At 61.5% G+C, this 113,233-nt stretch carries 111 protein-coding genes and 2 pseudogenes (2 of these 113 cut by a window edge); 50 read left to right on the top strand and 63 right to left on the bottom strand.

From position 1 onward, the window contains the following. The 3 genes from ATY78_RS23535 to ATY78_RS23545 all read right to left on the bottom strand — a co-directional run. Positions 1–215, bottom strand: the 5' end (the start) of a protein-coding gene (locus tag ATY78_RS23535; RefSeq protein ID WP_088684712.1) for an HlyD family type I secretion periplasmic adaptor subunit. Its footprint begins 1,093 nt before the window's first position; the window shows 215 of its 1,308 coding nt (coding positions 1–215); its start codon is at positions 213–215; its stop codon lies off the left edge, out of view. A gap of 15 nt (positions 216–230) precedes the next feature. Next, positions 231–2,018 carry a type I secretion system permease/ATPase gene (locus ATY78_RS23540; protein WP_088684888.1) on the bottom strand — a complete coding sequence of 596 codons (1,788 nt, stop codon included), beginning with the start codon at positions 2,016–2,018 and terminating at the stop codon, positions 231–233. Between the two features lie 605 nt (positions 2,019–2,623). Continuing rightward, on the bottom strand, positions 2,624–4,237 hold the full coding sequence (locus tag ATY78_RS23545; RefSeq protein ID WP_088684713.1) for a right-handed parallel beta-helix repeat-containing protein: 1,614 nt from the start codon (positions 4,235–4,237) through the stop codon (positions 2,624–2,626). A gap of 628 nt (positions 4,238–4,865) precedes the next feature. Between ATY78_RS23545 and ATY78_RS23550 the strand changes: the two genes are divergently transcribed. After that, the gene (locus tag ATY78_RS23550; protein ID WP_280950460.1) at positions 4,866–5,591 is read left to right on the top strand and encodes an Ig-like domain-containing protein; all 726 of its coding nucleotides are present in this window, start codon (positions 4,866–4,868) and stop codon (positions 5,589–5,591) included. Positions 5,592–5,676: 85 nt separating this feature from the next. Here the strand turns inward: ATY78_RS23550 and ATY78_RS23555 are convergent, their stop codons facing one another. From ATY78_RS23555 to ATY78_RS23575, 5 genes are all read right to left on the bottom strand, one after another. Then, positions 5,677–6,381 (bottom strand): hypothetical protein, encoded by a 705-nt coding sequence (locus ATY78_RS23555; protein ID WP_088684715.1) that lies wholly within the window; start codon positions 6,379–6,381, stop codon positions 5,677–5,679. Then, entirely contained in the window at positions 6,381–8,657 is a 2,277-nt protein-coding gene (locus ATY78_RS23560) for a polysaccharide biosynthesis tyrosine autokinase (RefSeq protein ID WP_088684716.1), read from the bottom strand. The genes ATY78_RS23555 and ATY78_RS23560 overlap by 1 nt, the downstream gene beginning before the upstream one ends. Positions 8,658–8,708: 51 nt before the next feature. Next, positions 8,709–9,416, bottom strand: a complete 708-nt coding sequence (locus ATY78_RS23565) for a sugar transporter (protein ID WP_088684717.1) — start codon at positions 9,414–9,416, stop codon at positions 8,709–8,711. A gap of 83 nt (positions 9,417–9,499) precedes the next feature. Then, positions 9,500–10,711, bottom strand: a complete 1,212-nt coding sequence (locus ATY78_RS23570; protein ID WP_088684718.1) for a polysaccharide biosynthesis/export family protein — start codon at positions 10,709–10,711, stop codon at positions 9,500–9,502. Between the two features lie 307 nt (positions 10,712–11,018). Next, the gene (locus ATY78_RS23575) at positions 11,019–12,428 is read right to left on the bottom strand and encodes an O-antigen ligase family protein (RefSeq protein WP_088684719.1); all 1,410 of its coding nucleotides are present in this window, start codon (positions 12,426–12,428) and stop codon (positions 11,019–11,021) included. 308 nt (positions 12,429–12,736) lie between these two features. On the opposite strand from ATY78_RS23575, the gene ATY78_RS23580 reads away from it, so the two are divergent. Together ATY78_RS23580 and ATY78_RS23585 are read left to right on the top strand one after the other, a co-directional pair. Then, positions 12,737–13,336 (top strand): transglutaminase-like cysteine peptidase, encoded by a 600-nt coding sequence (locus tag ATY78_RS23580; protein ID WP_088684720.1) that lies wholly within the window; start codon positions 12,737–12,739, stop codon positions 13,334–13,336. 267 nt (positions 13,337–13,603) lie between these two features. Next, positions 13,604–14,923, top strand: a complete 1,320-nt coding sequence (locus ATY78_RS23585) for a UDP-glucose/GDP-mannose dehydrogenase family protein (protein ID WP_088684721.1) — start codon at positions 13,604–13,606, stop codon at positions 14,921–14,923. Between the two features lie 105 nt (positions 14,924–15,028). On the opposite strand, the gene ATY78_RS23590 is transcribed toward ATY78_RS23585, so the two are convergent. Then, entirely contained in the window at positions 15,029–15,820 is a 792-nt protein-coding gene (locus tag ATY78_RS23590; protein WP_088684722.1) for a metallophosphoesterase, read from the bottom strand. 666 nt (positions 15,821–16,486) lie between these two features. On the opposite strand from ATY78_RS23590, the gene ATY78_RS23600 reads away from it, so the two are divergent. Next, the gene (locus ATY78_RS23600; protein WP_245313627.1) at positions 16,487–16,666 is read left to right on the top strand and encodes a KTSC domain-containing protein; all 180 of its coding nucleotides are present in this window, start codon (positions 16,487–16,489) and stop codon (positions 16,664–16,666) included. 196 nt (positions 16,667–16,862) lie between these two features. Here ATY78_RS23600 and ATY78_RS23605 read toward each other — a convergent pair whose 3' ends face one another. The 3 genes from ATY78_RS23605 to ung all read right to left on the bottom strand — a co-directional run bounded on the left by ATY78_RS23605 (position 16,863) and on the right by ung (position 19,370). After that, a complete protein-coding gene (locus ATY78_RS23605; protein WP_088684724.1) occupies positions 16,863–17,468 on the bottom strand; it encodes an alpha/beta hydrolase in 606 nt (201 codons plus the stop codon). Between the two features lie 134 nt (positions 17,469–17,602). Continuing rightward, positions 17,603–18,535, bottom strand: coding sequence for a VOC family protein (locus tag ATY78_RS23610; protein WP_088684725.1), 933 nt, complete (start codon positions 18,533–18,535; stop codon positions 17,603–17,605). A 133-nt stretch (positions 18,536–18,668) separates the two neighbouring features. Then, the gene (ung, locus tag ATY78_RS23615) at positions 18,669–19,370 is read right to left on the bottom strand and encodes a uracil-DNA glycosylase (RefSeq protein WP_088684726.1); all 702 of its coding nucleotides are present in this window, start codon (positions 19,368–19,370) and stop codon (positions 18,669–18,671) included. Positions 19,371–19,602: 232 nt separating this feature from the next. Here ung and ATY78_RS23620 point away from each other — a divergent pair, with 232 nt between their 5' ends. The 3 genes from ATY78_RS23620 (at position 19,603) to ATY78_RS23630 (ending at position 22,930) form a co-directional block, all read left to right on the top strand. Then, positions 19,603–21,027: a phosphomannomutase gene (locus tag ATY78_RS23620; RefSeq protein WP_088684727.1), complete on the top strand. Its 1,425-nt coding sequence runs from the start codon at positions 19,603–19,605 to the stop codon at positions 21,025–21,027. 35 nt (positions 21,028–21,062) lie between these two features. Further along, positions 21,063–22,490, top strand: coding sequence for a mannose-1-phosphate guanylyltransferase/mannose-6-phosphate isomerase (locus tag ATY78_RS23625; protein ID WP_088684728.1), 1,428 nt, complete (start codon positions 21,063–21,065; stop codon positions 22,488–22,490). A 134-nt stretch (positions 22,491–22,624) separates the two neighbouring features. Beyond that, positions 22,625–22,930: a hypothetical protein gene (locus tag ATY78_RS23630; RefSeq protein ID WP_088684729.1), complete on the top strand. Its 306-nt coding sequence runs from the start codon at positions 22,625–22,627 to the stop codon at positions 22,928–22,930. Positions 22,931–22,939: 9 nt separating this feature from the next. On the opposite strand, the gene ATY78_RS23635 is transcribed toward ATY78_RS23630, so the two are convergent. After that, positions 22,940–23,890, bottom strand: a complete 951-nt coding sequence (locus ATY78_RS23635) for an endonuclease/exonuclease/phosphatase family protein (RefSeq protein WP_088684730.1) — start codon at positions 23,888–23,890, stop codon at positions 22,940–22,942. A gap of 215 nt (positions 23,891–24,105) precedes the next feature. Between ATY78_RS23635 and ATY78_RS23640 the strand changes: the two genes are divergently transcribed. Further along, positions 24,106–25,122, top strand: coding sequence for an NAD-dependent epimerase (locus ATY78_RS23640; RefSeq protein WP_088684731.1), 1,017 nt, complete (start codon positions 24,106–24,108; stop codon positions 25,120–25,122). A gap of 36 nt (positions 25,123–25,158) precedes the next feature. Here ATY78_RS23640 and ATY78_RS23645 read toward each other — a convergent pair whose 3' ends face one another. Both ATY78_RS23645 and ATY78_RS28640 read right to left on the bottom strand, forming a co-directional pair. Then, positions 25,159–25,545, bottom strand: coding sequence for a hypothetical protein (locus ATY78_RS23645; protein ID WP_088684732.1), 387 nt, complete (start codon positions 25,543–25,545; stop codon positions 25,159–25,161). A gap of 239 nt (positions 25,546–25,784) precedes the next feature. After that, positions 25,785–25,937 carry a hypothetical protein gene (locus tag ATY78_RS28640; RefSeq protein WP_190237512.1) on the bottom strand — a complete coding sequence of 51 codons (153 nt, stop codon included), beginning with the start codon at positions 25,935–25,937 and terminating at the stop codon, positions 25,785–25,787. Positions 25,938–26,218: 281 nt separating this feature from the next. Between ATY78_RS28640 and ATY78_RS23655 the strand changes: the two genes are divergently transcribed. The 7 genes from ATY78_RS23655 (at position 26,219) to ATY78_RS23685 (ending at position 34,853) form a co-directional block, all read left to right on the top strand. After that, on the top strand, positions 26,219–28,309 hold the full coding sequence (locus ATY78_RS23655) for a phospholipase D-like domain-containing protein (protein ID WP_088684734.1): 2,091 nt from the start codon (positions 26,219–26,221) through the stop codon (positions 28,307–28,309). A gap of 328 nt (positions 28,310–28,637) precedes the next feature. Beyond that, the gene (locus ATY78_RS23660; RefSeq protein ID WP_088684735.1) at positions 28,638–29,342 is read left to right on the top strand and encodes a CerR family C-terminal domain-containing protein; all 705 of its coding nucleotides are present in this window, start codon (positions 28,638–28,640) and stop codon (positions 29,340–29,342) included. Next, the gene (hlyD, locus tag ATY78_RS23665) at positions 29,339–30,349 is read left to right on the top strand and encodes a secretion protein HlyD (protein ID WP_088684736.1); all 1,011 of its coding nucleotides are present in this window, start codon (positions 29,339–29,341) and stop codon (positions 30,347–30,349) included. Before ATY78_RS23660 ends, hlyD begins: the two co-directional genes overlap by 4 nt. Continuing rightward, a complete protein-coding gene (locus ATY78_RS23670) occupies positions 30,346–32,091 on the top strand; it encodes an ATP-binding cassette domain-containing protein (RefSeq protein ID WP_088684737.1) in 1,746 nt (581 codons plus the stop codon). The genes hlyD and ATY78_RS23670 overlap by 4 nt, the downstream gene beginning before the upstream one ends. Further along, positions 32,088–33,215 carry an ABC transporter permease gene (locus ATY78_RS23675; RefSeq protein ID WP_088684738.1) on the top strand — a complete coding sequence of 376 codons (1,128 nt, stop codon included), beginning with the start codon at positions 32,088–32,090 and terminating at the stop codon, positions 33,213–33,215. The genes ATY78_RS23670 and ATY78_RS23675 overlap by 4 nt, the downstream gene beginning before the upstream one ends. Before the next feature lies 1 nt (position 33,216). Continuing rightward, the gene (locus ATY78_RS23680) at positions 33,217–34,329 is read left to right on the top strand and encodes an ABC transporter permease (protein ID WP_088684739.1); all 1,113 of its coding nucleotides are present in this window, start codon (positions 33,217–33,219) and stop codon (positions 34,327–34,329) included. 128 nt (positions 34,330–34,457) lie between these two features. Beyond that, on the top strand, positions 34,458–34,853 hold the full coding sequence (locus tag ATY78_RS23685) for a DUF1236 domain-containing protein (RefSeq protein ID WP_088684740.1): 396 nt from the start codon (positions 34,458–34,460) through the stop codon (positions 34,851–34,853). A 73-nt stretch (positions 34,854–34,926) separates the two neighbouring features. Here ATY78_RS23685 and ATY78_RS23690 read toward each other — a convergent pair whose 3' ends face one another. The 6 genes from ATY78_RS23690 to ATY78_RS23715 form a co-directional block, all read right to left on the bottom strand. Continuing rightward, positions 34,927–35,364, bottom strand: a complete 438-nt coding sequence (locus tag ATY78_RS23690) for an EamA family transporter (RefSeq protein ID WP_088684889.1) — start codon at positions 35,362–35,364, stop codon at positions 34,927–34,929. A gap of 285 nt (positions 35,365–35,649) precedes the next feature. Then, positions 35,650–36,333, bottom strand: a complete 684-nt coding sequence (plsY, locus tag ATY78_RS23695) for a glycerol-3-phosphate 1-O-acyltransferase PlsY (protein ID WP_088684890.1) — start codon at positions 36,331–36,333, stop codon at positions 35,650–35,652. Between the two features lie 117 nt (positions 36,334–36,450). Beyond that, entirely contained in the window at positions 36,451–37,494 is a 1,044-nt protein-coding gene (locus tag ATY78_RS23700) for a Gfo/Idh/MocA family oxidoreductase (RefSeq protein WP_088684741.1), read from the bottom strand. Between the two features lie 9 nt (positions 37,495–37,503). Then, entirely contained in the window at positions 37,504–38,289 is a 786-nt protein-coding gene (locus ATY78_RS23705; protein WP_088684742.1) for a ThuA domain-containing protein, read from the bottom strand. A 193-nt stretch (positions 38,290–38,482) separates the two neighbouring features. After that, positions 38,483–38,824 carry an SMR family transporter gene (locus tag ATY78_RS23710; protein WP_088684743.1) on the bottom strand — a complete coding sequence of 114 codons (342 nt, stop codon included), beginning with the start codon at positions 38,822–38,824 and terminating at the stop codon, positions 38,483–38,485. A gap of 16 nt (positions 38,825–38,840) precedes the next feature. Then, complete coding sequence (locus ATY78_RS23715) at positions 38,841–39,404, bottom strand: TetR/AcrR family transcriptional regulator (protein WP_088684744.1); 564 nt, start codon at positions 39,402–39,404, stop codon at positions 38,841–38,843. 162 nt (positions 39,405–39,566) lie between these two features. Between ATY78_RS23715 and ATY78_RS23720 the strand changes: the two genes are divergently transcribed. Together ATY78_RS23720 and ATY78_RS23725 are read left to right on the top strand one after the other, a co-directional pair. Then, positions 39,567–39,962, top strand: coding sequence for a group II truncated hemoglobin (locus ATY78_RS23720; RefSeq protein ID WP_088684891.1), 396 nt, complete (start codon positions 39,567–39,569; stop codon positions 39,960–39,962). Next, positions 39,959–40,330, top strand: a complete 372-nt coding sequence (locus ATY78_RS23725) for a DUF423 domain-containing protein (protein WP_088684745.1) — start codon at positions 39,959–39,961, stop codon at positions 40,328–40,330. The genes ATY78_RS23720 and ATY78_RS23725 overlap by 4 nt, the downstream gene beginning before the upstream one ends. Here the strand turns inward: ATY78_RS23725 and ATY78_RS23730 are convergent. The 6 genes from ATY78_RS23730 to ATY78_RS23755 all read right to left on the bottom strand — a co-directional run bounded on the left by ATY78_RS23730 (position 40,327) and on the right by ATY78_RS23755 (position 43,607). Further along, the gene (locus ATY78_RS23730; protein WP_088684746.1) at positions 40,327–40,698 is read right to left on the bottom strand and encodes a VOC family protein; all 372 of its coding nucleotides are present in this window, start codon (positions 40,696–40,698) and stop codon (positions 40,327–40,329) included. The two genes, ATY78_RS23725 and ATY78_RS23730, sit on opposite strands and share 4 nt — an antisense overlap. After that, positions 40,695–41,009: an antibiotic biosynthesis monooxygenase gene (locus tag ATY78_RS23735; RefSeq protein WP_088684747.1), complete on the bottom strand. Its 315-nt coding sequence runs from the start codon at positions 41,007–41,009 to the stop codon at positions 40,695–40,697. The genes ATY78_RS23730 and ATY78_RS23735 overlap by 4 nt, the downstream gene beginning before the upstream one ends. Positions 41,010–41,018: 9 nt before the next feature. Further along, positions 41,019–41,288 carry a hypothetical protein gene (locus ATY78_RS23740; RefSeq protein ID WP_088684748.1) on the bottom strand — a complete coding sequence of 90 codons (270 nt, stop codon included), beginning with the start codon at positions 41,286–41,288 and terminating at the stop codon, positions 41,019–41,021. Next, on the bottom strand, positions 41,285–41,692 hold the full coding sequence (locus ATY78_RS23745; RefSeq protein WP_088684749.1) for a DUF2325 domain-containing protein: 408 nt from the start codon (positions 41,690–41,692) through the stop codon (positions 41,285–41,287). The genes ATY78_RS23740 and ATY78_RS23745 overlap by 4 nt, the downstream gene beginning before the upstream one ends. 109 nt (positions 41,693–41,801) lie before the next feature. Beyond that, positions 41,802–43,124: a TonB C-terminal domain-containing protein gene (locus ATY78_RS23750; protein ID WP_088684750.1), complete on the bottom strand. Its 1,323-nt coding sequence runs from the start codon at positions 43,122–43,124 to the stop codon at positions 41,802–41,804. Between the two features lie 57 nt (positions 43,125–43,181). Continuing rightward, on the bottom strand, positions 43,182–43,607 hold the full coding sequence (locus tag ATY78_RS23755; protein WP_088684751.1) for a hypothetical protein: 426 nt from the start codon (positions 43,605–43,607) through the stop codon (positions 43,182–43,184). 177 nt (positions 43,608–43,784) lie between these two features. Here ATY78_RS23755 and ATY78_RS23760 point away from each other — a divergent pair, with 177 nt between their 5' ends. From ATY78_RS23760 to ATY78_RS23790, 7 genes are all read left to right on the top strand, one after another. Continuing rightward, on the top strand, positions 43,785–43,967 hold the full coding sequence (locus ATY78_RS23760) for a hemin uptake protein HemP (RefSeq protein WP_064706159.1): 183 nt from the start codon (positions 43,785–43,787) through the stop codon (positions 43,965–43,967). Positions 43,968–43,987: 20 nt separating this feature from the next. Next, positions 43,988–45,037, top strand: a complete 1,050-nt coding sequence (locus ATY78_RS23765) for a ChuX/HutX family heme-like substrate-binding protein (RefSeq protein ID WP_088684752.1) — start codon at positions 43,988–43,990, stop codon at positions 45,035–45,037. 11 nt (positions 45,038–45,048) lie between these two features. Beyond that, positions 45,049–45,978: an ABC transporter substrate-binding protein gene (locus ATY78_RS23770; RefSeq protein WP_088684753.1), complete on the top strand. Its 930-nt coding sequence runs from the start codon at positions 45,049–45,051 to the stop codon at positions 45,976–45,978. A gap of 2 nt (positions 45,979–45,980) precedes the next feature. Continuing rightward, positions 45,981–47,093, top strand: coding sequence for an iron ABC transporter permease (locus tag ATY78_RS23775; protein ID WP_088684754.1), 1,113 nt, complete (start codon positions 45,981–45,983; stop codon positions 47,091–47,093). A gap of 21 nt (positions 47,094–47,114) precedes the next feature. After that, positions 47,115–47,909 carry a heme ABC transporter ATP-binding protein gene (locus ATY78_RS23780; protein ID WP_088684755.1) on the top strand — a complete coding sequence of 265 codons (795 nt, stop codon included), beginning with the start codon at positions 47,115–47,117 and terminating at the stop codon, positions 47,907–47,909. 150 nt (positions 47,910–48,059) lie between these two features. Continuing rightward, positions 48,060–48,404 (top strand): DUF883 family protein, encoded by a 345-nt coding sequence (locus ATY78_RS23785; RefSeq protein ID WP_088684756.1) that lies wholly within the window; start codon positions 48,060–48,062, stop codon positions 48,402–48,404. A gap of 9 nt (positions 48,405–48,413) precedes the next feature. Beyond that, complete coding sequence (locus tag ATY78_RS23790; RefSeq protein WP_088684757.1) at positions 48,414–48,818, top strand: hypothetical protein; 405 nt, start codon at positions 48,414–48,416, stop codon at positions 48,816–48,818. Between the two features lie 340 nt (positions 48,819–49,158). Here ATY78_RS23790 and ATY78_RS23795 read toward each other — a convergent pair whose 3' ends face one another. Both ATY78_RS23795 and ATY78_RS23800 read right to left on the bottom strand, forming a co-directional pair. Then, the gene (locus ATY78_RS23795; protein WP_011426507.1) at positions 49,159–49,716 is read right to left on the bottom strand and encodes an RNA polymerase sigma factor; all 558 of its coding nucleotides are present in this window, start codon (positions 49,714–49,716) and stop codon (positions 49,159–49,161) included. 10 nt (positions 49,717–49,726) lie between these two features. After that, complete coding sequence (locus tag ATY78_RS23800; RefSeq protein ID WP_088684758.1) at positions 49,727–49,933, bottom strand: NepR family anti-sigma factor; 207 nt, start codon at positions 49,931–49,933, stop codon at positions 49,727–49,729. Positions 49,934–50,198: 265 nt separating this feature from the next. Between ATY78_RS23800 and ATY78_RS23805 the strand changes: the two genes are divergently transcribed. The 4 genes from ATY78_RS23805 (at position 50,199) to preA (ending at position 55,279) form a co-directional block, all read left to right on the top strand. Further along, on the top strand, positions 50,199–50,993 hold the full coding sequence (locus tag ATY78_RS23805; RefSeq protein WP_088684759.1) for a response regulator: 795 nt from the start codon (positions 50,199–50,201) through the stop codon (positions 50,991–50,993). A 190-nt stretch (positions 50,994–51,183) separates the two neighbouring features. Then, positions 51,184–52,179 (top strand): sensor histidine kinase, encoded by a 996-nt coding sequence (locus tag ATY78_RS23810; protein WP_190237518.1) that lies wholly within the window; start codon positions 51,184–51,186, stop codon positions 52,177–52,179. Between the two features lie 410 nt (positions 52,180–52,589). Then, positions 52,590–53,951, top strand: coding sequence for an NAD(P)-dependent oxidoreductase (locus ATY78_RS23815; protein ID WP_088684760.1), 1,362 nt, complete (start codon positions 52,590–52,592; stop codon positions 53,949–53,951). A 14-nt stretch (positions 53,952–53,965) separates the two neighbouring features. Beyond that, positions 53,966–55,279, top strand: a complete 1,314-nt coding sequence (preA, locus tag ATY78_RS23820) for an NAD-dependent dihydropyrimidine dehydrogenase subunit PreA (RefSeq protein WP_088684761.1) — start codon at positions 53,966–53,968, stop codon at positions 55,277–55,279. Positions 55,280–55,370: 91 nt separating this feature from the next. Here preA and prfH read toward each other — a convergent pair whose 3' ends face one another. The 3 genes from prfH to ftrA form a co-directional block, all read right to left on the bottom strand. Then, positions 55,371–55,985 carry a peptide chain release factor H gene (gene prfH / locus ATY78_RS23825; RefSeq protein ID WP_088684762.1) on the bottom strand — a complete coding sequence of 205 codons (615 nt, stop codon included), beginning with the start codon at positions 55,983–55,985 and terminating at the stop codon, positions 55,371–55,373. Beyond that, a complete protein-coding gene (locus ATY78_RS23830) occupies positions 55,972–57,162 on the bottom strand; it encodes an RNA ligase RtcB family protein (RefSeq protein WP_245313622.1) in 1,191 nt (396 codons plus the stop codon). Before ATY78_RS23830 ends, prfH begins: the two co-directional genes overlap by 14 nt. A gap of 234 nt (positions 57,163–57,396) precedes the next feature. Next, positions 57,397–58,395, bottom strand: coding sequence for a transcriptional regulator FtrA (gene ftrA, locus ATY78_RS23835; protein WP_088684764.1), 999 nt, complete (start codon positions 58,393–58,395; stop codon positions 57,397–57,399). A gap of 69 nt (positions 58,396–58,464) precedes the next feature. Here ftrA and ATY78_RS23840 point away from each other — a divergent pair, with 69 nt between their 5' ends. From ATY78_RS23840 to ATY78_RS23850, 3 genes are all read left to right on the top strand, one after another. After that, entirely contained in the window at positions 58,465–58,875 is a 411-nt protein-coding gene (locus ATY78_RS23840; protein WP_088684765.1) for a rhodanese-like domain-containing protein, read from the top strand. 158 nt (positions 58,876–59,033) lie between these two features. Next, complete coding sequence (locus ATY78_RS23845; protein ID WP_088684766.1) at positions 59,034–59,567, top strand: biliverdin-producing heme oxygenase; 534 nt, start codon at positions 59,034–59,036, stop codon at positions 59,565–59,567. Further along, positions 59,564–62,137: an HWE histidine kinase domain-containing protein gene (locus tag ATY78_RS23850; protein ID WP_088684767.1), complete on the top strand. Its 2,574-nt coding sequence runs from the start codon at positions 59,564–59,566 to the stop codon at positions 62,135–62,137. The genes ATY78_RS23845 and ATY78_RS23850 overlap by 4 nt, the downstream gene beginning before the upstream one ends. Before the next feature lie 5 nt (positions 62,138–62,142). Here the strand turns inward: ATY78_RS23850 and ATY78_RS23855 are convergent, their stop codons facing one another. Beyond that, positions 62,143–62,787 (bottom strand): TetR family transcriptional regulator C-terminal domain-containing protein, encoded by a 645-nt coding sequence (locus ATY78_RS23855; protein ID WP_088684768.1) that lies wholly within the window; start codon positions 62,785–62,787, stop codon positions 62,143–62,145. 299 nt (positions 62,788–63,086) lie between these two features. Between ATY78_RS23855 and ATY78_RS23860 the strand changes: the two genes are divergently transcribed. The 3 genes from ATY78_RS23860 to hydA are packed head-to-tail and all read left to right on the top strand — an operon-like array spanning position 63,087 to position 66,380. Next, complete coding sequence (locus ATY78_RS23860; RefSeq protein ID WP_088684769.1) at positions 63,087–64,340, top strand: Zn-dependent hydrolase; 1,254 nt, start codon at positions 63,087–63,089, stop codon at positions 64,338–64,340. Beyond that, entirely contained in the window at positions 64,340–64,909 is a 570-nt protein-coding gene (locus ATY78_RS23865) for an endonuclease domain-containing protein (protein ID WP_088684770.1), read from the top strand. The genes ATY78_RS23860 and ATY78_RS23865 overlap by 1 nt, the downstream gene beginning before the upstream one ends. Before the next feature lie 16 nt (positions 64,910–64,925). After that, positions 64,926–66,380, top strand: a complete 1,455-nt coding sequence (gene hydA, locus ATY78_RS23870; RefSeq protein ID WP_088684771.1) for a dihydropyrimidinase — start codon at positions 64,926–64,928, stop codon at positions 66,378–66,380. Positions 66,381–66,438: 58 nt separating this feature from the next. Here the strand turns inward: hydA and ATY78_RS23875 are convergent, their stop codons facing one another. Then, positions 66,439–66,852, bottom strand: coding sequence for a cupin domain-containing protein (locus ATY78_RS23875; RefSeq protein ID WP_088684772.1), 414 nt, complete (start codon positions 66,850–66,852; stop codon positions 66,439–66,441). A 94-nt stretch (positions 66,853–66,946) separates the two neighbouring features. Between ATY78_RS23875 and ATY78_RS23880 the strand changes: the two genes are divergently transcribed. The 8 genes and pseudogenes from ATY78_RS23880 to ATY78_RS23915 form a co-directional block, all read left to right on the top strand. Then, positions 66,947–67,732 carry an ABC transporter ATP-binding protein gene (locus ATY78_RS23880; RefSeq protein WP_088684773.1) on the top strand — a complete coding sequence of 262 codons (786 nt, stop codon included), beginning with the start codon at positions 66,947–66,949 and terminating at the stop codon, positions 67,730–67,732. Between the two features lie 184 nt (positions 67,733–67,916). Further along, the gene (locus ATY78_RS23885) at positions 67,917–68,291 is read left to right on the top strand and encodes a DUF559 domain-containing protein (RefSeq protein WP_088684774.1); all 375 of its coding nucleotides are present in this window, start codon (positions 67,917–67,919) and stop codon (positions 68,289–68,291) included. After that, a complete protein-coding gene (locus ATY78_RS23890) occupies positions 68,288–69,217 on the top strand; it encodes an ABC transporter permease (protein ID WP_088684775.1) in 930 nt (309 codons plus the stop codon). The genes ATY78_RS23885 and ATY78_RS23890 overlap by 4 nt, the downstream gene beginning before the upstream one ends. Next, the gene (locus ATY78_RS23895; RefSeq protein WP_088684776.1) at positions 69,214–70,341 is read left to right on the top strand and encodes an ABC transporter permease; all 1,128 of its coding nucleotides are present in this window, start codon (positions 69,214–69,216) and stop codon (positions 70,339–70,341) included. The genes ATY78_RS23890 and ATY78_RS23895 overlap by 4 nt, the downstream gene beginning before the upstream one ends. Before the next feature lie 59 nt (positions 70,342–70,400). Continuing rightward, complete coding sequence (locus ATY78_RS23900; protein WP_088684777.1) at positions 70,401–71,372, top strand: ABC transporter substrate-binding protein; 972 nt, start codon at positions 70,401–70,403, stop codon at positions 71,370–71,372. 402 nt (positions 71,373–71,774) lie between these two features. Further along, on the top strand, positions 71,775–72,965 hold the full coding sequence (locus tag ATY78_RS23905) for an efflux RND transporter periplasmic adaptor subunit (RefSeq protein WP_088684778.1): 1,191 nt from the start codon (positions 71,775–71,777) through the stop codon (positions 72,963–72,965). A 12-nt stretch (positions 72,966–72,977) separates the two neighbouring features. Continuing rightward, on the top strand, positions 72,978–76,298 hold the full coding sequence (locus ATY78_RS23910; RefSeq protein WP_088684779.1) for an efflux RND transporter permease subunit: 3,321 nt from the start codon (positions 72,978–72,980) through the stop codon (positions 76,296–76,298). 305 nt (positions 76,299–76,603) lie between these two features. Beyond that, positions 76,604–76,780 (top strand): annotated as a pseudogene (locus ATY78_RS23915) (helix-turn-helix domain-containing protein); the annotation flags it as partial. Positions 76,781–76,831: 51 nt separating this feature from the next. Here the strand turns inward: ATY78_RS23915 and ATY78_RS23920 are convergent. Further along, positions 76,832–78,178 carry a GAF domain-containing protein gene (locus ATY78_RS23920; protein WP_088684780.1) on the bottom strand — a complete coding sequence of 449 codons (1,347 nt, stop codon included), beginning with the start codon at positions 78,176–78,178 and terminating at the stop codon, positions 76,832–76,834. After that, a complete protein-coding gene (locus tag ATY78_RS23925; protein WP_245313624.1) occupies positions 78,175–78,609 on the bottom strand; it encodes a hypothetical protein in 435 nt (144 codons plus the stop codon). The genes ATY78_RS23920 and ATY78_RS23925 overlap by 4 nt, the downstream gene beginning before the upstream one ends. 209 nt (positions 78,610–78,818) lie before the next feature. Between ATY78_RS23925 and ATY78_RS23930 the strand changes: the two genes are divergently transcribed. Then, positions 78,819–79,526: a hypothetical protein gene (locus ATY78_RS23930; protein ID WP_088684782.1), complete on the top strand. Its 708-nt coding sequence runs from the start codon at positions 78,819–78,821 to the stop codon at positions 79,524–79,526. 315 nt (positions 79,527–79,841) lie between these two features. Here the strand turns inward: ATY78_RS23930 and ureG are convergent, their stop codons facing one another. The 18 genes and pseudogenes from ureG to ATY78_RS24020 form a co-directional block, all read right to left on the bottom strand. After that, entirely contained in the window at positions 79,842–80,453 is a 612-nt protein-coding gene (gene ureG / locus ATY78_RS23935) for an urease accessory protein UreG (protein ID WP_008534592.1), read from the bottom strand. Positions 80,454–80,541: 88 nt separating this feature from the next. Further along, the gene (locus ATY78_RS23940; protein WP_088684783.1) at positions 80,542–81,213 is read right to left on the bottom strand and encodes an urease accessory protein UreF; all 672 of its coding nucleotides are present in this window, start codon (positions 81,211–81,213) and stop codon (positions 80,542–80,544) included. Positions 81,214–81,219: 6 nt separating this feature from the next. Beyond that, the gene (gene ureE / locus ATY78_RS23945; RefSeq protein WP_088684784.1) at positions 81,220–81,840 is read right to left on the bottom strand and encodes an urease accessory protein UreE; all 621 of its coding nucleotides are present in this window, start codon (positions 81,838–81,840) and stop codon (positions 81,220–81,222) included. 88 nt (positions 81,841–81,928) lie between these two features. Continuing rightward, positions 81,929–82,792, bottom strand: coding sequence for a GGDEF domain-containing protein (locus tag ATY78_RS23950; RefSeq protein WP_088684785.1), 864 nt, complete (start codon positions 82,790–82,792; stop codon positions 81,929–81,931). 330 nt (positions 82,793–83,122) lie between these two features. Continuing rightward, positions 83,123–83,794, bottom strand: coding sequence for a TIGR02117 family protein (locus ATY78_RS23955; protein ID WP_088684786.1), 672 nt, complete (start codon positions 83,792–83,794; stop codon positions 83,123–83,125). Between the two features lie 11 nt (positions 83,795–83,805). Next, positions 83,806–85,518, bottom strand: coding sequence for an urease subunit alpha (ureC, locus tag ATY78_RS23960; protein WP_088684787.1), 1,713 nt, complete (start codon positions 85,516–85,518; stop codon positions 83,806–83,808). 3 nt (positions 85,519–85,521) lie between these two features. Beyond that, positions 85,522–86,160: a Urease operon accessory protein gene (locus tag ATY78_RS23965; RefSeq protein ID WP_088684788.1), complete on the bottom strand. Its 639-nt coding sequence runs from the start codon at positions 86,158–86,160 to the stop codon at positions 85,522–85,524. A gap of 1 nt (position 86,161) precedes the next feature. Beyond that, positions 86,162–86,569 (bottom strand): lysozyme inhibitor LprI family protein, encoded by a 408-nt coding sequence (locus tag ATY78_RS23970; RefSeq protein WP_088684789.1) that lies wholly within the window; start codon positions 86,567–86,569, stop codon positions 86,162–86,164. Positions 86,570–86,581: 12 nt separating this feature from the next. Further along, positions 86,582–86,887 carry an urease subunit beta gene (locus ATY78_RS23975; protein WP_088684790.1) on the bottom strand — a complete coding sequence of 102 codons (306 nt, stop codon included), beginning with the start codon at positions 86,885–86,887 and terminating at the stop codon, positions 86,582–86,584. A 10-nt stretch (positions 86,888–86,897) separates the two neighbouring features. Then, positions 86,898–87,149 (bottom strand): DUF1272 domain-containing protein, encoded by a 252-nt coding sequence (locus ATY78_RS23980; protein WP_088684791.1) that lies wholly within the window; start codon positions 87,147–87,149, stop codon positions 86,898–86,900. Positions 87,150–87,158: 9 nt separating this feature from the next. After that, complete coding sequence (locus ATY78_RS23985; protein WP_064695492.1) at positions 87,159–87,461, bottom strand: urease subunit gamma; 303 nt, start codon at positions 87,459–87,461, stop codon at positions 87,159–87,161. A 28-nt stretch (positions 87,462–87,489) separates the two neighbouring features. Next, positions 87,490–88,311 (bottom strand): urease accessory protein UreD, encoded by an 822-nt coding sequence (locus ATY78_RS23990; RefSeq protein ID WP_088684893.1) that lies wholly within the window; start codon positions 88,309–88,311, stop codon positions 87,490–87,492. Positions 88,312–88,449: 138 nt separating this feature from the next. Then, complete coding sequence (gene urtE / locus ATY78_RS23995; RefSeq protein ID WP_088684792.1) at positions 88,450–89,145, bottom strand: urea ABC transporter ATP-binding subunit UrtE; 696 nt, start codon at positions 89,143–89,145, stop codon at positions 88,450–88,452. A 222-nt stretch (positions 89,146–89,367) separates the two neighbouring features. After that, positions 89,368–90,123, bottom strand: a complete 756-nt coding sequence (gene urtD / locus ATY78_RS24000; RefSeq protein WP_088684793.1) for an urea ABC transporter ATP-binding protein UrtD — start codon at positions 90,121–90,123, stop codon at positions 89,368–89,370. Between the two features lie 103 nt (positions 90,124–90,226). Continuing rightward, positions 90,227–91,291: pseudogene (urtC, locus tag ATY78_RS24005) on the bottom strand (urea ABC transporter permease subunit UrtC); the annotation flags it as partial. Then, positions 91,288–92,913: an urea ABC transporter permease subunit UrtB gene (gene urtB / locus ATY78_RS24010; RefSeq protein WP_088684795.1), complete on the bottom strand. Its 1,626-nt coding sequence runs from the start codon at positions 92,911–92,913 to the stop codon at positions 91,288–91,290. The gene urtB and the pseudogene urtC, both read right to left, overlap by 4 nt. Positions 92,914–93,025: 112 nt before the next feature. Beyond that, positions 93,026–94,318, bottom strand: coding sequence for an urea ABC transporter substrate-binding protein (urtA, locus tag ATY78_RS24015; protein ID WP_088684796.1), 1,293 nt, complete (start codon positions 94,316–94,318; stop codon positions 93,026–93,028). Between the two features lie 186 nt (positions 94,319–94,504). Beyond that, on the bottom strand, positions 94,505–96,403 hold the full coding sequence (locus ATY78_RS24020) for a phosphatase PAP2 family protein (RefSeq protein WP_088684797.1): 1,899 nt from the start codon (positions 96,401–96,403) through the stop codon (positions 94,505–94,507). Positions 96,404–96,581: 178 nt separating this feature from the next. Between ATY78_RS24020 and ATY78_RS24025 the strand changes: the two genes are divergently transcribed. Together ATY78_RS24025 and ATY78_RS24030 are read left to right on the top strand one after the other, a co-directional pair. Continuing rightward, positions 96,582–99,965, top strand: coding sequence for an ATP-binding protein (locus ATY78_RS24025; protein WP_088684798.1), 3,384 nt, complete (start codon positions 96,582–96,584; stop codon positions 99,963–99,965). After that, the gene (locus tag ATY78_RS24030) at positions 99,958–100,875 is read left to right on the top strand and encodes a response regulator transcription factor (RefSeq protein WP_088684799.1); all 918 of its coding nucleotides are present in this window, start codon (positions 99,958–99,960) and stop codon (positions 100,873–100,875) included. The genes ATY78_RS24025 and ATY78_RS24030 overlap by 8 nt, the downstream gene beginning before the upstream one ends. A gap of 186 nt (positions 100,876–101,061) precedes the next feature. Here the strand turns inward: ATY78_RS24030 and ATY78_RS24035 are convergent, their stop codons facing one another. The 6 genes from ATY78_RS24035 to ATY78_RS24060 form a co-directional block, all read right to left on the bottom strand. Continuing rightward, positions 101,062–102,183 carry a branched-chain amino acid ABC transporter substrate-binding protein gene (locus tag ATY78_RS24035; RefSeq protein ID WP_088684800.1) on the bottom strand — a complete coding sequence of 374 codons (1,122 nt, stop codon included), beginning with the start codon at positions 102,181–102,183 and terminating at the stop codon, positions 101,062–101,064. A gap of 120 nt (positions 102,184–102,303) precedes the next feature. Next, the gene (locus ATY78_RS24040; RefSeq protein WP_088684801.1) at positions 102,304–102,657 is read right to left on the bottom strand and encodes a DUF6867 family protein; all 354 of its coding nucleotides are present in this window, start codon (positions 102,655–102,657) and stop codon (positions 102,304–102,306) included. 19 nt (positions 102,658–102,676) lie between these two features. Beyond that, positions 102,677–103,420 (bottom strand): ABC transporter ATP-binding protein, encoded by a 744-nt coding sequence (locus tag ATY78_RS24045; RefSeq protein ID WP_190237513.1) that lies wholly within the window; start codon positions 103,418–103,420, stop codon positions 102,677–102,679. Further along, the gene (locus ATY78_RS24050; RefSeq protein WP_088684802.1) at positions 103,420–104,295 is read right to left on the bottom strand and encodes an ABC transporter ATP-binding protein; all 876 of its coding nucleotides are present in this window, start codon (positions 104,293–104,295) and stop codon (positions 103,420–103,422) included. Before ATY78_RS24050 ends, ATY78_RS24045 begins: the two co-directional genes overlap by 1 nt. Further along, the gene (livM, locus tag ATY78_RS24055; protein WP_088684803.1) at positions 104,295–105,686 is read right to left on the bottom strand and encodes a high-affinity branched-chain amino acid ABC transporter permease LivM; all 1,392 of its coding nucleotides are present in this window, start codon (positions 105,684–105,686) and stop codon (positions 104,295–104,297) included. Before livM ends, ATY78_RS24050 begins: the two co-directional genes overlap by 1 nt. 4 nt (positions 105,687–105,690) lie before the next feature. After that, positions 105,691–106,593: a branched-chain amino acid ABC transporter permease LivH gene (locus tag ATY78_RS24060; protein ID WP_088684804.1), complete on the bottom strand. Its 903-nt coding sequence runs from the start codon at positions 106,591–106,593 to the stop codon at positions 105,691–105,693. Positions 106,594–107,143: 550 nt separating this feature from the next. Between ATY78_RS24060 and cysQ the strand changes: the two genes are divergently transcribed. Both cysQ and ATY78_RS24075 read left to right on the top strand, forming a co-directional pair. Beyond that, a complete protein-coding gene (cysQ, locus tag ATY78_RS24070; RefSeq protein WP_088684806.1) occupies positions 107,144–107,941 on the top strand; it encodes a 3'(2'),5'-bisphosphate nucleotidase CysQ in 798 nt (265 codons plus the stop codon). Between the two features lie 607 nt (positions 107,942–108,548). After that, complete coding sequence (locus tag ATY78_RS24075; RefSeq protein ID WP_088684807.1) at positions 108,549–109,274, top strand: sugar transferase; 726 nt, start codon at positions 108,549–108,551, stop codon at positions 109,272–109,274. A 104-nt stretch (positions 109,275–109,378) separates the two neighbouring features. On the opposite strand, the gene ATY78_RS24080 is transcribed toward ATY78_RS24075, so the two are convergent. Beyond that, entirely contained in the window at positions 109,379–110,122 is a 744-nt protein-coding gene (locus tag ATY78_RS24080; RefSeq protein ID WP_088684808.1) for a LuxR C-terminal-related transcriptional regulator, read from the bottom strand. Between the two features lie 399 nt (positions 110,123–110,521). Here ATY78_RS24080 and ATY78_RS24085 point away from each other — a divergent pair, with 399 nt between their 5' ends. Next, positions 110,522–110,797 carry a DUF1153 domain-containing protein gene (locus ATY78_RS24085; RefSeq protein ID WP_007533628.1) on the top strand — a complete coding sequence of 92 codons (276 nt, stop codon included), beginning with the start codon at positions 110,522–110,524 and terminating at the stop codon, positions 110,795–110,797. 20 nt (positions 110,798–110,817) lie between these two features. On the opposite strand, the gene ATY78_RS24090 is transcribed toward ATY78_RS24085, so the two are convergent. Beyond that, positions 110,818–111,363, bottom strand: coding sequence for a paraquat-inducible protein A (locus ATY78_RS24090; RefSeq protein WP_190237514.1), 546 nt, complete (start codon positions 111,361–111,363; stop codon positions 110,818–110,820). 56 nt (positions 111,364–111,419) lie between these two features. Here ATY78_RS24090 and ATY78_RS24095 point away from each other — a divergent pair, with 56 nt between their 5' ends. Beyond that, entirely contained in the window at positions 111,420–111,698 is a 279-nt protein-coding gene (locus ATY78_RS24095) for a GNAT family N-acetyltransferase (protein WP_088684895.1), read from the top strand. A 156-nt stretch (positions 111,699–111,854) separates the two neighbouring features. Here ATY78_RS24095 and ATY78_RS24100 read toward each other — a convergent pair whose 3' ends face one another. Further along, positions 111,855–112,205 (bottom strand): flagellar export protein FliJ, encoded by a 351-nt coding sequence (locus ATY78_RS24100; protein ID WP_088684810.1) that lies wholly within the window; start codon positions 112,203–112,205, stop codon positions 111,855–111,857. 438 nt (positions 112,206–112,643) lie between these two features. On the opposite strand from ATY78_RS24100, the gene ctrA reads away from it, so the two are divergent. Next, positions 112,644–113,233: the 5' portion of a cell cycle two-component system response regulator CtrA gene (ctrA, locus tag ATY78_RS24105; protein ID WP_007533606.1), read on the top strand. The gene runs 112 nt beyond the window's last position; 590 of the gene's 702 nt are visible here — the first part of the coding sequence; its start codon is at positions 112,644–112,646; its stop codon lies beyond the right edge, outside the window.

Below are 113,233 nucleotides of genomic sequence, written 5' to 3' on the forward strand. Positions count from 1 at the left end.
GCAACGAGGAGTTCCGAGACGATGCCGCCCGTGAGATGTTGGACCTTCTTGACATCGCCATCGACGACGACCACGCCTTCGCCGATGACGGCGCTCGAAAGCTCCGTCGTTGCCGCCCAACCGCCGATACCGCATACGAGGGCGATGGACAGGGCACCGACAATCGCGACATGGCGGTTGAGGGAGCGTTTCGATTCACTGATGACTTTGTTCAAGAGACTCCTTCCGGCCTATTCGGCCGCATTCATGCCGTCGACGACGACCTTGAGCTGAGCGACGCGATCGGCAATCGGCGTGCGTGCTGCGGCCGCCGCCGCTGCCGCCGGTTCCGGCCGGCTGACCCGTGCGAGAACTTCCTCCTTGGGACCGAAGGCGATCATCCGGCCCTCCTGCATCATCAGCACGAAGTCGCACACCGCCAGAACGCCGGATCGATGGGCGATGACGACGACGATGCCGCCACGCGCGCGCACGCTCATGATCGCGGCGCTCAGCGCCCGTTCGCCTTCTTCGTCGAGATTGGAGTTCGGTTCGTCGAGCACGACGAGGAAGGGCTCGCCGTAAAGCGCTCTTGCAAGCGCAATACGCTGTCTCTGGCCAGCCGAAAGCGCCGCCCCCCCGTCGCCGATTTCGGTTTCATAACCGTTCGGCAGCCGCAGGATGAGATCGTGAACCCGCGCCGCACGCGCCGCGGCAACGACGGCCTCGGGCGACATCTCCTTGGCGAAACGGCAGATGTTCTGCGCAACAGTGCCCGAGAAAAGCTCGACGTCCTGCGGGAGATAACCGATATGGCGGCCGAGCGCATCGCCATCCCACTGGTCCAGCGCGGCGCCGTCGAGACGGATGGAGCCTCTGAAGGTCGGCCAAACGCCCATCATCGCCCGCGCCAAGGAGGATTTGCCCGAGGCGCTGTAACCGATGACCCCAAGCGCGCTCCCTGCCCTCAGGCCGAAGCTGATGTCGGAAATGACGAGGCGCTGACCGGCCGGCGGTCCGCTCGCCAGTCCCTCGACCGTGACCTGCTTGGAGGGTGCGGCAAGCGCCAGCGGAGCCGGAACCTCAGGAATGGTTTTCAAGAGGTTCGAAAGCCGTGCCCAGCTCTGCTGGGCGGACACGAAGCCGCGCCAGTTTCCAATCGCTGCTTCCACGGGCGCCAGAGCGCGAGACGTCAGGATGGAGCCGGCAATGATGATGCCGGAGGAAGCCTGCCCCTGAATGACCAGGATCGCCCCGGTTGCGAGCGTCGCCGACTGCAGCGCGATACGGAAAATCTTCGACAGGGTCGCATATCCGTTGCCGACATCCGATGCCTGCCGGTTGATGGTCCGGTATTCCTGGTTCTTGCGGTCCCAGATTTCAGACATGGTGCCGGCCATGCCCATGGCATGAATGACCTCGGAATTGCGGATCGAGGTCTGCGCGAAGGCATTGCGCATATTGGCGGCTTCGGATTGCTTTTTCGAAAGCGTCCGCGTTCCCTGATTGGTGAGGAAGGTCAGGATGGCGAGAATGAGCGCGCCGCCGATGGCGATATAGCCGATCGCCGGATGGAACAGGAAGCAGATCACGAGATAGAAGGGCAGCCAGGGCAGGTCGAACATCGCCGTCGGGCCCATTCCGGACAGGAAGGTTCTGATCTGATCGAAGTCGCGCAGCGGCTGAAGCCCGTCTCCGCCGATCTTGACCTTCAGCGGCGCCCTGATCAGCGCCCGGAACACGCGCCCGTTCATCATCTCGTCGAGCGCACCCGCCACGCGCACGAGCATCCTGCTGCGCAGGACTTCGAACGCGCCCTGAAAGGCATAGAGCGTTAATGCAAGTATAGCCAAGGCCGCCAGCGTGGGTATGCTTTTGCTGGGGATGACCCGGTCATATACCTCAAGCATAAAAAATGAACTTGTGAGATAAAGGATATTGACGAGCGCGCTTGCTATTCCGATGAAGACAAGACCACCCTTGCATTTGCGCAAGGCTTTGGATGGCTCGCTGATATCAGCTGCTGAATTCTGAAACACCAATTAATCCTCTCCTGCGGCATCGCACACAAGCCAATACGCCTGCACACGTTGCAGCTACGGGTTCGTCAAGCCCGGCTCATTGACACAGTTGCCCTCGGACCCCGGCAGCGGTGCCGGATCTCCGCGTACAAGCCCACAGCTTTATTACATGAATCCCACTGAAAAATGACCAAAAATACAAATTTATAGCGAGCGATTTCAGGGGGCCCGAGATTAACGCTACGCTAAACAGACCGATCCAAGCAAGTGAAAATCGCAAAATCGCCCAATAACGGTTCACAAGTTTAAACGCATGACGTGCACGGACACGGCGTTTACTGGGGTGTTAACTATAGTTTCAATCTATAGTTTGGGCGCGTGTGATGACGGAAACATTTCGTCATTCAGCCCCTCTTCCGCCTTTCGGCGCCGACCGGGCGGCAACCCCGGCCATCAAGTGGCAAAAATGAGACGATGGCCGGACGAAGACGACCGGCGAAAGCACGTCGCGTCAAACTCGATTCCAGCGATGCGCTTCAGCTCTTTGTTTTTCGTATGCCGTCATCCCGGAACCGCGGCACGCTTCCGGGCGACCTACGATAGCCCGCCTGGCATGCCCTGCTTCAAACCAGCAGATGCGACGTCTGGCTGCTGTGGAATGCATCCACATTGATGAACACACTCAAGCTGTCCGTATCGATGTGCGAAGCGCCATCGGAGATCTTGTACTGGAAGGACTCGCTGACTTTGCCGCTGAGACCGTCGAGTTTCGCCGCATCGAGCGTGTAGGTGTAATCGCCGTCGCTCTCCACGTGGATGACGCCGTATTTCCCGGTCAGCGTCAGGCCATGCTTGTCCACCGCACTGTCGCCGAAGCGGCGAAGCAGCACCGTTCCGTTGCTCGCACTGTCGTTTTCGAGAAGATTGCCATGATAGGCGCCGCCCGTATCGCTCGCGATCCTCAGGCTGTCATGGGCTGCGACGATTTTAGGACCGACGACGGCGGGTACGGCCGGGGTCTGCACTTCGGTCGTGGGCGCCGGGGCGCTTACCTGCGGCTGCGCCGGCGTTTCGACAGACAACTCGGAGGTCGTTGCAGCAGGTGTTTGCTCCGAGCCTGATGGCGTGCCGCCGGTCGCACTGTCGAGTTCGGCTTGCGCTTGTTCGAGCGTCTTGTTTTCGCCGATGGAGAAGGTGTTCTGAGCAGCAATCGTCGCAGGCATCGTCAGGGTCGCTACGTCGCTGTCGATGATATTGTCATAGAAGGAGCCCGATGCAGGCTTGTCCACCTTCAGCGCCGACGAGGACAGATCATCGAAAACGTTATCATGGATGTCGATATTCTCGCGGACGTAGCCGGGATTACCGACAGCGCTGACCAGAACGCCGTACACGCCGTCGTGAAGATAGTTTCCACTGATATCGTAATTCTTGGCGTCGCCTTGATCGCCGAGTCCGATGCCGTAGGACCAGGTGTAGCCACCGTATCCCGAGATATCATTGTCATGGATGGAGATATTAGTGCCGGCCTGGGCGCTCAACCCGAAACCGCCGCCGACCAACGTATTGTCCTCGATGACAGCATTCTGGGCGCGCACCAACACCAGCACGCCCTTGGCGCTGTTGCTTTCCGTCTGGTCCAGGTGGTTGCCCTGGATCAGGATATTGCTGCTGTCGTTGAGTTGGACGGCATCCGCTGCACTGCCGCGACTATTGGTGATGGTATTGTTGATCAGGGTGACGCCGTTGACCTTATCCATCCAGATCCCGTCGGAACGCACGCCGGTAAGCGTGCTGTTCTCGATCGTGATGTTCCAGCTGCTTTGGAAGCTGACCGAACCGGGCTTACCGGCGAGGCCGGTATTCGTCACCTCGACATTGCGCACGACCCAGTTCGATACATTGCCTGCATATATCGCATTTGCGCCGGTATCCGCGATCCTGATGTTCTCGATAACGATATTGGAAGCCTTCGACCCGTGGATGCCGTCATTGCTGCTGTGAATGACCGGTGCATCGCCGACACCGTAGCTGCCGATCGTGATTGGAGCAGTGACACTACCGGAGTATTTCAAGTCGAATTGTTCGTTGAACACGCTTCCCGCAGCAAGCAGCACGCTGTCACCCGGGTTCAGCCTCAAGGATTCCACGGCGGACAGCGTCGCAAAAGCCGAACCCTCGCTGGTTCCGTTATTGTGGTCGGATCCCGTTGCTGAATTCACGTAGTAGACGGTCATGCGGGCGCTCTCCATAGATATTGGAAAAGCTTCTAACCGCGGACCTCTCTCTGCCTACTAAAATGAAACACTAAAATGCATGATATCTCGTCGTAATTCTTGGGTCTCGAGCATAAAATTATAATAGACGGGACATTTCGCAGTGCAGCAATTTCTTCTCAAGAAGAACGCGCCCATCTAATCTCCACGTTTCTCAATCAGGTTCAGCCGCCGCAATTGCGGAAACGGAAACGTTTACCTTGTTTTTGGAACCACGGAACTCGGCCGATTATTTTGACACGACCGGCGCGACGGATAGAAGCCTGTTCCAAAAAAGCGATAACCCAAAGTGGTTATGCTCAATCTCCATCCTCCTAAAGGCGAACATCTATATTCTTATAAATGTCACATGAATAAAAACCCTTCCGCCTAAAGAAAAGCGTTCCTGCATCTACGATTCTGCATATTCACTTATTATTAATGCAATAATATCCAAGCGGTTCATCACCTTATACGCATTCAGGGTGTGTAATTATTACACAACATACCCAAAAATGTTCACTCATTGTTAATTATCTCCTTGACTCGATGTATTAACGTATCCTTAATCGGCCAGCTCGCCCGGGTCAGTATTGACCAGCGAATAACAATTCACGGAGAGAGAACAATGGCTATTCACGCAACCGACGATACAGCAACATTTCTGGAAACCGATGTTATTTCTGGAAATCTGCTTGCCAATGATACATCTGACGGCAACCTGTTCCTTCGTTTCTTCGACCAACAGAGCGTTGGCGCCAAGCAGGGCAACAGCCAGGTCACCCAGATCCAGGGCGACTACGGCACCTTCTTCGTCAAGCCGGACGGCAGCTACACCTACGTTCTGAGCGAGGCTGCCAAGGTGGGCTTCACCAATGGCGAAATCCTCCAGGAGAAGGTCTCCTACAAGATCTCGGACGGAGCCGGTCACACCGACGTCGGCCTGTTCACCCTCAATATTCAGGGCGTCACCCAGGTCAAGCCGATCGCAGTCGACGATGCCTACAGCTTCACCGAAGGCAGCCCCATCGGCGGCAATGTTCTCGACAACGACATTCCCGGCGATAACGGCCATCTGTTCCTGCGTCAGTTCGACGGCACGAGCGTCGCTGCCGCCGCCGGCGCCGTCACCGACATTGCCGGCACCTATGGCACCTTCCACGTTCAGGCGAATGGCGAATTCACCTACGAACTGACGTCGGACATCGCTCCGGGCGCCCAGGTCAAGGAGACCATCGAATACTACAAGATCTCCGATGGCGAAGGCCATACGGATGTCGGCGTTCTGACGCTCAACATCACCGGCACGGACGTCGTCTCCGGCGCCAGCGTCTAATCAGCAAGAGCGATCATGAGGCAACGCCCGCCGCACAGACGGCGGGCGTTGCTCTTGAGAGTTAAGGAAGTGCCGCTGGAAATGCTCACTTACCGCAGCGTTGCTGGAATCGCGCCGTCGCTCCTGTTCCAACACTCGCCCAGGTTCTATCGAAGATTGGACGAAGCTGCGGGCTGACCTCTTTGATGGCGGCGTTAACCCTGCAACGATCGCCAAGCTTCAGCATCGCCGTGAGATCGCTGTCGAGCGCGCTCTTTGCTGCCGACAGCGTTCCACCTGTGAAATCGTTCCAGAAATAAAACCGGGTGAGAACCATCGACTCGTCGTAGGGCGCGAGTGCCACGGAACGTTTCATCATGTTCGCAATCGAAAGCGGCTCTTCGGCAATCACAGACTGAACGGCCGCCAGACGAAGCCAAAAATTGCTGTTTGTCGGCATGCAGGAAAGCGCATGCTGTAGATAGCGGCGGGCGCCCGATGCAGCAGCAGCCCAGGCGTCGTAGTTGACATTGACATTCTGTCGGTCGAGCTGCGCCAGAACGAGCGTTACGCCGGCGCCGACGATGTCGGATCGGCAATAATGCCCCTCGACCATGCCGATGGTCCGCACCGCATATTTGGCCGTCACGTCATCCGCCACGGTCTCGCCGCGCTCGATCCTTTCGGCGACGATCGAGATGCTGGCCGCTCTTATAGAAGCGTACAGTTCCCTACCGGCCAATACCGCAAAGACGGCGGTGGCGACAACGAAAACGATCCTGGTGACCGAAACGGACCGGCTACCGCACATCAGCTTTCGGTGTAGTAGCGCGAATAGCGCTTATAATAATACTCGCTCGAGCCGAATGTCCGATAAAGCTTCATCTGCGCTGGATCGACCTTGGTCAGGATTGCACCGACGCATTTCGTATAAAGGTCCGGCTCGGACAACAATGTCGACTGAACCACTTTTCGAGACGTCTTACCCCACTCGATCACGAAGACAACCGCATCGAGCCTCGAATTGATGGCACGCGCATCGACGACGGGAGCCAAAGGAGGCAAGTCGACGATAATGTAGTCGAAGCTCTGACGCGCCGTTTCAAGCAGCAGTTCCATGCCACGTGATGCAAGCAGTTCCGAAGAATGCGGAACACGATAGCGTGCCACCGTCGGCAGGAATGCGAGCTTCGTCTTCGGATCGAGAAGGATGAGATCCTTGAGCGGGCGGTTGTCGACGATTGCTTCGAGCAAGCCGGCTTCCGCATGGCGGCCAATGGCTCGCGTCGCGCCGGGGTTTCGCATATCCCCGTCGATCAGCAGGCAACGCGCGCCCTGCATTGCCAAAAGCTTGGCAAAATTAATAGCCGTCGTCGATTTGCCCTCGCCGGGCAAACTCGACACGACACCGATGACCTTGCAACGCTGGTCGGCCGCGCTGATATCGATCGCGATTTTCGCGCTTCGAAGCGTCTCGGCAAATGCCGACAGCGGATGCTCCTCGACATAGGTCGTGGTCTTGCCACCCCTCGCTATGCTTCGCGGATTGTTTGGATCGACGAGCGACGGGTCATCGAAGTTATTCTCGACCAGCGGCATGACACCGAGAGATTCGACGTCGAGCACTTCCTTGACGTCATCACCCGTGCGGAAGAAGCGATCCCGGAACTCCCGGAAAGCTGCAATCCCGCTTCCGAAGGCGCATCCAAGGAACATCGCAAAAGCGACGACGAGACTTCTCTTCGGAGCGCTCGGCTTCGTCGGCGTCTCCGCCATCGTGATGATACGAGCAGCTGTAATCGGGAAGCTCTGCTGCTGAATGGCCTCTTGGTAGCGCGTCAGGAAACTCTGATAGAGGTTCTTGTAAGTATCGCGCGTCCGCTCGAGTTCGCGAAGCTGTACCTGCGTTTCACCGGCCGACGCGGCCACACCCGTCGCCTGGTCGACACTCGCCCGCAGCGAGTCTTCCCGCGATCTCGCGACCTGCAGCTCGCTTTGATAGCTCTCGGCGATACGGTTCAGCTCATCGAACATGAGCCGCCGATATTCCGCCATTTCCGCGCGAAGGCGAACCGCCTGAACGTGATCGGGACCAAGCCGCGCTTCGATTTCCGTCTCCAGCTTCGAAGCTTCCAGATATTTCTTGCGCAGATCGTTCGAAATGGAGCTGTCGAGCACGTCGGTGACGATCGCATCGGTCTGCTTCGCATCGATGATCGACTTGATGCGCGCATATTTTGCCTCGGACTGCGCCGTTGCGGCCTGCGCATTGATCAACTGGCTGTTCAGCTCGGAAAGCTGCTGCTCGCTGAGCAACGTACCGGATCCGGCCTCGACAAGTCCGTGTTCGCTGCGGAACTTCTGAACGGCGAGGTCGGTGTCCAGCGCCTGCTGACGGAGCTCTTCGATACGCTGCTGCAGCCATTCGCCGGCCCGGCGTGTCGCCTCATATTTCGAATTGAGCTTGTCAACCAGATAAACATCGGCGATGGCAGCTGCAATCTGCCGCGCCATGTCGGGTGATTGCGAGGTATAGCTGACATCGAGAACGTAGGATTTGCCAACACGTTCGACATCGATGTTGCCTGCCACGGTTTCCGCGGCCCAGCGTCGCTTCAACTCCGCATCGGGCGCGACGGCGGCGTCATCGGCAAACCACGACTTGAAATTCACCAGGGATTTCAGTGTCGCGACTGAGAAAAGCGAATTCTGCTGTGCGTTGAATACCGGATCGTCGACGAGCTTCAGCTTATCGACCACGGCATAGGCGATCGTGTCGGACTTCAAAAGCTCGACCTGGCTGAGGACGGTGCCCTCATCGTCGTCGAGCTGACCGAAAGCCGCAAGCTGATTGATCACCTGATTGTCGCTGCGGTCGATCAGCACGCTCGTGTCGGCGGTATAGACCGGAACCGATGTCAGGACATAAACCACGCCGAGAATGGCGAAGGCGAAAGCACTCGCAGCAACGACCCGCCACTGGCGGCGGGCAATTGCGATGAGCTTGTCGAAATCGATGAAATCAGCATCGTTTCCGGTATCGCGGGAGGGGTCGATACGCGGCGTAAGTTTATCTGGCGATAGCAATTTCGATCTCCAACAAAGGCGTCAAGCGCTAAGATCTACAGGCAATTCCAGCTATTGTGTGACCGGCACGCTCTGACTCGTTGACTCCGTGGTGTCAGTGGACGACTGGCCTCCCCCATTCGTGCTGACAACCGTCGTGGTGCTCGAAGACGAGTCGGAATCGGCACCCGCATTCGAAACCTTCAGCGTACCCGCGGTCGTCTCGGCGCCATCGAATGGCGTGCCGTCGTCCGATCCGGGTCCCGTCCGGCCAATTGAGCCATCATTGCCGATACCGGGCGCGGCGGCGGCAGCGCTTCTACCCGGGCCGAGCGCCGCGGTTCCGCCTTCGGCAAGGACCTTCGCAAAGGCCGCAAGCAGCGGCGCCAGATTGGGATCGGCGCTGGCAGCTTCAGCAACCGCCTTTTCGATCGCCAGCTTGAATTGCGGGTCCGACACCTGACAACTGTTTGCCGCGCGTCCAAGACCGGAGCCGATCGCCGCCATCTGCGCGGCATCAGCCTTCTTGGCCTGCTCGATCACCGGCGACAGAGCATCGTTGCTGCTGCCGACCAGGGCGCGAACACGTGATGACAGAACCAGGGGATCGGACATATCCAGCAGAACGGCGGGATTGGCCGTAAACCCGCTGACATCGACCGAAGTCAGGTTTGCCGGACCAAGGCAAGCAGCCGCAAAGGCGCTCGACGTCATGCCGGAAAACATCGCGACGAAAACCCCGCCATATGCAAGCTTACGATAAACACTTGACCTTGCCATATCAGTGATTTCCTTCATCAAATCCGCTGATCAATATAAGTTTGACGGCGTTGATCGGTTGCGATCAACGCCGTCCATCTCAATCAATTTCCAAGATCCTGTATCGCGTTACGGGTATCGTTGGCATCGTCTGTTACTCCGGAAACAGTGGACGATACGGAGTTCACGATGTCAAGGAACTTGACCAGTTCAACAGAGTCCGAATTGGAAATATAGATAATATCCTTGTCTTCCATCTTGAACTGCTGGGCGGCGAACAGGGTCGCCGGATCGCGAAGGTTCGCGCGGATGATCACCGGGACCGTCTCGCCTGCAAACCGCGTCGTGTCCACATGCATCGCTGCAAGCGTCTTCTTGGGAACAAGGCGATAGAGCAGAACCTGAGCCGGATCCGCACGGTCGTCGCGCAGGCCGCCGGCCTTGGCGATCGCCTCCCCGAGGGTGAGGTCGGACTCTTCGAAATCGAAGCGGCCGCTGACGCCCGCAGCCCCCAGCGCCAGGTATGTACGGCGCTCATGATCGACGGAGACCGTATCATCCGGCGCGACATAGATGTTTTCTGCCGGGTTTTTCAGCAACGTATTGTAGGCGACGGTTGCCGTCTTGCCGCGGCGCTGCAGCGTCACGTTCGTTTCGATATTGTTGGTCGTCAAGCCGCCCGCGGCCGAAATGACATCGAGAACACGCTCACCGGCCGGGCTGATCTGGATCCTCTGGGGATTGTTGACATCGCCGAGCACGGCTACCTGACTGGATCGGTTCGTCGTCGTCGTGATGACCACCTGCGGCTCGATCGCGCGGCTCGCCAGGCGATCCTCGACGTCCTGCTCCACGGTCTCCTTCAGGCGACCGGCGGCCGGAACGCGGCCCGCATAAGGAATGGTGATCGTTCCGTTTCTATCGATAGTCTGCTCCGGCAGGGAGATGTAATTGCCGGGTCGGCTACCGGCGTCCGAGGGAATAAAGAGACCGCCGGACTGCGCTTCGAAGATGGCGACCTGAACGACGTCACCATAACCGAGCGGAATTTCAGGCGCTCCGCCTCGACCGCCGCCGAAACCTTTGAAGGACGTCGGCTGGGGAGAAGTGAAATGCGGCAGGACGTTCTTGCTGAGATCGACGAGAGCGTAGTCGATACCGACGCGCCGCTTCTCCGTGGTCACCTTTACCGCTGCATCTCGATCAACGTCTTTGTGATCAGGACCGGATCTTGGCAAGGCCGTGCAGCTTGCCAATATAGTGGTTAGCGCTACAACAATGGCTACGCGTGTACTACCGACAGGAAAACAACTCATAGAATATCCCGTGTTGACGCCCTCGAAGCTACTGCCCCGCAATCTGACAAAATACAAGACAATCCCCGATCAATAATCACTGGAGGCCGATTAACATTTCCCTAACTGTGGCAGCCCGGCAACGCCGAGCCCTATAGCAAACGAAAACGGCCTCAACCCGACTCTGCTGATACCGGAAATAATCTAAAGGCTCCCTCCGCTATAAAATCTCTTGCGTTTGAGAGTCAACACCGCTGCACCGCAACAATCGGGGTTTTCGAAAAACCTTCATAAAATCCATTCATTTAACCAATGCTTTACTTAGCAATCACGAATATTGCCGGTCCGTCTCCTTCTGGCTGCGGCCCAGACTTATCGTGACGACCGCGCTGAGGAAGGCGGAGAAAAATACGGCGAACCCCGGTATTTGCAGAGAGAAATCAACTGCCGCGTGGAGGGCGACCAGCACCGTCGCCGCGATGCCGAGAAGAACATAATGCCGCAGCCGCCGGCGGTCAGCGAGCCCACGCCGGAACACCCTTGCAAGCACCGCGAAGACAAGCAGTGCCGCGACCGGGAACACGATTCCCAGACCCAGAAATCCTTCGAGATAAAAATTGTGCGCGCGGTCGAATATCCCGAAAATTCCGCAAGCCGGATCGCGGTAGGCCGAGAAGACGGTCCGGAAGGTTCCGAGGCCCGTTCCCGTCAGCCAGTGATCCGAAATGGCACGCCATATGCCGGGCAGAATGCAGAATCGATCATCGTCTGCGAGACTCCGCTCCTGCGCCCGCAAAATCGCCTGGCCTGCAAAGACCGCCGGCAACACCACGACCAAACCGGCCGCCGAGAGGAGCTTCAACACCGAACGCCATTTCGGCGATGGTTTCAGACGACGCGTCGAGCCGTTCCAATTGACCACAAGCCATGGGACATAGATGAGCGCGGCGACGAAGGTCGCGAATATCCCGGCACGCGAGCGGCTCAGCATCAGCGCGGTGAAGCAGGCGCACAAAAGCAGGATGTAGATCCACGACCGCACGAAAAGCGTGTTCCGGCCCGGCTCTCCAGCCGGATAATGCGAGAGCGAACGCGAGAGATCCCGCACCAGGGTCAGCATGAGCAGCGTCCCAACGCCAAGGAAGGTCGCGGCGGTATTGCGGTTGACGAAGACCGCCGTCAGGCTGTCGAGGTAGGCGTGTTTCTCTATGACGATCAGGATCTTGGGAAACATCGAAAACTGCAGCAGGCCGAAAACCGCGATTACACCCGCCGAAAGCCCGAGGGCGACCAATAGTTTCCTCGCGCGCTGGTCGTTGTCGCAGAGGAGAAGGCCGGTCAGGAACGTGACGAAAGGCAGCGCCACCCAGAGGATCGACGCCAGCGTGTCGGCCGGCTCGACAGAGATTGCGGCGTACTGCACGCCCGCCAGATCACGCGCGGCACGCCAGGCCGGATTGGCCAGCCAATCCGAAGGCAGATCGATGGTCTGGACGAACGTCCAGCCCGTCACCACGACGAGCACCAGCAAAGCGGTACTGAAAACCCACCTGCTTTGCTCCGGCTCCCCGAAGATCAGCGCAGAGATGATCGCGAGGGCAAACATCGCGATCGCTGCGAAGGCGAAGGGAAAGGGCGTAACGCTGCCAAACGGAATGAGTGTCAGTATAACGAGGCCGATGAAGACGAAGAGGAGAACCTCTCGCAAGACCCGCCTGTTGATGAGGTTGGATAACATCGGATTTCGTTTACCGGAACAGGCGACAATCGGAGCAGCGCAACCAAAGCGGTTAATTTGCACGTACTAACATAAATTGCATATCAAGCGCTTGCGTGCTAAAGTGTAACAGAATTCCACATCGTTTAAAATTGTCGCGAAAGGTTTAAGCCAATCGAGACAAGGCCTGTCTATGCTCCCTCCAAGCAGCAGAAACGGGACAGACGTTCTGCGGCCAATACTTGGCAGATCACTAAATCGCCATGCCATTGACTGGGAAAAAAGGCAAGCCTGATCTCAACCGGTTGTTCTGAACGGGGATTTAAGAGATGAAGAAAACATTTGTTACACTTCTGACCCTGGCCTTTACGGCAGGGAATGCCTGCTCGGCATTTGCCGCCGGCCCCGCAGGTCTTGCCCGCGGCCTGAACGGCAATTCGGCGGTCAGCTATATCTCCGAAAAAAGCAAGATCATCCCACCCTTCGCCCAGGTCCTCTTCTGCGCCCAGAACCCTGCCGAATGCCGCGACAACAATGGTTTGTCGGTCGTCACGTTGACGGACAAGGAAATGCTGCAGCTGAAGGACGTGAACAGCGCCGTAAACCGCACGATGATCGGCCGGAACGATTCCCGCAGCGAACTGAACGGCGACGTCTGGAAGGTGAACGTGCGCAGCGGCGACTGCGAAGATTTCGCTTTGACCAAGCGCAGCCGGCTGATGGCGATGGGCTGGTCGTCGCGCGCGTTGCGGATCGCCACGGCATATACGCCCTCCGGCGAAGGACATGCGGTGCTCGTGGTCAGAACCGACAAGGGCGACCTCGTGCTCGACAACAGGCAAAGCAGCATCAAGAACTGGCGCGATACCGATCTGCGCTGGGACAAGATTCAATCGGGAACGGACCCCTACGTCTGGTACCGGCTGTAGCAGCCGAGGCAGCCATACACAGATTCCTCCCCTCCCGGGATTGAAGTCGAGCCGGCTCTGACGAACGGCTCGACTTGTCATATCGCCCACACAAACCTATGTTTTTGCTGTCGACGGGATAGCCTGCAGCGTGCAGCGACGCCCAAAGCTCGACTTCCGATGTGGGCATCAAGCGATCTTCGATATTGTCTTTTGGCCCAGATTCAGTATGACGGACCCCATGCTGCGACGCAGCATGACGTTCTACTCTAATGATTTGAGGGAATTATGCGCATCACGATGATTGGATCAGGCTATGTCGGCCTCGTTTCAGGCGTTTGCTTTGCGGATTTCGGCCACGACGTCATCTGCGTGGACAAGGATCTGAGTAAGATCGAAGCCCTTCGCGAAGGCCGCATTCCGATCTATGAGCCGGGTCTCGATCAACTCGTCGCCGAAAACACCAGCACCGGCCGGCTGTCCTTTTCGACCGATGTCGGCGAAAGCGTGCGTAGCGCCGACGTTGTGTTCATCGCTGTCGGCACGCCCTCCCGGCGCGGCGACGGCCATGCGGACCTGTCCTACGTCTACGCGGCGGCACGCGAGATCGCCACCTATGTGGAAGGCTTCACCGTGATCGTCACCAAGTCGACGGTTCCGGTCGGCACCGGAGACGAGGTCGAGCGCATCGTGCGGGAAACCAATCCTTCGGCTGACGTCGCCGTCGTCTCCAATCCCGAATTCCTGCGCGAAGGCGCTGCGATCGAGGATTTCAAGCGTCCCGACCGCATCGTCGTCGGACTGAACGACGACCGGGCGCGCGAAACCATGACCGAAGTCTATCGTCCGCTTTACCTCAACCAGGCTCCCCTGGTCTTCACGAGCCGCCGCACTTCCGAGCTCATCAAATATGCGGCCAACGCCTTCCTGGCCATGAAAATCACCTTCATCAACGAGATCGCCGATCTCTGCGAAAGGGTGGATGCAAACGTCCAGGACGTTTCGCGCGGCATCGGCCTCGACGGCCGTATCGGCTCCAAGTTCCTGCACGCCGGTCCGGGTTACGGCGGTTCTTGCTTCCCCAAGGATACGCTCGCCCTTGCCAAGACGGCGCAGGATTACGACGCACCGGTCCGTCTCATCGAAACGACGATTTCGATCAACGACAACCGCAAGCGGGCGATGGGCCGCAAGGTCATTTCGGCCGTCGGCGGAGACATTCGCGGCAAGAAGGTCGCCATCCTCGGACTGACCTTCAAGCCGAACACCGACGACATGCGCGACAGCCCGGCCATCGCCATCATCCAGACACTGCAGGACGCCGGCGCCCAGGTCGTCGGCTATGATCCCGAGGGCATGGACAATGCCCGCAAGGTCATCGAGAACATCGAATATGCGAACGGCCCTTACGAAGCCGCTGCCGACGCCGATGCCCTCGTCATCGTCACCGAATGGAACCAGTTCCGTGCGCTTGATTTCAATCGCCTGAAGCAGTCGATGCGCGCTCCGATCCTCGTCGATCTGCGCAACATCTATCGCAGCGACGAGATCCGCAAACACGGCTTTACCTATACCGGTATCGGCACCAATCTCTACCAGGACGCCTAATAGAGCCGCTTCAATACGTGAACTTTCGGACGCCGCGGGGCATCAATCCCGCGGCGTTCGTTTTTGGGGCGTGCCGGCAGAAACGGCGGCTATTTCCAAGGCGCTTTAAAGAATACCGACCCGCGTTCCCTTGATCGTCAGCACGGTCAAGCGACCTGTCGCCGACACTGCCGTGTCGATCCCGATGCGCTGCGGCCCGAATGTCGGGATTCGCGCCGGCGTGTGCCCGTGGATCACCAGGAAAGGAAGCTGCGGCCCCTCATCCAGGAAGGGCTGGCGTATCCACATGAGGTCGCCGTCCTTCTGTTTCTTGAGATCGATGCCCGGCTTGACGCCCGCATGGACGAAGAGGACCCTTCCCATCCGCAGCATGATCGGCAGCGATTCCAGAAACTGGATGTGCCGCTCGGGTATCATGTTGTGAATGACGCGGGCGATCGCCTCGTTTCCTGCCGCCGACTGCAGCAGATGCTCGATGTCTATGCCGTATGACTGCAGCGTCTCGGTTCCGGCAAAGCTCAGCCATTCGAAAATACGCGCCGGTTTGCGATAGAGCTTCACCAGTTCCGCATCGTGATTGCCGCAGAGGACCAAACGCTGAAACCCCGGCGGCGGCCCCTTGCTCAGGAACTCCAGCACCGCGCTCGAATCCGGCCCGCGATCGACGTAGTCGCCGAGCGTGACGATGAGTTTCGGCCCCGTTATGCGCGCGGCATCCTCCTCGATGCGGCGATGCACCTCCACGAGTTCGTTGTAGCAGCCGTGAATATCGCTCATTGCGTAGACCGCAGCGAATTCTCCCTCGGCAAAGGTCAGCCGAGCGCGTCCTTTTCGGTTACCGGCCAGTATCGGTATCTGTTGTCGCCACGGCCCTAGATAGTTAAACATGTAACCCATTTACGAGATCCGACCGAACGCGAGGTTCTTCGGAAGCGATCCATTTCTTGTCCATTCCGGCATGAGGCTCAGTGTTCAGGAAGAAATTGGCCTGATCACGGCCCCATCGACATTGTACCCGCAACGCCGCCGCATCGGAACAAGCTCATCCCTGGCCGACTGCTGCACCACCTGCGTCAGGCTCGCCGCAGGCACTGCGCGTCCGGCTGCCGGGGCGCGAGAATCATCCATCCTTGTCGTTCCCGCCTGAAAGCGCGCTCAGGCAACCCCGCCAGTGACGGTGATACCGATGCTCCGAGAAACGCCCTTGTCTTCGTTCATTCCGGAAAGGTTTCGCCGTCAATATTGCGCTGTATTTTGGTATATGCTGGTTAATCCGGGGTTAAACCATATTGTCCGTTCCGCCGGCAGCTGTACCGGCGACTAGCTCTCCGGCTTGAAGAATTGCCGGCAATCGGATTTCCACAGATGATGCCAGCGAAAAAGCTGCAAAAATCAACTATAAAGAGAGCCATCACAAAAAAATGAACGTTTAAGCTTATCGTGCTTGACGCCCCTGTGGCGGCGCATAATGATGCTGCGTTGCGAGCGTGAACCACGTCCGCATTCAAGAATCTCAGGTCCAAAATTGCGGGGTGCAAAGTGGAAACTGCGGTTGATTCGAAAATGATCGAGGCGATTACCTACGACGAAGACAGCCGGCATCTACGGGTCTATCTGACAAACGGTCAGAGACGAGAATATGAAGGCGTTCCAAAGGGGGTCGTCGTCGGTCTGACGATGGCGGAATCGCCCGGTAATTTTTACATGAAGGCAATCAGGGGCAAATATCCTCCCCGTCCTTAGAACAATTCCAGGAAAAGTGCGAAGCGGTTTTCTCAGGCAAAGCGCGAAGCGCTTTTGCCGGGAATTGCGTAAATCCAAAAGGTTAGAGCGCCTGCGTCCTGTCGATGACCGCCGGCAGGACCATCATTCGAGAAAGGCTGTGGGACCGGCATTTTGCCGGCCCCACAATCATTTCACGCCGATGGGCGCGCTTCCATCAATAGCCGCTGAAGAATTCGCGCACCGCATCGATTTCGAGCGGCGCAATCTCATGGCCGCCGGGATGCCAGACCGTCCGGACCTCCGCCCCACGATCCTTCAGATGTTGCGACAGGGCCTCGGTCACCGGGACGGGAGCGATCGGGTCCCGCTCGCCGGCCGTCACCAGCACCTTTCTTCCCGCAAGCGTCGAGCGGGCTTCGGGTTGAAACGGAATGAGCGGATGCATCAGAACCGCGGCGTCGAAGATGCCCTTCTCGATCAGCACATTGGCGAGGATGTTTGCGCCGTTCGAAAAGCCGAGCCCGAGAATGGCGGAAGCCCGGTATTCCCCGGCAAACGCCTCGACATAGGCGGCCATCTTCTCCGTCGCACGGGAAAGGTCGGGCATATCGTAGACCCCCTCTCCCGTGCGGCGGAAAAAGCGCGCCGCACCGTATTCTGAAACATCACCGCGCGGCGAGAGAACAGTCGCTTCCGGCAGCAGGCGCCGGCCGAATTCGAAGAACTGGTTCTCGTCGCCGCCGGTGCCGTGCAGCACGACCAGCATGGGTTTGTCGGGTGCACCGGCATGCAGCAGGTGCACATATCCTGTTTCGGTCATGTCGGTTCTCCTTGGAGCAATTCCAGGAAAAGTGCGAAGCGGTTTTTCCAGGCAAAGCGCGAAGCGCTTTTGCCGGGAATTGCGTCAAAACAAAAGGTAGAGCGGTTCTACGCTTCAATGAAAATTGAACCGCTCTAGCCCTCGAGCGGCTGCAGGTGCTGCTCGAGCAGCGCGCGAAGATGAGCGTGCTGCTGCGGCAGCCTCAGCGCTTCGCCGAGATGCGCCGTATCCTCGTCGCGGTCGAAGCCGGGTTCATTCGTCGCGACCTCGAACAGCACGCCGCCCGGCGTGCGGAAATAGATCGCCCAGAAATAATCGCGGTCGATGACGGGCGTGACCTGATAACCGGTATCCATCAGCGCCTTGCGCACTTCGAGTTGCTTTGCGCGGTTTTCGACGGCGAAGGCGACGTGGTGAACGGAGCCGGCGCCGGGCAGCGCACGGGCGACATTCGGCATCGTCTCGAGATCGATGAGATGCGCGCCGTTGCCGTCAGGCTTGATCAGCCGCTTGACGCCATCCCTTTCCTCGCCCACCTCGTACCCCATGAATTTCAGGAGTTCGGCCGTCGCGCCCTCGTCTCTCAGCCGCATGGCGACGGAGTGGAAGCCGCGAATGGCGTGGTCCTCGTTGATGCCGCCATGCGTCCAGGGCTGGCGGCCATCATCCCTAACCTCGACGAGGGCGAAGCCGTCGCCATCCGGACCGGAGAAGTTCAGGCGCTTTTCGCCGAAGCTTTCCTCGGCCTTCAGGCCACCGAGGCCGAGCGCGGCGAAGCGGTCGCTCCAGAAGCCGAGCGAGCCCTGCGGGACGGAAAACACCGTCGTGCCGACCTCGCCGGTGCCGGGACGGCCCTGCGCCATCTTCGGGAACGGGAAATAGGTCATGATCGTGCCGGGCGCGCCGGTCTCGTCACCGTAGTAGAGGTGATAGACATCGGGCGCGTCGAAATTCACCGTCTTCTTGACGCGGCGCAGGCCGAGCGCATGGGTGAAGAACTGGTTGTTGGTGCGGGCGTCCTCCGCCATCGATGTGACGTGGTGCAGGCCCTTGATCTGATCGAGCATGTGAGACCCCTTTCTTGCCCGCCGTTCGCGGGCTTTCGATGGATCATAAATGCGCGCTCCGAGCCCCTGCGGATAGAGCCGCGGACCAAAACGCATTGTCTTCTTTTAGTGAACGAAGATCGATCTGCGTTCACTAGGAAGCATGGGGATCGGCCGGCAGTTGCCAGTCGATCGGCTCGCGCCCGCGCGATTGCAGGAAGGCGTTCGCTTTGGAGAAATGCCCGCAGCCGAAGAAGCCGTTATGGGCCGAAAGCGGCGAAGGATGCGGCGCCTTGAGCACCAGATGCCGCGCCGTATCGACGAAGGCGGCCTTGCGCTGGGCATAGGAGCCCCAGAGCATGAAGACGACGGATTCGCATTCGTCGTTGACCTTGCGGATGACGGCGTCGGTGAAGCGCTCCCACCCCTTGCCTTGATGGGCGGCCGCCTGGCCCTCCTCGACCGTCAGCACGCTGTTCAGCAACAGCACACCCTGCCGTGCCCAATGTTCGAGAAAACCATGACGCGCCGGCGCGATGCCGAGATCCGTCTCCATCTCCTTGTAGATATTGACGAGCGAGGGAGGGATGCGCACGCCCGGCCGGACGCTGAAGCACAGGCCATGGGCTTGCCCCAGCCCGTGATAGGGGTCCTGGCCGAGAATGACGACCTTGACCTTGGAGACCGGCGTCAGATCGAGGGCGCGGAAATATTCGCTTCCTTTCGGGAATATCCGCTTGCCGATCTCCTTCTGCGCGACGAGGAAGGATTTGAGCTGCTGCATGTAGGGGCTTGAGAACTCCCCCGCCAAGGCGGCCTTCCAGCTCTCTTCGAGACTGACTGACGTATCGCTCATCCGGCAAATCCTTCGCATATGACGAAACAACGGACATACGGTTCTAACAAAATCGATCTACGCTGCAATGCCTCTCGGCAATGGGTCTACGTCTTTAGGATCGGCGGGAGAAGACTGCGAGAGGCTGTCCGAGGCATCGTCGTTCGTGTTTAACTATATGACGGCTTCGGTATTTACGCCGGCAGGCGGCCTGAGTAGAACCTTGATTGTAAACCGGGAGACATCTCTTCAAATGAAATTCGGCACGAGCGGCCTTCGCGGACTTTCAGTCGATCTCAAGGGACGCGCCTCTGCGCTTTATGCGACGGCGTTCGGCAAATATCTGCTGCAGACCGGCAAGGCGCAGACCGGCGACGTCATTCTGATCGGCCGCGACTTTCGCGATTCCAGCCCCGAAATCTCGGGCAATTGCGCAGGCGCGCTTGCCGCGCTCGGCTTCCGGGTCTTCGATTGCGGCAATGTCCCGACGCCGGCGCTTGCCCTTTACGGCCTTGAAAGCAATGCCGCCTGCCTGATGATAACAGGCTCTCATATTCCGGCGGACCGCAACGGAATCAAGTTCTACCGCCCCGACGGCGAGATCGACAAATCGGACGAGGCTGCGATTACCGCCTTGGCGGCCGAAATCGAGAAAAGCGGCGAAGCCGTGGTCCAGACGCCGGCAGCGATGGAAGATCATGAGGCGATCTGCCGGCAGCTCTTTTTCGAACGCAATACGGCCCTGCTTCCGCAAGGCGCGCTGTCGGGCCTGAGGATCGGCGTCTACCAGCACAGCACCGTCGCCCGTGATCTCCTGGTCGATGTTCTTTCCCATTACGGCGCCGAAGTCACCGCTCTCGGCCGTTCGGAAAGCTTCATCCCGGTCGATACCGAAGCCGTTTCCGAGGAGACCATCACGCTGATGAAGCGCTGGGTCTCCGATCACAAGTTCGATGCGATCGTCTCGACCGATGGCGACGGCGACCGGCCGCTGGTCGCCGACGAAACCGGCACGCCGCTGCGCGGCGATCTTCTCGGCCTCGTGGCGGCCAAGTTTCTTGGCGCCGGCACGGTGGTGACACCCGTCACCTCCAATTCCGGCATCGAGGCCGCAGGCTCCTTTACCGTTACGCGCACCCGCGTCGGCTCGCCCTTCGTCATCGCGGGCATGGAAGAGGCCGTGGCCAGGGGCCAAGATCATGTCATGGGCTTCGAAGCCAATGGCGGGCTGCTGACGGCCACCTCCTTCGACATCAACGGCCGGAACGTTCGCGCCTTGCCGACGCGCGACTGCTTCATCCCGATGCTGGCGATCCTGTCGCTCGCCGCCATTCGCGGAGAGCCGCTCTCCGCCATTGCCGCTTCCTATCGCCTGCCCTTTGCCGCCGCCGACCGCCTGGAAAATTTCCCCGTCGAGACCAGCGCGGCGCTGATGGCGCATCTGCGCGCCTCGGATGAAAATCTTTCCGCTTTCCTGCGGCCGATAGGCAAGCTAGGGACAAAATCCGACATCGATGGCCTCAGGGTCACGCTCGGCGATGGCCGGATCATCCATTTCCGCCCTTCCGGCAATGCGCCTGAAATGCGCTGCTACGTGGAAGCCGGCAGCGAAACCGCAGCCCTGGACCTGCTGAATGCAGGGCTCAATCGAATAAGAGACTGGGCAGGCGCCCAATAATCATGCGACGAACACGTATTTCGAGGAAACCGCCTATGACGCAGAAAATCGTTCCCGTGATCATGGCCGGCGGCAAAGGCACGCGGCTCTGGCCGCTTTCCCGTGCCACTGCGCCGAAGCAATTCATCCAGTTCGTCGGCGACAAGACGCTGTTCCAGGACACCCTCGAACGCGTGTCCGATCCCGCGCTCTATGAAGCCCCGATCGTCGTCACCAATGAGGAATTCCGCTTCCTGGTGGCCGAGCAGGCCCGCGCGCTTGCCGTTCCGCTCGCCGCCGTGCTGCTCGAGCCGGTGGCCCGCAACACCGCCGCGGCGGTGGCCGCGGCAGCCACGCTCGCCACCGAGCTTTTCGGCAAGGATGCGATCATCCAGATGCTCGCCTCGGACCACGAGATCCTGGCCGACAAGAGCTATTTCGATTGCATCCGCATCGCCCGCGATGCCGCGGCCGACGGCAAGCTCGTCACCTTCGGCATCAACCCGACCGAGCCGGCGACCGGTTATGGCTATATCGAGATCGGCGAGGCGCTCAAGAACGGCGCCCACAAGGTCACCCGCTTCGTGGAGAAGCCTGCCCTTGAGAAAGCCGAGCAGATGCTCGCCGATGGCGGCTTCTACTGGAATTCCGGCATCTTCATGTTCCCGGTGACGGAACTCATCGCCGAGTTGCAGGAATATGCGCCCGATGTGCTGAAGGCGGCAAGCAAGGCGGTTTCCAAGGCAAGCCGCGACCTCGACTTCACCCGCCTCGATGCCGACCATTTCGCCAAGAGCCCCGACATCTCCATCGACTATGCGATCATGGAGAAGACCTCCAAAGCCGCCGTCGTCCCCTCGCCATTCCGATGGTCGGACATGGGAAGCTGGGACGCCGTCTGGAAATCGGGCAAACGCGACGACAACGGCAATGTCGCGGCAGCCAATACGACCGTCGTCAACACCCGCAATTCGCTGGTCATGACCCATGGCGTGCATCTGGCCGTCCAGGGCATGGAAGACGTCGCCGTCATCGCCAGCGAGGACGCCGTCTATGTCGGACCGCTCAAGGACAGCCAGAATGTCGGTCAATTGGTCAAGATGCTGGCCTCTTCCTCCGCTACCGCGAAATTCGCCGAAACCCATCCGACGTCCTACCGCCCCTGGGGCGGCTATACCTCGATCCTCAACGGCGACCGCTTCCAGGTGAAGCGCATCTTCGTCACGCCGGGCAAGAAGCTTTCGCTGCAGAAGCACCACCATCGCTCCGAGCACTGGATCGTCGTCAAGGGGACGGCCGAGGTGACGGTCGGCGAGACCGTTCGGATGCTGCGCGAGAACGAAAGCGTCTATATCCCGCTCGGCGAAGTTCACCGCCTCGCCAATCCCGGCAAGATTCTCCTCGAACTCATCGAGGTGCAGACAGGCTCCTATCTCGGCGAGGACGATATCATCCGCATCGTCGACGAATTCGGAAGAACGTGAACCAGGCGCCGGAACGGCCGGCGGGCTGAGACAGTCCGCCACAGCTTCCGGCATGGCCACCATCCCTGTTGAATTCCCTCTCGGGATTCTCATAGAATGAATATGCCGACAGACCTGACAGGAGATGTCCTCTGATGCGTACCCTGCCCGCCCTTGCCGGATGCCTTTCGATCCTGCTGCCGGCAATGGCCTTTGCCCAGACGGCGAATATGCGAGCCGCCAGCGAGTCGGAAATCCGCCAGCACCTGCCCGGCACGTCGGAGCTCAAAGAAAGCAGCAACGGCTACGAATATCGCCAGGGCAACAAGAATGGCTACAAGATCAGCAATGGCCAGGTGTGCGTCCGGTTTCCCAACAAGTCGACCGATTGCGTCAGCGTGAAGACCGACGGCAAGAACTTTCAGATGATCGACCGAAAGGGCGGCCGAACCAGATTCTGACTTGCTCGCTTATTGCGCCGACGCCGTTTCGCCATCGAGAACGAATTCTGCGATCAGGCCTGAATGGTTGGAGCCGAGATTGTCGGCGAGACGTTTCAGCGACGTCAGATGAAGCGGTGCACGCGCGAATATGTGATCGATGGCGATCCCGAACCGGCCGGCGGCGATCGGCCATGTCGCCGGCTCCGGCGCCATCGTCTTCAGATCCTGCTTGCGCAGGAAAGCCTGAATGCCGGGGGCGATCGACGACGAGTTGAAATCGCCGGCCAGCACCAGCGGGCCTGAGATCGAGCCGAGCGCCTTGTCGAGATCTCCCAATTCTTCCGCCTGGTAATCGTCGAAATAGGGCTTGGTCAGGTGCGCCGACACGAGATTGACGGTCTGCCCGCCGAAATCGACGCTTGCGACGGCCAGCCTGTCTTTCCTGAGACTGCCGATGCTCGCGACCTGCCGGGTCGCGAAAGGGCGTTTGGACAGCAGCAGCGTATCGCAGCTGTCTTTGCCGTGGTCGCAGCCGATATGATAGGGATAGACCTTGAACAATCGTTGCAGATGGAATGTCAGCGGCTTGGCTTCGAGCAGATTGACGACATCGGCATTCGAAGCGATCACCATGTCGGCGATGGCGGTCGAGTTTTTCCAATTGTCGATCGCGACATTGAACGACATCAGCCGGAAAAGCGGCGCCGTGTCCGCTCCCCTGTCTTCCCCGGCAAATTCCCGCAGCATGATGATGCCGTGGGCGGTGAGAAGAAGGGCTGCGAGCAGAAGGGCAAGGCCGTAAACGTGCCTCCTGACGGCCAGGATGACGAGGCCGGCGGCGACGAAGATGACGCCGAGGTGAATCTGAAAGCTGTAGATGAAGGAGAGCAGCCAGAAGTTCGTGACATAGCGCAGCGACACGATCGCGATGGCCGCAGTCAGAAACGCCGAGAGAACCCAATAAATTATGTTTCTCATCGATCCTGGTTCCGCTCGCATAAGACCAGCCGCCATAACATGCGAGCCCATATGGTGCAACGCAGCATAATGTCCGGAAACCACGACAGCGGCGGCGCTCCAGGCCCTATCTTTCAACGGCCTATCGACTCGCCCTCTTTTTATCTTGTAAGTGGGGGCCACTTTAGACGGAATCGGCTTTTTGCCGTCGGCAGGGAGCCGAGAAAAAGGTGGGAATGCGCTACTTCATCACAGGCACGGCCGGCTTCATCGGTTTTCATCTGGCCAGACGCCTGCTGCAGGAAGGGCATGAGGTCACGGGCTTCGACGGCCTGACCCCCTATTACAACGTCAAGCTCAAGGAGATGCGCCATGCCGCACTCTCCCAGTTTCCGACCTTCAAACCCGTCATCGCAATGCTCGAGGATCGCAAAGCGCTGGAGGCGGCAGTCATCGCCGCCAAACCCGACATCCTGATCCATCTCGCCGCGCAGGCCGGCGTCCGTTACAGCCTGGAAAATCCCGAGGCCTATATTCACTCGAATGTCGAAGGCTCCTGGAACATCATGGAGATCGCGCGGCGCGTCGAAATCCGCCACCTGATGCTCGCCTCGACATCATCGATCTATGGCGCCAATGCGACCGTTCCCTTCCACGAGACCGACCGCGCCGACGAACCGCTGACCATTTATGCCGCGACGAAGAAATCGATGGAACTGATGGCGCACAGCTACGCCCATCTGCACAAGATCCCGACGACGGCCTTTCGTTTCTTCACCGTCTATGGCCCGTGGGGCCGGCCCGACATGGCGCTGTTCAAATTCGCCAAGAACATGCTCGAAGGCCAGCCGATCGAGATCTACGGCGAAGGCAATATGAGCCGTGACTTCACCTATATCGACGATCTTATCGAAGCGATCGTCAGGTTGTCGGCCATTGCGCCCAGCGAGGAGAACCGTCTCGATAACGCCGCTGTCGAAACGCTGTCGCGCCAGGCGCCCTTCCGCGTCGTCAATATCGGCGGCGGCCAGCCGGTCAGCCTGATGGATTTCGTCGAAACGGTGGAAAAGGCGCTCGGCCGTCCTGCCATCCGCAAGATGCTGGCCATGCAGAAGGGCGACGTGCCCCGCACCTTCGCCGCTCCCGATCTGCTCGTGGCACTGACTGGATATAAGCCGGATACGACGCTGGATGTCGGCGTCAAGGCCTTCGTCGAGTGGTATCTCGACGTCCACGCCGAGCTCAACGCTTAGCTTATCTCTCGAACTGCTTCCCGTTGACGCGGAGCGTCAGCGGAGAAACGTGACCGCCTGCACAGCGCCGACCGCCTTCGAAAGCACATAGTCGATGGCAATGGTCAGGCTCTTCGAATAGGCATTGATCTTGTAACCCTCCCCCTCGACCGCAGCCGGGCTGCGCAGCACGAAGGGAACGCCTGGGCGAACGAAGCCGGCGCGCGTCGTCAGGGGAATCTCCGGCGAATGGCCGATGGCGGAAGTGTACATCAGGTCGCGGCCAAGGCTCGCCGGCCCGATGGCGAAGGCCGGACCGGCAGCCGCGGTGATGCTTACGGTCAAGGCGATGGCGGCAAGAGTTTTCTGCATGTCGAAGTCCCCGTTTTCGGATCGGCGGGCATATGGTCCGCCCGGCTCCAAGCGGTCGCCGCGTCTGTCCACGCTTCGGCCGCCTTCATGAGAACACTCTACACGTCAGTATTTGCAGGGCTTTTAAGCGGATCGGTCAAATTTTAGGAAATTTGATTTTCTGTCCGGAAGGGCTTGAGACGCCTTATAACTAAAGCATGTCGCGCAAAAGTGTGCAGCGGTTTTGCGGCAACGACATGCGTAAAACAAGGACCTAAAGCGCAAGGAGCGAATCTGAAAGATAGCGACGCGCTTTAGGCACTGATCGCAGTCTAGAGAATGCGATCCAGCTTCTTGTTGATATGCAGGTTCGGCACCAATCCCGCGCTTTGGGCGGCATGATAGGATTCTCGCGCCGCATCGAACGAGATCGACCACATGATGGCGCTCAGCAGGAGCGCGATAATATAGATTTGGATACGCATTGAACTGGCAATACGGAAAGAGCTGGGCAGTTTTGTGTCAAAAAATGAGCGCATAACGAGAAAAATGGCGCGCTTTTCGTTCCGCAGCGATCGGCGCCAGGCTGCCTTTTTCGTCCTGCCTGCGTAACCGATGTCACGTTACTTTAGTATCGCCTGCCTATATATTCGAAGACATGCGCAACCGACGATAGAGTCGGTTCGTCCGCGGTGCGCAGCGAGTGGAGGGCTCGTCGTCACCGCTGCTGCAATCGTGATCTCGGCAACAACGAGGGGAGGCGTGCATGGGAAGGATTACCAAGGCAGGCGCATGGTGCAATGGCGAAGTCGCCTATCTCGCCTGGGCGGCGGATGGGCCGATTGCCGATTGTCTCGGCTTCATGATCACCCGTGTGCACGAGACCGGGCAGGACGCCGGCGCCCGGCGAATCCTGCCGACCTGGATCGCTTTCACCGATCAGTCCAATCCCGACTGGCTGGAACAGGACAGCTCGGTCTGGCCGATCCAGCAATATCAATGGCGCGACCTGACGCTGCGCCGCTCACGCGACGAGGCGACCGTTCGGCCGATCGATTTCAAGATCCATTACGAGATCACCCCGGTCGGCCTGGCAGGTCCTGGCCGGGCAGAGGTTCCCGCCTCCGGCACCGCCCCCTATCGCGACGAGAACGGCAAGCCGCGATACGATGGGCCGCAGCGGCAGCTCTTCATCCTGGACGAGCCCTTCAAGACCGGGAGCATCGACGTCACCCATGATTTCCCGGGCGGCGGCGCCATCAAGGCGACCTATACCAACGGCATCCTTTCGACGCAGAACCTTCTGCGCCAGCTGGAAAAGGTGCAGGGCGTCAAGCCCGAGAATGTCGCGCCCGGCCCGGCGATGCGCGTCACCGAAGGCCTGCTGAAGACGCTGAAGGAGCACATCCCCAAGGAGAACGATCCGATTCGCCTGTTCCTGACGGCCGATGTGCTGAGCTTCCTGACGATGCTGATCGACCGCGCCGAAAAGGGAAATGGCGAACTCTATCTGGCGCTTTACGAGCTGCACGATCCGGAACTGGTCAGGCGGCTGACGGCGCTCGTCGAGGCGGGCAAGGCGCATGTCATCCTCTCAACCTCGGGCTCCACCGATCTCAACAAGAAGGGCGACGCGCCGCCGAGGAAGCCGGTCGTCTGGGATACCGGCAATCACGATGCGCGCATCGGCCTCCATGCCGCCGCGCCTTGTGCCGACCGCGTGCAGGATCGCCTCTTCAACAACAACAGCCACATCGGCCACAACAAATTCGCCGTCTATGTCGAAGGCGGCGTCGCCCGCACCGTCATGACCGGCAGCACCAACTGGACGGAAACCGGCCTTTGCACCCAGTCCAACAATGTCATCCTGATCGACGACAAGAAGGTCGCAGACCGCTTCCTCGCCTATTGGAAGCTGCTGCGGGACGATCCGCAGCCTCCGGGCGTTCCCTTGACCGTTTCCAACCATGGCAAGACCGCCGAGGGTTTTGCGCCGAGCAAAGGCGTGCAGGGCACAGCGCTGCGCCAGGCCAATGCCGCATTAAGCGTGCCGGTGAAGCTGGCGGACGGCAAGACCACCGTCGAAATCCTGTTTTCGCCCAACACCAAGGCGCCGACCAAGAACAAGACCTCACCGACACCAGTCGATCTCAGCCGCGTCTATTCGCTGATGGAACATGCTGACAGCGCCATCCTGTTCCTTACCTTCTATCCCGGTGTGCGCGGCGAACAGAACGTCATCGGCCAGGCGGCCGATCTTGCCGCCAAGCGGCCGGAACTGCTCGTCCAGGGCGCGATCAGCAATCCGGCAGCCCTGCCGCCGGCAAAACCCGGTGAACCCACGACCTATACCAAACCCGACGGCACGACCGAGGATCTGCCCCAACGGGCGATCTGGTGGCCGGGCGGCGATGCCAGCCGCGTCGCCATGGTGCGGGCCGCGGCGATCTCCGCCCAGTTCGGCGACCTTCGTCCAGAACTGCTCAGCGCCGGCCACGCGATCATCCACGACAAGATCGTCGTCATCGATCCGCTCCATCCCGACAACTGCACCGTCATCACCGGCAGCCACAATCTCGGATACAAGGCCTCCTACCAGAACGACGAGAACCTGCTGGTCATCCGCGGCAACCAGTCGCTCGCCGTCGCCTATGCGATCCATATCCTCGACATCTACGACCACTATGTCCTGCGCGCCAAGCTGCAGGAAGAGTTGCGCCAGTCGCTGATCGAGACGGGCCGGCCGCCAAAGGCGGATTCCGGCGGCGGCTTCCTCAATACCAAGGCCACCTGGCAGGGCCGCTGGTTCGCTCCCGCCAAGGGCCCGTCGAGCCGGGATTATTTCCTCGGTCTTTGAGAAGACTTCACGATTGCACCGATTGAAGAGAGGGCGTCCGGCCGACGGACGCCCTCTGTTTGTTGACGAAGTTTCCTCCGTCATGCTCGGCCTTGTGCCGAGCATCTAACCACAATAATTGTTTGGGGGAACCCATTTATTTTCAGCCACTTAATTGACCGGAGCAGATCCTCGGCACAAGGCCGAGGATGACGCCAGACAAAGAACCAGAACGTCAAAAGGCAACGGAGTGCGAACGAAGAGATCCTCTTCATTCGTTCAAACGATGGCTTGTACAGTAATATATCATTCGATTGACTGATTTATCGATCAGTGCTATAAAACCGTCATGACCAAGCCAAACGACAACCAAACCACACCAGCCTCCGCCCGCGCCGAGATCGCGCGCCAGAAGATGCTGACCGCCGCTCTCGACGTCTTCGGGCGCTACGGTTTCGACGGCGCCTCGACGCGCCAGCTGACCGAAGCCGCCGGCGTCAACCTGCAGGCGATCCCTTATTATTTCGGCAGCAAGGAAGGCCTCTACATCGCCACCGCCGAATATCTGATGATGCGGATCGACGCGCATGTCAGCGGCATGAGGGCGCGCATCGGCGCACAGCTCATGGCGCTCGACGCGGCCGGCGAGCCGCTCGGCGAGGCGCAGGCCCGCCTCTTCCTCACCGAAATTCTCCAGACCATGGTAACGCTCTTCGTCGCCAAGGAATCCGAGCCCTGGGCCCGCTTCCTCATCCGCGAGCAGATGGAACCGACCGAGGCATTCAAGCGGGTCTATCAGGGCATCATGCGGCCGATGATTGAAATGGGCCGGCGGCTGGTCGGCGCCATCCTTCGCGAGGACCCGGCGTCGGAACATGTGCGCCTGCGCACCTTCAATCTCGTCGGCAGCATTCTCATCTTCCGCTTTGCCCATGCCTCCGTGCTCGCCCAGATGGAATGGGACACATTCGGCCCGGAACAGGTGGAAATCCTGCGGGGCCTTGCCGCCGAACTGGCCGATGTCATCGGCCCGCCGAAAGGAGGTGCGGCATGAAACGCATCCTTCCCCTCCTCGTCCTTCTCCTCGCTGCGGCAGGAGCCGCCGCCTGGTGGTACGGCCTGCCCGAGCGGTTCGGCTGGCTGCCCGAGGCGCGCCGCGAATTCGTGCTTTACGGCAATGTCGATATCCGCCAGGTCTCGCTCGGCTTTCGCGTCAGCGGCCGCCTCTCCGAACTCCGTGTCGACGAGGGCGATGTCGTCAAGAGCGGAACGGTTTTGGCAAAGCTCGACGCCGCGCCCTATGAATTTGCCGTGCGCTCCGGCGAGGCCAATGCCGCAGCCCTTCGCGCAACGCTCGACAAACTGAAGGCCGGCCCGCGGCCGACCGAGATCGCCCAGGCGCGCGCCGCCTATGACGAAAGCCTCGCGGATATGCAGAATGCCAACCTCGCTTATGACCGCGCCCGCCAGCTTCGCCCGCAGGGCACGATTTCCGAAGCGAGCCTCGATCAGGCGACCGCCGCAAAGGCGATGGCCGCCGCCCGCTCGCAATCCGCCAGCGAGGCGCTGAAGCTGCTGCAGGAAGGCTCCCGCATCGAGGATATCGCCGCCGCCGATGCCCAGCTGAAGGCGGCCGAGGCCACACTCGCCTCGGCCCGCACCTCGCTCGCCGACACCGAACTGCGCGCGCCGAACGACGGCGTCATCCTCTCGCGCGTGCGGGAAAACGGCGCGATCGTCTCGCCGGCCGATACCGTCTTCGTGCTCTCGCTCACCGAGCCCGTCTGGGTGCGCAGCTACGTCGCCGAACCCGATCTCGGCCGCATCCATCCGGGCATGAAGGTCTCCGTCGCCTCCGATACGGCGCCCGACAAGCCCTATGAAGGCACGATCGGCTTCATATCTCCCGTCGCCGAATTCACTCCGAAATCGGTGGAGACGCCGGAACTGAGAACCGATCTCGTCTATCGCCTGAGGATCGTCATCGACAAGCCCGGCCCGGACCTGCGCCAGGGCATGCCTGTCACCGTGCGGCTTTCCGCGCCGGCAGGCGGACAATGACGACCGTCGAAACCAGCCGGGACGACAAGCCGCTCGTCCGGATCGACGGCGTCACCAAGCGTTTCGGCGACGCGCCTCCGGCCCTCGACGCCGTCTCCGGCGTCATCGGCGGCGGCGCGATCACCGGCCTCGTCGGCCCCGACGGCGCCGGCAAGACGACGCTGATCCGCCTGATGACCGGCCTCATGCTGCCGGACAGCGGCACGATGGAGGTTCTGGGCTTCGACACCCGGAAGAATGCCGCCGGCATCCAGGCGGCGATCGGCTACATGCCGCAGCGCTTCGGCCTCTACGAGGACCTCTCGGTGCAGGAAAACCTCGATCTCTATGCCGATCTGCGCGGCCTGCCGAAGAGCGAACGCGCCGGCGCCTTCGACGAATTGCTCACCTTCACCGACCTCAAGCGTTTCACCGGCCGGCTCGCCGGAAAGCTTTCCGGCGGCATGAAACAGAAGCTCGGCCTTGCCTGCGCGCTGCTGAAGAAGCCGCGCCTGCTGCTGCTCGACGAGCCGGGCGTCGGCGTCGACCCGATCTCGCGCCGCGACCTCTGGAAGATGGTCGAGAACCTGACGAAGGAAGGCATCGGCGTGCTCTGGTCGACCGCCTATCTCGACGAGGCCGAAGCCTGCGACCATGTGCTGCTCTTGAACCAGGGGAAACTGCTCTTCTCGGGAAAACCGGAGGAGATGACGGAGCGCGTCGACGGCCGCGTCTTCCGGGTCTCCGATGTCACCGGCCGCCGCCGGCAGGTTCTCGCCGAACTGCTGCAGGCCGATGGCGTCATCGACGGCGTGATCCAGGGCGAGGCGATCCGCCTGGTCGCAGCCAGCGGCAAGACACCCGATATCGGCAAGGCCGGCAATGGCGCCTCGCTTTCCCCTGCCCCGCCCCGTTTCGAGGATGCCTTCGTCGACATGCTGGGCGGCGGTCCCGGCGGCCGCTCCAGGCTCGCCGAGGCGCAAGAGCCGCTGAAGGCCGAGGGCGACCGCCCGGTGATCGAAGCCAGGGGCCTGACCAAGCGCTTCGGCGATTTCACCGCCGCCGACGACATCAGCTTCGATATCCGCCGCGGCGAGATCTTCGGCCTGCTCGGCCCGAACGGCGCTGGCAAGTCCACCACTTTCAAGATGCTCTGCGGCCTATTGAAGCCGACCGGCGGCGAAGGCCGCGTCGCCGGTTTCGATCTCCGCCGCGATGCCGCCGAAGCCCGCAACCAGCTCGGCTACATGGCGCAGAAATTCTCGCTCTACGGCGATCTCACCGTCATGCAGAACCTCGAATTCTTCGCCGGCGTTTATGGCCTTCGCGGGCAGCATAAGCGCAAGCGCATCGAGCTGATGGCCGAGATCTTCGATTTCGGCCGCCATGCCAACGAGGCCGCCAAGGACCTGCCGCTCGGCCTCAAACAGCGCCTGGCGCTTGCCTGCGCCGTCATGCACGAGCCGCGCGCCCTCTTCCTGGACGAGCCGACATCAGGCGTCGATCCGATCACCCGGCGCGAATTCTGGACGCATATCAACGCGCTGGTGGAAAAAGGCGTCACCGTGCTCGTCACCACCCATTTCATGGACGAGGCGGAATATTGCGACCGCATCTCGCTGATCTATCGCGGCCGCTCGATTGCGCTCGGCTCGCCCGACGAATTGAAGGCCCGGGTCGCGACCAGGGAGCAGCCGGACCCGACGATGGAGGATGCCTTCATCGCGCTGGTGCAGCAGTCGGAAGCGGAGGATGCGGCATGAGCGCCTCATCAGGCCGGTTACGGCGTTTGTTTGCCCTCGTGCGCAAGGAAAGCTTCCAGGCGGTCCGCGATCCGAGCAGCATCCTCATCGCCTTCGTGCTGCCGCTGATCCTGCTCTTTCTCTTCGGCTACGGCGTCTCGCTCGATACCAGCCGCACCCGCATCGGCCTCGTGACCGAGGAGATGACGCCGCTGACGCAGGACCTGTCGGCGAGTTTCCAGGCCTCGCGCTATTTCGATGTGACGATCGGCCGTGACCGGCGCCTGTTCGAGGACGATCTCGTGATCGGCAAGGTGCGCGGCATCGTCATCATCCCGGCCGATTTCACCACGCGCTACACCGCCGGCAACCGTCCCGCTCTCCAGGTGATCGTCGACGGCTCCGACCCGAACACGGCAAATTTCGTGCAGAATTATGCGCAAGGTGCCGTCGCCAACTGGGAACAGCAGAGACAGGCGGATGTCGCCTCGCACAGCCCTGCCATCACAGTCGAGCAGCGTTTCTGGTTCAATCCGGAACTCACCAGCCGCAATTTCCTCGTGCCGGGCTCTATCGCCATCGTCATGACGCTTGTCGGCACGCTGCTCACCTCGCTCGTCGTCGCCCGCGAATGGGAGCGTGGCACGATGGAGGCGATGATGGCGACGCCGGTGACGGCGGTCGAACTGCTCGCCGGCAAGATCCTGCCCTATTTCCTGCTCGGCCTCACCTCGATGACGCTCTGCGTGCTGCTGGCGGTCTTTCTCTTCGGCGTGCCGTTCCGCGGCTCGGTCGCGGCTCTTTACGCATTGTCGGCCGCTTTCCTGATCCCGGCGCTCGGCCAGGGCCTGTTGATCTCGACGGCGACGAAAAACCAGTTCCTCGCCTCGCAGCTGGCTCTCATATCAGCCTTCCTGCCGGCCTTCCTGCTGTCGGGCTTCCTGTTCGAAATCAATTCCATGCCTGCGGTCATCCAGTGGATCACCTTCATCGTGCCGGCGCGCTACCTGATCCCGAGCCTTCAGACGGTGTTCCTCGCCGGCGACATCTGGCCGATGTTCGCAAAGGCAATCTCCGTCATGCTGACGATCGGCGCCATCATGTTCGTGCTGGCCGCCCGCAGCACCAGAAAGAGGATCGGCTGAGATGGGATGGACAAGGCTTTACGCCCTCATCGTCAAGGAATTGCTCGCCGTGCTGCGCGATCCCAAGGGGCGCGCCATCCTGATCGGCCCGCCGATCGTCCAGCTTCTCGTCTTTTCCTATGCCGCGACGCTCGAAGTCCGCAATGTCGACGTCATGATCCTCAATCGCGACAGCGGCCATTGGGGCCAGGAACTGATCGAGCGCATCGACGGCTCGCCGACTTTCCGCAACATCGAAGTCGCCGCGAGCCAGGCGCAGGTCCAGGTGGCAATCGACAATCAGACCGTGATCGCCGCCGTCGAGATCGGCCCGGATTTCTCGCGCAATATCGAGGCGGGAACGCCGGCCGACCTGCAGGTCGTGCTCGACGGCCGCCGCTCCAACGCCTCGCAGATCGTCGCGGGCTACCTCTCGCAGATCAGCGGCGCCCTTGCCGCCGAGACCCCGGCCGGCAAGCGAACCGGCGCCGAAATGGTTTCGACGGTGCCGCGCAACTGGTTCAACCCGAACCTCACCTATCAATGGTTCATGGTGCCGAACCTGATCGCCAGCATCGCGCTGCTGATCGGCCTGATCGTCACGGCTTTGTCGATCGCCCGCGAGCGCGAGCTCGGCACCTTCGACCAACTGATGGTCTCGCCGCTGCGCATGCACGAGATCCTGATCGGCAAGCTGATCCCGCCGATGATGATCGGCCTCTTCCACATCACCGTCTATATCCTCGCCGCCGTCTTCCTGTTCGAAGTGCCGCTGCGCGGCTCGCTCTTCCTGCTTTATGGCAGCGCGGTCTTCTACCTCGGCTCGGTCGCCGGCCTCGGCCTCTTCATCTCGGCGCTGTCGATGACGCAGCAGCAGGCAATCCTCGGAGCCTTTCTGTTCATGGTCCCGGCCATGCTGCTCTCGGGCTTCGCCACGCCGATCGAGAACATGCCGGCCTGGCTGCAGCCGATAACACTCATCAACCCGCTGCGCTATTTCCTGGTGATCGTCAAAGGCGTCTTCCTCAAGGATATCCCTTTGAGCGAGGTGGTGAACCAGACGATCCCGCTGGCGCTGATCGCCACCGTCACGCTCAGCGCTGCCGCCTGGCTCTTCCGCCGGCGCCTGGAATAATCCCATCCCCACGCATGCTTCAGCCGCCTCACAGAATATGAACCGGCCTTCCAAAGCGTGATTCTCCTGCTGGAACATCGGATTTGCGTTGTCGTTACCCAAACGCAATCCAACAAAGGAGAAGCAAAATGTACAAGATTCTACTTGTCTCCAGCGCCCTTGCGCTGTCGTCACTCGCCACCAACGCGCTGGCTGACGGCGCCGTCACCGGTGCTGCCGGCGGCGCCATCACCGGCGCGATCGTCGGTGGTCCCGTGGGTGCCGCCATTGGCGGCGTGGCCGGCGGTGTCGCTGGCGCCGTCGTCGATCCGCCGCCGCGCGAGGTCGTTACCTATGTCCAGCAGCAGCCGGCCCCGACCTCCCGCGTGGTCGTCGAGCAGCCGATCGTCGTCGGCAAGCCGCTTCCGGCCGATGTCGTCGTTACACCGGTGCCTGACAACCCGAAATACGCCTACACGGTCATCAACGACCGCCGTGTGATCGTCGAACCCCGCACCCATCGCGTCGTGCAGGTGATTGAATAAACAAGCGGCCGAGACCACTTGCGGCGGCTCGGCCACCTCCGGCCCCACCTCGGTGGGGCCTTTTTTCGCCGGATTAGGCTCTGTAGGCGACGAGCACCGCGCCTCCGGCGATCATGATGACGCCAAGCCAGTTCGGAAGCGACAGACGTTCGCCCAGGAACAGCACGGCAAAGACGGACGCGAAGACGACGGAGAGCTTGTCGATCGGTGCGACACGAGCCGCATCACCGAGCTTCAAAGCCCGGAAATAGCAAATCCAGGATGCGCCGGTGGCAAGGCCGGAGAGGATGAGAAACAGCCAGCTCCTGCTCGACACCGAAGACGGCTCCTGCCAATTGCCCGTCACATAGACCATCATCCCTGCCGCCAGCAGAATGACGATGGTGCGAACGAAGGTTGCGAAGTCGGAATTCACATTCTCGACGCCGACCTTGGCAAAAATCGCAGTGAGCGCTGCAAAGCAGGCGGAAAGAAGCGCCCAAAGCGGCCAGCTTGTGAGAAGACTTTTCATGCGGCCTGCCTTCGCCCTCTTGTGCTGATCAGCGTGAAATCTTGAAGCAAATCCAACATACGAAAAATCCGCCGGAATGGCGGCTTCGTTGTTCTCAAATACCGAAATCAGGCCTTCACTCGCGCCGCTTACGGTCGGCCGCAACAGCTTTGCCCCCCGCCACAGGCTTCCTGTCACCGTAAAGGAACGGACCGAGGGAGAGCGTCGAACTGCCCATGCCGAAGCATAACGCGAAAACATCGCAGACCGAAGCGGCTCCGCTCACCGCGGAGGCGCAGGAGCAGCTTAAACTTGCGATCCCGTTTTCGCTGCCGGACTGCTTTGCCCTATTCGCGGCTCCATCCCCGCCAGCAGCCGCTTGATATTGGCATGATGGCGCACGATGACATAAAGGCCGCCTGCAATCACCAGAAACCGGTAGGCCAACGGCTGCTCCAGGCTGAAAATGAGGACGATCGCCGTCAACGCCGCCAGCATCGAACTCAGCGACACAATCCGAAACACAGCAAGCCCGATGCCGAAAACCGTCGCCGCACCTAAACCGACCGGCCATGATATGGCGAGCAGCACGCCGAGCCCTGTCGCAGCAGATTTGCCACCTGTGAAATTCAACCAGATCGAACGGCCGTGACCTAACAAGACGGCAAGTCCGGCCGCACAAACGGCCCAAGACACCCAGCCCGTCAAATCAAGCGCTGTCGACGGCATCTCGTACCGCCATCCATAAGACCAGGGATAAAACCAGCGGGCGAAGACCACCGCCGCCGCACCTTTCAGCACATCCACCAGCAACACGACCAAGGCAGGCCATTTGCCCAGAGTCCGCAACACATTCGTTGCGCCAGTGGATTTGGAGCCATGTTCCCGGATGTCGATGCCTTTGAGCAGCTTTCCCGCCAGATAGCCCGTGGGAATGGCGCCGATCAGATAAGCGATCGCCAGTCCGACCACACCCGCTATCCAAATCATGGAGCCACCTCGCCGCTTAAAGAAAACCGCCCACGAGATCCGTGGGCAGTTCGACATCATCATACTTTCATTTCGTATGCCAGCCGGAAGCCCGGTTCACTTATCCCAAGCGTCGCATCAGACCTTCAGCTCGCGCCGCTCGCGCTCGGTCTCCATGGCGAGATCGAGCACCTTCTGCAGGTTGGCGGCGTGGCGGAAATTCGGGTCGGGCTGGATGCCGCTCGCCACCGCTTCGGCAAACCGCTGGTAGTTCGTCGGCACCGGCGCCACCTCGATCTCCTTCCAGGTGGCGGTCTCGGCATCGTCGCCAAGGCAGCCGCGCAGTTCCGATCCGGCCGGCCGGTGGATGACCTCGAGGCTGCCCTTTTCGCCGTAGATGCGCAGCTTCAGCTCGTTCAGGTGGCCCGTCGCCCAGCGGCTGGCATGGATGACGCCGAGCGCGCCGTTGGCGAAATCGACCGACATGGTGAAGCTGTCATTGGCGTCGAGCATATATTCGCCGATCTGGCCGCCCGGCGCCTTGTTGAAGGTCTTCAACCGCGCAAAGACATGATCGATGTCGGTGGCGGCGCCATAGGCGGCGAAATCGAGGATGTGGATGCCGACATCTCCGAGCACGCCGTTCGAGCCGTGGCCGGTGGAAAGCCGCCACAGCCAGGTCGATTCCGTGCGCCAGTCGCCCCAGGCGCGCGAGACGAGCCAGCTTTGCAGATAGGAGGCTTCGACGTGCTTGATCGTACCGAGCTCACCGGCAAGCACCATTTCACGGGCGCGCTGCAGCGGTGCGACATTGCGGTAGGTGAGGTTCACCATGTTGATGACGCCGGCCTTTTCAGCCGCTTCCGTCATCTCTAACGCCTTCGCGTAGTTTTCCGCCAGCGGCTTCTCGCAGAGCACATGCTTGCCGGCGGCAATCAGCGCCAGCGTCGTCGGGTGATGGATGCGGTCGGGCGTGATGTTCGTCGCCGCATCGAATTCGCCCCAGGCGATCGCCTCATCCAGAGAGAGGAACCGCTTCTCGATGCCGAACTTGTCGGCAAAGGCGGAAAGCCGGTCGGGATCGGTGTCGACGGCGCCGACCACCGTTACGCCATCGATTTTGCTGAAGTGGGTGAGCTGGTTTTTCGCCATCACGCCCGTGCCAAGAACGAGTAGTCGCATGGATGCTCCTCAGCGGTAACCGGCTTCGCCGGCCTGGTGCAGTTTCGGGCCGCGTTCGACGATCGGCTCCAATGCCTTCTCTACCGGCACATTTGGAGCGTCGGTAATACCAGTCAACGCGCCTTGCGGGTTATAGGCCCACTTGACGCCGTTGATCAGCACCTTCTGCACCGTGGCGTCGTGATAGGTCGGATAGGTCTCGTGGCCGGGGCGGAAATAGAAGATGTTGCCGGCGCCGCGCCGCCACGTCAGGCCCGAGCGGAACACTTCCCCGCCCTGGAACCAGGAGATGAACACCGTTTCGAGCGGCTCCGGCACCGAGAATTGCTCGCCATACATTTCCTCGTTTTCGAGTTCGAAATGCTCGCCGATGCCGGCGGCGATCGGATGGCGCGGATTGATCGTCCACAGCCGCTCGCGCTCACCCGCCTCGCGCCATTTCAGCGCGCAGGGTGTACCCATCAGCCGCTTGAAGATCTTCGAGAAATGGCCGGAATGCAGAACGAGAAGGCCCATGCCCTCCCAGACGCGCTTGGCGACGCGCTCGACGACGACGTCGGACACGGCGCCATGATCCTTATGGCCCCACCAGGTCAGCACGTCGGTTTCGGCAAGGCGGGCCTCGCTCAGCCCATGCTCCGGCTCCTGCAGCGTCGCGGTGGTCGCGGAGATGGCGGGATCGCTGTTCAGCGCTTTGGCGATCGTCGTGTGCATGCCTTCGGGATAGATGCCCCGGACGATCTCATTGGTAGTCTCGTGGATATTCTCTCCCCAGACGACGGTGCGTATGGCCATGATGTGCTCCTCTGGAAGCTGGAAGTATCGGCAGGCGGGAAAAGCAGAATTCAAAGCGCTTTGGAAAAAGGCGCTGGGTGCGCCTCGATCTCCTCCACGTCAAAGCAACACATAGCCCTTTGTCAGGAGTTTGACAAAGGGGAAAATTTCTCTCGCGAGCTTTGGAGGAGGATTCTAGAATTTCACAATGAAATCAATGCGAAACGGATTTCGAGAACAGATTGACCACGACGACGCCCGATATGATCAGCCCGAGGCCGACGATCGCCGGCGGGTCGAGGCGCTGCTTGAAGAAAATCAGGCCGACCGAGGAAATCAGCACGATTCCCAAAGCGCTCCAAATCGCATAGGCGATGCCGACGGGAATGCTCTTCAGCGTGAGCGACAGGCAATAGAAGGCCGCCGCATAGCAGGCGACGACGAGTGCCGTCGGCCCGATGCGGGTGAACTGCTGCGACAATTGCAGCGCTGTCGTGCCGATGACCTCGAGCACGATGGCTGCAAAGAGCAGCCCGTAGATGGCGGCCTGGCTCATGGCGGTATCCCCTGGATTACTTTCCGGTCAATTCGACGAGGCGGTCGATGAGATTCCGCCTCAGCGCATCGGCGATATCATGGCTCTCCAGCGTATCCGCGAACCACAGCCCGTCGGCGGCGAAGCGCACGATCTGCGCATCGAGCGAGGAATCGGTGCCGACATATTCCTCGGCTCGCGCCTGCACCCATTGGCGCCAGCGAAGGCGGAGCCGGGGTTCGGCGAGAAGCGCGATCGTCACCTGCGTCCAACCCCTGGAATCGTCGGGACGATCCTTGAGACCGGACACCGCCCTGAGATAGGCGCGGGTGAAACGGCCCTGCGGCATGGGATCGCCACGCATCAACTCCTCGATATCGGCATCGAACCTTTCGAGCAGGCTCTCGAACAGCGCGTCGAGCAGCGCATTCTTCGTCGGGAAGTGATGCAGCAAGCCGCCCTTGCTGACGCTGGAGGCGGCGGAGACCGCATCGAGCGTCACAGCCGCCATGCCTTCGCTGGCGGCAAGACGCGCGGCGACCTCCAGCAACTGCTGGCGCACGAGAGCCGGTTGTTTCTTGCGATGGTGAGCGTTTGACATGAGAGATAAAAGATACCGTCCGGACGGTTTTGTCAAGAAGAATCGTTGGAACCCCTGCCTCGCGGGCATTATGCGCGAAATGCCGCGGCGCCTTGATGACAGTTGCGATCATTTTCCATCAGGTGCATGAAGAGGCCGGGGAATGATATCGGGGATGGTTTCGTGACGGAGAAGGTCACCACTCTATATGAAGCGATCGGCGGCGATCCCACCGTGCGGGCGCTGACGCACCGCTTCTACGCGCTGATGGATACGCTGCCGGAGGCAAGCAACGTGCGCGCCGTGCACCCGCCGAGCCTTGAAGGCAGCGAAGAGAAATTCTACGAATATATGAGCGGCTATCTCGGCGGCCCGCCGCTCTATACCGACAAACGCGGCCATCCGCGCCTGCGCAGCCGCCATTTCGTCGCCGAGATCGGCCCTGTCGAACGGGACGAATGGCTGCTCTGCTTCCGCCGCGCGCTCGACGAGACGATATCAAGCCAGGCGCTGCGCGATCTCATCTGGGCGCCGGTCGAACGCCTCGCCCATCACATGCAGAACAAGGAAGAACCATGAGCCTGAACGCGCGACTGGAGCCCGTGCTCTATCTCTTTGCCGGCCTGTTCGGCGCAGCCGGCGTGGCGCTCGCCGCGCTTGCCGCCCATGGCGGCGGCGAGGCCAACCTTGCGGCTTCCGCCTCCGCCATGTGCCTCGCACACGCCCCTGCCCTGCTGGCCTTGGCGCTCGGCACCGCCAAGCTCAAAACCGCCTGGCTGGCCGGTTTCCTGATGATCGTGGGAACGCTGCTCTTTGCCGGCGATCTCGTCACGCTCCGATTCTCCGGCTCCGGCCTCTTTCCCTATGCCGCGCCGACCGGCGGCTGGGCGATGATGCTCGGCTGGCTGGCCGTGGCGGCGGGCGCAGCCTTCCCTGTCCGAACCTAACCGCGCGGCTGCGGTATGCGGCCGAAGCGCAGGAGATTTCCGTGCGGATCATGGATGTAGAATTCCTCCATGTTCCACGGCCGCACTTCCATTTCGGTCAGGCGCTCCACGCCCCTTTCGCGATATTCCGCATGAAGCGCGCCGATGCCGCCGCCGCGGAGATAGACGGAGGTCTTCTCGCAGAGACTAACATCCTCGGTACGCCAGAAATGCAGTTCCATATCGTCGCGCCGCAGGATGAGATAATCCGGCGCCTCGTAGACGATATTGGCAAAGCCGAGTTTGTCGCGATAGAAAAAGAGCGTCTCGGCGATATCGAGTGACGGCAGGACCGGCAGAACCTCGATGCGATCGGGGTCTTCGTTCATATGCCCTCGACCACGTTAAAACCCTCAAAAACCGGCGGCCCCTTGTACATCGCCTTGCGGTCTCCGGCATTGCGGTGCGCCGCGCGAAAGTTCTCGGACTTCGTCCAGTTCTGAAAATCTTCTTCGCTCTTCCAGACCGTGTGCGAGGAATAGAGCGTGTAGCCCTCTTCTTCGTTGGCCTTGCCGCGCAGCAGGCGGAATTCGACGAAACCGGGCACCTCGGCCAGGCTGGAATCGCGATTGCGCCAGACCGTTTCGAAATCGCCCTCGGTCCCGGTTACGACCTTGAAGCGGTTCATTGCGATATACATGAAATCTCCTTACGCCTTCTTGGCCGCCTTCGCAGCAGGCGAGGGAAAGGCGAGAACATTATTGCCGTTTGCCGCAGCCGCGCCAAGCGGTCTTGTCGCCGCCTCCCCAGGCATGCGCGCCTCCCAGGTCGGGAACAGCGTCACATTCTGATGGATCTGCTGGCGTGCGGTGTGCTGCTGGAACAGTTCGTAGAGTTCGGGCACGAGGCCGTCGCCGCTCTGCGCGGCGAGCTTGTGCAGGCCGATCATGGTGAAGCCGTCGGGGCGCTGGTCGTTCATCGGGAAGTGTCTCGTTCGTTCATCGTCTGCAGCGCACGTTCCAGGCTAGACTTGCTGCCGTTTCGAAGCGGGATGAAGGCCTTGCTGAACTTCTTGCAGCCGGTCTTCACGCGCAGGCAGGCATCGTGGCTGATACAGTCGATGGGGCAGAACACGCAGTCGACGGAGGGAAGCAGCGTGTCGATGCGGGAGACCGCCTCGCGCAGGCCGCCATCGTGATGAATGAGCTCGGCGCCGAAATTGCTGGCGATCTGGCGCAGATGCGCCACCTGGCAGTCACGCCCGCCGACATAAAGAAAACTGCGGCCACCCAGTTTGGATCGTCCGTTGGATGCCTGTCCGGCCTCCTCGCCCGCACTCTCGCGGACCTCCCGGTTCGATCCCTTCTTGCCCTTGCGAGCCATATGCCACCCGTTCGCTGGTTGATCGTCACACGATTCCTGCGTGTGCGGACGGACCTTATTAAACTTGATTTTTGGAGTAAAGTATAAAGTTGATTGTTTTTATCATATTTTATCGGACTGTGACTTGGATCGGAAAGTCGAATGTGTGCGAAGCCCCCCATCCATCAGGCAAAGCGGGAAGATTGCAGGAATTCAGGCTGCCTAGAACCGCGTTATCCACGTCGGCCATACCGGAGCCTCTAGTGATCCGCGATAAGGTGACATTTCCGTCGCTATTGACCATAACGCGAACTCTTAGGGATACCGCAGTATCCCGATACTGCGACTTCAGTCGGTCGATACAACGAGATAGGCGCGAAAAAACCTTACCCGTGTAATTTGCCTGAGAAGCACCGCCAGCGCCTTCTCTGCCCCCGGATGTCCGCGAATTGTTATCGGAGTTGGCGTTAGCTTGACCGTCGGCAGCTCCTCTGCGAGATTCCTGCTTGGCATCGCCTTCCGAACCCTGTGCTTTCTTCGGCGGCTGTTTTCTTTCCACCACCTTCTTTTCTACCGGCTTCTCCAGCTTCGGCTTCGGTTGCGGAGTAACCACTTCTGTCGGCGGTTCCGGCTCGGGAGAAACGGGAGCCACCTCGACAGGCTTGATCCCTTCGGGTTCGGACTGCATTGCGGCTGCCGTTGGCAGTTCGCTTGAAATCACCGGCTGCTCCGGCACCACCGTCGACATCGGCTGTGCGACGGATGTTTCGGCAGGGGTTTCCGATACGAGAACTTCCGGTTCTGCAGTCGCAACCGTCTCGGCTGACTGACGCGTAACGTCCTGTATAGGCTGAACGGTCTCCACCGGCTCTGCGTCAGCCGGCTCAACGATTTTCGGCTGGACGACCTCCGGCTGCACCTCGGCTGTTTCGACTGGCTTAACCGTATCGGGTTCAACAGCCTCTGGGACCACTTCTTCCTGTATCGTCACCTCGGTGTCGCCGGCTGCGCTCTGATCGGCGTCGGAACTGCCGAGCATGACCACGCTGATCGCCTCGCCTGCTTCCATCAGTGTCTCGTCAGAAGGCTTGGGCAAAACGACAAGCAGCGTCACGGCCAGCGCGACATGAAAAAAGAACGAACCAACACACGTCAGCGCCACCCGCCGCCGTACCGGCTTCTTCTCATCCTCCTGCTTCTCCACCGCCGCATCCATCGGCGGTGCAGAAGCGGGAGCGGCCGGTTCGGCTTCCGGATGGTCGGGAAAGGAGGATATCTGCGCAGAACGCGTGTAGTGGATGACCGTCTCGCCGGCCGGCTGCCGCTGCGCGTTTCGCAGTTCGGGAAGCTCGTGGCCGGGGTGCATGCCGGGCATGTTGTCGTTCAGGCTGGTGTCGGCGCTCTCCTCCCCGATGAGCACGTGTCTCGATCTGGATTTCGCTGAAATCGCCATTCTTTACGCCTCGGACAGCCGGAAACATGTCGGCCGGGGTTCATCCCCGGCGTCTTCTCATCCTTCGAAAGGAACGGAGATCTGCGAGCGGGTGACGAGACCCTTCATGCATTCGCCGGCGACCGGCCCGTCGCAGACCGGCGTGTCGTTGATGAGGATGCGGGTCACGCTCTCGCATTTGACATTCGGCATGTCGAACTGGCGGACGCGCTTCTTGCCCTGCGGCAGATCGCGGAAGTCGAGGACGGTGATGCGGTCGACGGCATTCTTGTCGTTGAAGAAGGCAAGCTCGAAGGAAACCTTGTTGATGGCGGCGGGCAGCTTGTTGAGCGCCACGAAAGTCATCATGCAGCCCTTCTGCGAGGGCGCCAGCGCGTTGAGTTCGACATCGAGGGAGGCTGCGGGCGCCGCCTCCTGCGCCTGGGCTACGCGTGCAGCCGTCATCACCAAGCCGGCCGCAACGGCCGCAAACCTACCCGTCATCATCTTCTCCGCATTGTCGCGAGCCGTCGGCGGACGGCTTCGTATCAGCAATCTCAAAAACTTGACTGCGTTAGTCTTCTATTGCGTCTTTAAAAAACTATGAGTAAGAAAGTCAAGTTAATTGTAAACGCAGCCGGAGACCTTCTGATCCCCGGCCTCACGGAATTGCCAGCCGAAATGATGGTTGAAAAGCCAGACACTTTTAAGCATGCGCCGCTGCCCTCCGAGCCGGCGGCGCAGCACCGGATCGTCGAAAGCGCGGATCTTTTCCGCGGCACGAACGAGATCATGATCAGACACGACGGGCTGGTTTACCGCCTGAAGATCACCCGCCAGGGCAAACTCATTCTCAATAAATAGGGCCAATAAGTAGGTAAGACATGACCGAGCAGAAAAGACCGGCGCCAGCAGAAATCCGCGCGTTTCGGGCCGAAAATCCGAAGATGCGCGAGCGCGATATCGCCGCCCAGCTGAAGATTTCCGAAGCAGCCCTCGTCGCGGCCGAGACCGGCATCAGCGTCATCCGCATCGACGGCAGCGCCGCGAAACTTCTCGAGCGCGTGGAACGCCTCGGCGAGGTGATGGCGCTGTCGCGCAATGAAAGCGCCGTGCACGAAAAGATCGGCATCTTCGAAAACATCAAATCAGGCGTGCAGAGCGCGATCGTTCTCGGCGAGAATATCGACCTGCGCATCTTCCCGAGCCGCTGGCAGCATGGCTTCGCCGTCTCCAAGAAGGATGGCGACCAGGAGCGCCTCAGCCTGCAATATTTCGACAAGGCAGGCAACGCGGTGCACAAGATTCACCTGCGCCCAAACTCTGATATCGAGGCCTATCACGCGATCGTCGCCGAGCTGAAGCTCGAAGACCAGTCGCAGGAATTCGTCGAGGCCGAGGTCTCGAATACAGCCGATGAAGCCGCCGATGTCAGCCGCGACGAACTGCGCGACAACTGGAGCAAGCTCACCGATACCCACGAATTCTTCGGCATGCTGAAGCGCCTGAAGATCGGCCGCCAGGCGGCCATCCGCACAGTCGGCGACGACTATGCCTGGAAGCTCGACGGCACCGCGACGGCCGAGATGATGCATGCCTCGGTCAAATCGGGCCTGCCGATCATGTGCTTCGTCGCCAATGACGGCATCGTCCAGATCCATTCCGGGCCGATCTTCAACGTGCAGTCGATGGGACCGTGGATCAACATCATGGACCCGACCTTCCACCTGCATCTGCGCCAGGATCACATCGCCGAGACCTGGGCCGTGCGCAAGCCGACCAAGGACGGCCACGTCACCTCGCTGGAAGCTTACAATGCCGAAGGCGAGATGATCATCCAGTTCTTCGGCAAGCGGAAGGAAGGCTCCGACGAGCGCGCCGAATGGCGCGAGATCATGGAAAACCTGCCGCGGGCAACAAGTGCCGCCGCATAAGGATCACAGCGATGACGATGCGTAACAACCTGCGCCGGGTCCGCCTTTGGGAACTGGCCCTGACGGCAGCCGTCATGGCGCTGCCGCTGATCCCGACTGCGCCGGCCGGCAAAAGCTTTGCCTTCGCTAGCGCCGCCCATGCCGAGGAGAAGAAGCTCGACACCTCGCGCCTGGTTTCGGTCGGCGGTGACGTTACCGAGATCATCTATGCGCTCGGCGAGGAAAGCCGGCTGATCGCCCGCGACACCACGAGCCTTTATCCGGAGGCGGCGCTGAAGCTGCCGAACGTCGGATACATGCGCGCGCTCTCGCCGGAAGGCATTCTTGCCATGAACCCGACGGCGATCATCGCCGTCGAAGGGTCCGGCCCGCCGGAAGCGCTTGCCGTGCTGAAGAACGCCAGCGTGCCTTTCGAGACCGTGCCGAACACCTTCACCCGCGACGGCATCATCGCCAAGATCGACCGCGTCGGCACGCTGCTCGGCGTGCCGGACAAGGCGAAGGCGCTCGAAGAAAAGGTCGCAGCCGATCTCGACGCGGCGATCGCCGATGCCGAGAAGCGCCCGGAGGCCGAACGCAAGCGCGTTCTCTTCATCCTCAGCGCCCAGAACGGCCGGATCATGGCATCGGGCACCGGCACGGCGGCCGACGGCGTGATCAAGCTTGCCGGCGCCGTCAACGCAGTCGGCGTATTTCCGGGCTATAAGCCGCTGACGGATGAGGCGATCATCGAAGCCAAGCCCGACATCATCCTGATGATGAACCGCGGCGATGGCGCCGGCACCAAGAACGAGGATCTGCTGGCGCAGCCGGCAATCGCGCTGACGCCGGCCGGCGAGAAGAAAGCGATCATCCGCATGGACGGCGTCTACCTGCTCGGCTTCGGCCCGCGCACGGCAGCCGCGGTGCGTGATCTCAACGCGGCGATCTACGGGGGCTGATCATGGCCCTGCCGCAAGCCATGACGGAGCAAAGGCGACCATTCCGGGTGGCTAAGATGCGTGAAATCAGGCGGGCAGGAGACAGGACGCGGCTCGCCCTGCTGGCGATCGCCCTGCTTGCCGCCGGCTCCATTTTCGCGATGCTGTTTTCGGTGACGACGGGCGCCTCGGATGCCTCGATCCTCGACGTCATCGCCAATATGGCCGGCTCCGAGACCGCGCTCAGCACCCGCGACCGGATCATCATCTTCGATATCCGCCTGCCCCGCGCGATCCTCGGTTTCCTGATCGGCGCCTCGCTTGCCGTTTCCGGCACGGTGATGCAGGGCCTGTTCCGCAATCCGCTGGCCGATCCCGGCCTCGTCGGCGTCTCCTCCGGCGCAAGCTTCGGCGCGGTCGCCATGATCGTGCTCGGCGGCGGTCTCGCAGCACCCCTCCAGGCATTTTTCGGCATCTATGCCCTGCCGGCGGCCGCCTTCGGCGGCGGTCTCGCCACGACGCTGCTGCTCTACCGGATCGCGACGCGGCATGGCCAAACCTCGGTGGCGACGATGCTGCTTGCCGGCATCGCGCTCGGCGCGCTGGCGCTGGCGCTGACCGGCCTCTTGATCTACATGGCGAACGACCAGCAGCTGCGCGACCTGACCTTCTGGAGCATGGGCTCGCTTGCCGGCGCCACATGGACGAAGATCGCCGCCGCCAGCCCGATCATCCTCCTGTCCTTCACCGCCCTGCCCTTCATGGCGCGCGGCCTCAATGCCATCACGCTCGGCGAAGCGGCTGCCTTTCATATGGGCGTGCCGGTGCAGCGGCTGAAGAATGTCGCGATAACAGGCGTCGCGGCTGCGACCGGCGCTTCCGTCGCCGTCAGCGGCGGCATCGGCTTCGTCGGCATCGTCGTGCCGCACATCCTGCGCATGGCGATCGGCCCGGACCATCGTTTCCTACTGCCGGCCGCAGCCCTTCTCGGCGGCTCACTGCTGATCTTCGCCGACGTGCTCGCCCGCACCCTGGTTGCCCCAGCCGAGCTGCCGATCGGCATCATCACCGCGGCGGTCGGCGGGCCGTTCTTCCTGTGGATCCTGCTGAAGCAGCGTTCGCGCCTTGCCCTCTGAGCAACCTTGTGAGTGACTGAGATGATCGAAGTGTCCGGCCTCTCCGTGCGCCTTTCCGGCAAATCGATCATCAGTGACGTCGCTTTCACCGCAAGGGCCGGAGAGCTGACGGCGATTGCGGGGCCGAACGGCTCCGGCAAGACGACGACGATGAAGGCGATATCGGGCGAGCTCGCCTATGACGGCTCGGTGCGCATCGGCGGCGGCGAGGTAAAGGCACTGAAACCCTGGCTGCTTGCCGCCATTCGCGGCGTGCTGCCGCAGGCAAGCACCATCTCCTTTCCCTTCACCGTGCGCGAGATCGTCCGCATGGGCCTGACCTCGGGCCTGAACCTGCATCCCGACAAGGCCGATGAGACCGCGGCCGCCGCTCTCGCCTCGGTCGATCTCGTCGGCTTCGAAGGCCGTTTCTACCAGGAACTCTCCGGCGGCGAGCAGCAGCGCGTGCAGCTGGCCCGCGTGCTCTGCCAGATCTCCGAACCCGTCGTCGACGGCAAGCCCTGCTGGCTGCTGCTCGACGAGCCCGTCTCGAGCCTCGATATCAGCCACCAGCTGACCATCATGACGCTCGCCCGCAATTTCTGCGAACGCGGCGGCGGCGTCATCGCCGTCATGCACGACCTCAACCTGACGGCGCTCTTTGCCGACCGCATCGTGCTGATGAAATCCGGCCGGCTCGCCGCCGCCGGCAACGTTCGTGACGTCCTGACCGACGAGACCATGCTCTCGGTCTTCGGTTGCGCACTGCGCATCAACCAGACGCCGGCCGACGGCACGCCCTTCGTGCTCGCCCACAGCGCTCTTTCCCGGCCCTGACCGCCGCCCAAGCGGAACTTTTTACTCGCTCAACACGTTGTCGCCAGTGATTTGGGTCAATGCCGGGCGGTCTTATCTATGCAACCAACGGTCATGACCCCTGGAGCACAAGAGGCGGGCTTGCGCGCGCCCCAGCCAATGGAGACAACCATGACCTATTCCATCTTCCAGTCGAGCCGCAGCCGCCGCAACGGCACCTTCCACAATTTCGAAGCCGGCATCGAGGAACAGATCGAAGCGCTGCGCGGCGAGCTCGCCGAACTCTCGCGCCTCGTCGCCAAGAACTCGCGCCACCAGGGCGATAAGATCCGCAGCCAGGCAAGCGCCGGCTACGAGGAACTGCTCGGCCGCAGTGAGGAGCTGTTGCGCGAATTGCAGCACGGCTATGAGCGCGGCGCGACCGAAATGCGCGAGACCGTGCGCAAGCATCCCTTGGCGACGATCGGCGCCGCAGCCGCCGTCGGCCTGGCCATCGCCTTCCTCGCCCGCCGCTGAGGAAACGCGATGCTCTTTTCGATCATCAGCCTGCTGACAGGGGCAAGCGTGCACCGAACCGTTGCGCGCGCCAAGCGCAACGGCATCTTCATCGCGCTCGCCCTGCTCTTCCTCCTCACCGCCTATGCGCTCGCCGTCACCGCTGGCGCCATCTGGCTCGCCGGCATTTACGGCCCGGTCGGCGCCGCCCTCTTCCTCGCCGCCTGCGCGCTGCTGCTCGGCATCATCGTGCTGGTGGTGATGGCAGTCATCAACGCCCGGGAGGCGCGCCGCGTCCGCGAACGCCGCGCGGCACTGGAATCCCTGGCAACCGTCGGCCTCGGCCTCATCCGCGCCCAACCGCTGCTGACTGCCGGCGTTCTAGCCGCAATCGTCGCGGCCAATCTGGTGGGGTCTAAGCGCGAGGAGGATTGAAGGGCACGACCTCTCCTCGTGCTTGCACGGAATGAGAAGCCGTGAGTTCGTACCAGCGGAAAGTGGGGGCATGACGTCGACTCCACCCTCCCTCATTCCTGTGCTCGTCACAGGAATCCAGCCACGGCGCGTCTGCGCCGTGAATGAAAATGCTTTCAAAGGAAAAGTCTATCGCGCCCAAGGACTTGGGCGCACTGGATTCCTGTGACAGGCACAGGAATGAGGGAGGAGAGGTAGTGCCTCGAATAACGACCGCCGTACAGCGTCGTCCCCGTGCAATGAAGAAAAAGCCGGCGCGCGCCAAGAGGCAGCCGGCTTCTCTTACAAGCAAAATCGCTTCTCAGAACGCAAAAGCCTTCGACGTCAGCGGCGCTGACGTCGCATCCGGGCCGAAATCGGCCTCACCTGAAATCTGCAGCAATTCCTGCAGCCTTTGCCGGGCGCGGTTCACACGGCTCTTGATGGTGCCGACGGCGCAGCCGCAGATTTCGGCGGCTTCCTCGTAGGAGAAGCCCGAGGCGCCGACGAGGATGATCGCCTCGCGCTGGTCCGGCGGCAGCTGGTCGAGCGCCTTCTTGAAGTCCTGCAGGTCGAGCGCACCATATTGCGAGGGGTGCATCGCCATCGATTCCGTGAACAGCCCGTCGCTGTCCTGCACCTCGCGGCCGCTCTTGCGCATCTGGCTGTAGAGTTCGTTGCGCAGGATGGTGAAGAGCCAGGCCTTCATATTGGTGCCCATCTCGAAATGATCCTGCTTGGCCCAGGCCTTCATGATGGTGTCCTGGACAAGATCGTCGGCACGATCGTGCCGCCCGATCAGCGAAATGGCGAAAGCGCGAAGGCTAGGGAGGGCCGCCAGCAATTCCCGCTTGAAGCTGGGTTGCAGTTTTTCTTCCATGCGGGCGATCCTATTCGGCCATCTTGGCAGAAGCCATCATTTCGGCATGGTCGAGCTTTTCGAGAAGATCGAGAAAACGATCGGGGATCGCCTCATCCTGCGCGGCGGCATAGAGCGACCGCAGCTTGACGCCGATCTGGTTGTTCGGGTCCAGGATATCGCTTGCCCGCAGCTCCAGCTTCCGCTGATCCGCTGCTTCTTTATTGCGTGTCGTCATCAACTCGTCTTCTCACCGTTGTCTGTTGCAGGGCGCGCATGGAATAATCATGTCTCCAGCCACCGCCAATGCCATCGATACTGAGTATATTACTATCAATCTCGCCGGCATCTACCGCTGCATGGGTCAAAATGCTACGCTCTTTCTATGTCGGCTGGGATAATGCGGCGCGACAAAAAAAGTTCCTGCCGTTCCGGAACTTTTTTATCAAGGCGGCGTTAACCGCTCATTGAAGCCAAGACCGGCCTGCATACGGGAGCCCTTTATGACACTTTCTACTCGAATTGCGCCGCACCTTCCTTATCTGCGTCGCTATTCCCGCGCCCTGACCGGAACGCAAACCTCAGGCGACGCTTATGTCGCCGCCGTTCTTGAAGCCATCATCGCCGATCTGTCGATTTTCCCGGATACGGCGAATGACCGGGTCGCACTCTACAAACTGTTTACGCAACTGTTTGGTTCCACCGCTATCCAGATTCCAGAGCCGACTTCGCCCTATGCCTGGGAGCAGCGCGCCACGCTCAACCTTTCCAAGGTATCGGCGGGCGCCCGCCAGGCCTTCCTCCTCGCCGCCGTGGAGAATTTCCGCATCGCCGAAATCTCGGAAATCCTGGAACTCGACGAACAGGACGTCATGCGCCTGCTCGACAAGGCCTCGCAGGAAATTTCACGCCAGGTCGCAACCGATATCATGATCATCGAAGACGAACCGCTGATCGCCATGGATATCGAGCAGATGGTGGAAAGCCTCGGCCACCGCGTCACCGGCATCGCCCGCACCCATGCCGAGGCCGTTGCGCTCTACAACAAGACCAAGCCGAGCATGGTGCTGGCCGATATCCAGCTTGCCGACGGCAGCTCCGGCATCGACGCCGTCAACGACATTCTCAAGACGTCGAGCGTGCCGGTGATCTTCATCACGGCTTTCCCGGAACGGCTTCTGACCGGCGAGCGCCCCGAACCCACTTTCCTTGTCACCAAGCCCTTCAACCCCGACATGGTCAAGGCACTGATCAGTCAGGCTCTTTTCTTCAATGAATCGACCAAAGTAGCCGCCTGAACGCAATTTTCCGGCCTTCGGAACCAAATCGCCAGGACAGGCGTTCCGGTGCAGCCGGGACGCTCCGGCGGCTTTAACGGTTTTTGCAGCGCTTTGTTCTAGATTTGGCAGACGGTTTCTGGAATGGCGCTCCCTTCAGCGGCGTTCGAGATGTCACAGGAAAGGCGGCCGAGTGAGTACGACTGAACCGTTGTCCGGCATGCCTCTCGCATTCGAAGGCAAAGCCGCAATGATGGAGCGTGCGCTCGGCAGCGCCGGGATATCGATCCTCTGCCAGGACGCGCGGCTGTCGATCTTCTACGCCGAAAATCTGCCGTCGTATTTCGCAGCCCTCTTTGCGCCCGGCGGCAGCGACGCCGCCCTTTTCGGCAATGCCCATGGCCAATATCTGACGGTGCTGAAACACAAGGTTCTGGAAACCGGCATTCCCAACAATGCCGAGGTCGAGATCGACGTTGACGGCGAAATGCGCACCTATGAGCTGAAGATCCAGCGCACCGGCGAAAGCGGCACTTACGGGCTGCTGTCGGTCATGGCTGAGGTCACCGAAAGCCGGCATCGCGAGAAAGTGCTGAAATCGCTGCTGCGCGAGCTCTCGCACCGCTCGAAGAACCTTCTCGCCATCATTCAGGGCATTGCCACGCAGACGGCGCGCAACACGCTCTCCCTCGACAGCTTTCTCCTCAAGTTCCGCGGACGGCTGCAATCGCTCTCCAACTCGCAGGACCTGATTACGGATTCGAGCTGGCGCGGCGCCTTCCTCTTCGAACTCGCGGAAAAGCAGTTCGCCCCCTATTGGCCGGAGACGGCGGGCTCCATGCCGATCTACGGCATCAACGCCCATCTGACGCCGAATGCCGCCGTGCATCTCGGGCTCGCCCTGCATGAACTCATCGTCAACTCCGCCTCCTATGGCGCGATATCGGGCGGTGCGGCTTCCATCACGCTGAATTGCCGCGAAGCCATGATCGGCGACAGGAGGGCGATCGAGGTCGCCTGGGCCGAAGTGCTGCGGGATCAGTCCGAGGTCCACGAGTTCAGCGAAAACAGCTTCGGCCGCACAGTGCTGGAGCGTGTCGTGCCCTCCTCGGTCAACGGCAAGGCGGAATTGAACCTCGTACCGGGCCGCATCGAATATCGCCTGACCATTCCCGAAACCGAGTTCGAGATCCTCAAGCGGGTGTAAAACCTCGAGAGCAGACGGATGACAACGAAAAACAGCCGGTGCGAGGGCGGCGCACCGGCTGTCTTCACTCACCGGGAGGGGACCGTGAGTACGTCCGGAAGGTGGGTTGGGGGCGCGCATGTTGGGTCGATGCGATCACCATCCGGATACCGCAATAACGACGACGCCCGAATTTGGTTCCCTCGGATCGGAAAAAAATTCGACTTTTTTGAATCTTTTTTCGGATGCCGTCCCAGTGCCGCGCGCTCCGCTCTCCCATCAATCCGGATCGAATAAATTTCTGATACGAAAACAAATAGTTAGATGAACGGCAACGAGAGTGAATCGTCAAAATTTTACCGTTTGATAAATTTTTAAACCTGAGTTACGCTTTCCCTCACAGGCCGTTTACCAATAATGAGGGAACTTCAATGGAGCGACTGGAAACTGGGATTCATGCCGGCCGGCTTTCGCCCGCAGAGTATGAGGCTAATTTTTCCGATCTTCATCCGCGCCTCGACAATCACGAGGCGCTGGTCGCCGCCGACCGCTGTTATTTCTGTTATGACGCGCCGTGCATGACGGCCTGTCCCACCTCGATCGACATTCCGCTCTTCATCCGCCAGATTTCGACCGGCAACCCGATCGGCTCGGCGAAGACGATCTTCGATCAGAACATTCTCGGCGGCATGTGCGCCCGCGTCTGTCCCACCGAAGATCTCTGTGAGCAGGCCTGTGTGCGCAACACGGCCGAGGAACGGCCCGTCGAGATCGGCCGCCTGCAGCGTTACGCGACCGACGCCGCCATGCAGGCCGGCAAGCAGTTCTATGTCAGGGCCGAGACGACCGGAAAGAACATCGCCGTCGTCGGCGCCGGCCCGGCCGGCCTTGCCGCCGCCCATCGTCTCGCCGTGAAGGGTCATTCCGTCACGATTTACGACGGCAGGGAAAAATCCGGCGGCCTCAACGAATACGGCATCGCCACCTACAAGGCGGTCGACGATTTCGCCCAGCAGGAAGTTGACTATGTGCTTTCGATCGGCGGCATCGAGGTTAAGCACGGCGTCCTTCTCGGCCGCGATTTTTCGCTTTCCGACCTGCAGGCGCAATATGACGCCGTCTTCCTCGGCATCGGCCTTGCCGGCGTCAACGCGCTGCGCATCGAGGGCGAGAACCTTGCCGGCGTCGACGACGCCGTCGATTTCATCGCCGCGCTTCGCCAGGCCGAAGACAAGGGCGACATCGCCATCGGGCGGCGCGTCGTCGTCCTCGGCGGCGGCATGACGGCGATCGACGCCGCGGTGCAGGCAAAGCTCCTCGGCGCCGAGGAGGTGACGATCTGTTACCGCCGCGGCAAGGAGCACATGAACGCCTCCGAATACGAACAGGATCTCGCAAGCTCCAAAGGCGTGATCATCCGCCACTGGCTGGCGCCGAAATCGATCCTGTCGCAGGACGGCAAGGTCGCGGCGATCGAAGTGGAATATACCAAGCTCGTTGACGGCCGCCTGGTCGGCACCGGCGAAACCGGCGTGATCGCCGCCGACCAGATTTTCAAGGCGATCGGCCAGACCTTCGACGCCTCGGGCCTCGGTTCGCTGCGCATGGAATCCGGCCGCATCGCCGTCGACACCGAAGGCCACACCTCGCTCGACAACGTCTGGGCCGGCGGCGACTGCGTCTTCGGCGGCGAGGATCTCACGGTTTCGGCCGTCGCCCATGGCCGCGACGCGGCCGAATCCATTCATCGCACCCTCACCGCAGCCGCCGCTCCGGCTGTCGCGGTTGCTTAAGGGGAGAGAGAACAATGGCTGATCTCCGCAATAATTTCGTCGGCATCAAATCCCCGAACCCGTTCTGGCTGGCCTCCGCGCCGCCGACCGACAAGGCCTATAACGTCGAGCGCGCCTTCAAGGCCGGCTGGGGCGGTGTAGTCTGGAAGACGCTCGGCGAGGAAGGCCCGCCGGTCGTCAACGTCAACGGCCCACGCTACGGCGCGATCTTCGGCGCCGACCGCCGCCTGCTGGGCCTCAACAATATCGAGCTCATCACCGACCGCGACCTCTACACCAACCTACGCGAAATGAAGCAGGTGAAGATGAACTGGCCGGACCGGGCGCTGATCGCCTCGATCATGGTGCCCTGCGAGGAAGAGGCGTGGAAGTCGATCCTGCCTCTGGTCGAGGAGACTGGCGCCGACGGCATCGAACTCAATTTCGGCTGTCCGCACGGCATGTCTGAACGCGGCATGGGCTCGGCCGTCGGCCAGGTGCCGGAATACATCGAAATGGTCGTGCGCTGGTGCAAGCAATACACCCGCATGCCCGTCATCACCAAGCTGACGCCCAACATCACCGATATCCGCCGCCCAGCGCGGGCCGCCAAGGCCGGCGGCACAGACGCCGTCTCGCTGATCAACACGATCAATTCGATCGTCTCCGTCGATCTCGACAACTTCGCCCCCAACCCGACGGTCGGCGGCAAGGGCAGCCATGGCGGCTATTGCGGCCCGGCGGTCAAGCCGATCGCGCTCAACATGGTGGCCGAGATCGCCCGTGATCCCGAAACCTACGGCCTGCCGATCTCCGGCATCGGCGGCATCACCACCTGGCGGGACGCGGCCGAATTCCTCGTTCTCGGCGCCGGCAACGTCCAGGTCTGCACCGCGGCGATGACCTACGGCTTCAAGATCGTGCAGGAGATGATAACGGGTCTCTCCGACTGGATGGACGAAAAGGGCCACCGCAGCCTCGACGACATCACCGGCCGCGCCGTCTCCAACGTCACCGACTGGCAGTATCTGAACCTCAACTACATCGCCAAGGCGAAGATCGACCAGGACGCCTGCATCAAATGCGGCCGCTGCCACATCGCCTGCGAGGACACCTCTCACCAGGCGATCACCAACGTCGTCAATGGCCTGCGCCATTTCGAGGTGATCGAAGAGGAATGCGTCGGCTGCAATCTCTGCGTCAACGTCTGCCCGGTCGAAAACTGCATCACCATGGAACCGCTCGCTGCCGGCACCCTGGACAAACGCACCGGCCGCACCGTCGACCCCAACTACGCCAACTGGACGACGCACCCGAACAACCCGATGGCCCGCCAGGCGGCGGAGTGATCGGTCTACGATCCCACTCGTGTCGATAAAACGGCGGCGTCCTTCATGAAAGGACGCCGCCGCCATTTACGATCGGGCCAACAACGCGGGATTACAGCTTGAAAGACTTGACCTCGTTGCCCCGCTCGATGGTCCGGTTGGCAATGAAGCGTCCGGATTTGGCTGCCTCCTGCTTCTCCGCTTCGCTATGGCGCAGCATCGCTTCAAGACGCCGAAGCGCGAGAGCCTTGTTGCGGTGCTGGGAGCGTTCGTCGCGCGCCGTCACCATGAGGCCGGTCGGCCGGTGCAGGACACGGACCGCACTATCAGTCGTGTTCTGATGCTGCCCGCCCGGTCCGCCTGCCCTCAAGGTCTCGAAACGCAGGTCGGCGGGATCGATCGTCACCTCGCCGCTTTCAGGCCCGACGTCGATCCGCTGAACCGCAACGTACCAGTTCTGCCGCTTGTGACCCGGACGCGCCGGGCTTTTGAAGGTGAACCGGATCGTGCCGCAATAGCCGGCGGCGATCTGCTCCGCCCCGGGGCCATCGAGACTGACGATTGCCGACTTCGCGCCGTGCCGATCCGGCATCGGGCCGAGGCTGGTCTCGAAAGAGCAGTCGAGCCGGATCGCCTCACGCTCGAGGATGCCGAGAAGCGCAGAAAGCGCGATACGGCATTCCACAGGGCCGTTGCCCGAAGTCACGAGAAGATCAATAGCGCTCATGGCCGCGCCCTCCTTCCCTGCGATGGTCGGGCTTTCGCCGGCGCTGTTCGACTTCCGCTTCATCGACCGCCTTCTTGAAGGTGATAAGCGGCCGCAAGCTGGCCAGTCCGACGATCAGGCCCTCGCTTTCGAGATCGCCGACGACCTGTCCGGCATCCTTGTAGGCCGAAGCAGCTTCTTCGACGACGAGAGCACGATCGTCGCAGATGGCGATGCCGCCCCAGGCATTGCGCAGCAGCTGTTCACGTTCGGAGCGGTTGCGGCCGACACGCCCATGCATGGTGGCCCGGTCGTATTTGCGGCCGGCTCCATGAGAGATGCCCCCGAGCGAACGGCTGACACCGTCGGTCGCGACAACCACATGGCTGAGGCTCGCGCGCGATCCCGCAATCGGCGCGAGTTCGCCCGGTGCAACGGCCGCAGCACCCTTATAGTGCACAAACCCGCGATCGCAGCGACGAACCAGATTGTGCGGTATGTCAGCGACGAGGCGCAGATCGGCGCGAAGCGCGGCTGCGGCCCGCACTGCGATCAGCCGCCGGTTCAGCGATGCCCATGCAACGCAGCGATCATGGCCCGAAAGCCAGGCGGCGCCCGCCTCCGAACCGGCATCGAGACCTGCCACGAGCCCGGGATGAGCCGCCACCATCTCCGAGAAGACGGCGGCGCCAAAGGCGCGCGAGCCGGAATGAACTAAGAGGTAGAGACCCTGGTTGTCGAGACCGAGCGAAGCTCCACCATCGGCAAGGGCTTCCACCGCCTGCAGCTCGCAGAAATGGTTGCCGCCGCCGATCGTGCCCAAGGCAGCGGCTGCCAGATCGGCAGGCAGGCCAGCGTCCACAAGCAGCTCGGAAACATCTCCAATCTCCTGCGTTTCAAGCCGGCGCAGTCGTTCCGCCGCCTTGTCGATCTTCAGTTTGCGCAGCGGCAGGTCGAGCGCGAAGAGCGACATGCCGCAGCCGATATCGTTGCCGATCAGCAGCGGATGCAGCCTCGACGACAGCAGCGCAACGCCGGTCGCACCATATTTGCCGGGGTGCAGATCCGGAAAGGCGGCGATCTCCAAAACACCCGGCAGCCGGGACATCTCGTCGAGTTGGTCCAAGGCAGCGCCTTCGATCCAGGCGCCACCGGAAAAGAAACGATTGATGACCGCCGGATGAGACGCCGACGTCATCGGGGAGCTTCCGCTCCCGATAAAATTGCCCATGATAATGAACTCTGGATATGAGTGGTCTTTCATCGCCGGAAACGGCGATGTTCAACCGGCATGCATCAGCCATTGGCTGACTTAAGCCGAAACCCTCTCGGGGCGTGCGGAGATAGTCGTCATCGTGGCGCTCCCTTCATCCAGAACAATAGAGAGCGCCCCTTTAGGTGAAGTCGGACATAAATGCAAGCACGACGCGCCTCAGCCACCGAATGACTTCCGATAGGCATGCGGGCTCGTGCCCAGCCGCCTGCGGAAATGGTGTCGCATCGTTGCCAGCGTGCCGAAGCCACTTGATATCGCGATGTCGTCGAGCGAGACGGCAAGTTCCTTTTCGAGCAGGTCGCGGGCATGGCGCAGCCGCTCCTTCAGCAGCCATTCGCCGACGCTGAGACCGGTCGTCGCTTCGAAGCGGCGCTGGAAGGTACGCATGCTCATGCCCGCTCTTTTGGCAAGCAGGCTGATCGGCTGTTCCTCCGAAAGGCTTTCGCGCATCCATTCGATCAGCGGGCCGAGGCGAATGCCCTCGCGCTCCTCCGGAACCGGGGCGCTGATGAATTGCGCCTGCCCGCCTTCGCGGTGCGGCGGCACGACGAGGCGGCGGGCGACGCTGTTGGCGGCCTCCGGGCCGAAATCGCCGCGCACGACATGCAGGCAGAGATCGATGCCGGCGGCACTGCCGGCCGCCGTCAGCAGGCTGCCCTCATCCATGTAGAGAACGTCGGCATCGAGCGTGATGTCGGGATAACGCGCGGCGACCGAGGCGACATAACGCCAATGCGTCGTCGCCCTGCGGTTGGCAAGCAATCCGGACGCAGCGAGAACCGCAACGCCGGAGCAGAGCGACATGATACGCGCGCCCCGCTGATGCGCTGCCAGGAGCGCCTCAGTGAGCGGTTCCGACACCGGCGCATCGATCGACCGCCAGCCGGGCACGACGATCAGGTCCGCCGCATCCAGCACCTCAAGCCCCTTGTCGACCGCGACCGTCAATCCGCCAGCGGCGCGAAGCGGCCCCGGCTCGATGCCGCAGACCGAGAAGCGATACCAGCCCTCGCCCATCTCCGGGCGCGGCAGGCCGAAGACCTCATAGGCGATGCCGAACTCGAAGGTGCAGAGCCCGTCATAGGCAAGCACTGCGACCAGCGGTCCATTCGGCTGCGGAGATGCGTTTGGCATGATCTTTACGCTGTCAGTCATGATGGCCAATTTCACAAAGCTCTAGCATCGGCGATACCAGGCGGCAATCCAGCACGAAAGGAAAGACCGATGCCAAGCCCCGTCGCCGAAATCCCTGCCGCCGCACCCGACCTCGCCGTCGCCCATTACGCCGCCAAGCTCGCCTTCGAAACCGATTGCTCGGATGTCCGCGCCGCCTTTGCCGCCGGCAAGGTCGATTTCGTTCTCCTCGACGTGCGCTCGCCGGTGCTGTTTGCACAGTCGCATGTGCCCGGCGCCATCAACCTGCCGCACGGCAAGATGACGGCGCACCGCATGTCGGAATGGGCAAGCGATACGCTCTTCGTCGTCTATTGCGCCGGCCCTCACTGCAACGGCGCCGACAAGGCCGCTCTCCGCCTCGCCAAGCTCGGCCTCCAGGCCAAGCTGATGATCGGCGGCATGACCGGCTGGGCCGACGAGGGCTTCGCCTTCGAAAGCGAAACCATCGCCGCCGAATAGGAGAAGGCTCCTTTCATCGTCGAGCAAGACAAAAGCAAAAGAGAAACCCATGTTTTTCTATGGGTTTCTCTGGAAAAGCCGAAGTTCTGCAATATATCGCTGGTTTGTCGCCCCGCTTCACCGGCATCCTGTGCCCTATGACTTAGAACACGGTCCGTATGTCCCTTCGCAGCGTGCTCCGCGCACAAACGGCAGATTGCCACGCCGAGGTCGATAAGCTCTTCGGCACTTTCGACCTTTCCATCACGGGCCAGTATAGGACATTCCTGCGCGCTCATGCCCGAGTCGTGCCATCAATCGAACATGCGCTCGAGGCGGCCGGAATCGTTCGCCTGCTGTCCGACTGGCCGGAACGAAAACGCACGCAGCAGCTCTTTGCCGACATCCGTGAACTCGGGGATCGATTGCCTGAACTCCTTCCGCCGCCGGCACTACACGGCGAAGCAGCACTCTGGGGCACCCTCTACGTCCTCGAAGGCTCCAAACTCGGCGGCGCCCTGCTCGCCAGATCCGTGCCCGATCACCTGCCCAGCCGCTATCTCACGCCGCAGGCACCGAAAGGCGCGATGCGGACCTTCATGGATCGTCTTGATGCAAGCGGCGTCGACGATTCCGCCGCCATTTCGGCCGCCCGCGGCATCTTCGATCTTTTCCTCAAGGCCGGGCAACTCGAATTGGAAGCCGTCCCATGAGCCGCGCGGGCGAACCCGTCGATCTCACCAATTGCGACCGCGAGCCGATCCACCAACTCGGCGCCATCCAGCCCTTCGGCTTCCTGCTGGCGATATCTTCGGACTGGATCGTCACGCGGGCCTCGACCAACCTCGCGGAGTTTCTCGGGGTGGAACAGGCCGACGCGCTCGGCCGTCCCGTTTCCTCCGTGATCACGCCGGAGGCGCTCCATACGATCCGCAACAAGCTGACCACGCTGCGCGGCCCCGATGTCGTCGAACGCATTTTCGACATTGCCCTGATGCCCGATCAGTCGCGCTTCGACCTTGCGGTGCACTTCAACGAAAATCAGGTCATCCTCGAAGGCGAACGCTGCCAGGAAGAGAAGCGCAACGCCCCCTCGCTCTCCATGCGCAGCATGATGTCCCGCCTCGACCAGACGGAAACGATGGAGGCTTTCTTCCGCGAGGGCGCGAGGCAGGCACGCGCGCTGACGGGCTTCGACCGGGTGATGGTCTATCGTTTCGATGAAGCCGGCTCAGGCGAGGTCGTGGCGGAAGCCGCCCGCAGCGGCATCGGCTCGTTCCTCGGTCTGCACTACCCCGCCTCCGACATTCCGGTTCAGGCGCGCGCGCTTTACCTGCGCAACCTGTTCCGCATCATCGCCGATATCGAGGCGGTGCCCGTGCCTGTTCTTCCGCAGCTCGACGAACAGGGCCAGCCGCTCGATCTCTCCATGTCGGTCCTGCGTTCGGTCTCGCCGATCCACATCGAATATCTGAAGAATATGGGGGTCGGCGCCTCGCTCTCCATATCGATCGTCGTGGACGGCAAGCTCTGGGGCCTGTTTGCCTGCCATCATTACGGCCCGCGCCTGCCTTCGGCGCAAAGCCGCTCCACCGCCGAGCTCTTCGGCCAGATGTTCGCTTCGCGCCTGGAAAGCCGCGAGCGGCGGCTGGCGCTCGATTACGAGACCAAGGCGCGCCGCATCGCCGACCGGCTTCTGACCTCCGTCGCCGACAACGCCAGCCTGCTCGACGATCCGGCCTGGCTGATCGAGGCGCTCGCCGACGCCGTTCCCGCCGACGGGATCGGCGTCTGGATCAACGGCCGGATGGCGCTTGCCGGCATCGGACCGGACGAGAGGGGCTTTTCGGCCCTCGTCCGCCATCTCAACCGCAACGCCGGCGGGCGCATCTATGCCGTGGACAGGCTTGGCGAAACCTATCCGGATATCGAGATCGACGATGCGGTGGCAGGCATGCTCGCCATACCGATCTCGCGTTCGCCGCGCGATTACGTCGTGCTGTTCCGTCAGGAACTGGTGCGCACCGTGCGCTGGGGCGGCGATCCGCACAAGCCGGTGGAATATGGCCCCAACGGGCCGCGGCTGACGCCGCGCAAGAGTTTCGAAGCCTGGTCCGAACTGGTGCGCGGCCGCTCCCTGCCCTTTACCGAGGCGGAGCGCCGGGTCGCGGAAACCATCCGCGTCACGCTGATCGAGGTGGTGCTGCGCCTCACCGACGAAGCCAGCATGGCGCGCCAGATGGCGAACGAGCGGCAGGAACTGCTGATCGCCGAGCTCAATCATCGTGTCCGCAACATATTGAGCCTCATCACCGGCATCATCCGGCAGTCGCAGACGACGTCTGTCGGCCTTGGCGACTATGTCCGCCAGCTCGAGGGCCGCATTCAATCGCTCGCCCGTGCCCATGACCAGATCACGAGGGATCACTGGGCGCCCGCTTCGCTGCGGCAATTATTATCGGCCGAAACCGCGGTCTATCTCGGAAGAAACGCGCAGCGCTTCCGGATGACCGGCGAAGACGTGCTGCTGGAGCCGCAGGCCTTTTCCACTGCCGCCCTCGTCTTCCATGAGCTGATGACCAACAGCGCCAAATACGGCAGCCTCTCCGGCGCCGGCAGCGGCACCGTCGCGCTCGGCTGGCATCGCGACGATGAAGGCAATCTGCGCATCGGCTGGCGCGAAAAGGACGGCCCGCCCGTTTCCGAGCCGAAACGCCACGGATTCGGGTCTACGATCATCCGGCGCTCCATTCCCTACGACCTCGGCGGCAAGGCCGAAGTCCGCTACATCAAGGAAGGGCTGGAAGCGGACTTCCTGATTCCGGCTCGCTACGTGAACGCCGTCGACCCAAGCCTATTGCCCGAAGCGACGCCTGCCGGCGTTGCGGAACGCAAGGCTGCTCCCGCCGACCGGGAGCCGCTTTCGGGCTTGAAGATCCTGCTGGTGGAAAACAACCTGATCATCGCCATGGACGGGGAGGATATCCTGCGCCGCCTGGGTGCCGAAGTGACGACGGCGCCCAGTGTCGCCGAGGCGATGGAGATCCTGGCCGGCCAGTCCTTCGATTTCGCGCTTCTCGATGTCAATCTGGGAGACGAGACGAGTTTTGGGATTGCCGACCGATTGGCCGCCGCAGGCGTGCCCTTCGTTTTTGCCACGGGTTATGGCGAAGGCATCGCCCAAGCCAACAGCCACTCGGGCGCGCCGGTCTTGCAGAAGCCCTATACCACCGAAGGCATCTCGGATCTCCTTGCCCGGGTGCAGCTTTCCAAGAGAGGGTAGAACGGTCAGCTGCCCTCCGGCCGCAGCCCACCGATGAAAAGCTGCTCCAAAAACCGCGCCGCATCCTCGAAGCGCCCTTCGCCGGCATGCTCCTGCCCCAGCACGGCGCGCACCTGGACGTCGAAATCCGCATAATGCTGCGTCGTCGACCAAATGGAGAAGATCAGGTGATAAGGGTCGCATTCGGCGATCTTGCCTGATTTCGTCCAGGCGCGGATGACCTCCGCCTTCTCGTCGACCAATTCCTTCAGCGGCCCCTTCAGCTCATCCTCGATATGGGGAGCGCCCTGCAGCACCTCATTGGCGAAAAGCCTGCTCTCGCGCGGAAAATCGCGCGCCATCTCCAGCTTGCGCCTGATGTAGCTGCGGATTTCCTCTTCCGGATTACCCTCGGCGTCGAAGGCGCGCAGCGGCTCCAGCCAGGTGTAGAGCACCCGGTCGATCAGCGCCCGGTGCATGGCTTCCTTGGTGCGGAAATAATAGAGCAGATTGGGCTTCGACATGCCGGCCACTTCCGCGATCTGATCGATCGTCGAGCCGCGAAAACCGCGTGCCGAAAACACGTCGAGCGCCGCCTCCAGAATCTGCTCTTCCTTCTCCTCCTGGATTCGCGTTCGCCTCAGGGTCTTCGCTGCTCTCGGAATAGCCATCGGCTATTGTTTCCCCTTGAAATTCAACTTCTTCCCTCAAGTTTCAACAGAAGCGGCCTCTGCCGTTTTCTTGAGCAACTGCCCGCATTTTTATCGGCAATTTTCGTGATTTTCGTCTTGAGCCCGGCGGTGGAAGTTGTAATGTTTACCAATCGGTCAAATATCCGCCAGATGAAAAACAAAGGCAACTGGCGATTTTCCGGCGCTCGACAAAACCAATAAGAGGCGCGGGAATTGACCACGGGAACAGGCGGGCATGCCCTTTGCATGACTGCCGCAAACAGGTGAGGGCATAAAAAATGGTGGCAGCACCAGGCGAGAACATGCGCGTCAATGGCGACCGTCTCTGGGACAGTCTCATGGACATGGCCAAGATCGGCCCCGGCGTTGCCGGCGGCAACAATCGCCAGACGCTGACGGATTCGGATGCTGAAGGCCGCAGCCTTTTCAAGACATGGTGCGACGAAGCCGGCCTGACGATGGGCGTCGACCAAATGGGCACGATGTTCGCCACCCGCCCCGGCACCGATCCCGATGCCCTGCCGGTCTATGTCGGCTCCCATCTCGACACCCAGCCGACCGGCGGCAAATATGATGGCGTTCTCGGTGTGCTTTCGGCGCTCGAAGTCGTGCGCACGATGAACGATCTCGGCATCAGGACCAAGCATCCGATTGTCGTCACCAACTGGACGAACGAGGAAGGCGCGCGCTTCGCGCCCGCCATGCTGGCGTCGGGCGTCTTTGCCGGCGTGCACAGCCTGGACTTCGCCTATAACCGCAGGGACCCCGAGGGCAACCTCTTCGGCGACGAACTGAAACGCATCGGCTGGGTCGGCGACGAAGAGGTCGGCGCCCGCAAGATGCATGCCTATTTCGAATATCATATCGAGCAGGGTCCGATCCTCGAAGCCGAGAACAAGCAGATCGGCGTCGTCACCCACTGTCAGGGGCTGTGGTGGCTGGAATTCACGCTGACCGGCAAGGAAGCCCATACCGGCTCGACGCCGATGAACATGCGCGTCAATGCCGGTCTCGCCATGTCGCGCATCCTGGAAATGGTCCAGGCTGTCGCGATGAGCGAGCAGCCGGGCGCCGTCGGCGGCGTCGGCCAGGTCTTCTTCTCGCCGAACTCCCGCAACGTGCTGCCGGGCAAGGTCGTCTTCACCGTCGACATCCGTTCGCCCGACAAGGCCAAGCTCGACCGCATGCGGGCAAAGATCGAGGCTGAGGCCCCTGGTATCTGCGACGCGCTGGGTGTCGGCTGTTCCATCGAGGCGATCGGCCATTTCGCCCCCGTCACCTTCAACGAAAAACTTGTCACCTCGGTCCGCTCCGCCGCCGAACGCCTCGGCTACACCCACATGAACCTCATCTCCGGCGCCGGCCACGATGCCTGCTGGGCCGCCAAGGTGGCGCCTGCGACGATGGTCATGTGCCCCTGCGTCGGCGGCCTCAGCCACAACGAGGCGGAAGAAATCTCCAAGGAATGGGCAACGGCAGGAGCCGACGTGCTGTTCCATGCGGTGGTTGAGACGGCGGAGATCGTGGCGTGATGTCTGCTTTCGCGCCCGGAGCCCCCTCATCCGACCCTTCGGGCCACCTTCTCCCCGCTGGGGAGAAGGGAACGGCGGACGTCGCGGCTCTCCCCTTCTCCCCTCGGGGAGAAGGTGCCCGAAGGGCGGATGAGGGGGCTCCGGGCGCGACGAAAATTATCAAACAGGACCTCCGCAAACATCGTCCGGTTAAAACCGCACAAGCGCGACAACTTCGTCAAAATGAAACCGAGGAAGAATACCACCTCTGGAGCGACCTGCGTGCCCGCCGACTGAACGGCTACAAATTCGCACGGCAAGTTCCGCTCGGCCCGTTCGTCGTCGATTTTCTCTGTCGTGAACAACGCTTGATTATCGAAATAGACGGCTTCCAGCACGCCGAAAGTATTGCCGATCAACGACGAACCGAATGGCTCAATGCCAACGGCTATTCCGTGCTGCGCTTCTGGAATCGGGAAATCTCGCGCGAACGACGCTCGGTTCTTGAAACGATCCTGGCCGCATTGCAGGGCCGACTCGAATTCAGCTCCGAATTGCCGAGCTTTTATTCGCCTGCCGAACAACGATAAAGAATAGGGAACGATCATGACCACAGTCATCAAGAACGGCACCATCGTCACGGCCGACCTCACCTATAAGGCTGACGTCAAGATCGACGGCGGCAAGATCGTCGAGATCGGTCCAAACCTCTCGGGCGACGAGACCTTGGACGCCTCCGGCTGTTACATCATGCCCGGCGGCATCGATCCGCACACCCATCTCGAAATGCCCTTCATGGGCACCTATTCCTCCGACGATTTCGAGAGCGGCACGCGCGCGGCGCTTTCCGGCGGCACGACCATGGTCGTCGATTTCGCCCTTCCCGCCCCCGGCCAGTCGCTGCTCGAAGCGCTGACCATGTGGGACAACAAATCGACGCGGGCCAATTGCGACTATTCCTTCCACATGGCGGTTACCTGGTGGAGCGAGCAGGTCTTCAAGGAGATGGAGACCATCGTCCGCGACAAGGGCATCAACACCTTCAAGCACTTCATGGCCTATAAGGGCGCGCTGATGGTCGACGATGACGAGATGTTTGCCTCGTTCCAGCGATGCGCCGAACTCGGCGCGCTGCCGTTGGTGCATGCCGAAAACGGCGACGTCGTCGCCTCGATGTCGGCAAAGCTGCTGGCCGCAGGCAATAACGGCCCCGAGGCGCATGCCTATTCCCGCCCGGCCGAAGTCGAAGGCGAGGCTACCAACCGCGCCATCATGATCGCCGACATGGCCGGCTGCCCCGTCTATATCGTCCACACTTCCTGCGAACAGGCGCACGAGGCGATCCGCCGCGCCCGCGCCAAGGGCATGCGCGTCTATGGCGAACCGCTGATCCAGCATCTGACGCTCGACGAGAGCGAATATTCCAATCCCGACTGGGATCATGCCGCCCGCCGGGTGATGTCGCCTCCCTTCCGCAACAAGCAGCATCAGGACAGCCTCTGGGCCGGTCTTGCTTCCGGCTCGCTGCAGGTGGTCGCGACCGACCATTGCGCTTTCACGACGGCGCAGAAGCGTTTCGGCGTCGGCGATTTCACCAAGATCCCGAACGGCACCGGCGGCCTCGAAGACCGCATGCCGATGCTGTGGACGAGCGGCGTCAACACCGGCCGGCTGACGATGAACGAATTCGTCGCCGTCACCTCGACCAACATCGCCAAGATCCTCAATATCTATCCGAAGAAGGGCGCGATCCTCGTCGGCGCCGACGCCGATATCGTCGTCTGGGACCCGAACCGTTCGAAGGTTATCTCGTCCAAGAGCCAGCAGTCGGCGATCGACTACAACGTCTTCGAAGGCAAGGAAGTCACCGGCCTGCCGCGCTACACGCTGACGCGCGGCGTCGTCGCGATCGAGGAAAGCACGATCAAGACCCGCGAGGGCCACGGCGAATTCGTCAGGCGCGAACCGGTGACGGCCGTCAGCAAGGCGCTGTCCACCTGGAAGGAAATCACCTCTCCGCGCAAGGTGGAACGCACGGGCATCCCGGCAACCGGCGTATGACGATGGAGCGTAACGATACGGCCATCAACGGGGGAACGACGCCTCCATGCGAATGACCTCACGCCGGCACCAGCGCGTCCAAATCAGGCAGAAGCACGACGCTTTCCTGCTCGTGCGGATCGGTGCGCGCGATGACCGCCGTGCAGGGCGTGCTGCTGAGGTTCGCCGGCATATGCGGCACGCCGGCGGGGATGTAGAACAGTTCCCCGGCATGGGTGATGACGTGATGTTCCAGCCGGTCGCCGTACCAGGTATGGGCCTCGCCGGAGAGCACGTAGATCGCCGTCTCATGCGCCTCATGCAGATGCGCCTTGGCCCGCACGCCGGGCGGGATCGTCAGGAGGTGCATGCAGATGCCCTTGGCGCCGACCGTTTCGGCCGCGATCCCTTCGAAATAGCTGAGCCCCTGCTTGCCGTCATAAGCGTGATTGGGGCGAACGATGTGGCAGGTGGGCTTTGATGTCGCGTCCATTCTCTTCCTCCATGAATTGTGCCGCCGGCAGGGCCTGCGGCAATGGTACCATGCAATCCGCCTTCCGGCGGCGAAAACAAGATCGGTCGCATTGATGCAAGCACCCTCCGTCGTATCCGCCAAGGACCTCTGTCTCACCTACCAGGCGAATGACGGCCCGGTGCAGGCGCTGAGCGATGTCAATCTCGATGTGCGCAAGGGCGATTTCGTCTCGTTCATCGGCCCGTCCGGCTGCGGCAAGACGACCTTCCTGCGGGTCATCGCCGATCTCGAAAAGAGCACGTCGGGCGAGATTCTGATCAACGGCATGACGCCGGAGCAGGCCCGCAAGGCCCGCGCCTACGGCTATGTCTTCCAGGCGCCGGCGCTCTATCCCTGGCGCACCATCGAAAACAACATCGCCCTGCCGCTGGAGATCATGGGTTATGGCGGCGCCGACCGGACGAGGCGGATCGCCGAAGCGCTCGACCTCGTCGGCCTCTCCGGCTTCGAGAAGAAATTCCCCTGGCAGCTTTCCGGCGGCATGCAGCAGCGCGCCTCGATCGCCCGCGCGCTCGCGTTCGACGCCGACCTGCTGCTGATGGACGAGCCCTTCGGCGCATTGGACGAAATCGTCCGCGACCATCTGAACGAAGAGCTGCTGAAGCTCTGGGCCCGCACCAACAAGACGATCTGCTTCGTCACCCACTCCATTCCCGAGGCCGTCTACCTCTCGACCAAGATCGTGGTGATGTCGCCACGCCCGGGCCGCGTCACCGACGTGATCGACTCGCCCCTGCCGGCCGAACGCCCGCTCGACATCCGCGACACCCCCGAATTCCTGGAAATCGCCCATCGCGTCCGCGAGGGGCTGAGGACGGGGCATAGCCATGAGGTTTAGGCGCGTGTTGTTGGAAAAGACCCCTCCCCAACCCCTCCCCACAAGGGGGAGGGGCTTTGGCGCTCGCAGCAATCCCTCATCTTCTGACGCAACGCTACAACAAGCTGTGACCTTGCTATGGAAGACAAAGCGGGCCGCAGGCTTGCCCCTCCCCCTTGTGGGGAGGGGTTGGGGAGGGGTTTAGATGCCACATTCCAACATCACCCCTAAAACCCGCGAAAGGGCAAAACGCCTCCGCCGTGAACTCACAAAGGCAGAGGCCGCGATGTGGCTTCGCGATCTCAGGCCCTACGGTGCCCGGTTCCGGCGCGAAACGCCGATCGGCCCCTATATCGCTGATTTTGCCTGGCTGTCGGCACGTCTCATCGTCGAAGTTGACGGCGACAGCCACGAAACGACCGCCGGTCGCCGGCATGATCTCGCCCGGGACGCATTTTTGCGCAACCAAGGTTTCGACGTGCTCCGCTTCGACAATGCCCAAGTGCTTGATGGACCTGACTACGTATTCATCACCATCGAGAAACATGCCGCTCCATTCTTGAGGGAGCGTGCAGCATGAAACCAGACACCTTCAAGGACAAGATCGTCCCCGTCACCACCATCCTGCTCGCCCTCATCGCCATCTGGTATGTCGCTGCCGTGCTGATGAACGCGCCCTTCCAGCGCGACATGGACAGCCGCGCCGGCGTCACGCCCACGACGATGGAATTCGTCGGCAAGACGCTCGCGCAGCCGAAGCCGATCCTGCCGGCGCCGCATCAGGTCGCACAGAACGTCTATGAGAACACGTTCCTGCGCAGCCTTTCGAGCAATCGCAGCCTCGTCTATCACAGCTGGGTGACGCTCTCCTCCACCCTGCTCGGCTTCGGTTTCGGCATGCTGCTCGGCATTCTTCTTGCCGTGCTGATCGTCCACAACCGCGCCATGGACCGCTCGCTGATGCCCTGGCTGGTGGCCAGCCAGACGATACCGATCCTCGCCATCGCGCCGATGATCGTCATCATCTCCTACAATGTGCTGACCGGCGATAATGCGCTGGCGCATCTGCTGAACCTCGATTCCGATGCCTCCCGCCTCGTCTCCAAGGCGCTGATCTCCACCTACCTCTCCTTCTTCCCCGTCGCCGTCGGCATGGTGAAGGGGCTGCGGTCGCCCGAAATCATGTATCTCGACCTCATGCGCACCTATAATGCCAGCCCCGTGCAGACCTTCTGGAAGCTGCGCGTTCCGGCCTCGATCCCCTTCCTCTTCACCTCGATGAAAGTGGCGATCGCCGCAAGTCTCGTCGGCGCCATCGTCGGCGAACTGCCGACCGGCGCCGTTGCCGGAATCGGCTCGAAGCTGCTCGCCGGCTCCTATTACAGCCAGACCATCGATATCTGGGCGGCCCTCGTCGCCGGCTCGCTGCTTGCGGGCATCCTGGTTGCGATCGTCGGCCTTGCGGCGAAGATCGTCGACCGCGCCATGGGCGGGAGGCCGGCATGAAACATCTGACTTTCTCCTGGCAGGCGACGGCCGCCCTGCTTCTCTGTCTCGCGGCTCTGATGGCCCTGCCGCTTCTGGCCGAGGGCGCGGCCCACCCCTTGAACGACGGCACCGTGAGCCTGATTTTCATCATCGTCGCGGCGGCGGCTCTCTTGTCCTTTGCTCCGCAGCCGCCGGCCTACCGCGCCACCGTGCTGTTCATCGGTGCCCATGGCGCCGCCTGGATGCTGCTTTCGGCTCTTTCCGGCAACGAGGCGACGGCAACGCGGGCTTTCTTCCTGCTGCTCTTCGCCTCCTGGCTGCTTGCCTGGCGATGCGTTACGGAACTGTCGAAACTGCAGCCGTCGACCACCTTCGGCAAGTCGGCGCTCCAGCTCTTGATCCCGGCAATCTTCGGCGCCTGGATCCTCATCCTCTGGGAGGCGATCACGCGTGGCGCCGGCGTCCCCTTCATCCTGCTGCCGCCGCCGAGCGCCATCGGCACGCGCATCATGGCCTCTTTGCCCATCCTCGGCGACGACGTCAGGCAGACGATCTTCAAGGCGGTGCTGATCGGTTATATCGTCGGCTGCCTGAGCGGCTTCGTCGTCGCGGTGCTGGCCGACCGCATCGCCTTCCTGCGCCGAGGCCTCCTGCCGATCGGCAACATGGTATCGGCCCTGCCGATCATCGGCATCGCCCCGGTCATGGTCATGTGGTTCGGCTTCGACTGGCCGTCCAAGGCCGCCGTCGTCATCATCATGACCTTCTTCCCGATGCTGGTGAACACCGTCGCCGGCCTTGCCGCCTCCGGCAGCATGGAGCGCGACCTGATGCGCACCTATGCATCGAGCGACTGGCAGACGCTGCTCAAGCTCAAGCTTCCGGCAGCCATGCCCTTCATTTTCAACGCACTGAAGATCAACTCGACGCTGGCGCTGATTGGTGCCATCGTTGCGGAATTCTTCGGGACGCCGATCGTCGGCATGGGCTTCCGCATCTCCACCGAGATCGGCCGCATGAATGTCGATATGGTCTGGGCGGAAATCGCCGTCGCGGCGCTGGCCGGCTCGATCTTCTACGGCGTCATCGCCCTGACCGAACGGGCGGTGACGTTCTGGCATCCGTCTATCCGTGGTGGCTAGGCGCGCACGGGCTTCGCAAATGGGGTCCGGGCATAACTTCAGAGGGTAAGGACAAGAAAATGAAAAAATTGATGGTTGCAATGATGGCAAGCGCGATGTCGCTGGCCGCAGCCCATGCGATGGCTGCCGACAAGGTGGTTCTGCAGTTGAAGTGGGTCACGCAGGGCCAGTTCGGCGGTTACTATGTCGCCAAGGACAAGGGCTTTTACAAAGAGGAAGGCCTCGACGTCGAGATCAAGCCGGGCGGCCCCGATATCGCTCCCGAGCAGGTGATCGCCGGCGGCGGCGCCGATGTCATCGTCGACTGGATGGGCGGCGCGCTGGTTGCCCGCGAAAAGGGCGTTCCGCTCGTCAACATCGCCCAGCCCTACCAGAAGTCCGGCCTGGAAATGATCTGCCGCAAGGACGGCCCTGTCAAAACCGAAGCCGACTTCAAGGGCCACACGCTCGGCGTCTGGTTCTTCGGCAACGAATATCCCTTCTTCGCCTGGATGAACAAGCTCGGCCTCTCCACGGACGGCGGCGCAAACGGCGTCACCGTGCTGAAGCAGAGCTTCGACGTGCAGCCGCTCGTCCAGAAGCAGGCCGATTGCATCTCCGTCATGACCTATAACGAATATTGGCAGGCGATCGATGCCGGCTTCAAGCCGGAAGAACTGACGGTCTTCAACTACACCGAGATGGGCAACGACCTGCTGGAAGACGGCCTCTACGCCATGGAGGACAAGCTGAAGGACCCGGCCTTCAAGGAAAAGATGGTCAAGTTCGTCCGCGCCTCGATGAAGGGCTGGAAATACGCGACCGAAAACCCCGATGAAGCCGCCGAGATCGTCATGGACAATGGCGGCCAGGACGAGAACCACCAGAAGCGCATGATGGGCGAAGTCGCCAAGCTGGTCGGCGACGGCTCCGGCAAGCTGGACGAAGCGCTCTATGCCCGCACGGCAAAGGCGCTGCTCGACCAGAAGATCATCAGCAAGGAGCCCTCGGGCGCCTGGACGCACGAGATCACCGACGCCGCTTCCAAGTAAGCACGGCAGGATACGAAGCGAAACGCGCGGGAGAGATTTTCCGCGCGTTTCTCGTTTCTTGCCAATGAAATGAAAAAACGCGTCGTCGCTGTCGCATTTATTCGGCGTCAAACGTCATTGGGAGAGAAGCGGCATCAATCATCGTCATGTTCGCATAATCCGGCGATGATTGATTCAGGTTCTGATGGTAATTATTATCGGCTCATGGGGAATTGTTTTCTGCCGGGCTTGCATATCGAGCAAATCGATACCAACTAGAAGCCGATTTGCCGGCGAGGGATGAAGGCGGCAAATGATGTGTGGATACCCCTGAGAATGCAGTAAAGGCAGTGGCCTGGTCGCGAGCTGAAATGACAGACGCGCGAGTTCGGCTAACCTTGTGACGAGATTGGACCAAGACGCATGGCACGCAAGCCGAATGGAATTCTAGGCGTATCCATCCTTTTCGCAGCGTTCCTCGCTGCATCCACCGCGTTTTCGCAGGAAGCGCCGGTGGCGCAGCCACAGCAGAACCTGCCGGCGATCGTCGTCACCACGGCTGTCAATCGCACCCTCGTCGACCGTGTCATCGGTACGGGAACGGTCAGGCCCGTCGAGGAAGTCTATATCCAGCCTCAGGTCGAAGGCCTGTCGATCCGCGTGCTGAAGGCCGATGTCGGCGACAAGGTTCAGGCCGAAAGCACACTGGCGACGCTGAACGACGACGCACTGGTCCTGGAGAAGAGCCAGATGATGGCGACGAAGGCCAAGGGCGAGGCAAGTCTCGCCCAGCTGCGCGCCCAGCTCATCGAAGCGCAGGCCAATGCCGAACAGGCAAGGCAGCAGCAGGCCCGCTCCCAGGAAATGGGCAAGAAGGGCACCGTTTCCACCGCCCAGGTCGAACAGGCCGATGCGACCGCCGCCGCCGCCAATGCCCGCGTCGTCTCCGCCGAACAGGCGATCGAGGTCGCCGAAGCCGATCTCAAGGTCTTCGATAGCCAGATCGCCGATGCGGATCTGAAACTCGCGCGCACCGATGTAAAGACGCCGGTTGCCGGCACGATCGCGGCAAAGAACGCCAAGGTCGGCGCCATCGCCGCCGGCACCGGCGATCCGCTGTTCACCATCATCCGCGACGGCGATATCGAGCTCGTGGCCGAAGTCGCCGAAAGCGACATCGTCCGGATCATGGCCGGCCAGAAGGCGACGATCTCGCTTTCCGGCAGCCGCGAAAAGCTTTCCGGCGCCGTGCGCCTGGTGTCTCCGACCGTCGATCCGACGACCCGGCTCGGCCTCGTCCATATCTCGATCGACGACGACAGCAAGGCGCGTTCCGGCATGTATGGCAGCGCCGAAATCATCGTCCGCGAGACCGAGGGCGTATCGCTGCCTTTGACCGCGGTGCTGACGGGCAATGAAGGCTCGTCGGCCCGCAAGGTCGAGGATGGCGTGGTGAAATTCGCCAAGATCGAGACCGGCATCCAGGACGGCGGCTATGTCGAGATCGTCAAGGGATTGAAGAGCGGCGACGAGGTCGTCGCCAAGGCGGGCGCCTATGTCCGCGATGGCGACCGCATCACGCCGGTGCGTGAACAGCCAGCGGCTTCCAACTAAAGAGACCATCCGATGAATTTTTCAGCCTGGTCCATTCGAAATCCCATCGCGCCGCTCCTGGCCTTCTGCCTGCTGATCTTCATCGGCATGCAGTCGTTCAACAAGCTGCCGATCACGCGCTTCCCCAACATCGACGTGCCGCTCGTCTCGATCAGCGTGACGCAGAGCGGCGCTTCGCCGGCCGAACTCGAAATGCAGGTAACGAAGGAGATCGAAGATGCGATCGCCTCCATCACCGGCATCGATGAAATCCAGTCGACAGTGACGGACGGCAGTTCGCAGACCAACGTCATGTTCCGCATGGAAGTGCCGACGGAACAGGCCGTGCAGGACGTCAAGGATGCGATCGACCGCATCCGCAGCGATCTGCCGGCGACGGCCGAAGCACCGATCGTCACCAAGGTCGATGTCGAGGGCCAGGCGATCCAGACCTTCGCCGTTTCCTCGCCCGACATGTCGCTCGAAGAACTCTCCTGGTTCGTCGACGATACGATCAAGCGCGCCCTGCAGGGCCAGGCCGGCATCGGCCGCGTCGACCGTTACGGCGGCGCGGAGCGCGAAGTGCGCATCGAGCTCACCCCCGGCAAGCTCGACGCTTACGGCATCACCGCCGCAAGCGTGAACCAGCAATTGCGCGGCACCAACGTCGATCTCGGCTCCGGCCGCGGCCAGGTGGCAGGCAGCGAGCAGGCGATCCGCGTTCTCGGCGACGCCCGCAACGTCGCCGAACTTGCAGACACGACGATTGCGCTGCCGAACGGTCGCTTCGTCAAGCTGTCGGATCTCGGCGTCATCAAGGACACTTACGAGGAGCCGAAATCCTTCTCGCGCTTCAACGATACCCCCGTCGTCACCTTCGGCGTCTTCCGCTCGAAGGGCGCCAGCGAAGTCAGCGTCGCCGAAACCGTGGCGCAGAGCCTCGACAAGGTGCGGGGCGAAAATCCGAACGTGAAGATCGAGATGATCGACGATTCGGTCTATTTCACCTACGGCAACTACGAAGCCGCCATCCACACGCTGCTGGAAGGCGCGCTGCTCGCCGTCATCGTCGTCCTCTTGTTCCTGAGAAACTGGCGCGCGACCCTGATCTCGGCGATCGCCTTGCCGCTCTCCGCGATCCCGACCTTCTGGGTCATGGATATGATGGGCTTCTCGCTGAACCTCGTCAGCTTCCTCGCCTTGACGCTCGCGACAGGTATCCTCGTCGACGACGCCATCGTGGAAATCGAAAACATCGCCCGCCACATCAAGATGGGCAAGACGCCTTATCGGGCGGCGATCGAGGCGGCTGACGAAATCGGCCTCGCCGTCATCGCCACGACCTTCACGATCATCGCGGTCTTCGTGCCGGTTTCCTTCATGCCGGGCATTCCGGGCCAATACTTCATCCAGTTCGGCCTGACCGTCGCCTTCTCCGTCTTCTTCTCGCTGATGGTGGCGCGCCTCATCACCCCGATGATGGCCGCCTATCTCATGCGCGCCGAAGACGGCATGGAAGACCATCACGACAATGATAGCCTGCTGATGAAGGGTTACACCCGCCTGATACGCGGCACGACCGGGCACAAATATTCGCGATACCTGACGCTGCTCGCCGCGATCGGCTTCCTCGTCGGCTCCGTTTTCCTGCTGATGAAGGTTCCCGGCAGCTTCCTGCCGCCGGAAGACGCCTCGCGCATCGTTCTCTCCGTCGAGCTGCCGCCCAATGCCCGGCTCGACGACACCGAAAAGACGACCGATGCAATCTATGACAGGGTCAAGGACATCAACGGCGTCGAAAGCGTCTTCGTCCTCGGCGGTGCGTCGCCGAAGGGCGACCTCGAGCTGCGCCGCGCGACCATCACGCTCGCGCTCCACAAGCTCGACCAGTCGCTGGTCAAGAAGGTAGTCAACGACGTGCTCGGCGATATCCCCATCATCGGGCCGATGCTGCCGAAGGTGGAAGTCCACGGCCGTGAACGCCCGCAATGGGACATCGAAAAGGAAGTCTTCGCCAAGCTGCGCGACATTCCCGACGTCCATATCCTGAAGCTCAACGACCGCGGCGAACGCGACCTCTCCTTCAACTTCCTTTCCAAGAACGAGAAGGACCTGAACGACGCCGTCGGCATTCTGGAATCGAAACTCCGCGCCGATCCGCTGCTCGCCAATGTCAGCGCCGACGGCGCCCTGCCCCGTCCGGAACTGCAGGTCTACCCGCGCAAGGACGAGGCCGCCCGCCTCGGCATCACGCCGCAGCAGATCTCCGAGACGATCCGCGTCGCCACCATCGGCGATGTCGATGCGGCTCTCGCCAAGATCTCGCTCGACGATCGCCAGATCCCGATCCGCGTCCAGGCCGCGCTCGACATGCGCCGCGACCTTGCGGCCATCCGGGCGCTGAAGATCCAGACCGCCAGCGGCGGCACCGTCCCGCTCTCGAGCGTCGCCAATATCGATTATTCGGAAGGCGTAAGCTCGATCAAGCGCAACAATCGCTACCGCGTCGTCTCGATCGGTTCCGACCTGCCGCAGGGCGTGGCGCTCGATACGGCCTCGGCCCGGTTCCGGCAGATCGTCAACGACGCCAAGATCCCGGCGACGGTGCATCTTGCCGAAAGCGGCGATACCAAGGTGCAGACCGAGATGCAGCAGAGCTTCGTCAACGCCATGTTGATGGGCTTGCTGCTGGTGCTGACGGTGCTGATCCTGCTCTTCAAGGACGTGATCCAGCCCTTCACCATCCTGTTCTCGCTGCCGCTTGCCATCGGCGGCGTCGCGGCCGGCCTGATCATCACCAGCAACCCGCTGTCCATGCCTGTCATGATCGGCATTCTGATGCTGATGGGCATCGTCACCAAGAACGCCATCCTGCTCGTGGATTTCGCGATCGAGATGCGCCATCAGGGCATGCCCCGGGTGGAAGCCATGGTCGAAGCCGGCCGCAAGCGCGCCCGGCCGATCATCATGACTTCGATCGCCATGTCGGCCGGCATGCTGCCGTCGGCGCTCGGCGTCGGCGAAGGCGGCTCGTTCCGCGCGCCGATGGCAATCGCCGTGATCGGCGGCATCATCGTCTCCACCGTGCTGTCGCTCGTCGTCGTGCCCTCCTTCTTCCTGATCATGGACGATCTCTCCCGCCTGCTCGGCTGGATGTTCGGCCGCCTGGTCGGCAGAAAGGACCAGGAAGACCTGCCGCTGTCGCGCGAGGATCTCACCCGCGTGACCCGCGAGAACAGCAGCGATATCGACGCGCTGGACGAGCGCCTGACCGCGATCGAAAAGCCGGAAAGCAAGCGCAAGAGCGCTAAAGACACTAATGTGCTGCGCCTGCCGCCCTTCGCGGCGGAGTAAGCAAAGCCGAGTAATCGAACGGGTCGAGACGATCTCCCGGCCCGTTTCGTTTTATCGATCATCTCCGCATTTGAGCGAAATCAATCCCGCCGCTTTCTCTTTCCCTTGTCTTAGCCGGCATGCACGGGAAATCGGAACGACACGCTATCGCCGGAGGATGGAGAGAACGCCGACTTTCGGCGCGCGTGAAATGACCATGCTTGCCGGGGCTGACATCATGGCTGGGCTCAGTCATGACGAAGTCGCAGCCTTGCGTGCCTGCGCCACCGTCCGCCTTTGCGATCCGCACGAGATCCTTTTTCGAGGAGGGTGAGAAGGCCGCCTCGCTGCGACTGCCCTTTCCGAAAGACTTGCTTGCCCGTAAGCTCGGCCTGGCTCCGGAAGCGCTCTCGCGGGCCTTTTCGACATTGAAGACGGCAGGGGTCACCGTGCGCGGCCGGGCCATCGCAATCAGCAACGTCGATGTGCTGCGGCAGGTCTGACCATCAGAGCATGATGCCGAAAACTGTGAGCGGATGGGAAGCCTGCCGTGGTCAGTCTTCCACCACCTCAATCTCGGGACGGCCGGCAAGGATGAGCCGCAGGCGGCCGCGGTCGGCGCGCTCGAGCATGATCGGGCCTGCCTTTTCCTCCAGTCGTCGGCGCAGCAAGATCAGCCGAGTCTCCAGATTGTCCTTGAAATCCGGCAGTTGCAGGCGCCGGTCGCGGCGGACCTCGCGGTTGAGAAAATCCTGCTTGCCGCTACGCACATAGTCCTCGAGGAAATGCAGGAGCAGCCGCCCCGGCACGCCGCGGATGAGATAGTCATCATCGACGAAGAGCGAGCCGTCGCGCGGATAGAAGCGCACGGCGATGCGCCGGCCGGCGGGCACGCTGTCGGCCTGGCCAGCGTATGCATCAACCTTTTCGCGCCCGTTTGTCTCCGCCCGCTCGCGTTCCTCCGAAAGGAAGGAGAGCGCGGTCGCCAGATGCGCTGCGATGGCGATCAGCGCCTCCTCGTCGCGATGGCGGAAGGTGAACCGCTCTGTCGATTCCGAAAACAGCACGCCGACGAGCCTTCCCCGCGCGACGAGCGGCAGCGCAATCTGGCTGAGCGGCTTGTCGAGCATCGGAAGGGGGATCGGCGCCGCATCCTCGACGCCCGCCATGGCCCGCACCGCCTGGATGTAGCGCTGGCCGCGACTCAAGTCGGTGATTCGCATATTGCGCCGCCGCTCGGCCGCAAGCCCGATAATGCCGCATCCAGCCGGAACCTCGGCGCCGAAGCCGAACTGGTCGTAGCCGCGGCTGGCGATCGTCGTCAGCCCGCCGCGTTCGCCGTCCGGCACCAGCACCATGGAATGGTTATAGCCGAAGAGCTTGCCGAGACCCTCAAGCGTCACGTCAAGCAACGTTTCCGGATCGCTGCAGTCCGACATCCGTGTCGTCAGCCTTGCCACCTTGCCCATCAGGTCGGGCAGAAAGAGTGGCTCCGGCTCTACCAGCGGATTGGCGGCCGGCACGGCCCGGCAGTCCTCCACCCGGTAGATGTCGACGGCGCGCAACCTCATAATCCCGCTCAACCGGCTTTCCAGGATTGCCAGATGGACCGCCACACGCTCGAATATCTCGCCCTCCGTCTCGGAACGCAGGAATACCAGGTCGAGCACGTGTTGCTGGCCGCTATAGCCGTCGACCACCATCACGGTCGCAAGCCCGTTGCGCGCCACATTGGCAGCGGTCTTGGAGAAGAACTGGTCGGATAGCGCGACATGCGTCTCGTCGACGTAATGCACGTGCGAGAGATAGGAAATATTGGGCATTCCGTCTGCATCGGCGGTGGCGATGATGGAGGGAATGACTCCCTCGAAACTGTCGCGCAGCCCTTCGAGCGGGATCATGCGGCAGTTTCCGGCGTCAGCCTGCGCCCCGCGCCCGGCCCCGGCGTCTGCTCGAAGATCGCCTGCGGCTCGATCGTCAGGCAGACGAGCTCCCGGTCCGACAGTGTGCTGGAGAGCTGCATGCGGGTGACACCAAGCGCCATCATCCGCGCGAGCTGTTCTGCGACATAGGCCTTGCCCCGTGCCCGGTGGGCCTCATCCGCCAGCCCCGCCGCGAGGATCCGGCCCTTGATCTGGCAGGCTTTGTAATCGGCGGCCCGCACATAGGTCATGGCAATCGGCCGGCCCACCAGCGCCTCGCCCACGGCATCAGGCCATTGGCTGCGGGAGGCCAGAAAGTGCAAATGCCCGCTCTGCCGGTCGACGCACACGCCCGAGCCGCGGCCGATCATCGGCCGGCCGGCCTCGTCGCGCGTCGCGAACAGGATCATGACGGGACTCTCTATAAATTCCGCAAGTTCCGGCCCCAGCAATGCTTGTCCCCCCGATGTCAGGCGATGATAGTTAGTTAGGATATTCTTAGCAATCGTTCCAAGTGCTTAGGATGGTTTTAGGAAGCGCTTCGCAGAGGCCTCGGTTATCTCACTGCTATCAGCCCGGCGCACATGGAGAGGCGCCGGCCAACGAGAGGAAAACCATCATGAGCCATGAATTCTCGCTTACCAGCATCCCCGATCTCAACGGCCGTTACGACATCTATGGCGCAATACACAAGGGCCTGCGCAAGGCCGGCTGCGACTTGCTCGGACGCCTCGGCACGGCCGATTTCCAGAATGTCGAGGAGACGGTCTTCCTGATCGGCGACCTGCGCCATTATCTGATGCTTGCCGCCTCCCACGTCAGTCACGAGGATGACCACATCCATGTGGCGCTCGCCGCCAAATGCGTCTCGACCGTCACGCTGGACGAGCAGCACGACGACCACCGCACCGCCTTCCGCGAGCTGGAAGAATTGATCGTGGCCTGGGAAAAGGCCTGGCCGCTGCACAAGTCCGCCTGCGGCCGCAAGCTCTATCTCGCCTTTGCTGCCTACATCGCCGACGATTTCGCACATATGCACGAGGAGGAGGCGGTGACCGGCCCTCTTCTGTGGCGCTACTTCAACGACGAGGAAATACTCGGCATCGAGATGAACATCATCGGCTCCCTGCCGCCGGAAAAGAGCATGGCTTTCATGCGCATCATGATTCCGGCGATCAATCCGGCGGAGCGTGCGGCACTCTTGGGCGGCATGAAGAAGAATGCGCCGCCGGAAATCTTCCAAGCCGTCATTGACTTCGCCGTCCGTCCCGGACTTTCGGCCGGCGACTTCGCCAAGCTTGCCGACGCGCTGAAGCTGGCCGCCTGAAAAGGTTGCTGCGTGCGGAGGATCGAGGCTCCGCCCGCGGCATCGCCGAGCATTTCCGGAGAAGAACCATGTGCAAACCGAACGGCAAGACCGGCATTTCGGCCGGGTGTCCGCGCCGCGGCGATTGTCGCGGCTGCCTCATGCTGCTTTCCGCCATGGCGGGGGAGGGAAGCGCCTCACGTCATGACGCGCTCGTTAAGGAAATACGCCCGCAGCCCGCGCCGGTCTTCGTGGAGACGTGCCTCAAATCGGGGAATCCTATCCGACCGAAAAATTAGCCCGCACGAGGTCAAGTCCGGCCAAGTTCATACAAATCTAGAGCCCACCCTGCTCTCTCAGGAAACTGACGATCGAGCTGACGCCGTCGCCGCGCTTCATGTCGGAAAAGACGAAGGGGCGGCTTGCGCGCATGCGGGTTGCGTCCCGGTCCATCACCTCGAGATCGGCGCCGACATGGGGCGCCAGGTCTTTCTTATTGATGACGAGCAGGTCGGAGCGGGTGATGCCGGGCCCGCCCTTGCGCGGGATTTCCTCGCCCTGGCAGACCGAGATGACATAGATGGTGATGTCGGCAAGGTCGGGCGAAAAGGTCGCCGCCAGATTGTCTCCGCCGGATTCGATGAAGACGACGTCGAGATCGGGGATACGCTCGTTGAGGCCGGCGATCGCCTGAAGATTGATCGTCGCGTCCTCGCGGATGGCGGTATGCGGGCAGCCGCCCGTCTCGACGCCGACGATACGGTCGGAAGGCAATGCCTGCATGCGCACCAGCGCCTCGGCATCCTCGGTCGTGTAGATGTCGTTGGTGACGACGGCGACGGAATAATCGTCGCGCATCGCCTTGCAGAGCTTTTCGGTCAGCGCCGTCTTGCCCGAGCCGACCGGCCCGCCGATGCCGACACGCAAGGGTCCGTTTCTTGATTTCATGTGTGGTTACTCCAATCGAACCGATGATAGCGGCGCTGACAGCGCGCGCCACCGTCAAATGACGCAGCCGCGCGGATAATTTGGTTCTTTAAGACCGAAAAAGCCGCGTCGCCTGGGTCTCGTGGCGCAGGCTGGCGATATCGGCCTGGACCGTCGCCGAACCGAGATCGTCGAGCGTCGAGCCTGCCGCCTGCCGGGCGACCTCCGCAATTTGCTCTTCAAGGCCGGCAAGCACGGCAACACCGTCCTTCTGACCGGCGACGCCGAGGCGGATGCCCGACGAAACCGCCTGCGAAGCATAGGCGTGCAGAAAGACCGCGAGCACCTTCTCGGGCCTTATGCCATGCGCACCTGCAACCGCTCCGACAGCGATGGGATAGGCGGTCTTGCCGGGCAGCCTCTCGAAAACCTCGTCCGGCCAGGCCCGCGCCGCCGCCAGGAAGGCCTCACCGAGCAGCATCGTTTCCTGATGGCGCTCGCGCGATCCGGCAAGCGCCTCGGCGAGTGCGATGACCTCTGCTAGGCGCGCGGGATCCGCCTGGCGCCTGTGGCTCTCAGCCAGAAGCACGGCATCGTTCCAGACGGAGCCATGGCCGATCAGCGTGCCGATCCACCCCGCAAGCGAGGCCGCATCGGTGACGAGCTCATCGGCCACCGCCCGCTCCAGCCCGCCCGAATAGGCAAAACTGCCGATCGGAAAGGCTGGCGAGAGCCATGCCGTCAGGCGCAGCAATGCCTGCAACTCAGAATCCCCGGTCATCGAGCCTCAGTCGTGCTTGTGGCCGTGATGCCCGTGATCATGATCATGATCGCGCCCGTGATCATGGTTGCATCCCGGCCCATGCACATGGTCATGGCCGTGATCATGTTTGTGGTCATGGCCATGTGCGTGATCATCGTTATGATTGTGCCCGTGGTCATGAGCCGCATGCCCGTGATCATGTGAATGCCCGCCATGGGAATGATAGGCTCCGCGTGCCGGCTGGAAGGGCTCCTCGATATCGAGGACAGTGGCGCCCAATCCCTGCAGCATGCTGCGGATGACGTGATCGCGCAGGATGACGATGCGGTCTTCCTCGATCTGTGCCGCGAGATGGCGGTTGCCGAGATGCCAGGCAAGCTCGACCAGATGCGTGCGGTCACGGCCGCGAATTTCGAAAAGCTTCTCGTCGGCCGCAAGGATCTCAATCAGTTCGCCGTCTTCGCGCACCAGCAGGTCGCCATTGGCGAAAAGCACCGGATCCTTGAGGTCGAGCATGACCATCTCGCCATTTTCCAGATGCAAGAGCTTGCGGCGCAGATGCCGCAGATCATGCGGCAGCTTGACCTGGGCGGTCGGATGGGAGGAAGGGGTGCCGGCGGGAAGATAAGAGGTGACGCGCTGCATGATATGTCCGTTTTGATGAGACGACGACCATGCAAAATAGCCTTTCCCGATGCAAGCACCAATGGTTTTCCGTTTGGGAGGTCGGCTTTTATATTCCGTAGGCCTGCATCACGTTGTCGCTGCCCAGCCCCCTGCCTTCGGCATCTTGACCGTTTTCGGCAAGTCCGTGCCAGGCATGATGCAAGCCTTCCCGCTCGTGCACGACGCGATTGCGCCCGAGCGCCTTGGCGAGATAGAGCGCCCGGTCTGCCGAAGCATAGACCTGCTGCTTGTTGCGCCCGGGGATGAGATCGGCCACTCCGCCTGATATGGTGATGGCGATCTGATGCCCCTCCGCCACGATCGGCCTGCCGGCGATATCAGCCTGCACGGCCTCGATCCGCTCCAGCCGCGCTTCCAGCGGTTCGCCGGAGATGATGACGCCGAATTCCTCGCCGCCAAGCCGCGCGACGACGGACAATTCGTCGAAGGCCGAGGTCAGCACGGCTGAGACCGCCGTGATGACGGCATCGCCACAGGCATGGCCGAAGCGATCGTTGATCGTCTTGAAGCGGTCGACGTCGAAAATGACGAGCGAGGCGTTGCCCTCGGTATTATCGAGCGCCTCGGTGAAGGCGCGCCGGTTGAGGAGACCGGAGAGCGTATCGGTGCGGCTGAGCTTTTCGAACTCCGCCCGCGACAGCGTCAGCTCACGCATCGTAAAACCGGCCGCCAGCGACAGCACGCCGGAAACCGTGCCGCCGACCAACCAGGAAAAAATGGCGCCGAAGCCGATCGCATGCGAAAGCGTCACCGGCAGCAGCCCGAGAAGGCCGAGCGGCGGTATCGTCAACCCGATGACGGCGCCGGAGAGAATGACGGCAAGAAAGCTCATCTTCAACGCAAAGACATAGACGTTCCTGCGATATTGAAAATTGCCGAAATCGGCCTGCAGTGACATCCAGTTTTTCATGAGAATCAACCTTCCTGCCCGGCGCTTCGAGGCATTGATAGAAGCCCAATTGCTGCGGGTGTCTTAATCGACTCGTTAAAATTCGAGCGGTTTTGGACGATTCGGCTGGAAGATTTTTTCTAGCAGGGGCTGCAAACATCCAATCCCTGAATCGAACAGGGCATGGGAGTATCTAGGTAATTGATATTGATTATCTTTTTCAACCTCGCCCGTGAGGCTGTTTCAGAATGGATTACCTGGGGAAAACACGGGGTTTCCCACTGATTTTTACAACCGAGTGGAGAGTGCCGTTCACAATTTCGTTTATGCGCAGACCGGCCGGCGGATGCATCAATTGTAGACACCAACAGATAATCGCAATGATTGTGGAAGCGGATTCCACAGGCCCGTCCGAAGCCCCGCCGAGCGGAGTGCGGCGGCAGTCCAGGTGTTGCAGCCGAAGAGGGCGTTGAAGTATCCCCTGGCTTCGAAAAACCGGTCGATCTCCCCGTAACCCGCATTCGGAATCGGCGCGATCTCGCCCTCGTTGCGAATGAAGCTGTCCAGGATGAAGTTGCGCAGCCGCGCCAGCTGATCGTCATCAATATCGAATGCCGCAATGCCGGGCTGCGGCTCGGTGATATGACCGGCAAGATCCACATGCAGCACCGAACGATCGATCGTCAGCGCCCGCAGCACCGGCAGCGGCTTCAGCTCCGCCCAGTTCGGTGTTTCCAGATAGAAGGCGCGGCCGCCCCAGCCGATGACGAGCCATTCCGCATTCGGATGGCCGAGCGGAAAACCGCTGCCATGGAGGAAGGAAAAGGCCGCGCGCGTTTCTTCGTCGAGCGGAATGGCAATATCGGTATGGATCGATCCCGACAGCAGCAGAATCCGGTGCGTCGTCTCCTCGGACGACGCCTTCACGGGGGCGATCAGCGGCCGGGGAATGAAGGTCCCGCCCGCGGCCAGAACCACGAGCAGAACCACGATCCGCAACAGCCAGCGCATGCCCGTCCGCACGGAACGAGCGCCTAGAACAGGAAGTAGCGCTGCGCCATCGGCAGCACCGTCGCCGGTTCGCAGGTCAGCAACTCGCCGTTCGCCCTGACTTCGTAGGTCTCCGGATCGACTTCGATCTCCGGCGTCAGGTCATTGTGGATCATCGACGCCTTGGAGATGCCGCCGCGCGTATTTTTCACAGCGACGAGTTCCTTCGCGACCCCGAGCCGGCCCTTCAGCCCGGCATCGAGCGAGGCCTGGCTGACGAAGGTGACGGAAGAATTGGTGAGACTGCGGCCATAGGAGGCAAACATCGGCCGGTAGTGCACCGGCTGCGGCGTCGGGATCGAGGCGTTCGGATCGCCCATCGGGGCCGCCGCGATCGAGCCTCCGAGCAGCACCATGTCAGGCTTCACGCCGAAGAAGGCCGGGTTCCAGAGCACGAGGTCGGCGCGCTTGCCGATCTCGACCGAACCGATCTCATGGCTGAGGCCATGGGCGATCGCCGGATTGATCGTGTATTTGGCGATATAGCGGCGAACACGGAAATTGTCGTTATCGCCCTTTTCCTCTTTCAGCCGGCCGCGCTGGCGCTTCATCTTGTCGGCCGTCTGCCAGGTGCGGATCGCCACCTCGCCGACGCGGCCCATGGCCTGGCTGTCCGACGAGATGATCGAGAACGCGCCGATATCGTGCAGGATGTCTTCCGCCGCGATCGTCTCCTTGCGGATACGGCTTTCGGCAAAGGCGATATCCTCGGGGATCGACGGCGACAGGTGATGGCAGACCATCAGCATGTCGAGATGCTCGGCGATGGTATTGACCGTATAGGGCCGCGTCGGATTGGTGGACGACGGGATGACGTTCGGCTGGCCGCAGATCTTGATGATATCGGGCGCATGCCCGCCGCCCGCCCCTTCCGTGTGGAAGGCATGGATGGTGCGGCCCTTGATGGCGCCGATCGTATCCTCGACGAATCCGCTTTCGTTCAGCGTATCGGTGTGGATCATCACCTGCACGTCGTATTCGTCAGCGACCGACAGGCAGCAATCGATGGCGCCAGGCGTCGTGCCCCAATCCTCGTGCAGTTTCAGCGAGGTGGCGCCGGCCAGCACCATTTCGGTGAGCGCACCCGGCAGCGAGGCGTTGCCCTTGCCGGCAAAGGCAAGGTTCATCGGGAAGGCGTCCGCTGCCTCGATCATGCGGGCGAGATGCCAGGGGCCTGGCGTGCAGGTGGTGGCGAGCGTGCCGTGCGCCGGCCCCGTGCCGCCGCCGAGCATGCAGGTCATGCCTGACATCAGCGCTTCCTCGATCTGCTGCGGCGCGATGAAGTGGATATGGCTGTCCATGCCGCCTGCGGTCACGATCTTGCCTTCGGCGGCGATCGCCTCCGTGCCCGGGCCGACGATAATGTTGACGCCCGGCTGCATATCGGGATTGCCCGCCTTGCCGATCGCAACGATGCGGCCGTTCTTCAGCCCGATATCGGCCTTGTAGATGCCCGAATGATCGACGATTACCGCATTGGTGATGACGGTATCGACCGCGCCGTCCGCCCGTGTCACCTGGCTCTGGCCCATGCCGTCACGGATCACCTTGCCGCCGCCGAACTTCACCTCCTCGCCATAGGTGGTGAAATCCTTCTCGATCTCGATGAAGAGCTCCGTATCGGCAAGGCGCACCTTGTCGCCGGTGGTCGGTCCGAACATGCCGGCATAAGCGGCGTGGGAGATCTTGTAGGGCATCCATCAGGCTCCATGGGAGGAAGAGAAAAGCATTTTTTCGCCAAGTCGCGAGAGACGGCCGGCGGCAACATAGGTGTCGACAAGCTGCCGTTCGGCCGCAAACGGGTGCCATTCCCAGCCGGCGTGACCGAAGCCGGCCAGCATCACCTCGGCCTCGGTATATTTGTCCAGCACCTCCGCGATGACGATCATGCCGCTGCTCGGCACCACATAGGGCACCGGCGCAAAGGCCGAAAGCGAGGCGTCGACGGCCTCGTGGAGCGCCTTGCCGATGACGACATGCGTTTTGCCGGCATCCGCGCAGAAAGCGCCGAACGCGCCCGTATAGTCGTCGCAGAAATCGTCGAGCTCCGGATGCGAGACGGCAAGCGGCGCCCGCATCGCGGCAAATTTTTTCGGGTCGCGCACGCTCCAGATTTCGCGCGCCGCGACGATGCCGGGATGGGCGCGCCACGCGGGCGAACCGAGCATTGCCTTGGCAGGCCGGCCGGTATTGCAGACCGCAACGGCATCCGTGCGGCTGCCGCCGGCGCCGTAGGAGCGGCAATCGTTGAAGCGGATGACGAAATCGGCGGCATCGATGATGCCTGCCTGCCCTTCCCCGACCTCGCCATTGCCGACGATTACGATCTTTTTGATCACCTTAGTTGCCCATCGTGTCTGCGAGCTCTTTCAGCTCTTTCGTGCGTTTATCCGTCTCTTCGGCCAGGCATCCGGCAACCAGCATCGGCTCCATCGTGCCGCCGCGGGCCTGAAAGCCGAAGGCGTCGCATTGGGCGTCGCGATAATCGATCCAGGCGCGCTGCGCCTTGACCAGCGCCTTTTCCGCGCCCTTCATGTCTCCATCCAGGTCCTTGTCGATCGCCACCATGGCGGCGCGCGTCTTCTTGTATTGCTCGTTCAGCGCCTTGTCGGCGGTCTCATGGCGCGCAACCTCGCAGGACGTCATGTCCGACTGCGTCTTCGGATTCTGGCAATCGATATCCTGGGCGGAGGCCGCACTTGAAGCCAGCAGCATCGCCGCCCCGATGAGGCAGATCTTCAAACGCATGCGTTCCTCCCGTTAAAGCTTGCCCATCACCAGCTGACGGAAGCCATAGACCTCACGCTTGCCGGAAAGCGGGATCAGCGTCACCGAGCGCGTCTGCCCCGGCTCGAAGCGCACGGCCGTTCCCGCCGGAATATCGAGCCGCTTGCCCTGCGCCGCCGCCCGGTCGAAGGAAAGCCCGGCATTGGTTTCGGCGAAGTGATAGTGGCTGCCGACCTGCACCGGCCGGTCGCCGGTATTGGAAACCTCCAGCGTCACCGTCGGCGCGCCGGCATTGAGTTCGATGTCGCCGCTTGCGGCAATGATCTCGCCCGGAATCATCTCATTCTCCTTAAGCCGCCTTGGGCGCGCAGCCCTCGGCCTTCAGCACACGTTTTGTCGATGCCGGATGTTTGGCAAGCATGGCGGCCGGCCGGATGGGCCTGGCGACGAGATTGCCGCCGCAATTCGGGCAGAGACCTTTCAGCACGCCGTCCACGCAATCGGCGCAGAAGGTGCATTCATAGGTGCAGATCCGCGCGTCCGCACTCTCCGGCGGCAAATCCCTATCGCAGCATTCGCAATTGGGTCTGAGCTCCAGCATTTTCTCTCCTTACCGGATCGGTTCGTGCACGGTGACGAGCTTGGTGCCGTCGGGGAAGGTCGCCTCCACCTGCACGTCATGGATCATCTCGGCAACACCTTCCATCACCTGGTCGCGGCCGATCACATGGGCGCCGGCCTCCATCAGCTCGGCGACGGGGCGGCCGTCGCGGGCGCCTTCGACGACGAAATCGCTGATCAGCGCGATCGCCTCGGGATAGTTCAGCTTGACGCCGCGCTCCAGCCGCCGCCGCGCCACCATCGCCGCCATCGATATCAGCAGCTTGTCTTTTTCTCTCGGAGTGAGGTTCATTACGTACCCATCTGCTTCGTGCTTAAATTCATAGATTCCAGACTTTCGGCACAGGCGCACCATTGCGCAAGGTGGAAATGACCGGGATCAGGATTTTTCTGAGCGAGAAGCCATCAGCTGCCGCAAGGCGCACGACGAGCTTGTCGTTCCAGGCGCTGGCACCGCCCATCGGCCCTTCGACGAGCGGCCGCACTTTGCCGAGATAGGCCTCCGCAAGCGGCCCGGCATAGAGCAGCGTCGCAAAGGCTACCTGTCCGCCGAGCACGGCCCGACGCGCAGCCAACGCCGAGATACCTTCCGAAAGCTTCAGTTCCTCGGCATGGATCAACCTGCCCGAACGGCGGATGCGCCAGCGGTCGCGGAAAAGCCCCGTCTCCACCGCCTCGCCCATCGCCTTGCGGCCGAGCAGCCCCGCCTCGACGGCCAGGAATTCGGCGCTCTCGTCGAGATCGACATCGAGCCGGCGGAAAAGTGAGGCGCGGTCGAAGAGGATCGTCTCCTGCGGCAGCCAGTCGACGCGCGCTCCCGCTCCAACTTCGATGCGGGTCGTCACCTCGGCGGTGCCGGCCGATGCCTTGTAGATCTTCTCGCAGGCCTGAGTGGTCACGTCGATCTTCGTGCCGGCGCCGGCAACGACGCTCCAATCCATCCGGTCGCCGCCGGTCAGCCCGCCCGCGGTATTGATGATGACGGCTTCCATCGACGCATCGAACGTATCGGGCAGACGGATCTTCGCCGCTCCCTCCTGATAGAGCTCGCGGATACGCGTTCGGCCATCGAGCAGCCTTGCCGCCAGATGCCCGCGCCCCTCAGCTCTTTGCGGTCTCGTGCTGGCCGCCGCAATCGTCATATCGTCCCTTTCGGTCGCGCCACCGCTTTTCATTTCATCGCGCGAATCACGGAAAGCAAGCAATTCCCATGCCGCCTGGAAGGTGCGGGAGATCGGCGAGGAGCCCTAACCTCTGCCGCAAAATACGGCATCTGCCCGTCATACGGTCAGATGACGGCGGGCTTCCGGCGTATCCAGCGTCTCCGCCAGCCCTTCATGCACGATCTCGCCGCGATCCATGATGTAGACGTAATCGGCAAGCTCCCGGCAGAAATCCAGATATTGTTCGACGAGCAGGATCGCCATGCCGGTGGAATCGCGGAGATAACGGATCGCCCGGCCGATATCCTTGATGATCGACGGCTGGATGCCCTCGGTCGGCTCGTCGAGCACGAGGATTCTCGGCCGCGTTACCATGGCGCGCCCGATCGCCAGTTGCTGCTGCTGCCCGCCGGAAAGATCGCCGCCCCGACGCGACAGCATCGATTTCAGCACCGGAAAGAGACTGAAGATATCGTCGGGTATGGTACGGTCACGGCGGCCAAGCGGCGCGAAGCCGGTTTCGAGGTTTTCCTTCACGGTCAGCAGCGGAAAGATTTCGCGCCCCTGCGGCACGTAGCCGATGCCCTGCTTGGCGCGGGCAAAGGGCGGCAGGCCGTTCAGCTTCGTATCGTTGAAGGTGACGGTGCCGGCCGACAGCGGATGCTGGCCGGTGACGGCGCGCAGAAGCGAACTCTTGCCGACGCCGTTGCGGCCCAGCACGCAAGTGATCTTGCCCATCTCCGCCTTGATGGAGATACCGCGCAGCGCCTGCGCCGCGCCATAATGCAGATTTGCGTTTTCGACTGTCAGCATGATGCCGTCTCCTGGCGCGTTGCGGCTGCAAAAACCCCTCCCCGACCCCTCCCCACAAGGGGGAGGGGCTGACTCGGAGCTGCCGCCTTGCCTCCCATCCAACCGCGGGAAAACCGATAATTATGGCGGTGAGCGAGCCGCTCGGTTAAGCCCCTCCCCCTTGTGGGGAGGGGTTGGGGAGGGGTCGAACCCGCAGAGATAACAAGGAGTTCAATCATCCCCTCACCGCCCCAGATAGTTCTCGATCACCTTCGGATCGGAGCTGACGAAATCGATCGAGCCTTCCGCCAGCACAGAGCCTTCCGCCAGGCACGTCACCTTGACGCCGAGGTCGCGGATGAAGCCCATGTCATGCTCGACGACCACGACAGACCGGGTCTTGGCGATATCCTTCAGCAGGATCGCCGTTTCCGCCGTCTCCGCATCCGTCATGCCGGCCACCGGCTCGTCGACGAGCAGGAGTTTCGGTTCCTGCGCGAGCAGCATGCCGATCTCCAGCCACTGCTTCTGCCCGTGCGAGAGATTGGCCGCCAGTTCGTCGCGCCGGTGCGTCAGCCTCACGGTTTCCAGGATTTCCTCGATGCGCGCCCTGTCCTCCCCCGAAAGCCGGTAGAACAGTGTCGAGAACACCGAGCGGCGGCGGTTCAGCGCCAACTCCAGATTGTCCCAGACCGTATGGCTTTCGAAGACCGTCGGCTTCTGGAATTTGCGGCCGATGCCGAGCTGGGCGATGTCGGCCTCGTCCTTCTTGGTGAGGTCAACGGTGCCGTTGAAGAACACCTCGCCCTCGTCGGGCCTGGTCTTGCCGGTAATGATATCCATCATCGTCGTCTTGCCGGCGCCGTTCGGGCCGATGATGGCGCGAAGCTCGCCGGGCTCGATGACGATCGAGAGCGAATTCAGCGCCTTGAAGCCGTCGAAGGAAACGGAGACGCCGCTGAGATAGAGCACGCTGGTCGGTTTGACGTCGGGGATCATGGGCTCACTCCGCTGCCTGGATTTTCGGCTCGATGCTATCTTCCTGCGCCGGTGACGGCGTGGGCTCGGAGACGGCCTTCCGTCGGCCGAGATAGTGCGAAATCGTGCCGACGACGCCCTTCGGCAGGAGCAGCGTCACGGCGACGAAGAGGCCGCCGAGCGCAAACAGCCAGAACTCCGGAAAGAGGCCGGTAAAGATCGTCTTGCCGCCGTTGACGAGGATCGCGCCGATGATCGGCCCAATCAGCGTGCCGCGCCCGCCGACCGCCGTCCAGATGACGACCTCGATGGAGTTGGCGGGCGCGAATTCGCCGGGATTGATGATGCCGACCTGCGGCACGTAGAGCGCGCCTGCAATGCCCGCCATCATCGCCGAGACGACGAAGGTGAAGAGCTTGAAATGCTCGACGCGGTAGCCGAGGAAGCGCGTGCGGCTTTCCGCATCGCGCACGCCGACGAGCACCTTGCCGAATTTCGAACGTACGATTGCCGAGGCGATCGTCAGCGACAGCGCCAGAAAGATCGCGGTCGCGGCAAAGAGGCTGGCGCGCGTACCATCGGCCTGGATGTTGAAGCCGAGGATATCCTTGAAATCGGTCATGCCATTATTGCCGCCGAACCCCATGTCGTTGCGGAAGAAGGCAAGCAGCAGCGCATAGGTCATCGCCTGGGTGATGATCGAGAGATAGACGCCGTTGACGCGCGAGCGGAAGGCGAACCAGCCGAAGACGAAGGCGAGCAGGCCGGGCACGGCGAGCACCATCAGCGCCGCGAACCAGAACTGGTCGAAGCCGTACCAGAACCAGGGCAGTTCCTTCCAGTTCAGGAACACCATGAAATCGGGCAGGATGGGATCGCCGTAGACGCCGCGCGAGCCGATCTGGCGCATCAGATACATGCCCATCGCATAGCCGCCGAGCGCGAAGAAGGCGCCGTGGCCGAGCGAAAGGATGCCGCAGAAGCCCCAGACGAGATCGAGCGCCAGCGCCAGCAGCGCATAGGTGAGGTACTTGCCGAACAGCGCCATGATATAGGTCGGCACGTGCAGCGGGTGCGTCGGGCCGGTGGCAAGGTTCAGCACCGGCACGAGAATGGCGACCGCCAGCAGCAGGGCGACGGCGATGGAGATCTTGCGATCGAGAGACCGGAGAAGGAAGGCCGTTATCATGCTTCCACCGCCCTTCCTTTGAGTGCGAAGAGTCCGCGCGGACGCTTCTGGATGAAGAGAATGATGAGGACGAGCACCAGGATCTTGCCGAGCACGGCGCCGGCGAAGGGCTCGAGGAACTTGTTGACGACGCCGAGCGACAGCGCGCCGACCAGCGTGCCCCAGAGATTGCCGACACCGCCGAAGACGACGACCATGAAGCTGTCGATGATGTAATTCTGCCCGAGGTTCGGCGAGACGTTGTCGATCTGCGAGAGCGCCACGCCGGCCATGCCGGCGATGCCGGAACCGAGCGCGAAGGTGAAGGCATCGACCCAGCGGGTGCGGATGCCCATAGACGAGGCCATGCGTCGGTTCTGCGTCACCGCCCGCATCTGCAGGCCGAAGGCGGAGCGCTTGAGCAGCATCAGGAGCGTCACGAATACCACCATCGAGAAGACGATGATCCAGAGCCGGTTCCAGGTGATGACGAGCCCGCCGAAATCGAAGGCGCCGGACATCCAGCTCGGATTGCGGACCTCGCGGTTGGTCGGGCCGAAATAGCTGCGGATCGCCTGCTGCAGGATCAGCGACACGCCCCAAGTGGCGAGCAGCGTTTCCAGCGGACGGCCGTAGAGATAACGGATGACGACGCGCTCGATGACGAGGCCGACGAAACCGGTAAAGACGAAGGCGGCCGGCACCGCGAAAACAAGCGAATAATCGGCAAGCGACGGAAAGGCCGAGGTGATATATTCCTGCACGACATAGGTCGTATAGGCGCCGATCATCACCATCTCGCCATGCGCCATGTTGATCACGCCCATGACGCCGAAGGTGATGGCAAGGCCGATCGCGGCGAGCAGCAGCACCGAGCCGAGCGACAGGCCGTACCAGACGTTCTGGACGACGTCCCAGAGCGCCAGGTCGCGGTTGATCGAATTGATTTCCGTCTGGATCGCGGGCTTCAGATCGTCAGGGGCATTCGCCATCGCCGTCGTCAAGATCGTCAGCGCATCGCGGCCGCCGCGGGCGGCGATCATGTCGATGGCGGCCCTCTTCTCCTCGATGCCGGCATCGCTCTTCAGCACCATCACGGCCCGCGCTGCTTCCATCGTGTTTTTGATCTCGCCGTCCTTCTCGGCTGAAAGAGCCGAATTCAGGAGTTCGAGATTGGCGGGATCGGCATCCCTCAGCATGCCCTCGGCCGCCGCGAGCCGCGCGGAGCGATCCGGGCTCAGAAGCGTCAGCTGGCTCATCACCGTCGTGATCGTGGTGCGCAGGGAATTGTTGATCTTGACCTTCGACATCATGTCGGGGTCGACATCGGCAGCCGCCTCGCCGGTGATCGGATCGGAATAGGTGGGCTCGTCCTCCGTGCCGCCCTGAACGAGAACGGGACCGCCCTCTGAATTGACGTAGAGCTGGCCATCGCTCAGCTGTTGCAGGATCTGGCTGACATGCGAATCCCCGGAAGCGGCAAGCGCCCGGATGGCCGCATCACGCTCGGGAAAGCCGCCGACGCCGAGCGCATCGACGAGAGCGTGCACGTCGCCCTCGGCGCGCAGGCCGGTCACCGAAAACGTCAGGCCCGAAAGCATCAGGCAAAATGTCAGAAGAAAAATCTTGATGGCGCGAAACATCGGCTCTCTCGCCTCGAGTGTCGTCGGCCTTGCGGCGCAGCGGTAAGGACGGAGCTTCCGCCCGGATCAGCTCCGGACGGAAGTCTTCAGGCTGTCAACGGATGGGATCTCCTCAGGAGCCCTTGCCGCCGCACTTGCCGGTGGCAACGTTGAAGTTGCCGCAGGAGAGAGGCTTGCGCCAATCGGAGATCAGGTCTTTGGAGTCGGGCAGGTAGTCGGACCATTCGTCACCGACGACGGCGGGCGTCTGCTGGACGATTTCGAACTGGCCGTCGGCCTGGATTTCACCGATCAGCACCGGCTTGGTGATGTGGTGGTTGGGCATGACGGTGGCATAGCCGCCGGAGAGGTTCGGAACGGTGACGCCGATGATATTGTCGAGAACGGCATCGGTATCCGTGGTGCCGGCGGCCTGCACGGCCTTCACCCAGGCGTTGAAGCCGATATAGGCGGCTTCCATCGGGTCGTTCGTCACGCGCTTGTCGTTCTTGGTGAACGCATGCCATTCCTTGATGAACTTCTTGTTGGCCGGGCTTTCCACGGACTCGAAGTAGTTCCAGGCGGCGAGATGGCCGACCAGCGGCTTGGTATCGAGACCGGCAAGCTCTTCTTCGCCGACCGAGAAGGCGACGACCGGGATGTCGGTCGCCTTGATGCCCTGGTTGCCGAGTTCCTTGTAGAAGGGAACGTTGGCGTCACCGTTGATGGTGGAGACGACGGCGGTCTTCTTGCCGGCCGAGCCGAATTCCTTGATCTTGGCGACCTCGGTCTGCCAGTCGGAGAAGCCGAACGGCGTGTAGTTGACGAGAATGTCTTCCTTCGGAATGCCCTTGGATTCGAGATAGGCAGCAAGGATCTTGTTGGTCGTGCGGGGATAGACGTAGTCGGTGCCTTCGAGCACGAAGCGCTTCACGCCCTCGGTCTTCATCAGGTAGTCGACGGCCGGGATCGCCTGCTGGTTCGGAGCAGCACCCGTATAGAAGATGTTGCGCGAGGATTCTTCGCCTTCATACTGCACGGGGTAGAAGAGCAGCGAGTTCAGCTCTTCGAAAACCGGCAGGACGGATTTGCGCGAGGACGAGGTCCAGCAGCCGAAAACGGCGGCGACCTTGTCCTTTTCGATCAGCTCGCGGGCCTTTTCGGCGAAGAGCGGCCAATCGGAGGCCGGATCGACGACGACGGCTTCGAGCTTCTTGCCGAGAAGGCCGCCCTTCTTGTTCTGCTCGTCGATGAGCATCAGCATGGCGTCTTTCAGCGTGGTTTCGGAAATCGCCATCGTGCCCGAGAGCGAATGCAGCACGCCGACCTTGATCGTGTCTTCGGCGGCAACCGCGCCGTGGAAGGCGGCCGAAGCCGCCATGACGGCGCCAAGTGCGGCACCGGTAAAGATGGATTTGAGATTCATATGGTTGATCCCCTCTTTGTTCCGCAACAGGCCGGAAACGGAAATTAACTGTTGCCGAGGGGGACTATCGGGTGCTGCAGCGCAAAAACACATACGCAAAATGACGTAGGCGCGGGGGTCGAATGGGCAGGCAGAGAAGAAGGGCACCCCCGCAGCAGGGGATGCCCTTCCGGTTCGAGGCGGAAATTATTCGTCGATCGTGAGAGTGACCGAGGTCGGGCCGTAGGAAAGCGTCGCCTTGCGGCCGGAGACGGTGAGCTTGCCGAATGTGCCGGTCACGGCCGTTGCCTTCAGGATCTCGATCTTCGTTCCGGGTGCCGGGGCAAAACCATCGGCAAGCGTCACGTCGAGATCGCCGGCGAGCGTCGCCTTGCCTGCAACGAGCAGCGTGCCTGCGCCGTCGGCATTAAGCGTCGGCTTCGCCGTGGCGCCGGCGAGCTGCTGATAATCGCCGCCCACGGTCAGCGGCTTGTCGGCCGCCACGATGAGCGAACCGCCATTGACTGTCAGCCCGCCGGCGCCGAAGGCCGACGGCGAGCCGGCCACCAGCACGCCCTCTTCCAGCACGGTGCCGCCGGCATAGCTGTTGGCGCCCGAAAGCCCGAGAATGCCGCTGCCGCGCTTCACCAGTTTGCCCTTGCCGCCGATGTCGTTGCGCCAGGTATCGATGGCATTGAAACCGCTCTTTGCCGCATCCATCGTCACGGTCACGTCCTGTTCGAAGGCGCCGTAGCCGTCGGCGGCCGCAAACAGGTTGAGGCGGCCATAACCTTCCGCGTCGTCGAGGAGCGGATAGCCGGAGGCGATTTCCGTCGTGCCGAGCACCGCACGGCGCTGTTCGCCGTCGAGATAGGGCAGACGGGTTTCGAGAAGCGCTTCGGCGCCCTGCGGCACGCGGGCCGGCTGGTCGGTTGCATGGATCGTCGGCAGGCCGTAGCTCAGGCGCTGCAACACGTAAGCGCGGTTGGCCTCATGATCGGCGAAACGGTCTGCGGCAAGCGGCGCTGCATGGGCGGCGACTTCGAGCGCACCCGCATCCGCAACACCCGACTTGGCGATCAGCCATGACTGCGCCTGGGCGTAAGCATCGCTCTTCAGGGCAGCCTTGTCGGCCTTGTTGAGATTATAGACGACCGTGGCGGTGCCGAGCATGCGGCCGCCCATGACGTCGAGGGGGGAGTGCATGCCGGCAAGGATGCGGTCTTCGCCCAGTTCGCTGGCGCGCGTGAGCATTTCCTGGAAACGCTGCGGCACGAGATAGGCCATAGCGAGCGCATCACGCCAGGCTTCCGCCGTATGTCCGCTCGGGAAACCGCCGTCTTCGACCGGCTTGCCGCTCTTGGCGGGCTCCAGCGTCGGAACGACCGAGACGTCCTGGCTCCAGCGGTAGGGGCGGCCATATTTGAAATAGCGCTTGGCGGGCTCGGTCGAGCCGTCACCGCTCGCCGCATTGATGAAGTCGATGGCAAGGCCCATGTCCGGGTTGGCATCGGTCTTGTTTTCCGTGTCCGGCTTGCTGCCGGCACCGCGATTGTTGCCCTTGTCGTCATATTTGACGGTGGTCGCATCGGCCGCCACTTCGGTGATCGTGGTCGTCTGCTTGGAGCCGGCCTTCCAGGCGTCCGTCAGCGGGCCGAGGCCATCTACGATGCTGGCATTCTTGCCGCGGCGATCGTCGAGATAGGCGGCGACCGCCTGCTCGGCCGTCCGCGCCTTCGTCGCCTTGACGACATAGGCGATGTTCGCATCGTGGACCGGCTTGTTGACGATCTGGCCGTCGGTCTTGCTGAAGGGAATGCCGTCCCAATCCGTCTTGGCAACGGCGGGGCAATTGTCCTTGGCCGGGGCTTCTACGCCGGCATCGACGAAAGGCGTGCGCGGGGTCCAGACTTCGAGGAAGCCGGAGAGAAGATGGATGGCGGCATTGGTGTCCACCGTCGAGAAGCAGGCGTCACCGCGCTTGTTGGTATTTCCGGTTTCGGCGTAAGGCGCCTTAGCGGCCTGCTCGGCGGCGGCGAACGACGGCACGATCGAAAGGAGGCAGACGAGAGCTGTGCTGAGGCGGCAAAGTTTTGAAACAGACATGTGTGCACCCGAAATGGTTGAACGAACGGCGGGAGGGTTAGAGCGCATATGTGACAGAGCCGTATCAAAAATATTACTGTTCTGCGAATCCGCCAGTGCCCGCCTCTTGCCTTTCCCGCTTATCCCGCCAAAACTGCCGTGCAGAAAATGAGCCCAACGAGAGTGCCGGAAAGAGGGCATGACAGCGCGCCAACGCATCATTCCGGTGAGACGCGAATATAATCGCTGGGTCGCCAACCAGACGCTTGAAGACTATGCGCTGCGCTTCACCGCGAAGAGCGCCCGGCATTTTTCCTCCGAGCGCATCTCGCAGACGGCGATCGGCGCGATCTCCTTCCTGGCTCTCGAAGCGATCGGCGCCGCGATCACCCTTTCCTACGGCACCACCAACGCCTTCTACGCGATCATCGTCGCCTCGATCGCCATGCTGGCGATCGGCCTGCCGATCAGCCGATACGCCATCCGCCATGGCGTCGACATCGATCTTCTGACGCGCGGCGCCGGCTTCGGCTATATCGGCTCGACCATCACCTCGCTGATCTATGCGAGCTTCACCTTCATGCTGTTTGCGATCGAGGCATCGATCATGTCCGGCGCATTGGAGCTCACCCTCGGCATTCCGCTCTGGATCGGCTACATCATCAGCGCCGTCATGGTGATCCCGCTGGTGACGCATGGCGTGCGGCTGATCAGCAAGTTCCAGCTGATGACCCAGCCCTTCTGGATCGTGCTGAACATCCTGCCCTTCATCTTCATCGCCTTCATGGACTGGGAAAAGTTCGACCTCTGGCGCGCCTTTGCCGGCGTCCATCATGCTTCGGGTCCGCCCGGCACCGTCGCGGGCTTCGATTTGCTCGAATTCGGCGCCGCCTCCGCCGTCATCCTGGCGCTGATGTCGCAGATCGGCGAACAGGCCGATTTCCTGCGCTTCCTGCCGCCGGTCCCGCAGCGCAAATGGCGCCATCGCCTGGCCGTTTTCCTCGCCGGGCCGGGCTGGGTCATCATCGGCGCACCGAAGCTGCTGGCCGGCTCGTTTCTCGTCGTGCTGACCTTCACCTCGGGCGTGCCTCTCGACCGTGCCGCCGACCCGGCGCAGATGTATCTGACCGCCTTCGGCTACATGGTTCCCTGGCACAATGCCGCGCTGCTGCTGATGGCCGCCTTCGTCGTCGTCTCGCAGCTCAAGATCAACGTGATGAACGCCTATGCCGGCTCGCTCGCCTGGTCGAACTTCTTCTCGCGGCTGACCCACAGCCATCCCGGCCGCGTCATCTGGCTGGTCTTCAACGTCGCGATCGCCCTGCTCCTGATGGAGCTCGGCATCTACCGGCTGCTGGAGGAGACGCTCGGCATCTTCTCGATCGTCGCCATGGCCTGGCTCTGCACCATCTCGGCCGATCTCTTCATCAACAAGCCGCTCGGGCTGGCGCCCCCCGGCATCGAATTCAAGCGCGCCCATCTCTACGACATCAACCCGGTCGGCCTCGGCGCCATGACGCTGTCGGCGACGGTGTCGCTGATCGCCCATTTCGGCGCCCTCGGCGAGACAGCCGCCTCGCTCGCTCCTTATATTACTCTCGTCATCGCGCTCATCGCCACGCCGGCGCTCGCCTGGGCGACGAAAGGGAAATTCTACCTCGCCCGCAAGCCGCGCCAGAGCTGGAAGAACCTGACGAACATCACCTGCTCCGTCTGCGAGCATCCCTTCGAGCCGGAGGATATGGCCTGGTGTCCGGCCTATGCCGCACCGATCTGCTCGCTTTGCTGCTCGCTCGACAGCCGCTGCCATGACATGTGCAAGCCGGCGGCCCGCTTCAACGCCCAGGTCGGCACCGTCGCCAGGACGCTGCTGCCGGAAAGCGTGGTCGGCAAGCTGACAACGCGCCTGGGCCGCTACGGCATCGCCGTCGCCCTGGCGCTGACCGCCATCGGCGCGATCCTGGCGATGATCGCCCATCAGGTCGCCTCCGCCTCTCCCGAGACGGCGGAGGTGGTCAATCGCACCATCCTCATCGTCTTCTTCGTCTTCTCGGTGATTTCAGGTGTGGTCTGCTGGTTCTATGTGCTCGCCCATGACAGCCGCGTCGTCGCCGAGGAAGAATCCTCGCGCCAGAACACGCTGCTGCTCAAGGAAATCGCCGCCCATAAGAAGACCGACACTGCCCTGCAGAACGCCAAGGAGACGGCCGAGGCCGCCAACCGCGCCAAGAGCCGCTATGTCGTCGGCCTCAGCCATGAACTGCGCACACCGCTGAATGCCGTGCTCGGCTACGCCCAGATCCTCGAACGCGACGAGACGATTCCGGCGCCGCGCCAATCCTCGATCAAGGTCATCCGCCGATCCGCCGAACATCTCTCCGGCCTGATCGACGGCCTGCTCGACATTTCCAAGATCGAGGCCGGCCGGCTGCAGGTCTATTCCAACGAGATCAACATCCAGGACTTCCTCGACCAGATCGTCGAGCTTTTCCGCCCGCAGGCGCAGGCCAAGGGGATTGCCTTCATCCATCAGCGCTCACCGGCCTTGCCGCAATTCGTCCGCACCGACGAGAAGCGCCTGCGTCAGATCCTCGTCAACCTGCTCTCCAACGCCATCAAATTCACCGACGAGGGCAGCGTCACCTTCGATGTCGGCTATCGCAGCCAGGTGGCGACCTTCACCGTCGCCGACACCGGCCGCGGCATCGCCGAGAAGGACCTGACGCGCATCTACGAGCCTTTCCAGCGCGGCGAGGCAGACAGCGTGCGGCCGATGCCGGGCCTCGGTCTCGGCCTCACCATCACCCGGCTTCTGACCAATACGCTCGGCGGTGAGATTGCGGTTTCGAGCACCAAGGACGAAGGCTCGACCTTCCGTGTGCGGCTGATGCTGTCCGCCGTCATGCGCGCCGCCGCCCCGCCGCAGGAAAAGCGCATCGTCGGTTACGACGGCCCACGCCGCACGATCGTCGTCGTCGACGACAACGAGGATCACCGCGAGATGATGCGGGAAATCCTGGCGCCGCTCGATTTCATCGTGCTGACGGCGGCAGGCGGCACCGAATGCCTGACGCTGATCGACGGCATCATGCCCGATCTTTTCCTCGTCGATATCCTGATGCCCGGCATGAGCGGCTGGCAGCTCGTCTCGCGCCTGCGGGAAGCCGGCCAGACGGCGCCGGTGCTGATGCTTTCCGCCAATATCGGCGATGCGACGGTTTTGAGTGACAGCGACGACAGCCATAATGACGCGATCGGCAAACCCGTCGACATCCGCCGGCTGCGCGACAAGCTCGCCTTGCATCTCGGCCTGAACTGGGTCTATGCCGATGACGCCCCCGCCCCTCCAGCAAAAACCGAGGCGCCGATGCTGAGCCCGGGTGCCGCCCATGTGCAGGAATTGCTGCGGCTCGGCGAGATCGGTTACATCAGGGGCATCGACGCCAAGCTTTCGGACCTTGCCAAGGTGGAGGCAAATCGGCCATTCACCGAGGCTCTTCGACCCTATGTCGCCGCCTTCGATCTGGCCGGCTTCATGACCTTCCTGCACGACTTCGACGAAAAGGTGGAATCCATTGGCTGAGCCGGCCCTCCCTCGCGACATCGTTCTGCTCGTCGACGACTCGCCGGAGGCGCTGGGTTTCCTGACCGATGCGCTCGAACAGTCCGGCTTCTCCGTGCTGATCGCCACGTCGGGCACGGCAGCACTTGGCATCGTCGAGCGGATCACGCCCGATCTCATTCTGCTCGACGCCGTCATGCCCGCCATGGACGGCTTCGAGACCTGCCGCAGGCTGAAGGCGAATGCCGCCGTCGCCCAAGTGCCGGTCATCTTCATGACCGGCCTGACGGAGACCGAGCATGTCGTGCATGCGTTGGAATCCGGCGGTGTCGATTACCTCAGCAAGCCGATCAACATCGACGAACTGCGCGCGCGCATCCGCGTTCACCTGCGCAATGCCCGCTCGACCCAGAGCGCCCGCGTCGCGCTCGACGCCGCCGGCCGCCACCTGCTTGCGGTCAAGGGCGACGGCGCTATCCACTGGTCGACGCCGCAGGCGACACGGCTGGTCAACGCCGCCATGGGCAGCGACGACGGCATGGAGATCGTCGTCCGCCATATCGCCGGCTGGATGCGCGACCGTATGGCAGCGGCGCGCGACGGCATCATCTCGATCACCCATGCCGGCCAGGCGGCGCTCCAACTCGCCTTCCTCGGCGCGATCGGCCCGGACGAATATCTCTTCCGCCTTACCGCCGCCAGCCAGCGCAGCGACGACGAGGTGCTGCGCCAGCGCTTCTCGCTCACCCAACGGGAATCCGAAGTGCTGCTCTGGATCGCCAAGGGCAAAGCCAACCGCGATATCGGCGAAATACTGGGACTGTCGGCGCGCACCGTGAACAAGCACCTCGAGCAGATCTACGTGAAGCTCGGCGTCGAAAACCGGGCGTCAGCCGCGGTGAAGGCGACGCATGTTCTGCATGAGATGTGAGGGATAGCGGAAGATCTTCCGTGGTTCGCGTCACCTCCGCCGCACGGCCGACATCAGGCAGCGGAATCCACTTGGCCATCCGTGTAAGCCGGCGCCGTCTCACCGCGCGGTGGTGAAGTGCCGCCAAAAAAGAAGCCCGGTCGAAACCGGGCTTCAATGATCATATTCCTGGAAAGGAAGTAAGGCTTACATGCCCTGCGGGACGTAGGTGTACTTGCCGTCCGCGCCCTTCTTCCATTCGTACATGATGTAACCAGGAATCTTCGGGTCGCCCTTTTCGTCGAACGAGATGTCGCCGAGAACGGTCGGGAACGGACCCTTTTCCTTCATGGCCGCAGCAACGGCTTCAGGATCGAGCGAACCGGCAGCCTTGGCGGCACCGGCGATCGCCTGCATCGCAGCGTAGGAATAGAGCGTGTAGGCTTCAGGATTGAAACCGGCGGCCTTGAACTTTTCGACGAGTTCCTTGTTGGCCGGGTTCAGCGTCGGATCGGGGCCGAAGGTGTTCAGCGTGCCGGCAACGGCGTCGCCGGCGATCGATGCCAGTTCGTTCGAAACGATGCCATCGCCCGAAACCAGCGTTGCCTTCAGGCCCTGGTCGGCAGCCTGACGGATGATGAGGCCGGCTTCGGTGTGCAGGCCGCCCCAATAGATGATCGAGACGCCGGCTTCCTTCATCTTGGCGATGAGGGCCGAGAAGTCCTTGTCGCCGACATTGATGCCTTCGTACATGGCTTCCGTGAGACCAGCGGCATTCATGGCCTTCTTGGTTTCGTCGGCAAGGCCCTGACCGTAGGGGGTCTTGTCATGAACGACGGCGATCTTCGCGTCCTTGAAGTGGTCGGCAAGATACTTGCCGGCAATGGCGCCCTGCTGGTCGTCACGGCCGCAGGTGCGGAACGTGTTCCAGAGGCCGCGCTCGGTGAACTTCGGGTTGGTAGCGGCCGGGGTGATTTCGAGAATGCCGTTTTCGGCATAAACTTCCGAAGCCGGGATGGAAACGCCCGAGTTGAAGTGACCGATGACGAACTTGACGCCGTCGGCAACGAATTTGTTAGCGACCGAAATACCCTGCTTCGGGTCGGAGACGTCGTCGCCGAGCTCGATCTTGATCTGCTCGCCGTTGATGCCGCCAGCAGCGTTGATGTCGGCGGCCGCCTGCTCGGCGCCCTTCTGAAGCTGAGCGCCGAAAGCGGCGTTCGGGCCGGTCAGCGGACCAGCGACAGCGATGAGGACGTCGGCCCAAGCGTTGCCGCTGAAGGCGACCATCGCCGTCAGAGCCACTGCCGACAGAAGAGACTTCTTCATATTGTTACTCCCAATTTTTGGGCGGGTTCCGGTCCAAGACCCGGCGCATTACCCACCATTGACTGCGCCAGGAAAGCTGTTCCACTCTGAAGGCAATTCATGCCTAGTTTCAACGGACTGTCAATGTTTGTCCTTCCACGAAAACGCGGAAGTTTTTTCGTACAGCCAGTAATAGTTGTTGACCATCTGATTGGTGCGGCGAAAGCGGAAGCCGGCGGTCGAGAAGACCAGCAGCGTCACGAAATCGATGGCATAATAGAGGGTGCTGAGCATCGGCCCATTGAACAGGGCGTGGTGCAGAAACTGCATCGCCCAGGCCAAGAGGAAGGTGTAGGCGACGACCAGCGGATAATTGTTCCAGCCGTCCGCAACCGCCTTGCCGGCCCGCCAGGCGGTCCAGAAGCCGATGAGCACGACGAGAGCACGAATGATCACTCGCACGCCGTCGTCACTTTCGAAGAAAAGTCCCTGCATATCAAACTCCTCCTTCGACCTAGTGTCTTCCGCCTTCGAGATAGGCGGCGCGGACTTCCGGATTGGCGAGCAGTTCCTTACCGGAGCCGCTCATCGTCACCTTGCCGTTCACCATCACATAAGCGCGATGCGAAAGCCTCAAGGCGGCGAATGCGTTCTGCTCGACGAGGAATACGGTGAGCCCTTCCTGTTCGTTGAGCTTTCGGATCGCCTCGAAAATGCCCTTGACGATCAGCGGCGCAAGGCCGAGCGAGGGTTCGTCGAGAAGCAGCAGCTTCGGGCGGGCCATCAGCGCGCGGCCGATCGACAGCATCTGCTGCTCGCCGCCCGAAAGCGTTCCGCCGCGCTGGGCGTGGCGTTCCTTGAGACGCGGGAAGAGCGTGAAGATCTTTTCGACGTCCTCGGCAAAATATTTGAGGTTGTCGAGGCCCGCGCCCATCTGGAGGTTTTCCATGACCGTCATGCGCGGGAAGATGCGGCGCCCTTCCGGCGACTGCGCGATGCGCAGACGGGCGATTTCGTGGGTCGGCAGCTTGGTGATGTCGCGGCCCTCGAAGACGACGGAGCCGGTGCGGGCCTGCGGGCTGCCGCAGATCGTCATCATCAGCGTCGACTTGCCGGCGCCGTTGGCGCCGATCAGGCTGACGATTTCGCCCTTGTTGACCTCGACATCGATGCCGGCCAGCGCGCGAATGTTGCCATAATAGGTTTCGACGCCATTCACCTGAAGGAGCGGTTGACCCGTCATTACTGCATCGCCCATCAGTTTGCGCCTCCTTCGAGCTGCTCGACGGTTGCGATCACCTCTTCCACTTCCTCATCCTCGACGCCGAGATAGGCCGCGATGACCTTCGGATCGTTTTTCACATGATCTGGCGTGCCATCCGAAATCTTCTGCCCGTATTCGAGGACGACGACGTGGTCGGAGATTTCCATGACCACCGACATGTCGTGCTCGATGAGCAGGATGGATGTTCCGGTTTCGGCGCGAATGCTTTGCAGAAGCTCATTGAGCTTGGCCGATTCCCGCGGGTTGAGACCCGCGGCCGGCTCGTCCAGGCATAGCAATTCCGGCCCGGTGCACATGGCGCGCGCAATTTCCAGACGCCGCTGGGCGCCGTAAGGCAGATCGCCTGCCGGATCGTCGGCACGGTCGATCAATTCGGCCTTTTCAAGCCAATGACGCGCGAGTTCGACTGCGCCTGCGGCCTCCCGCTTGTAAGGACCGATGCCGAGGAGGCCGAGGATGGTAAAGCCCGATGCCTGCATCAGCTTGTTGTGCTGGGCGACGAGCAGATTTTCGAGAACCGTCAGGCCGGAGAACAGCCGGATGTTCTGGAAGGTGCGCGCCACCTTCGCTTCCTTGGTGATACGAAAGTCCGGCAGACGCTCCAGCAGATACTGCTTGCCGCTCTTCTGGTTGAGCGTGATCATGCCCATCGTCGGCTTGTAGAAGCCGGTGATGCAGTTGAAGATGGTGGTTTTACCGGCGCCGTTCGGGCCGATCAGCGCGGTGATATCGCCGCGCTTGGCCTCGAAAGAGAAGTCGTTGATGGCCATCAGGCCGCCGAACTTCATCGACAGGTGCTCGACTTTGAGAAGCGTGTCGCTCGACATCGCGTTGGTAACGGGGCTCATCAACCGTGGCCCTCCTTGGTAAAGCTTCCGGATACCGCCTTACGCTCCTTGAGGAAGGCGGTCGGTTCACGCGAGCCGACAAAACCGCGCGGCTTGAACAGCATGACGACGACCATAGCGAGGCCGAAAAGCAGCATGCGGTAGAGTTCCGGCGTAAAGTCAGGCCCGAAGATCTCTTTCAGGAAATCCATTTCGCGTAGCGCCTCGGTGCCGCCGACCATGACGATCGCAGCGATCGCGATCCCGGTCAGCGAGCCCATGCCGCCAAGAACGACGATGGCGAGAATGACGGCCGATTCCAGGAAGACGAAGGATTCCGGCGAAACGAAGCCCTGGCGCGCTGCGAAGAACGAGCCGGCGAAGCCGCCGAACATAGCCCCCGTCGCGAAGGCGGTGAGCTTGGTCGTCACGGTGTTGATACCGAGCGAACGGCAGGCAATTTCATCTTCGCGCAACGCTTCCCAGGCACGGCCGATCGGCATCCGGCGCAGACGGATGGTGACGTAAGCCGTCAGCATGCAGAGCGCCAGAATGAGATAGAACAGGAAGATCTTGTAATAGGCAGAAGACATCGGCAGGTGGAAGAGCTTGGCAAAGCCACCGGCCGTCGCATCGAAGGGAATGCCGAAAAGCGTCGCCTTGGGAATGCTCGAGATCCCGAACGTTCCCTTGGTGACATCTGTCCAGTTGATGAGGACAAGACGGATGATTTCACCGAAGGCAAGCGTCACGATGGCGAGGTAATCGCCGCGCAGGCGCAGGACCGGGAAGCCGAGGATGACGCCCCAGAGCGCGGCGAAGATACCGGAAAGCGGCAGCAGCACCCAGAAGGACAGGCCGAAATAGCTCGACAGCAGTGCATAGGAATAAGCGCCGACGGCATAGAAGGCGACGTAACCGAGATCGAGCAGGCCGGCGAGGCCCACGACGATGTTCAGCCCCCAGGCAAGCATCACGTAAATCAGGATCTGGATCCCGAAATTGTCGACCCACTTCAGCGAACCCTGGGCACCGACGAGCGCCACGATCACGACAGGATAAAGCACCAGCGCGAGCAACGCGAACTTCAGGAAATGCTGATGGAAGAAGTTCTTCTCGGTCGAGAGGGGAAGATCGCCCTCTCGCGCCTTGCTGAGCTTGCGGCGGTCGATATTCGGCTTGATGAAGACGACCATCACGAACCGGCCGACCGCAGCGACGGCGACGAAGATCGCAAGCAGTCCCCAGCGCTGGACGATGATCAGCTCGTTATTGATGTTCTGGTCGGTCTTGAGGCCGACATAGAGAACGAACATGCCGAGCGACAGGAGAGCGGCAAAAAGCGCTTCCATAAGACCTTTGCGGACAAGCCCGGCGTCGAGCTCGCCTGCAGAATTCTCGATGTTTGCCATGACGTTATACCTTCTCGACTTCCGGCCGCCCGAGGATACCCGTCGGCTTGAAGATCAGCACGAAAGCGAGGATCGCGAAGGTCGCGACATCCTTGTACGCGATGGTGAAATAGGCCGACCACAGCGATTCGATGAGGCCGATCATCAGCCCGCCGAGAACGGCGCCCGGCAGCGAGCCGATGCCGCCGAGGACGGCTGCGGTAAAGGCCTTCACGCCCGGGGTGAAGCCGTCGGCGAACGAAGCGACGCCATAATACATCAGATACATCGTGCCGGCGACGGCAGCCAGTGCCGCACCCATCACGAAGGTGATCGAGATCGTCTGGTCGACATTGACGCCGAGCAGCGCCGCCATCTTGCGATCCTGTTCGGTGGCGCGCTGGGCGCGGCCGAGCGCGGTACGATTGACGATGTACCAGAAGGCCGCAAGCAGCACCGCGGTAATGACGATGATGATGATCTGCTTCAGCGACACCGAGATGTTGCCGAACTGGTAGACCGTGCTTACCATCGGCGGGATCGGCTTGTTGCGCGGACCCTGCGTCACCTGGATGAAGTTCGACAGCACGATCGACATGCCGATGGCCGTGATCAGCGGCGCCAGGCGGAACGAACCGCGCAGCGGACGATATGCGATACGCTCAATCGTCCAATTCCACAAACTCGTCATCAGCATCGCGACGACAAGCATCGCCAGCAGCAGAATTGCCACCGGGAGACCTGCGAAGATGGATGTGAGGACGAGGAAGACGATAAGAGCGGCGAAACCACCGAGCATGAAGATGTCGCCATGGGCGAAGTTGATCATGCCGATAATGCCATAAACCATCGTATAGCCGATAGCCACAAGGCCATAGATGGATCCAAGCGTCAGCCCATTGAAGAGCTGCTGGACGAAATACTCCATATGTCGTTTTCCCCTGGATGCGAGCGGAAAATGCTGCATCTCTTTTTGGTTCTTCAGTTGCCCGTTTCAGGCAACCTCATAAGCCGCATGCATACCGGTTTCGTTGAAAATGTGAAGACAAAAAGGATTTACTCCGCCAGATTCTTGCTGAAACAGGTCGACATGGCGCATTTTGGATCAAAATCCACAGAAAAACAGCAAAGTTGGGCGTATTTTTAGCCAGAAACGACCACCGGATTAACCGTTTCGAAAAGTCGCCGCTGATTCCACCGCCAGTCTACTGCGTAAGCTATTCCACTGAATTGGAAGATGGCGCAAATTCAGACCCTGCAGCCGCGACTTTTGCGAATGCCATTTCACGAGCAAATGCCGGCCATCTTCGTCTGACAAGACTGGGATCTTATGGTAGCATCGTGGGTGCGTGAGTGGGGATGCGGAGCGCGACGGGAAACACCATATAAACGACTGGCAAGTATATGGTGTGACAGGGATGGTTTGCGGACGAGCGACAGCGGGGTGCTCGGCCCGCGCGGCAAACGGCAAAAGGACAATGCTCAGGACATTCGAAAAGGCGGCGCTGGAAGCCGGTAAGGCCATCATCACGGTCTTGCGCGAGGGCTTTCCCGTTGCCATGAAGGCGGACGCAAGTCCGGTCACGGTCGCCGACGAGGAGGCCGAGCGCATCATCCTTACCCATCTTGCGAGAGATTATCCCGAAATACCGGTCGTCGCGGAAGAATCGGTCGCCGCCGGCAAAGTCCCCGATATCGGCGGCCGTGGCTTCTTTCTGGTCGACCCTCTCGACGGCACGCGCGAATTCGTCGAAGGACGGCAGGAATTCACCGTCAACATCGCCTATATCGAAAACGGCGCCCCGGTGGCCGGCATCGTCTATGCCCCGGCGCTCGGGCTGGCCTTCTCCGGGGAATGCGGCCGCGCCGAAAGACTTGTCGTCACCGAGGATTTCACGGTCGGCCTGCGCGCGGCGATCACCGTGCGCGAACAGCCGGACGACAGGCTGGCGCTCGCAAGCCTTCGCCACGACAGCCCGGAGACCGGCAGCTTCCTTGCGCACCACGCGATCTCCAAATGCACCAATATCGGCTCCTCGCTGAAATTCTGCCTGCTGGCGGAAGGCAAGGCCGACGTCTATCCCCGTTTCACCCGCACGATGGAATGGGACACCGCGGCCGGCGATGCCGTGCTGCGCGCCGCCGGCGGCTCGACGGTGACGCTCGACGGCGCACCGCTGACCTACGGCAAGACGGGACCGGCGGCCGATTTCGACTTCGCCAACCCGAACTTCATTTCCTGGGGCGGCAGGAAACGCGTGCTCGAACCGGCGTAATCACCCGGAGCAGACGCTGAATACCGACAACAGGCAAATGCCTCGCATCGCACGATGCTTCGTAGATGCGCTGCCGACCTCCGCGCGCTTCGAAGCCGCTGTTCGCCGGCTCGAAGCGCGGACAGCCGTAAAGTGTGATCTACAACGCCTGGATGAACCGGGTGATTCCCGGCGCGAAAGCGATTCGCTCCGTCTTCCGCCCCGAACGCTATCGATCCGCCTTGATTTTGTCATATTGTGACACAGGTTGATGGCGACCGGACATCTTCGCCAAAAAAATTTCGCTTAGGATTCGGTTAAAAATATCGGTTAACGTGTATCGGTCACGTGCCGAAACAGCACGTCGAACCACCCCCGGGAGCCCTCGCCAAGAGCCTAGAAACCTTGACGAAATTCCAATTCTTAACGGAATATCATGAGCTTGCCTCAACTTAACGCAGATGCGAAAGATTTGTTGCGATGCGATATTTCACTGGACACCATTACACAATTGTCGCATTTTTCCGTTTTAGTAGGGTTACCAACACCTGAGTGCAGCCCTGGTGACAGGGTTAACCATTGATCGCCTATTGCCGCCGCGCCCCTCGAAGACAACAGAGTACGATCCTTGAGCATCACGGAACTAAACAACACCATTTCGAATGAGTCCTTCCGGCCGAGCCGCCGCCAGCTGCCGAGCCTGAAGATCCAGACCCCTGTGATCCATAGCGATGCGCCGCAGGCGCCGTGGATGGATCTTGCCCTGAAGCGGGCGTTCGACATCGTTTCGTCGTTGAGCGCCCTCCTCGTCCTCGCGCCTTTCCTCCTGTTCGTCGCCTTGCTGATCAAGCTCGACAGCCCGGGACCGGTGCTCTTCAAGCAGACCCGCTGGGGTAAGAACTGCAAGGCCATCAAGGTCTACAAGTTCCGCTCCATGCGCACCGACCTCTGCGACGCCACGGGCGTTGCCCAGACGGTGAGGAACGATCCGCGCATCACCCGCATCGGCGCCATCCTGCGCCGCACGAATATCGATGAGCTGCCGCAGCTCCTGAACGTGCTGCTGGGCGACATGTCGGTCGTCGGCCCGCGCTGCCATGCCATCGGCATGCGCGCCAGCGACATGCTCTATGAAGAGCTCGTACCGGAATATCACCAGCGCCACGCCATGCGTCCCGGCATGACGGGTCTCGCCCAGATGCGCGGCCTGCGCGGCCCGACCGATCGTCCGGCCAAGGCCCGTGCCCGTATCGCCAGCGATCTCTATTACGTCGAGAATTTTTCGATCATGATGGATATGCGCATCATTGTCGGAACTGTCGTGTCGGAACTGACCCGCGGAAAAGGCTTCTAAACTTTCCGGAATGACCGGTCGTCTTATGCATTTCGCCCAAACCGCTGAGCGGTTTGGGCGAAATGCATTTTTAGATAAGAAATTTGCGAGCGCTCCCGCGCTCTTCACAGCAACCTGTAGCGAAATGCCCTAGCGACCGCCTGCATCCGGTTGACCGAATCGAGCTTGCGCATCGCGCTCTTCAAATAGCCCGCCACCGTATGCGGCGAGAGATCGAGAATGATCGCGATCTCATCGCTGCTCTTGCCCGCCGCCGACCAGCGCAGGCATTCGATTTCGCGCCGTGTGAGCGTCTCAGACGGCCCTTGCTCCGAGCCGCGGCTGCGCGAGATCTTGTCCAGAAGGTCCGTGCAGCCGTAAAGCAGCGCCATTGACTGCTCCCGTGTCGGCATGGGGGAGCAGCCTGAGAAGGCAAAAATGTATTGTTTCAGGTCAGCGTCGTGCAGCGTGAACGCGAAGGTATTCTTCAGCCCGTGCATCTGAAAGAGCGTGTCGAGACCGCGGTTTTCCTGATTGGCGGCGCTGCCCGCAAACGAGCCCTCCTCGCAGAAAACCGGCATGACGGTCCGTTTCATCGCCGTCACCAGCCTGCTGCAATAGAAGAGGTCGGCCGCTTCATACACGCCGGAAAGGCTTTGCGGCCAGTTGCTGATCAAGCGGTTTTCGATGAAAGCCGTGCGGTCGCCGCGCGGGAAAGCTGAGAGCAGATAGAAATCGAAACCGGCAAGCTTTGCCATTTCCCCGAGCCGCGCCTTGCCGTCGTTCACCGACATGCCGGCATTGGTCTGCAAGGGCGAAAACCCAGCATCACAAGCGCAATCGTCGATTGCACGCTTACTTTTCTTCATCTGCATATCCTTGCCGAGCGAGCCTCGGCTCGGCCTCGCTGCCGGCGACGGGAAGCTCGCACCGGGGAGAGCATCGGCACAAACGGCTTTTGGCCCGCCTCCCAAGAACGGGAAGCGTCAAAGGCACGAACTGGACTGATGCAGCGGGAGGAACGGGGACGAGGCCTGGCGCTCATTTTTATCTTGCGCGGCTTATAAAATTTTCCGGGAAGGGCGGGTAATATTTATTCCGCATGGCTCCCATGCAGCCGTCACAAATTGACGTAGCGGCAGGCGATCGTCCCAAATCGCCGCTGGGGCATCTAAAGTTGTTATCAAAGTCTTACGATGGGCTTAGGCAATTTTTAAATGTGGCAGGCTAGAGTGGCCTCCGTGGTCTTGCGTTGTGTAGAGAGTCCCATGACCGAAATGATACGTCCCCGAGTAAAATATGTCATCGGCCCCGATGGCAGCCCCCTGACGATCGCGGATCTTCCGCCGCCCAATACGAGGCGCTGGGTGATCCGCCGCAAGGCAGAGGTTGTCGCGGCTGTTCGCGGTGGCCTGTTGAGCTTGGAAGAGGCCTGCGAGCGTTATACGCTCACGGTCGAAGAATTCCTTTCCTGGCAGTCGTCGATCAACAGCCATGGCCTCGCCGGCCTGCGCACCACGCGCATCCAGCAATACCGCCACTGATCGCACGCCATCCTCGACATTTATTTCGGGCCGGACGCATCTCCCATCAGGGAATGAAGAAGGCCCGAAATCATTGACGAGGCCGCGTAGCACCAGAGGCCGGGCTGCGTGAAGGCATCCGCCAACCCCGTTGTCTTCGCCGCAGCAATGACAATCGCGACCAGCAGCACGTCCATCATTGACCACTTGGACAGATGCGGCACGACGCGACGATAAAACAGGCTCCCGGCCCCGCCGCCGGCAGCCGTCGCTTCCGCGGCAATCCCGATCATCTTCAGAAACGGCAGCACGATCGAAACCAGCGCGACGATCGCCGCCAGCAGCCCATCCCCGCCTTGCCAGAGCGAGACGACGATTTCGATGAGCGACGGGGTCTGATCGAAGAAATACAGCGTCTCGAAACGGACCAGCGGCAAGATGAGGCCGAGCGCCAGGAGGAAGGGCGCAGCCACGAGAAGAGCGGGGCGGATGATCGAAAGCGCGCTCATTGCTGCGACCCTCGCGCCGATCCGACATTTTTCATGAACACTGCGTCTCCCCCAGGAATTGTTCCACCGGCTTGGCATGGCCGCGCCGCCGTGTCACCGTCGGCGCCGACAATATCTGTGTACGAGGCAAGACGATGGACATTCGAAATGAGGAAGGCGCCTCCGGCGGCCGTTATGCCGCCGAGGTCGGGGGGCACCAGGCGGAGATGACCTATTCGCGCACCTCCCCGAAGCTGGTCATCATCGACCATACGGCGGTGCCCGATGCCCTGCGCGGCAAGGGCGTCGGCCAGGCATTGGCGCTTCATGCGGTGGAAGCTGCCCGCACCGGCGGCTGGAAGATCATTCCGCTCTGCCCTTTCTTCAAAGCGCAGGCGCAACGCCACCCGGAATGGCAGGATGTCGTGAACTGATTCGCGATGCCGGAAGCGGTCGCCGTGCGGAGCGGCGACATACAGGCGCAAAACACGGGAAACACCAAAAGCCATGTATGACGGACAACGCGCCCATCATACATGGCTTTTCAACGGCGATCCCCGAGGCGCCGAAGCCGGCGCCCGTCTTTTGTCTCAGGCCCTTGCCCGGGCGCTGCCGTCACGCTCTTCCAGCGCCGTCGCCCTTGCATATTCCGCCTGCATCTCCTCGAGCGCCAGTTCGAGTGCCTCTTCCTGCATCTTCAGTTCCTTGATCGAAACCTGCAGGTTGTCGGCCCGCTGACGCGCGGCTTTGGCGAAGGTCGGATAAGCGAAGTGATTCGGGTCTGATATACCGGACTTCTTTTCCTCGACGACGATCTGGCTCTCCAGATCCTTCGTCATCCGTTCGAATTCGGACATCATCATCTGCAATTGCTGCAATTGACGTCGTTTTTCGTTCACCTGAAACTCTTTCAGACGAACGAGACTTTCTCGCGACTTCATACGCATTACTCCCGTGATGCGAGACCCCGGCTCAACTTGAAACCGCCCTTGCGCGCCGCTTTGACACGGTTTGCTGAAAAATTTCCTGCGATATTAACAAAAACCTACCGCTGGTAACCTTTCGTTTACGGGCATCGTTAATGATAGAGCGGATGATTTAAGGGTCGGTAAATGCCACGGCATGAAGTTCGAACCTTTTCATTGGCGAGTCGGATGAATCACTTAGCGCTGTTTCCTAATGTTAAAGTTGAGGAAAGCCTTTTTGAGATTCCTATTGGAAAACAGAGAAATGGAAAAATTATTTAATAAATTCGATACTCCTTGCCAGAGTGAATTAGAATTTGTTAACCATTTCGTGGCAGCTTCCAAATCACGTAGCTTGTTCGGGTAGCGTGTAGGGGGCCAGACCACCTTTCGGCGGCGGTAAAGGGGATAATTATGCGGGTACTTCTCATCGAGGATGACAGCGCTACGGCGCAGAGCATCGAATTGATGCTCAAATCAGAGAGTTTTAATGTTTATACCACCGATCTCGGTGAAGAAGGCGTCGATCTGGGCAAGCTGTATGATTACGATATCATCCTTCTCGATCTGAACCTGCCCGACATGTCCGGATATGAAGTGCTCCGCACTCTCCGGCTGTCCAAGGTCAAGACACCGATCCTCATCCTGTCGGGCATGGCAGGCATCGAGGACAAGGTTCGCGGCCTCGGCTTCGGCGCCGACGACTACATGACCAAGCCGTTCCACAAGGACGAGCTCGTCGCCCGCATTCACGCTATCGTTCGCCGCTCCAAGGGTCACGCCCAGTCGGTCATCATGACCGGAGAACTCATCGTCAACCTCGACGCCAAGACCGTCGAAGTCGGCGGCCAGCGCGTCCACCTGACGGGCAAGGAATACCAGATGCTGGAGCTGCTTTCGCTCCGCAAGGGCACCACCCTCACCAAGGAAATGTTCCTGAACCACCTTTACGGCGGCATGGACGAACCGGAACTGAAGATCATCGACGTCTTCATCTGCAAGCT

It is taken from the genome of Rhizobium sp. R635 (assembly GCF_002211285.1).
GTDB lineage: Bacteria > Pseudomonadota > Alphaproteobacteria > Rhizobiales > Rhizobiaceae > Rhizobium.

Bases quoted from the DNA above. Each gene is read 5' to 3' on its own strand.
- ATY78_RS23545 (WP_088684713.1), bottom strand. From the start codon at position 4,237: ATGACCGTCTACTACGTGAATTCAGCAACGGGATCCGACCACAATAAC.
- ATY78_RS23555 (WP_088684715.1), bottom strand. From the start codon at position 6,381: ATGTGCGGTAGCCGGTCCGTTTCGGTCACCAGGATCGTTTTCGTTGTC.
- ATY78_RS23565 (WP_088684717.1), bottom strand. From the start codon at position 9,416: ATGGCAAGGTCAAGTGTTTATCGTAAGCTTGCATATGGCGGGGTTTTC.
- ATY78_RS23570 (WP_088684718.1), bottom strand. From the start codon at position 10,711: ATGAGTTGTTTTCCTGTCGGTAGTACACGCGTAGCCATTGTTGTAGCG.
- ATY78_RS23575 (WP_088684719.1), bottom strand. From the start codon at position 12,428: ATGTTATCCAACCTCATCAACAGGCGGGTCTTGCGAGAGGTTCTCCTC.
- ATY78_RS23580 (WP_088684720.1), top strand. From the start codon at position 12,737: ATGAAGAAAACATTTGTTACACTTCTGACCCTGGCCTTTACGGCAGGG.
- ATY78_RS23585 (WP_088684721.1), top strand. From the start codon at position 13,604: ATGCGCATCACGATGATTGGATCAGGCTATGTCGGCCTCGTTTCAGGC.
- ATY78_RS23590 (WP_088684722.1), bottom strand. From the start codon at position 15,820: ATGGGTTACATGTTTAACTATCTAGGGCCGTGGCGACAACAGATACCG.
- ATY78_RS23600 (WP_245313627.1), top strand. From the start codon at position 16,487: ATGATCGAGGCGATTACCTACGACGAAGACAGCCGGCATCTACGGGTC.
- ATY78_RS23605 (WP_088684724.1), bottom strand. From the start codon at position 17,468: ATGACCGAAACAGGATATGTGCACCTGCTGCATGCCGGTGCACCCGAC.
- ATY78_RS23610 (WP_088684725.1), bottom strand. From the start codon at position 18,535: ATGCTCGATCAGATCAAGGGCCTGCACCACGTCACATCGATGGCGGAG.
- ung (WP_088684726.1), bottom strand. From the start codon at position 19,370: ATGAGCGATACGTCAGTCAGTCTCGAAGAGAGCTGGAAGGCCGCCTTG.
- ATY78_RS23620 (WP_088684727.1), top strand. From the start codon at position 19,603: ATGAAATTCGGCACGAGCGGCCTTCGCGGACTTTCAGTCGATCTCAAG.
- ATY78_RS23625 (WP_088684728.1), top strand. From the start codon at position 21,063: ATGACGCAGAAAATCGTTCCCGTGATCATGGCCGGCGGCAAAGGCACG.
- ATY78_RS23630 (WP_088684729.1), top strand. From the start codon at position 22,625: ATGCGTACCCTGCCCGCCCTTGCCGGATGCCTTTCGATCCTGCTGCCG.
- ATY78_RS23635 (WP_088684730.1), bottom strand. From the start codon at position 23,890: ATGAGAAACATAATTTATTGGGTTCTCTCGGCGTTTCTGACTGCGGCC.
- ATY78_RS23640 (WP_088684731.1), top strand. From the start codon at position 24,106: ATGCGCTACTTCATCACAGGCACGGCCGGCTTCATCGGTTTTCATCTG.
- ATY78_RS28640 (WP_190237512.1), bottom strand. From the start codon at position 25,937: ATGCGTATCCAAATCTATATTATCGCGCTCCTGCTGAGCGCCATCATG.
- ATY78_RS23655 (WP_088684734.1), top strand. From the start codon at position 26,219: ATGGGAAGGATTACCAAGGCAGGCGCATGGTGCAATGGCGAAGTCGCC.
- ATY78_RS23660 (WP_088684735.1), top strand. From the start codon at position 28,638: ATGACCAAGCCAAACGACAACCAAACCACACCAGCCTCCGCCCGCGCC.
- hlyD (WP_088684736.1), top strand. From the start codon at position 29,339: ATGAAACGCATCCTTCCCCTCCTCGTCCTTCTCCTCGCTGCGGCAGGA.
- ATY78_RS23670 (WP_088684737.1), top strand. From the start codon at position 30,346: ATGACGACCGTCGAAACCAGCCGGGACGACAAGCCGCTCGTCCGGATC.
- ATY78_RS23675 (WP_088684738.1), top strand. From the start codon at position 32,088: ATGAGCGCCTCATCAGGCCGGTTACGGCGTTTGTTTGCCCTCGTGCGC.
- ATY78_RS23680 (WP_088684739.1), top strand. From the start codon at position 33,217: ATGGGATGGACAAGGCTTTACGCCCTCATCGTCAAGGAATTGCTCGCC.
- ATY78_RS23685 (WP_088684740.1), top strand. From the start codon at position 34,458: ATGTACAAGATTCTACTTGTCTCCAGCGCCCTTGCGCTGTCGTCACTC.
- ATY78_RS23690 (WP_088684889.1), bottom strand. From the start codon at position 35,364: ATGAAAAGTCTTCTCACAAGCTGGCCGCTTTGGGCGCTTCTTTCCGCC.
- plsY (WP_088684890.1), bottom strand. From the start codon at position 36,333: ATGATTTGGATAGCGGGTGTGGTCGGACTGGCGATCGCTTATCTGATC.
- ATY78_RS23700 (WP_088684741.1), bottom strand. From the start codon at position 37,494: ATGCGACTACTCGTTCTTGGCACGGGCGTGATGGCGAAAAACCAGCTC.
- ATY78_RS23705 (WP_088684742.1), bottom strand. From the start codon at position 38,289: ATGGCCATACGCACCGTCGTCTGGGGAGAGAATATCCACGAGACTACC.
- ATY78_RS23710 (WP_088684743.1), bottom strand. From the start codon at position 38,824: ATGAGCCAGGCCGCCATCTACGGGCTGCTCTTTGCAGCCATCGTGCTC.
- ATY78_RS23715 (WP_088684744.1), bottom strand. From the start codon at position 39,404: ATGTCAAACGCTCACCATCGCAAGAAACAACCGGCTCTCGTGCGCCAG.
- ATY78_RS23725 (WP_088684745.1), top strand. From the start codon at position 39,959: ATGAGCCTGAACGCGCGACTGGAGCCCGTGCTCTATCTCTTTGCCGGC.
- ATY78_RS23730 (WP_088684746.1), bottom strand. From the start codon at position 40,698: ATGAACGAAGACCCCGATCGCATCGAGGTTCTGCCGGTCCTGCCGTCA.
- ATY78_RS23735 (WP_088684747.1), bottom strand. From the start codon at position 41,009: ATGTATATCGCAATGAACCGCTTCAAGGTCGTAACCGGGACCGAGGGC.
- ATY78_RS23740 (WP_088684748.1), bottom strand. From the start codon at position 41,288: ATGAACGACCAGCGCCCCGACGGCTTCACCATGATCGGCCTGCACAAG.
- ATY78_RS23745 (WP_088684749.1), bottom strand. From the start codon at position 41,692: ATGGCTCGCAAGGGCAAGAAGGGATCGAACCGGGAGGTCCGCGAGAGT.
- ATY78_RS23750 (WP_088684750.1), bottom strand. From the start codon at position 43,124: ATGGCGATTTCAGCGAAATCCAGATCGAGACACGTGCTCATCGGGGAG.
- ATY78_RS23755 (WP_088684751.1), bottom strand. From the start codon at position 43,607: ATGACGGGTAGGTTTGCGGCCGTTGCGGCCGGCTTGGTGATGACGGCT.
- ATY78_RS23760 (WP_064706159.1), top strand. From the start codon at position 43,785: ATGATGGTTGAAAAGCCAGACACTTTTAAGCATGCGCCGCTGCCCTCC.
- ATY78_RS23765 (WP_088684752.1), top strand. From the start codon at position 43,988: ATGACCGAGCAGAAAAGACCGGCGCCAGCAGAAATCCGCGCGTTTCGG.
- ATY78_RS23770 (WP_088684753.1), top strand. From the start codon at position 45,049: ATGACGATGCGTAACAACCTGCGCCGGGTCCGCCTTTGGGAACTGGCC.
- ATY78_RS23775 (WP_088684754.1), top strand. From the start codon at position 45,981: ATGGCCCTGCCGCAAGCCATGACGGAGCAAAGGCGACCATTCCGGGTG.
- ATY78_RS23780 (WP_088684755.1), top strand. From the start codon at position 47,115: ATGATCGAAGTGTCCGGCCTCTCCGTGCGCCTTTCCGGCAAATCGATC.
- ATY78_RS23785 (WP_088684756.1), top strand. From the start codon at position 48,060: ATGACCTATTCCATCTTCCAGTCGAGCCGCAGCCGCCGCAACGGCACC.
- ATY78_RS23790 (WP_088684757.1), top strand. From the start codon at position 48,414: ATGCTCTTTTCGATCATCAGCCTGCTGACAGGGGCAAGCGTGCACCGA.
- ATY78_RS23795 (WP_011426507.1), bottom strand. From the start codon at position 49,716: ATGGAAGAAAAACTGCAACCCAGCTTCAAGCGGGAATTGCTGGCGGCC.
- ATY78_RS23800 (WP_088684758.1), bottom strand. From the start codon at position 49,933: ATGACGACACGCAATAAAGAAGCAGCGGATCAGCGGAAGCTGGAGCTG.
- ATY78_RS23805 (WP_088684759.1), top strand. From the start codon at position 50,199: ATGACACTTTCTACTCGAATTGCGCCGCACCTTCCTTATCTGCGTCGC.
- ATY78_RS23815 (WP_088684760.1), top strand. From the start codon at position 52,590: ATGGAGCGACTGGAAACTGGGATTCATGCCGGCCGGCTTTCGCCCGCA.
- preA (WP_088684761.1), top strand. From the start codon at position 53,966: ATGGCTGATCTCCGCAATAATTTCGTCGGCATCAAATCCCCGAACCCG.
- prfH (WP_088684762.1), bottom strand. From the start codon at position 55,985: ATGAGCGCTATTGATCTTCTCGTGACTTCGGGCAACGGCCCTGTGGAA.
- ATY78_RS23830 (WP_245313622.1), bottom strand. From the start codon at position 57,162: ATGACGTCGGCGTCTCATCCGGCGGTCATCAATCGTTTCTTTTCCGGT.
- ftrA (WP_088684764.1), bottom strand. From the start codon at position 58,395: ATGACTGACAGCGTAAAGATCATGCCAAACGCATCTCCGCAGCCGAAT.
- ATY78_RS23840 (WP_088684765.1), top strand. From the start codon at position 58,465: ATGCCAAGCCCCGTCGCCGAAATCCCTGCCGCCGCACCCGACCTCGCC.
- ATY78_RS23845 (WP_088684766.1), top strand. From the start codon at position 59,034: ATGTCCCTTCGCAGCGTGCTCCGCGCACAAACGGCAGATTGCCACGCC.
- ATY78_RS23850 (WP_088684767.1), top strand. From the start codon at position 59,564: ATGAGCCGCGCGGGCGAACCCGTCGATCTCACCAATTGCGACCGCGAG.
- ATY78_RS23855 (WP_088684768.1), bottom strand. From the start codon at position 62,787: ATGGCTATTCCGAGAGCAGCGAAGACCCTGAGGCGAACGCGAATCCAG.
- ATY78_RS23860 (WP_088684769.1), top strand. From the start codon at position 63,087: ATGGTGGCAGCACCAGGCGAGAACATGCGCGTCAATGGCGACCGTCTC.
- ATY78_RS23865 (WP_088684770.1), top strand. From the start codon at position 64,340: ATGTCTGCTTTCGCGCCCGGAGCCCCCTCATCCGACCCTTCGGGCCAC.
- hydA (WP_088684771.1), top strand. From the start codon at position 64,926: ATGACCACAGTCATCAAGAACGGCACCATCGTCACGGCCGACCTCACC.
- ATY78_RS23875 (WP_088684772.1), bottom strand. From the start codon at position 66,852: ATGGACGCGACATCAAAGCCCACCTGCCACATCGTTCGCCCCAATCAC.
- ATY78_RS23880 (WP_088684773.1), top strand. From the start codon at position 66,947: ATGCAAGCACCCTCCGTCGTATCCGCCAAGGACCTCTGTCTCACCTAC.
- ATY78_RS23885 (WP_088684774.1), top strand. From the start codon at position 67,917: ATGCCACATTCCAACATCACCCCTAAAACCCGCGAAAGGGCAAAACGC.
- ATY78_RS23890 (WP_088684775.1), top strand. From the start codon at position 68,288: ATGAAACCAGACACCTTCAAGGACAAGATCGTCCCCGTCACCACCATC.
- ATY78_RS23895 (WP_088684776.1), top strand. From the start codon at position 69,214: ATGAAACATCTGACTTTCTCCTGGCAGGCGACGGCCGCCCTGCTTCTC.
- ATY78_RS23900 (WP_088684777.1), top strand. From the start codon at position 70,401: ATGAAAAAATTGATGGTTGCAATGATGGCAAGCGCGATGTCGCTGGCC.
- ATY78_RS23905 (WP_088684778.1), top strand. From the start codon at position 71,775: ATGGCACGCAAGCCGAATGGAATTCTAGGCGTATCCATCCTTTTCGCA.
- ATY78_RS23910 (WP_088684779.1), top strand. From the start codon at position 72,978: ATGAATTTTTCAGCCTGGTCCATTCGAAATCCCATCGCGCCGCTCCTG.
- ATY78_RS23920 (WP_088684780.1), bottom strand. From the start codon at position 78,178: ATGATCCCGCTCGAAGGGCTGCGCGACAGTTTCGAGGGAGTCATTCCC.
- ATY78_RS23925 (WP_245313624.1), bottom strand. From the start codon at position 78,609: ATGATCCTGTTCGCGACGCGCGACGAGGCCGGCCGGCCGATGATCGGC.
- ATY78_RS23930 (WP_088684782.1), top strand. From the start codon at position 78,819: ATGAGCCATGAATTCTCGCTTACCAGCATCCCCGATCTCAACGGCCGT.
- ureG (WP_008534592.1), bottom strand. From the start codon at position 80,453: ATGAAATCAAGAAACGGACCCTTGCGTGTCGGCATCGGCGGGCCGGTC.
- ATY78_RS23940 (WP_088684783.1), bottom strand. From the start codon at position 81,213: ATGACCGGGGATTCTGAGTTGCAGGCATTGCTGCGCCTGACGGCATGG.
- ureE (WP_088684784.1), bottom strand. From the start codon at position 81,840: ATGCAGCGCGTCACCTCTTATCTTCCCGCCGGCACCCCTTCCTCCCAT.
- ATY78_RS23950 (WP_088684785.1), bottom strand. From the start codon at position 82,792: ATGAAAAACTGGATGTCACTGCAGGCCGATTTCGGCAATTTTCAATAT.
- ureC (WP_088684787.1), bottom strand. From the start codon at position 85,518: ATGCCCTACAAGATCTCCCACGCCGCTTATGCCGGCATGTTCGGACCG.
- ATY78_RS23970 (WP_088684789.1), bottom strand. From the start codon at position 86,569: ATGCGTTTGAAGATCTGCCTCATCGGGGCGGCGATGCTGCTGGCTTCA.
- ATY78_RS23975 (WP_088684790.1), bottom strand. From the start codon at position 86,887: ATGATTCCGGGCGAGATCATTGCCGCAAGCGGCGACATCGAACTCAAT.
- ATY78_RS23980 (WP_088684791.1), bottom strand. From the start codon at position 87,149: ATGCTGGAGCTCAGACCCAATTGCGAATGCTGCGATAGGGATTTGCCG.
- ATY78_RS23985 (WP_064695492.1), bottom strand. From the start codon at position 87,461: ATGAACCTCACTCCGAGAGAAAAAGACAAGCTGCTGATATCGATGGCG.
- ATY78_RS23990 (WP_088684893.1), bottom strand. From the start codon at position 88,311: ATGACGATTGCGGCGGCCAGCACGAGACCGCAAAGAGCTGAGGGGCGC.
- urtE (WP_088684792.1), bottom strand. From the start codon at position 89,145: ATGCTGACAGTCGAAAACGCAAATCTGCATTATGGCGCGGCGCAGGCG.
- urtD (WP_088684793.1), bottom strand. From the start codon at position 90,123: ATGATCCCCGACGTCAAACCGACCAGCGTGCTCTATCTCAGCGGCGTC.
- urtB (WP_088684795.1), bottom strand. From the start codon at position 92,913: ATGTTTCGCGCCATCAAGATTTTTCTTCTGACATTTTGCCTGATGCTT.
- urtA (WP_088684796.1), bottom strand. From the start codon at position 94,318: ATGAATCTCAAATCCATCTTTACCGGTGCCGCACTTGGCGCCGTCATG.
- ATY78_RS24020 (WP_088684797.1), bottom strand. From the start codon at position 96,403: ATGTCTGTTTCAAAACTTTGCCGCCTCAGCACAGCTCTCGTCTGCCTC.
- ATY78_RS24025 (WP_088684798.1), top strand. From the start codon at position 96,582: ATGACAGCGCGCCAACGCATCATTCCGGTGAGACGCGAATATAATCGC.
- ATY78_RS24035 (WP_088684800.1), bottom strand. From the start codon at position 102,183: ATGAAGAAGTCTCTTCTGTCGGCAGTGGCTCTGACGGCGATGGTCGCC.
- ATY78_RS24040 (WP_088684801.1), bottom strand. From the start codon at position 102,657: ATGCAGGGACTTTTCTTCGAAAGTGACGACGGCGTGCGAGTGATCATT.
- ATY78_RS24045 (WP_190237513.1), bottom strand. From the start codon at position 103,420: ATGGGCGATGCAGTAATGACGGGTCAACCGCTCCTTCAGGTGAATGGC.
- ATY78_RS24050 (WP_088684802.1), bottom strand. From the start codon at position 104,295: ATGAGCCCCGTTACCAACGCGATGTCGAGCGACACGCTTCTCAAAGTC.
- livM (WP_088684803.1), bottom strand. From the start codon at position 105,686: ATGGCAAACATCGAGAATTCTGCAGGCGAGCTCGACGCCGGGCTTGTC.
- ATY78_RS24060 (WP_088684804.1), bottom strand. From the start codon at position 106,593: ATGGAGTATTTCGTCCAGCAGCTCTTCAATGGGCTGACGCTTGGATCC.
- cysQ (WP_088684806.1), top strand. From the start codon at position 107,144: ATGCTCAGGACATTCGAAAAGGCGGCGCTGGAAGCCGGTAAGGCCATC.
- ATY78_RS24080 (WP_088684808.1), bottom strand. From the start codon at position 110,122: ATGAAGAAAAGTAAGCGTGCAATCGACGATTGCGCTTGTGATGCTGGG.
- ATY78_RS24085 (WP_007533628.1), top strand. From the start codon at position 110,522: ATGACCGAAATGATACGTCCCCGAGTAAAATATGTCATCGGCCCCGAT.
- ATY78_RS24090 (WP_190237514.1), bottom strand. From the start codon at position 111,363: ATGCCAAGCCGGTGGAACAATTCCTGGGGGAGACGCAGTGTTCATGAA.
- ATY78_RS24095 (WP_088684895.1), top strand. From the start codon at position 111,420: ATGGACATTCGAAATGAGGAAGGCGCCTCCGGCGGCCGTTATGCCGCC.
- ATY78_RS24100 (WP_088684810.1), bottom strand. From the start codon at position 112,205: ATGAAGTCGCGAGAAAGTCTCGTTCGTCTGAAAGAGTTTCAGGTGAAC.